Source organism: Fodinibius roseus (genome assembly GCF_900129315.1).
Lineage (GTDB): Bacteria > Bacteroidota > Rhodothermia > Balneolales > Balneolaceae > Fodinibius > Fodinibius roseus.
In genome coordinates this window covers 57,672-148,692 of sequence record NZ_FQUS01000013.1, presented here as the reverse complement: position 1 = coordinate 148,692, position 91,021 = coordinate 57,672, and the positions used below count along the sequence as shown (strand labels likewise).

Here is a 91,021-nt window from a genome sequence, read left to right as displayed (position 1 = left end):
ACCAGCTCTGGAAGAGCCAAACTCAGATGAGATTAACCTGACAACTAAAACCAACTTCTAACGGCTGACTGTCAGATCAAGTCGTGGCTATTACAATTAATCTGGAAATTTTATTGATGCGAATGGGAGTTGTTTTACCAATTCTCTAAAAAAGTCAACGTATCTCCTCCACCATCTCCATGATTTTCTGCACGGTCCGCCAGTTGCGGCCGGTCATGGACACCCCGAGCGCTTTCCCGATTTTGCCGGCCATTTTCGAGCGGCCTATCCCCTCCGGGGCATGCAGATAGAACACCCGGCCTTTCAATTCGAACTGTTCACTTTCTTTTTTGTATTCTTCCAGGGAATTCAGGTCAGGATCCTCCGGCTCGGAAACCAAGAAACTCAGGTGCAGCGACTTGGGCTCGGCTTCTGCTTTGGGAAACGGGTTATCTTCAATGGCCTTTTGCATCTCTTCAAGCTCCAGCACCAGTACCTTCGGTTTAAAATCACGATGCTCTTCAACGGCGGTGCTTATTCTGCCTGACATGTTCTGTTTATCGTTATCTTCGGACTGAAAAACCACATTCCCGGTTTGAATATATGTATCGACGTTATGGTATCCTAAATCACTCATGAGATTCCTGAGGTCTTTCATCAACAACTTATTATGTCCCCCGACATTGATGCCCCGGAAGAGGGCTATATAGGTATTCATCGAATTTTGTTTGAGTTAAGAAAATTACGTTCTACTGCTTGTGGATAAAATATTCTCTCTAATAGATCTAATTAAAAATTATAAGAAATATCAACATCACTTTATTGTAAAAAAGCGACGAGTTGCGAAACCCCTGAAGTCTATCTGAGTGATTTCAAAATCACAGTATATATATAGATTCAGATTATACGTGAGGGTTGTACAATCGTCAAGATATATAGGTTTGGAAATACAACGGTTTTGCAAAGGTCTCAAAGAGCAAGGGTAGTTATCCCTCTCCGGGTTTGTGTATAAGTAAATAAATAAGGGTTTTAACTAAGATCAGAATATAACCATGGTTAAATATTTACTTTCCACCGCGCTTATTATCGGCTTTTTGCTTGCGGGATGCGACTCGCTTGGCACTCAACAGGAAGAGCAGTCTGAATTTGAACGGCGGGAGCTCCCCCGGCAGCTGACCGAACAGGAAACGGAGCTCGTAAACGGTTCGGGACACTTCGGGTTTAATCTGCTGGGACGACTGGTTGAAAAGGTCCCTGGAGAGAGCCATTTCATCTCCCCGCTCAGCATCCAGATGGCCTACGGTATGGTCATGAACGGTGCCGAGAGTGACACCTACAATCAGATGCGGAATACACTCGGCATGGATGGAATGAATAGGGAGCAGATCAACGAGTCGGCCAAAGAGCTCATCGAACTGTTGACCCAGTTTGATGAAAGCGTGCAATTCAATATTGCCAATTCCATCTGGTACCGGGATACCTTCAGCGTGGAGCAGGATTTCCTGAATCCAAATAAAACCTATTACGAAGCAGCAATCGAGGAGGCTGATTTCGCAGATCCGAAAACCGTTGAACGGATCAACGGCTGGGTCAGTGACAAGACCGGCGGATTGATTGAGAAGATTACCGACAACATCGATCCAAATGAAATTATGTACCTGCTCAACGCTATCTATTTCAACGGCGACTGGACAATACCATTTGATCCGGATAATACCGAAACCAAGCCGTTTCACTTGCCCAATGGCAGCACCGCAGACGCAGAGATGATGCAGCTTGATCAACAGGAACAGATGTCATACAGGCGCGGCGAGGATTACCAGGCGGTGAATCTTTACTATGGCGACGCCGGGTTTATGATGACCCTGGTACTGCCTGATGAAGATAAAACACTGGGTAATTGGGTCACCAATATGACTTGGGACGACTGGAGAAAACTTACCGGCAACTTCAGCAAGGTAACATTAACCCTGGAAATGCCCAAGTTTGAGCTGGAGTATGAAGTCGAAGAGTTTGAAAAGGTTCTTATGGCTATGGGTATTGAAGATGCATTCGGCCCCGAAGCCGATTTCAGTCGCATTACCGGCGGCCCGAACGGGCTTTATATCGGTGAATCCCGTCATAAGACGTTTATTTCGGTGGATGAAAAAGGTACCGAAGCGGCTGCCGTTACCTCAGCAGTAGTGGTCGAAAGCGCTCCACAAACGGTCGAAGTAAGTTTCAATCGCCCCTTTTTCTATGTGATCCGGGAGGTGGAGTCGGAAACCATTCTTTTTATGGGCACCATGACTGATCCAACCCAATAGCACTATAAGGCCCAGGTCAACAAAGAGGGCATGTAGTAAACTTTGGGGATTTCCGGAATTGATATCTTTAGGGACAAAGAAACCGGTGAAGAAATCAAAGTAATAAATGATACTTCCGAAACCGATAAGGTAACACAAGAAGGCGAATGTTATTTTAAAGAAATAACCGGCTTTTCTCCCAAATTCTGCCAAAAGCTTGATAAATTCAAACAAGGATTGCGACAATACAAATTACATGGCTATAATTTTAACCACTGGGAGTACGGGTTCACGGATTTCTCACATTTTGCCAAGGTTTCAAAACAGCTTACGACTTGGCCTCCTTCCGATTTGTAAAAAAGTATCGGTACTACTTCCTTTCTACTATATGGGATTTCTTCTCACGTAAACAAATCCAACCCACGCCTGAACAAGCAAAACGCTGGCATACACGGGCTGTGGTTACGTGCGAATAACTGCCATTGATATGCGGACCGTTAAGAAATTTAGCACTTCATTGCTATACAGTTTAATTTAAAATTTAGCACAAATAATCTGTGTTAAATTAGACTTTACAATGATACTAACAAATTTGTAGGCCAGATAGCTAATCAGTGCTTCAACGGGGCGCTGTGCCTCGCCCTTCCCTGCCGGTTTTGAGCTATACAATTTCTGTAGTACATTTGTTTTAAAATCAACATTGCACCGCACGCAGCTTATGCGCGAGGTCGTTATAAAACTTCCATCTACCTGGTCACTTTAAATATAATTTTTCTATTAACGTTAACCCCTTCAACCATGCCAATCGCCAACTGTTTTATCAAAGACAAGCATGTAAGCCAACAAGAACTCCAGGAATTAACTGAAAGATGGGCAGAACAAGTAAATGTAGATATAAAAGATATCTGCCTTACGTTTATTCCGAATTGTATGCAGGGCGGGCAGCAATATGATGTGCTTGTGAACCTTTACCTTCCCTCTCTTTGGGATCAGGATAATATCAAACAGATTCAGAAAAGCCTGCTGAATATTTTGAAGGGATTTTTTGGAACGGAAGCTTCGGAGATTTTTATTATGACTTCTATCATCCGATCCGGCCATGTGGTTGAAGATGGGGAAATAGTGGAATGGTAAAATGATCTATCGAGAATACAAACCAAGTCCTCAATTGGCTGTCTATGTGGAGTGTTATTGGTCTGCAAAGGCCGAGCAACCGCCATTCAATGAGCAGGAATCCCTTATTCCGGATGGTACCATTGAGCTGATGTTTAACTTCGGGGACCATTATTCGCAGGTGATTGATGACCGGGAGAAGCTCATCAAGGGTTCACATGTCATTGGTATTCGCAAGCAATCTCTGTTTATCTCACAGACCAGCAAGCAGAATTTTTTCTCCATCCGGTTCAAACCCGGGGGATTCTTTCCTTTTTTTAAGATACCGGTGTACAAGTTCGCCAATGGATTTTATCAAATCTCCGAACTATTCAACCGGGAACTGAATACCCTGGAATATCAGCTTTATGAAGCAGCCAATAACAGAAAACGTGTGGAGATTATAGAACAGTTTTTGTTGAATAAATTGTCTCAACAGCCTGAGGATTTTGCCTTCGTTCAAACCTGTGCAAAACGATTAGTTACGGATTCCTCCTGCACGGTTGAACATCTGGCCGACCAGTTTAGCTCAAATTATAAAACCATAGAGCGAAAATTTCTCGATGTAATCGGTCTTACCCCATCCAAACTGAGGACGGTCAAGCGGTTTAATCAGGCGGTCCATGCCATGTATTCCGGCAATTATAACAGCCTGGCAGAAATTGCATACGCCAGCGGCTATTACGACCAGTCTCATTTTATCCGGCAATTTAAAAAACTCGCCTCCGCCACGCCCCGGCAATTTCTCGAACAACAACTGACGATCGTTAAAGTCATCCAGCCAGCCCTGGCCAAACGATTGTCGAATTCATACAATTTTTCCTGATCAGCTTCCCTTACAATACCGGTCAGATAACATAATCCCGAACAAATAAATACCTTGTTATGAGTAATAATGATGTAACCCTTACTCCGTATATCCATTTTGCAGGTAATTGTGAAGAAGCCCTGAACACGTATCAGTATATTTTGGGTGGCCGTTTTGAAATTGAAAACCGCTACGACAATCCCAACATGAATGCCCCTGAGGAGTACCAGGATAAAATTTTACACGCCCGGTTTTATAAAGGCAACTGTTTATTTATGGCCTGTGATGTATTTCCCGGGCAAACCGTACAATCCGGCATGAACGTCGCTTTATCCTTGGACTTCAAAGAGCTGCAACAAGCCAAAAACGTATTTTCTGCGTTTGCTGAAGATGGCGAGGCGCATGTGCCATTTGAAAAACAGTTTTGGGGGGACTGGCACGGAAACCTCACCGACCAATATGGAATCCGCTGGATGATCAATCACGTAGAGAATTGATGGTATGAAAAAACTGGGCCCGAAAGGTTCGCGTGTCTTAAAAATCATGCACATCTGCTGCATAGCCATCTGGTTTGGCGGAGTAATGAGCTGGTTTCCGTTGGTATTTCAGTCAGATCTTGCTGATTTTGAGCAAACGAAAACCACTTATTACAACCTCCGGTCTATTGCCTGGAACGTAATCGGATGGGGCGGCATCAGCAGCTTTTTGACCGGACTGTTGTTAGGTACTATCACCAATACATGGAGATTGTTTAAACATCGCTGGGTTACGGTCAAATTTTTTACAGTGGTCGGACTCATCCTCTTCGGGATGTTTTTCCTGGAGGATCTGATGCTCACGAACCTGGACTTACTTATCAATGGACAGGCGGCATTAAGTGATCCTTCTTTTCAAAACAATCATTATCTTATTAAAGTAGGACTACTGTTTGAAGCATTCATTTTTGTGACTATTATTACAATTTCCATTCTTAAACCCAGATTTAAGAGAGGCTGAAAAGAGCCAAAACTTCACTTGTAAGTTTCATCTGTTTAAGGTCTGTTTTTGATTTTTGAATCAATGATAACCTGCCAAGAGAATATCTTCAAAGGTCGTTGCCGCCATATGCGCGTTTATTGCCTACGGTAGATTTGTACTCAAGCCTTTTTAGTCAGAAACCGAACCTCTGACATGTCACGTTTCGGGCTTCAGGATTGTCTTATATATTGAGCTATAGCTGTCAAATAAGCATTATATCCAGCATGGAAAACTATTACGACATACTGTTTCCATACGCCTACAACATCCTGGGATCCCGAAGCTTGGCGCAGGATGCCATCCAGGAGGTGATCGCCAGGTACTTTTCCAGGTCTGCGAAAAAAATTAAAAAAGCCCAAAGCCTACCTGAAAAGGGCGGTGATTAATCAGTCAATCAATATCAAAAAGAAAAAGCAGAAGACCATTTCCACCGAAGAAGTTTGGCTGCCGGAGCCGGTAGCGACCGAAACAACAGATAACAATATGATTCAGAAAGATATTCTCTCCTACTCGCTTCTGTTTCTGCTGGAGCAACTGAATCCGAAAGAAAGAGCCGTCTTTATTCTCAAAGAAGCTTTTGACTATAAGCACGAGGAGATTGCGGATGTGCTTTCATACTCAGTCGCTAATTCACGAAAGTTATTGAGCCGGGCGCGATCAAAAGTGCGGAGCGGCGACCAAAATCCTGATAACATTTTAGCAGCAAGGACAAATTCAAAACTGATTGAAAAATATCTGAAATCAATCCGAAACCGTGATGTGGAGACACTTCAGACGTTACTTGCTGATGATGTAGCACTTTATGCAGATGGCCGCGATACAATCAACGTGGTTCAACAAATGTGCAATGGAAAAACGGATGTTTCGGAATTGCTGATCTTTGCCTATCAGAAGTTTCAGCAATCACAGACAGATAAAACAGCGGTTGTAAATCATCAGACGGCCCTTCTTTTCTATGAAGACCGGCAGCTCAGAGCCTGCCAGGTGTATCATTTTGATGAGAGCAGACAACATATAACCCGTATCTGTAATATCCTGGATCCAGAAAAGCTGAAAAATATGGATTTATCCCTCACATCCCGTCACGTTTTGAATAGGTTGGTTGTCTTAATAACAACACACAATCATTAATCCTAAAGACAAGCATTATGACGGAACGAATTTCTTATCAAAACCTGAGTTCCAAACTCCTGAAAAGCATCAACAGCGTTAAACCGTACCTTGGACAATCAGGCCTCGATCCAAAGTTTCGGGAGCTTCTCAGTTACCGGGTTTCACAAATCAATGGCTGTGCCTATTGTCTCGACATGCATCATAAAGAATTGATCCATTTGGGCGAGGATGAGCTGCGGCTTCATTCCCTGCCCGCATGGCGGGAATGCCCTTTCTACACTGATAAAGAAAAAGCGGCCTTAGCTTTTGCCGAAGCTGTTACAAATGCAAATAAGACCGATATTGACGATCATATTTTCGACAGGCTCAAGGTTTTTTTCTCTGAATCGGAAATCACATATCTGACGTTAACCGTTACCCAAACCAATACCTGGAATCGAATCAACAAAGTTTTCAGGCCCGTGCCCGGGAATTATAAGGTCGGTCAATTTGGGTGATATGGGAACGAGATGCTGACACCGGGCAGAAGGACGACCCCCGTGGCTTGGCTTTGTTTTAACTTCTTTAGTCAGACCGAACGACACGGTGGCATGGGTAGGTAATATAATTTTTGCAATTAGTGCAATTTTGCTGCTGATTGTAACCGGCAAGGCTGTAGAACGCCATATTAATACGGCTGACTCTTGACCGGTTTAAGTTTGAATACACTTTAGTAACAATATCTTAAATAATTCATATAACATTAATCCAGTTCTGCAATCTCCCCCTCCTGTTCACCCAGGTCCCTGCCCCATTTAGCGATTTCATCCAGCATGGGAATCAGGGTCTTCCCGAAATCTGTTAACGAATATTCGACCCTGATTGGCGGCTTCTTTCCATATACATCCCGGTTGATCAGTCCGTCTTCTTCCAGAGCTTTTAATTGAATACTGAGCATTTTTTCGGTGATGTCCGGTATTTTCCGCTTCAGTTCGGAAAAGCGGAGTGTTTCAAATTGCAGGTACCACAAAACTACGGTTTTCCACTTACCGCCGATGTAGTCCATCGTCACATCCATCGCGCAGTGGTACAGCTTTCCATTGAGTTTAAAAGCGACGTTTTCTCCGTCTATGAGCATAGTTTTGAAATTATTTCCACCTGTCAAAATTGACAGTTATTGACAAGGTATGTGGCTGTATATATGTTTGCAACTATATAAATGATAGTTTAAAAACCCAAGAAAATGAAACCAATTATTCACACCTATACCTCCAAAGAACCGATGCTTCGGGTAAACGCCTACATTGTGGAAGCCAAAGACGAGATTGTGATAGTAGACACGACACTTACTATGAGCGACAGCAAAGCCCTCAAACAGAAAGCTGACAGTCTTGAAAAGCCACTTGCCGGTATTCTCTTAACACATGCTCACCCCGATCACATAGCCGGTACAACTAACATTGCGCCCGATGGCGATGTCCCGATTTTTGCTCTTGCATCTGTAAAAAAACTGATGGAAGAGACTGAGCAAGAAAAACACCGGCAGTGGTCTGAAATGTTTGGTGAGGAATGGATTCCGAAGTGGGTTTATCCTAATATTCTTGTTGAAGATGGTGATACTGTGAACATCGCCGGACTAACATTTAGTGTATTGGATATCGGGAGTGGTGGCGATTGTGACACTAATTCTCTATGGCTTCTTGAAGGCAAAAAATCCGCAGCCTTTATCGGCGATTTTATTTACAGTGAAAACCACACCTATATGGCTGATGGAAGTATTTTAAGATGGATCGCCAACCTCGAAAAGTATTCCGGAACTCTGAAGAATTATGATACATATTATGTTGGCCATGGCCCTTCGTGCAGTTACCCGGCTATCGCAAAACAGAAAGCATATCTTATCGATTACTGTTCAGAAATACTTAATGCGACCCACGGAACAGCTGTATTTACAGAAGAATCAAAAAAACAGTTTGAAGAAACCATGCTTTCGAAATACCCGGGGTATGGGTGCCAATTTATGATAGGCCTGGCTGCAGAAAGAGTTGAAAGTGAATTGGTTTCGTTATCAACGGATGAGTAGTCGGTCAAATTTACGATAGAAAAACATAAAAAAGCAGGTATAATTATACTAATAAGCTAATAACATCAACTCATGCACCCAACAATTCCTTCAAAATAGAAGAATATATCTCAAGATCATCCGCAATAGTTCGTGGAAAATTAATGTGCCTCCTTCACGATAGCGGCATGTTCATTCCAATCAGGCTTGGGTTTGAAATCAGAAATAAGTATTTGCCCAGCTATCCTGAAATTTTACATCTGCCGGGTCATTTAAACTCTATCTGTATTATTTTGTATGTGGAAGTATCATTACTACACGTAATAGTTAATTAAAATTCTTGAATTAAGCTGGATGGGCTTGTTACTAAAAAGCAAGTGAAAGAATATGACGAAAAGCAAGAAGAAACACTGCCAAACATTTAAATCAAACGGCGATAGAGCTTTCGATAAAATTTTTGTGCAGAATTAAAACTGTGTTAATACAAAAACCATTAGAATATGAAATACATAGTTCTTTGTATCCTCGTATTGATCACAATCAACGCAAAAAGTCAACCAGATATGTTATCAGATAAAATCCTAGAAAAGGAAAGAGTAATTGATGCAGAAATAACCCAGCTTTGGAATGTTCTAACAAACCCTTCACACATAGGACAGTGGCTGGGGATAAAAACCGAATCTGAATGGAAAAAGGGAAGCCCCATATTGTTTAAATTTTCATGGAATGAAAAAGATTTTATTGACAAAGGAGTAATACTTGCCTTTGAAGAAAACAAAAAATTTTCCTACTCCTATTGGAGTTCTTTGTCCGGGCTGCCCGATGTGGAAGAAAACTACTCAAAAATTACATTTGATTTACAACCTGATGGCAATTCTACAAAACTGCTGCTAACCCATACTCATTTTGCGACCGAAACCATGTATGAACATTCAGATAAAAACTGGGAAGAATCCCTGGATACGATAAAACAACTTGCAGAAAGTGGAAAATAATAGAACGAATCCCATTCGTACCCTATTACCTATTAACTCGATAGATATAACAAGGTGAAAACCTTTTACAGGTTCTTCAAATAGATTAGAATGGCAGATAACCAAATATAAATAACGTCTGTTTCCAAAACCAATTGGAACGACTTTGAAACCCTGTTTCAGTCGAAGGGAATTCTCCGCAACTGCTGGTGTATGGCCTGGCGCATGACCAGCGAGGAACTGAAACAGAATAACCCGGAAAGCAGTTAAGAATTCATCAAAAACCGTATAGAAACGGATAGTCATGTTTTTTTGTCATGTAGATTGTTAAAATTCTTTTAAAAGAAGAAACAAACCTGAAATGGCAAAAGTACTCATCACAGGGGACATCGGTGCGGCCAGTGCCTGTCCTCCGTTACTTTCAATCGTCGAGACAATTTCCCCGGCCCCTTCGTCATTCTGATAATGGGCCATATTTCAGATTGGCAGTTAGATATTAGATACAATACAAAAATACTAAAAAATTTGAACAGCGGAAGAATAAGGAGTCTATTTCATGTTTTATATCAAATCGAAACACCGGGATCAAGGATTGGTGGAAATTTCAAGTTTTAATTACATTATCCGTCCCGTACAGTACAAGCCATTTAAGCCGCAGATCGTTACTGACCAAATATTCAAAAATAGTCTATGATGCTACCAATTCGAGCATACGGTGATCCCATTCTCCACAAACAAGCGAAGCCGGTCTCACAAAACTCTACTCAAATACAGCAGTTAATTGACAGTATGATTCAGACCATGAGACATGCAGATGGTGCGGGTCTTGCCGCCCCGCAGGTTGGAAAACCGCTTCGCATTTTTGTAGCTAATCTAACTGGAGTTTTATCATTGTTACCTGAAGATGAGCAATCTCAAATCCCCCAACACCCCATGGTCTGCATTAATCCAAAAGTTATATTTTCGAGTCAGAAAAAAGAAGAATTTGAAGAAGGTTGCCTTTCCATTCCGAATCTTCCCGTTAAAGTAAAACGCCCAAATAAGGTTAAACTTCATTACTTAGACCGAAATTTTCAGCAGCAGGAAATTGAAGGAATAGGTCCGGTAGCCTCGGTATTACAGCATGAGAATGATCATTTGGATGGAGTACTCCATATTGATTACCTGTCAGCATTTAGAAAAAAATTAATTGAGGGACGGTTAAATCAGATCAAGAAGGGCAATTTTGAAGCAGACTATCCTATGCAAATTGGTAATTGATTTCAGTATGGTTTATAACCAACGCTTCAACGGGACGCTCCTCGCCATTACCTGCCAGTTTCTGGCTTTATAGTTCCTCGTTCGTTATTTAACAACGTAACATTTTTTTCGTGCACCTTATGCGCAATATAGCTGTATCGTTATGAGAAAAATTTCACGATACAATTTTATAACTATGACTAGTGTGGCGTCGGCCACTATGGCCTGTGTCCCGCTGCAGGTTTAATCAAAAATTCAACAAAAACACACAATAAAATGTACGGAATGATAGGAAAAATAAAGGCTAAAACCAGATCTAACCCTTTGCCATCAGTCCGTGATTGGTAAATGAATACGACTGACTGGGCTGTCTGTCAGGTTCATTGGGAGGTCATTAGCGGGTGGAAATCCATTATACACTTTTTGTGGGATAAATCGTAGGAATCAAGAGCTCGTTAGTTTCGTATTGATCGAACCTATGTAAAAATTTGATACCAAAGTGTCGGAAATACCCCTATAGGTTGTCGCATTAACCACTTATAACTGACTATTTTGTTGTATTATTTATTAGACATAACCGGCATCTTTTTTACAACATGAACTGAAAAGAGCACTTTTTAAAAGCAAGAAACAATGGCAAAATCAGTTGGCAAATCGATATGGGCAGTATTTGCGGGATTTGTGGTAATCGTAATTCTGTCTGTGGCAGCCGATACAGTTCTCAAATTGACCGGAGTACTCCCTTATGATCATCTGTACGTTTCAACAGGACTTATTTTGACCGTTATTTTTTATCGGGCGGTTTTCAGCTTTATCGGATGTTACCTTGCCGCCCGGCTGGCGCCTCAAAATCCTATGACTCATGCTCTTGCTCTCGGCGTTGTGGGCATGGCGGTGAGTACAGCCGGTGCTATCCTTGCGGCAGATTTGGGCCCGGCGTGGTATAACTGGTCACTCGTCGTCATCGCGCTGCCGATTGCTTGGTTCGGCGGCAAATGGTATGAGATGCGTATACTTCAAAGTGAACGAAGAAACATACGGGAAACAGTCTCTAATTAATTTAAAAGCAAAAGGTTATGAATAATGAAAATCCCAAGACTGTTTCGCCTCAACCGATATTGAATTGCCAGAAGGCAGGGCTTTTGCAAGAGATGAATTTAAACGAGTACTTAGAAGTGGAGGATGCCTGCTCATCTATACACTGTCAATTGAGGATGAGTTTCATACAAAAAATACTGGAAAAGAATCCTTTCGCTTCTGTTGGGCGGGGGCAAGCCGATGTTTTCATTCGGCGAAAAGAGGAGCCTGCAATTCATAGAAAGTCAAATCTTTCCGGGAGATGTAATGATGTTGAAGTATAAAATAGCAAAATACGATTATGGATAATCCTGAAAATAGCCAAACCCACACCGACTATATATCCCGCATCAATAAGGTTTTCGATTATATTGAAGACAACATCGACAAGGATCTTTCACTGGATGAGTTAGCTGCAGAATCTCACTTTTCGAAATATCATTTCAGCCGGATCTTCGACGCCATGGTTGGTGAAACACCCTTCGAGTTTATCAAACGGGTACGCCTGGAAAAAGCAGCGACGCGGCTGCGGTTGTATCCCGATGAAACGGTCACGAAAATAGCTTTTGAATGCGGTTTTAATGATTTAGCGGTCTTTTCACGCAACTTCAGGGATTTCTTTGGGAAGTCTCCCACCGAATGGCAGGATGGGAATCCGGAAAAGAGCAATCACAGTCAAACTTTTGATTCCTCCGACCTGTACCTTGATACCGAACGAAACAGGAATCATAATATGGAAGCCTTACAGAGTGCACAGGTGCGGGATCTTTCCGATCAAACAGTGGCCTATATCCGACATACCGGCCCCTATAAAGGAGATGAAGCGCTCTTTAACCGGCTCTTTGGCCGGCTGTTCTCCTGGGCGGGCCCGCGGGGCCTTACCGGGCAGCGCAATGCCGATCCGCTGGTGATCTATCACGACGATCCTTGCGTGACTGACCCAGAAAAACTCAGGATGAGCGTCTGCCTGCCGGTACCGCCCGATACCACGGTCGACGGTGAAATCGGAAAGATGGAGCGGTCTGGCGGACGCTTTCTGGTGGCGCGATTTGTGATTGCCCCGCAGGATATGCCCAAAGCCTGGGAGTGGATTTACGGCTCCTGGTTTCCCTCCAGCGGATACCAGCCGGCCGATGTAGTGCCCTTTGAAGTGTATCCCGAGCCGCCGGAAAACGGAAAGCTTACGGTTGAGATTTGCGTGCCCGTAAAACCTCTGTAGCGTTTCCTAACTAAAGGAAAACTTATTATGTCAACTAATACATCTATCAAACCAAAACGGATTGAAGAGCATGTTGAACCGATAACCATAGCCGGTCTGAGTGGGGATTACCTGTTCAGCGAGCCGATGAACCCCTCGGATCAGTGGCAGCAACTTGGCCCGCATCTCGGACGCATCCCCGGCCAGAAAGAGAATGTTGCCTACGGGGTCTGTTTTGATTTGGACGACGGCAAAGGAATCGAATACCTGTGTGGAGTGGAAGTAACCGGAGATACTGTTGCTTCCGATCTTCCCAATAATTTTGAGTTGAGGCAACTTCCCTCTTTTACGTACGTCGTATTCGATCACAAAGGCCACGTTTCCGAGATCCGGCAGACCTGTGATGTCATCTGGAAAGAATGGCTTCCCGGGTCGGACTATGACAAACCGGAAGAAGCCGATTTCTTTTTCGAACGGTACGGAGAAAACTATGATGCTCAGGCCGGAAAAGGAGATATTGAAATCTGGATTCCGGTGGATGCTTAATGTTCAGTCAAAGGCCTGGCAGGTTTCTGAAACCTGCCAGGACTAAAAATCAATACTGATAACTTATTCTGCTTGTCATGCTTATTGCGCAGGTCATCACTGTTAAAAGTAATTTATCACATATCAGATTATATCACCAAGGGGAATAGTTATGTTTTAGTAATACTTTGTAATCTCAAGTAAAAGCTCTAAGAATATAAAGTCGGTATTCGTCTGGCCTAATAACTTTATGATCGAAATTCCAAATTGACATAAATCTAACCCGCTGAATAATGCTGGTTTTTTTACTTGCTTTACTTATTGCTGTTGTTGCATCTGATATTTTTAACCTGATTTCCATCCATTCTATTCGAACTCCAAGCACTATCAAATTAGATAATATAATCGAACATTAAATAAATCGTAAAATTATCATGAAAACCAAAAACCAGGAGCTACTCGAAGAAATCAACAAGGCCTTTGCCCGCAACGATTCGGATTTCATCATTGAGCGTGTTACCAATACAATTCGATGGGAAATAATCGGTGACAGAACAGTAGAAGGCAAAGAAGCATTTGCCCAAGCGCTGAAGGAGATGGAAGCGGATGAACCGATGGAACTGACGATCCACCACATCATCACCCACGGCAAGGAGGCCTCGGTAAACGGGGAGATGAAAACGGCCGGCGGAGAGGTGTACGCTTTTTGTGATGTGTATAAATTCAGTGGATTCAAGAACCCAAAAATTACGGAAATGACTTCTTATGTGATAGAAATGTAAAAGTTTTGAGGGTTCAAATTAATGGGATAACAATTGTCACATTTTATTCCTTATTAAAATATAGAGTCCCAATCAGTGAGACAATTTAAAACAATTAAGAAATGGAGTATAGGCTTTGCAAAAGTTTCATTTTCCTCCTCTTTTTGATTATTGTCGGTTGTTTGGGATCTGATGATCTCCAAACATCAAAATGGCAGCTGGTTTATCAAAACGATTTTAACGGCAACAGGCTAAGCGGCAGTATCAGGGATTTGGTAAATGCCATGAAAAAGGGGAGTCCGGTCAGAGTCTCGTGGGGAGGAACGGAAGAGGACGGGAGCAGCTGGATTGAGTTTGCCGAGCCCGTTTTTACCACCGTCATGAATGATACAGTTGTAGTTGTCCAGTTTCCGCTCAGTTTTATCCAAACTCATTATACCGATCCCGACAAAGCCTTTTTACAAACCGACCCTCCCACGGGTTGGCGGGCCATCATGTCAACTACCGGGAGTTATCATCAGTTTCATTATGACTTCGCAAGCAGAAGAATTAAAAGAGAGATATATTCTCGGACGAATATGAGTTGGTTTGCCTTAACTTCGTCTAAAGACATTCATTCTGTCCCGGATCTGGCTCCCGAGAACGCTTTTAAACTGGACAGCACAGTTACAAAATAGGAATTTGAATAAATATTAAATAGTACTGTCTGTACGTTCTGTAATAACGGTAATTAAATATTTATTTGTTGATAATGAATTTTGCTGAAATCAACCATTTACGACTTCACAATCATCAAGTAGAAAGCTCGGATTATTCCACCCCCAAAGCATTGCTGGAATGGATGGGCGCCATGCAGGCCCAGGATTACGAGATGGCCAAATGGGCCGTGGGTGTACGTCTTCCGGATGCAACCAGAGAAGATATTGAGGATGCTATCGAAAACATCCGCATCATCAGAACACACTTATTGAGACCAACCTGGCATTTTATTTCAGCAGAGCATTTTCCCTGGCTGCTTGAGCTCTCGCGTCCGCGCGTGATGATTGCTATACGATCACGACAAAAACAGCTTGGACTGACGGACAAGGTTGTCTCCGAAAGCAACGAGGTTATAGAAAAAACTCTGGCAGCCAGCCAACCGCTTACCCGGAAAGAACTTCTTGATCAACTCGAAGAAACCGGCTTTGAAAACAAAAATAACCGGATTTCCCATCTTCTGCTCCGTGCCGAGCTGGATGGAATTATCGGCAGCGGGCCGTCCAGGGGTACCCAATACACCTACAAGTTGATGGAAGGCCGCCTTACCGAGGTATCATCATTCGACAAGGAGGAAGCCCAGGCGAGATTAGCCCGGCTCTATTTTCAAAGTCACGGTCCCGCCACACTCAAGGATTTTGTATGGTGGAGCGGTTTGACTAAAACAAGATCGAGGAAAGCGATCGAAATGTTAAAGCCGGAGTTGATGTCGGAAGAAATCCGGGATCACAAATATTGGTTCTTTGATGAATCCGGTCAGACAATACATAATAAGCAATCCGTGTACCTGCTTCCGGCCTATGATGAATATGTAATCAGTTACCGGAACCGCGAAATGATGATCAACGAAGAAGATGAAGCCAAAGCTATTTCGGCGAACGGGATTTTCCGTCCGGTTATCGTGGTAAACGGAGTAGTGAAAGGAATCTGGAAACGAACGGTTCAATCCGACTCGGTAGAGGTAAAACTGGAATTTTTTGTGAATCCCGGACCAGAAGTTGTAAAAAAGGCGGCCGAACAGGCAGAACGATTTGCCGGTTTTCTGGGAAAGAAATTAGATCTGGCAGTGGACTAACAATACCAAGGGAGGGGTATCGGGAAACAGTTACAGGTGTTGACTAAAGAGCAATTAGGTCTAAAATGCAAATTAATTGTACTGGCCGCCCCGGCAGCTAATTCCTATTACGAACATCTTGATTATTCACAAAATGAGAGGTGTTGGGTGCTTGGGGTCGATCAACGTATTGGTTAATACAGGCAAACTATTCTCCGTGGTTTAAAAAACTTAGGGTAATTGAATTACGATCGTCTCAACTCTCAATGAACCAAACAGGACCGTGATCATATCATGAATACCGATTTAATTCTGCAAAATATTGACCGCATCGTTGAATTGGATTCGGAGGAGGCTGCATTCTTTACGTCTCTTCTGAGAGCAAAGTCGGTCAAAAGAAAACAGTTCCTCTTGCGAAAAGGGCAAATAGCAACCGACACCTTTTTTGTAAACAGTGGCTGTCTCCGGGTATTCAAAATGAATGAGTTCAGCCATTTTTTATACTTGTTCTCAACGTCCTCAGCCCCTAATTTTGGTTAACTACGGCCGCGCCCGCAAGGGCTACTGTCCCACCGAGGATGGCCATCATCTCCGGCACTTCGCCGAGCCAAATCCAACCTTGGAGAATAGTAACAACTGGCACAAGATAGAGAAAACTCGTGGCCAGGGAAGCATCCATCATCGACAGTGTATAAGCGGATTGAAGGCGGACAAAGTGATTGAGAAAGCGAAAACAAACAGTACCGGGTATTATGGAATGCCACCGTGCGACGGGCAATGTCTGCATAATCATGAAAGTGCGGGTGGCTTCGGTATGCGGCAGGATGGTCAAATCCCCGGGAGCTGTATCATAGAGCCCGGCATATAGCAAAAGACGTTTCCCAACGAATATCAGTGGGAAGAAATAATATTTGCGTCATATACCTTCACATCCACCCACAATCCATTGTATTCATCAATAAACTCCAGGTGATCGGGATGATCTGCATAGGTTTTATAATCCTCCATGGTTTCGAACCAGGTATAAATGACGTAGGCGTATCCGTGGTCGGTAACATCCCGCTCTTCGGTAGCGGCGGGAACGCCTAATTCCGATTGATGAATGGCCGGTATTTCGAGGAGCTCTTCCAGTCCTTCCTCGAACGCTTCTTTTTCTTCAGAAGTTACGTCGGAATTCAGGTAGAAATAAACAGTATGCTGTAGCATTTCAGTAGTTGGGTCTTCGGTTGGTTGTTCAGTTGTATTCGAGCAAGCCGCAAGTATAAGCAGGAGCGGGATTCCGAACAACAATGAGGAATAACGTTTCATTATAGTCTGTTTCTGATTAATTCAGATTTGGTTTAATATATCCATAAGATACACCTTGTAGGTTATTATGCAACTAAAGCAGCAATCCCCTATTTCTCATCTGAATGCTCAGGATTTCAGCTGCGGAAGGCGGGCCGGCTCTTCCTCTCTAATAAAAGTTATAGGCGACTTTTAAAAATTACTTAATTTATCATTCTCCCTGTCGAGGAACCTTTTGACAATGGCTGTGGCTTTAAGAGGGGATGTTGCAACGACTTTCTAAGACGGGAAGCGTTAAAAACCTGCTCATTACGAGGTTACAGGAAGCCTTTGCAAAACCGCTCTTTTTTCTAATCTCGGCGTTATCGGTCGGTTGAAGTCCTTTCATATAGACGATATGCTGCGAGGGCGATCTCCTGAGGCTTTAACCATGACAAAGTCCTGGTTTTGCTAAGGCTTCTGCAAATATTGTTGAAGAAAAAATTTTGCAAAAAATATCCGCAGTCTTTATTTTACCTATAGGTTAAATAACTAATAGGTTAAATAATATTCAACAATATGTCCCGAGATCAACTAAGCACGACTTTTTCCGCACTTGCTGATCCCACGCGGCGGGCCATTCTGGCCAGGCTTACGACTGGTGAAAAAACCGTTTCTGATCTTGCCGAACCGTTTGATATGACCATGCCGGCCGTCACCAAGCATCTCAAGGTGCTGGAAAAAGCGAACTTGGTTGAGCGCAGCCGGCAGGCGCAGTACCGCCCGTGCAAGCTTCACCCGGAGCCGCTCAAGGATATAGACGAATGGATGGGGCAATACCGGCAGTTTTTCGAGGAGAGTTTTGATCGACTGGACAGTTATCTGAATAAAATCCAAACGAAAAAGGAAAACGACGATGGAAACAAAAAATAAGATGGATGTAACAGAAGATGGTAATAAGCTGATTATAGAAAGAATATTCGATGCTCCCCTCGAACTCATGTTCGAAGTGTGGTCGAGCTGTGAACACCTGAAACACTGGTGGGGACCGAAAGAGTGGCCGATGAAAGAATGTGAAATGGATTTTCGCGAAGGCGGGCAGTGGCATTTTTGCCTGCGCGGACCGAATGAGGGAGATGAGTCATGGGGACTGGCTACTTACAAGGAAATAGAGAAACCCCGAAAAATTGTGTACCAGGATAACTTTTCGGACGCGGAGGGCAACATCAACGAAGAGATGCCCGGGATGCTGGTCACGGTGGAGCTTTTTGAGCATGAAGGCAAAACCCGGTACGTCGGCACAACGCTCTTTGATACTCCGGAAACGCGCGAGAAAGTGGTCGAAATGGGTGTGGTCGAAGGTATGGGTAGCTCTATGGATCGACTGGATGAGTATTTGGATCAAACAACAGCCCAATAGTTGATCTTGTGACAAGCATTGATTCAAGAAGTTATCTTTTCTCAAGCCTTTTAATCTCCCCTTGATAAGGGGAGAAATTTAGGTGATAACTTCTCGTTCCGCTCTCAATGCAAGGATGAGGGAGTAGACAGAGGTTGGGTAATGCTGAGACCTCAGGCTAATATTTTCTAAATCAACAACTGTTTATAACTGTCAACTTATGTCTCAATTAATTCTAAAATAAATCATCATGAAAAAGAAAATTCTATTTGTAGTAAGCCTGCTTTTTGGCTTGGTGTTCATTAATGCAGGCTTAAACAAGTTTTTTAATTATATGCCGGTACCCGAAGATCTCCCAGAAGAGGTGATAAAAATGTCCACAGCCATGATGGAGATTGGCTGGCTGATGCCTCTGATCGCTGTGGCCGAAATTGCCGGAGGTGTACTATTTGTCACAAAAAAATACCGGGCTTTGGGTGCAATCATCATTTTTCCCGTAATGGTGGGCATTCTTTTAACCCATTTCATAGTGGCTCCATCCGGGCTGCCGCTGGCTCTCGTGCTGCTGGCTGTATTGGTTTGGGTTATGATTGAAAACCGGGAGAAATATTTGCCAATGATTAAATAAAACACAATGATTATGAAAAAGCAGAAAATAAAAAAATGCAGAGCCACTTTATTTGCTGTGATAGCTATATTGATCGTATTGTCGTCTCCCCCGGCTCAATACGAAGAACCCGAAACCACTGGTTACATCTCTGTCAACGGCCTTGACTACTATTACGAAATTCACGGAGAGGGCGACCGGTCCGCGGAAGCCTCGGAACATGCAGAACCGTTGTTCCTGCTTCACGGGCACGGCCGCACAGAGCTGGGGGACCGTCCTCCCCTTCCTTAATGGCGAAGATAGCGCACCGAGATGGAGCGAACAGGTTCAGGATTCCGGGGATTAATTTTAAATTCATGGAGTAATGGCAAAAACGGATTTTAAAAATATTGAAGAATATATCGACGCCTTTCCCGAGGATATTCAGGGAAAATTAGAACAAATCAGGCAAACAATTAGGAAAGCCGCACCAGAGGCGAAAGAAGTAATCAGCTATCAAATGCCGACTTTCCGTCTAAACGGCATTTTGGTTCATTTTGCTGCATTTACGAACCATATCAGCTTTTTCCCAACGCCCTCCGCTATTGTGGAATTCCAGGAGGAATTGACTACCTACGAAACATCCAAGGGAACCGTAAAGTTTCCTCATGTAAAATCAATCCCGTATAAACTTATTACTGAAATTGTGGAGTTTAGAGTGAAAGAAAACCAAAACGCGGAGAAAATTAATAATGCAAAAGAAAGCGAACATCATGAACACTAATACCGAAGACAGGAAAATCAGATTAACCAGAGAATTTGATGCGCCGAGAGAGCTCGTATTTGATGCCTTCACCGCTCCGGAAAAGATCGGGCAATGGTGGGGGCCCGAGGGCTTCACGACCACCACCAGGGAGATGAACTTCAAAGTGGGTGGCGACTGGATTTTTACGATGCACGGCCCCGACGGCACTGATTACCCGAACCATATAGTGTATACCGAAATAATAGAACCGGAGCGGATTATATACGATCACTACGGACATGAGGATGAAGAAGGCGACCCTCCACATTTTAAAACAACCATAGTTTTTGAGGATTTGGGCGAACGGACAAAAATTAACATGCGTATGCTCTTCCCCACGGTGGAAAAACGAGAAGAAGCGGCGGAATTCGGCGCGGTTGAGGGCGGAAAACAGACCTTGGGGCGATTAGCTCAATATCTTGAGAAAAAGATACGAAAATCGTAGTGTAATGAAGCGGGTTATATTGGAAGGACAAAATCAAACAATCAGTTCCCCTAAAGCTACCGGCTTAAAACCGGTAGCAGTCTACATATCCTAAAAGCGATATTGGGGGGAACTCTCTCCCGTTGATACAATTCAATCTTGGAATAGCATTTTGTAAAAAGATAAAAAATAGGAGAAATGAGAAGGTCCTGATTATTTTAAAGTCAATAAATCAGGATATGTTTTTGTGCTTTTCCCTGTATTCGGTCGGCGTTATGCCTGTGTACTTTTTGAATGCGGAATAAAAAGCCGATTTTGAGTTAAACCCTGATTCCAATCCTATGGCTGCAATGGTATAGTTGGTAAAATCCGGATGGATCAAACAGCTTTTTGCCTCTTCCACCCGGTAGCGGTTTATAAAGTCGGGGAAACTGCAGCTGCTCAGATTATTGATCAATTGAGAAAGGTAGTTGGTGCTGATGTTTAGCTGTTCAGCAACGGAAGAAAGGCTCAGATTTTCGTCCATATATATCTTTTCCTTTTCGACAAGATAACAAAACTGCTTATAGTAGGCATTGTCATTCGTAAAACTGTCTTTCTTGTTTTGAATGATATGAGCCAGTTTTTTTACGGTAAGCTGAGCGATCAACTCAAGGAGAAACAAATGGTTGAGGGTAAAGAACGCTTTTTTGGAATGCTCGGAGTCGATAACTCCAATGACTTCATTACCAATTAGCAAGGGAACGGTTACTTCCGCTCCTCTTTGCACATCATCTAAAATATAACGGGGATCCTGTGTCACATCGGATATGATTTCCGGCTTGCCCGAGGCAGCCACGTGGCCTACAATCCCTTTACCGAGCGGTATCGTGATGGGATTTAATATTTTTCTTTCCCCTCTGTCTTTATTCCCGTAAGCCGCTTTTTGAATCAGCAGCTTTTTATCCCTGTCCAGTAAATAAATCACACAGTCTTCCAAATTCAGCTGTGAAATGCAGTTTTCTGTTATATCCCACAGGACATCCTCTTTTTTGGTCTTGTCAAATAATGAAGTGGCAAAATAGCTTAATATGGAAATTACATAGACCTGGCTGTCATCAATATTAGCCAGATCCTTTTCAGAAAACACCTTGTTTAAACCGAGTATCCGGTAATCTGTCTTTTCCATTTAGCCTGATTGGGAGTGGGTAGCATGAAAAAATAAAGATATAGATATATGGTTAACTTTTCTATTCGTTCTATAAAAGGATTTAATTGATTAAGAGCCCGGTGCCTTATGGGGCTCAGCACCGGCTAAAGCATCGAAGATATTGTCCCTGACCTATCTTCATAAGATGATCCTTTTATGTTAATTAGCCGGTATCGTCTGTAGGATATAAAACCCAACAAAGGACTAAAGGAGAGGCACAAACACGATGCACTTATTCATAGCATAGTAAACGTTCTAATTCATTTCGTTGTTGAGAATAGGCAGCTCCGGCATATAAAAGTTCTGTGCCCGGAAAACCGGGGCCCTGAATCAACAACCTTCATTTATCTGAACTCATGAACGTAGCTGAATTTTTTGTTGAATGTCTTGAAACAGAAGGGGTTACTCATATCTTTGGAGTCCCCGGCGAAGAAAACGAAGCGTTACTCTTTGCGTTGGATTCTTCTACCATCGAATTTGTACCGTGCCGTCACGAACAGGGGGCCGCTTTTATTGCGAATGTGTGGGGACGGCTTACCGGAGAGCCAGGGGTATGTCTTTCCACTCTGGGACCGGGGGCGACAAACCTGATAACCGGAGTGGCCGATGCCAATCTCGACAAAGCCCCGCTGGTTGCTATTACAGCCCAGGGGGGACTCGATCGCCTGCACAATGAAAGCCACCAGATGGTTGATGTGGTGAATATGTTCCGGCCCATTACCAAGTGGAACGGCAACATCCCTTCTCCCAGGGTGGTAGCCGAAGTGGTACGAAAAGCATTCAAGATTGCCGGGATGGAAAAACCCGGGGCTACTCATATTGAATTGTCGGAGGATGTAGCCGGTCAGGAAATTTCATCGGATTTCCTGCCCATTAAACCGGGAGCATTTCGCAGGCCGGGTTCCGATTATAAAGCCATACGTAACACACTCAACCTGCTACAGGACGCCCGGAAACCCCTGGTACTGGCCGGCAACGGGGCCATCCGAAAACGGGCCAGCAACCATCTCACCGAATTTGTGACCCGTCATAACATCCCGGTCGTTTCCACCTTTATGGGGAAGGGAGCGGTATCCGACCGACTCAGTCAATCCCTGTTTAGTATTGGTTTGGGGTTTAAAGATTATGTGCTTAAAGCCGTAGAGGAGGCTGACCTTGTACTTGCCATAGGCTATGATATTGCCGAATATCCGCCGCAGGAATGGAATCCCGGGGGCGACAAGCCTATTGTCCATATCGATTTCGACCCGGCTGAAGTCTATACGCACTACAACCCAAAGGTTGAAGTAACCGGTGATATCTCCGCTGCCTTGTGGGAGCTTAACGAGCAGTTGAATGACTCAGATCTTGCATTTACCAACTGGTATGCCCCGATTCGGAAACGGATCAGAGAGGATATCCAAAGTTACCGGCTGCAGGAGGATGAGCCGTTCACCGTACCCGGTGTTCTGCTCGAATTGAGAGATACGCTTGATGACGGGGCTCTTCTGATCAGTGATGTTGGGACCCACAAGATGTGGGTTGCCCGGAATTATCCGACGTACTGCCCAAACGGATGTATTATCAGCAATGGCCTTGCCAGCATGGGTATTGCGCTGCCCGGCGGAATCGCCGCCGGCTTGCTCAACAAGGGGCGGCAAATTGTATCGGTTATGGGCGACGGGGGCTTTATGATGAACAGCCAGGAGCTGGAAACAGCCAAACGGCTTGGCGTGGGATATATCAATATCGTGTTTAATGATAACGACTACGGACTGATTAGCTGGAAACAGTTCCAGCACCGGCAGCAATCGGTAAGCACCGGCATACAAAATCCTGATTTTAGGAAATATGCTAAGTCATTTGGTATTCAGGGCTATAAACCCGAAAATTTGAGCGAACTGCGATCAACGCTGAAACAGGCTGTGGAGCATAAGGAGTTGTGTCTGATCGAGGTCCCCATTTCAACACATGTCAATAATGAATTGACTGAAAAACTTAAAAACTGGTGGAATAGCCACTAACGGCCGTTAACCGCAAATGCTACGGTTGTAATTGTTCGAAGGAGCGGTTTGCCGGAGCTTCTACGACATTTTTATACTGCGGGCGTATTCAATGGGCGTTTCTCCCACGACGGATTTAAAGTCCTTGATAAAGTACGATTGGTCGGCATAGCCTAACTTCAGCGCCAGTTCAGTCCAGTCCATACCTTGCTGTTCTTCAGCAATCATGTTCGCCACTTCGTGCAGTCGAGATCGTTTGATGATCCACTCGGGCGGAATTCCGACATACCACTTAAAAAGGCGTCGGAGGGACCGTCTACTCATATCCAACCGTTCAACCAACTGTTCAATTCTAATGAGGCGGCTGTTTTTGATTACCGTATCTATAATGTCATTGATTTTTTTTACCCGCTCGTCTTTTTCCGGCAAATTGTTTTCTAAAAAACGCGCTGCCCGGGCAATTGATTTCTGGTTGCTATCGGGCGTAAGTATCTCCTTTTCCAGCCGTGAAATATCCTCTCCAAACACTTCGTCAAAGGCAAGTATTCCATCCGTAATGGTTGAAACAGAAGACCGAAAAAAAGGATAAAATCCGCCGGGCCGGAACTTAATCCCCACGATTTTCCCCTTCCCTTTCAAGGGCCTTTTGAACATCCCCGTAGCAACTCCCCAAATCCACGTATTGTTTTTCTCGAAGATCAGCTGAACAGAAAGATCAGCCGGTATTTGCTGCTTGTATAATGGGCGTTCAGGATCCCATTCCACAATCCAGAAGTGTTCTATAAAGAATTGTAGTTCATCTGAAGGGGTAATCCTGGATAAATCAAATTTTTTTTCTCTGTCATTCAGATAGCGCCCCCCCTTTTTCTTCCCCGATTCAGCTTTAGACATAGCGATATCCCTTCTTGTGTTTATTGTCGTAATTTAATGGCCTGCAACCTAATAGAATCAATAAAGTATCATAATGTTAAGAAAGCAAGTAGAATCTATGTTAGAGGTAGAAGTTCAGAATACCGGTGAATCAGCTTCCAAATTTTTTGCTTGTATGACCTTCCCTGACCCGCCATGTTTTCTCAGTGCTTCTGGGTTATCCCGGTGGTGATCGACGACAAATCCCCTCTTTTGTTGCGGTGGATAGAAACAAAAGCCATTAATTTTCATTTAAGAGATTGAATTTTAATACATTCCCCGTAAATTAAACCCTCAAGGTTCTTAATTTCGCTGATTGATTGATCGTATAACTATTCCGGCAGAAACTAACTATTATAACTAAAAGATCTTGTATGAACAGTACGTCTTGTCTTTTTCAATTTTTGGTTCTTCTGTTGACACTCATAGTAGCGCCCGGTGCGAACGGGCAGGAGTCCCCGATCCGGGCACTGCTTATTACGGGTGGAGGCTGGCACGATTATGACAGCCAGAAGCAGCTGCTGACGGAAGGGATCAAAGAACGGCTTGGAGACGGGATTGAGTGGACCATCATTCATGAAGATGAGGGAGCACCGGGTCACCAGGTCTCTGTCCTGAAGCAGGAAAACTGGTCGGAAGATTATGACGTGGTGGTCCATAATACGGGCTATGCCCGGGTAAGGGACTCCGATTTTGTAGCCCGGTTTGTCGAACATCACAAAGGCACCCCCGCCGTGCTGATTCACGCCGCTATTCAGAGCTATCGTTTTGCGGAACCGGCGGACCCATGGTTTGCGTTTGTGGGGCTTCAGTCCATGGTATCGGAAGATCCGGGCCAGATTGAAATTGAAAATGTAAATCAGAGTCACCCGGTGATGGAAGACATTCCTGAGATGTTTGTAATGTCTGAGGATGAGGTATATATCACTGAAAAAATATGGGGAGACATCACCCTGCAGGCTCGTACGTATGGAGAGGAAACCCAGGAATACCAGCCGGTGACATGGACACATGAGGCGGACAGTACCCGGGTGTTTGCGACTACGCTGGGCCACAGCAACGAGACGTTTAGGCAAGAGGAGTTTTTAACGATGGTTGCGAACGGTATCCTTTGGGCCGTGGGGAGGCGTTGAACAGAGCAATCGGGTGAGCAGGATTTGCTATGGCTTGCATTATTGGGTAATAGTAAGTGCGTTCAATAATAAGAAGAGAGTCACATGGTGATACCACTTAATACCTGGTTTCTACCTTCGTTGGCTGTGTCTTTTGATAATGATATGGTTACTGGCAGGCTCGTTATGACAGGGGAGGATGTGTAAAACCGGATGACGTTTTGTTTTGGATATTCGCGTTGTTATTTTTTTGGGGATAACCCTCCTAATAAAATAACTCGTTATGCTGTGGAATAACGACCTGGATTCCGACCTTGTACAATATTTTTCCAAGAAGAAAACGCCCCTCGATTCTATTTTAGATACTTTTTCCGATATTATCGTAATAGAGGATCTTAATTTTAACATAGTTGCCGTCAATAATACTGTTGAGCCCTTGTTAGGGTATGAACCGTCGGAAATGATAGGACAACCGGCAGAGCGGTTTTATGAAGATACGGATGATTTTGAGGAGAGGAAGAGAAAGGATTTTTTCGGAGTTTCAGATTCTGATAACGATTCTGTCACCTTTGAGACTCGCTACCAAAAGAAGGGTGGGGGTATCCTTGAAGCGGAGACCGTATTAAAAAAGATTAAGAATGAGAAAGGGGAAGTAGTAAGCTACCTCGGGGTGGTCCGGGATATATCAAAACGCAAGCAGGCCCATCGGAGGATTCAGAGATTTTTCTCGCTTCCCCTTAATCTGATGTGTACGGCCACGCCGGACGGGTATTTTAAAGAGATTAATGATCACTTTGAAGAAGTGTTGGGATTTTCCAAAGAAGAATTATTAGAAATCCCATTTGTGGAACTTATACATCCCGACGATGTGGAGCCGACAATGGAGGAGATAGAGAAATTAGCTGCCGGTGAGCAGGAGGTTACGGTAAGCTTTGAGAACCGTTTACGCCGCAAAGACGGTTCCTATCACTGGCTGGCATGGACCTCCACTTTTGATGAAGAATCTGATCTGCTCTATGCCATTGCCCATGATATCCATGAGCGCAAAAAGATGGAGGAGGAGCTTATTACGGCCAAGGAAAAAGCTGATGAGGCAAACAGGGCCAAGAGCCACTTTGTGGCCAACATGAGTCATGAGATACGGACGCCGATGAATTCTATCCTGGGATTTGCGGAAATGATGGAGGAGCTGGTGGACAGCGACCTGGAGAAAGAATATATCGGAAACATCCGGAAAAGCGGCAAAAACCTGCTGAAACTAATCAATGATATCCTGGATCTCTCAAAAATTGAATCGGGTAAAAAGGGGGTTGATATCCATCCGGTGAGCGTAGAGCGCGTTGTGGATGAAGTGATGAGTATTTTTGCGCTGCAGGCGGGAAATAAGGGGCTGGAACTCCGCACCGATGTGGATGAAGATCTTCCCGAGGCCCTGCTGCTGGATGAAATGAAACTGCGGCAAATCCTGGTCAACCTTATGGGCAATGCCATCAAGTTTACGAAGGAAGGCTTCATCGAAGTCGGGGTGAGGTCAAAGGAAATTCCCCAAACGGAGAGCCGGGTTAATCTGGAAGTGTATGTGAAGGACACGGGTATCGGTATTTCGGAAGAAAAACTGGAGACCATATTCCGGGAGTTTGAGCAGGAGGATTACACCACTTCAGACAAGTATGGGGGAACCGGCCTGGGGCTTTCAATTTCCAATCGCCTTTCCCAGCTTATGAACGGATCGGTTACCGTTCAGAGCAAACAGAAAAAAGGCAGCGTATTTACCCTATTTCTACCGGATATCCCGATCTCCACGATGCTCGAAGAATCCGGGGAAGATGGAGGGGAATCATATAACATCGCCTTTAACACGGGGAAAATTATGGTGGTCGACGACATACAGTTGAACCGTCAGCTGATCGCTGAATTTTTAAAAGATTATCCGATACAGGTGCTGGAAGCAAAAAATGGAATGGACGCTGTGCGTATGGCCGGCGAGGAAGAGCTGGATCTTGTTTTCATGGATATAAAGATGGGGCATATGAATGGAGTCGAAGCCATGAAACAGATTAAAAAGAAAAAAAAGGACCTGCCCATTGTAGCCTTGACGGCTTCTGTATTTGATGTGCATTCAGAGGGAGTACAGGATACCTGGTTTGACGGATACCTGAGAAAACCGGTAAATCGGAAGCAGATTTTAGCAGAATTAGAGCGGTACATCGGATTTCAAAAGGGACAGGAGGGTCGAACATTTATAAAAGAAAGTGAAGGTGCACAATCTGAAAATAATGGCTCTGAAGCGATGTCCGGTAAAGACCAAAAAAAGCTGGCTGGAAAGCTGGATCGGAAGGTGTCGGGTATCATCGCAGCATTGGATACGGAGTCGATCATGATGGGAGAATACCGGGAGCTCCTCAGTGAGTTAAGGGAAATTGAACAAGAAATGCCGGAAGACCGGCTCATTGCCTTTAATGAACAGCTTGCTTCCGCTATTAACCTGTTTGATGTTGATGGTATCCGTAATTTAGTGAATCATGAATACCCGGAATTAATAAGCAGATTGAAAGAATAGGAGTGATCCGTCGCATTCTGTTAAATTAGTCAACACCAACGATCAATTATTGATAATACAACATTATGCAGGATGACATGCAGGAACAAGACTTTGTAATACTCATCGTTGATGATATTGCCAAGAATATTCAGCTGCTTGGAAAAATATTGGACAACCGGGGGTATGAGGTTGTGGCCGCAACCAAGGGAAACCAGGTGTTGAAAGCGGCGAGAAATCACGATCCCGATTTAATTTTACTGGATATTATGATGCCGGAGAAATCGGGATTTGAAGTATGCGAGGAGCTGAAAGCCGATGAAGATCTGGCGGAGATTCCCGTCATATTTTTAACCGCCCGATCCGATGAGGAGGATATTATCAAGGGACTGAACCTCGGCGGGGCCGACTACGTCACCAAGCCGTTTAATTCCGGGGAGCTGTTGGCTCGTATTGATACTCATCTGAGCTTAAAAAATGCGCGAGATCGAATTATACGACAGCGGGAAAAGCTACAGCAACTCTCAAAGACCAGGGAGAAATTGTATTCTATTATTGCCCACGACTTAAAGGGGGCTTTGTTTGGTATCTCCGGTCTGGCTGAGGTGGTCGATCACAAGTTACGGGACCAGCCGGTCGATGAGGAAACCAAAGATAATATAAAACGAGTATCGCATTCCCTTACCGTTGCTAATTCGATTCTCGAAAACCTTTTGGCGTGGGCCCGTCTCCAGACCGATAAGCTGAAGATGAATCCGGAAACGTTCTCCCTTTCGGAGGAGATAGACAAGAATGTTCAATTATTACAAACGCTGGCCCGACAAAAACAGGTGGAAATCCAGCTTGAGCTGGATAACGAGAATATTACCGTGGAGGCCGATAAACAGATGCTGTCTACGATTATTCGAAATCTTCTTGCTAATGCGATTAAATTTTCCAGCGCGGGGGACAAGGTCATATTGGAGGTAACCAGTACCGATTCCCGCATTCGGCTATCCGTACAGGATGAGGGGGTCGGAATGCCTGCAGAGGTCCAGGAACACATTTTTAATCCCGATGATCGTCCCAAAAGGCCCGGCACAGACAAGGAAAGCGGAACCGGACTGGGCCTGCTGCTGTGTAAAGAATTCATAGAAGCCCATAATGGTGAGATCCGGGTTGAAAGTGAAGTCGGGCAAGGGACTGATTTTCAGTTTGTCATTCCCCAGTAATTGTTTGGACGCGACCAAAATTGTATGATGTATCAGAGGACCATTACCATATTAGCTTTCAAACAGATAATGTTTGTGGACCCGCTGTCTTTGCTCGGATTGGATAGGGTAACGCAAGGTTTTGCTTCTTCCGGCTTTATAAAGATAGGACGAGGCCGGGTAACCTTTAGTCACCTCAGAAAATTTGGCTGAATTATGAAGACTCCCCCGCTGTGAGGAATACACTATCCCGTAAACGAGAGATCCCCTGAGTTTACTATGTTGCTGGCTAATTAGGTCACGGATGAATAAAATGAAACAATTCATACTATTTCTTCTTGGATTCCTACTGACCGGGCAGGGTGTGATTTTTGCGCAAAGTCAAGTGGACAGACTTTCGGTTGAGGAACTCTATGAACAGGCCCGAAATGCAGCTTTTGAGGAGGCGGATTACGATAAAGCCCGTACTTATGCCTTTGAAGCTCTGGATCGAAGTCCCGATTATCACGGCATACGGATCTTTGTGGCCCGCCTGTATAGCTGGGAAGGGGCGTACGAGAAGGCCAGAGAAGAGCTGAGGTATGTGTTACAGGAGGATCCCGGCAACCGGAGGGCTCTGCTGGCGTTGATTGATGTGGAAAAGTGGTCGGATAATTTGCAGGTTGCGCTTCAAAACGTCAATGAAGCCCTGGATTATCATCCCGAAGATGAAGAGATATTACTTCAAAAAGCCGCTGTATTGTACGACATGGAAGAATACGGCCGTTCTGAAGATGTCTATAGGGATATCCTGGCACGGAATCCCAGTAAAAAAGCACGGGATGAATTGAAGTCGGTAAAACGTAAGCAGATGAAGTACCGGGTCTCCATATCCTACCGGTACGATTATTTCACGGATACTTTTGATCCCTGGGAATTCGGGGAGTTTGCTCTCAGCCGGCAGACCCCTGTCGGACCGGTTATCGGGCGCGTGCAGTATGCCCGCCGGTTTGGTTCGAATGGCGCACAGTTTAATATTGATGCTTATCCGTCCATCGCCAATGGGCTGTATGCCTATGTGAGCGGAGGTTATTCTGAGTCCTCTATTTATCCCCGGTATCGATTTGGTTTTTCGCTGTATAAGGCACTGCCCGCTTCGTTTGAGCTTTCTGCGGGTATGCGCTACCTGGATTTTAGCACCTCGCAAACCGATATTTATACCGCATCTCTGGCTAAATACGAGGGCAGTTATCTTGTAACCCTGCGCAGTAATTATGTCCCCTCGCAGGGCGGAAACTCCAAGTCGATAAACCTGCTTATGCGGCGTTATTTCGGTTCGGCCACTGCCTATATAAGTGTTACGGGCGGATATGGATCGGCTCCCACGGAAATCCAATTTTCACAGGATATACAGACACTTGATTCCTGGTCGGTGGGAATCGACGGGCAATACCCCCTGTTGGAGCACATTTTGGTGGGCGGCCGTGCTCGATACGACATGTCTGACTTACCAAGCCTTACCACCCGAAAGCGGTTTAGCTTCAAAGGGTCTGTCTCATATCGATTTTAACCCGCACAATAATATACGCTTATGAAAGAAACCATATTACTGATAGAAGATGATGAGAACATCGCCCGGTATGTGAAATTTAAGCTGGAGAAGAAAGGGTATGATGTGCATCATGAGGACAATGGTATAGAAGGGCTGGAAACTGTTGATATACTCGATCCCGATCTCGTTATTATGGACATGATGATGCCCGGACTGGATGGACGCGAAGTGGCTGAGCGTATCAATGAACAGCAATTACTGGATCCGAGGCGTATTATCGTACTTTCCGGAAAAGAAGAAAGCGAGGAGATCAAAGCACTCTTCAAGCTTGGAATTTATGACTATCTGCACAAACCGTTTGACTTCGATAATTTACTCATACGTATAGAACGGGCTCTCACAGTTCTTCGATCCTAAGCATGAGTTTTACTTACGACACATTGGCCATTCAGTTCACCGGAATCGTGCTTATTTTCCTGCTCCTGCAATTTACAGTGTTGATTATCTACACGTACTTCCACAGATGGCTCCTGAACTACCGCAAAGAAAAGAAAGCTGACTCGGAAGAATACATTTTGCCTCTGATATACCGCTACCTTGATGGGGGGATAAGTGAGCTCGATTTCAGTGACGCTCTGCGAAATCATTACGACATCGTGGTTGCCTTTGAGAATATCGACGACATGATTGACAGCCTGAGAGGAAAAGAGCGGGAGAAGCTAAAAAAACTGTTGAATCTCTCCGCTTTTCGGGAGCATTTCCTCAAAAAAATAAAATCAAATGCGGTGATGGATATCGCTGAAGCCTGTATGTATTCTGAGAAAAAAAAAGAAACGGATTCCGAGGTTATTAAGAAACTTTATGATCTTCAAAGTCACAATCGCCCGGTTATCGTGTATGCTGCAACCCTGGCCCTGATTAATAGTTCAAAACAGGAAATACGCGATTACGCGCTAACCTCGTTTCTACACTCTCCCCAAAATGCTTCTATGGCAGTCAATGATATTATCTACAAGTATTGTGAGCTGCATCCGGATAAAGACCAGGCGGCCGAATTTCTTATGGAGCAGGTCTCTTCTTCTGAAATTCCTGTTAAAAACGCTTCGGCCGCTACCCGTATGTTTAACGATCTGAATTTTTATCAGCTTACAGAACCCCTTTTTGAGCTGTTCTGTTCCCCCCTGCCGCATGATGAGCTTGGTCAGCTCCGGGCTACGCTGCTGAGCGTATTAAACCAGTTACCTGCTCCAGAAGTAAAGGAAGAGCTTTTCCGCCAGCGTTTGTGGGAGTCAGACTACCAGATGGTTCGGTTGGAAACAGCCCGATGGATCTATCAGCATCATACACCCGATCTGGACGACATGCTACTGGCACTATGTGGGGATGATGACCTGGAAGTCCGTATTGTGGCACAGAAGGCCTTGTTGCAATACTCCAACCTTCCGCAGCCGGAAACCCACATCCCTGAGAAGTACCAGCAGGAATGGCAGGAAATTAAAAAAATTGGTGATACCCATGTCAACATTATCTAACATACTTTATGGTATTAATGAATTGGTGATCTTATATTTTATCATCGTCAATGGGATCTATTTTATGTTACTGGTCGTATCTTTTTTTCATATCCGCCGGTACAGAAATATTGATCGTATTTTTAAGCTCAAGGGAGTATACAGCACCAATCTCTACAAGCCGATAAGCATCATCGCCCCGGCCTTTAACGAGGAGGAGTCGATTATAAGTTCTATTAATTCCCTGCTCAACCTTAAGTATACCAACTACGAGGTGGTGGTTGTCAATGATGGCAGTACGGATCAAACCTTGCAAAAGCTGATTGATTATTACCAGCTAAAGTCTCAGCAACGTCACTGGCCTAAATTTACAGACCATCAACCCATTAAAGATATTTACACTTCCGATCGATACCCCAAATTAGTCGTGATAGATAAAAAAAACGGGGGCAAGGCCGATGCCCTTAATGCCGGCATTAATATTGCAAAGAAAGAGCTGTTTTGTGCTGTAGATGCTGATTCGATTCTGGAGCCGGATGCTCTTACCAAAATGCTGCGTGTTTTTATGGAAGACGATACCACGATTGCCGTAGGCGGGGTTGTACGCGTGGCTAACGGCTGTACGTTTAAGAATCGATTGGTGGATAAGGCAGGCATCCCCGATTCGTTTTTAGGTAGAATTCAGTCGGTGGAATACCTGCGGGCTTTTCTTTTCGGGCGTATCGGCCTGGACTACCTTGATTCGCTGCTCATTATCTCCGGTGCCTTCGGCCTCTTCGATCGTAAGGCTGTCATTAAAGCGGGCGGCTATCTGCGTGATACCGTCGGTGAAGATATGGAACTGGTGATGCGGCTTCACGAGCATTACCGCCGCCAAAAAATTCCTTACCGGATACGTTTTATTTCGGAGCCGGTATGCTGGACCGAAGTGCCGGAAGACCGGGCTTCTCTTGCACGACAACGCAACCGCTGGCATCGCGGCCTTACCGATTCCTTATACCGTTATAAGCGAATGCTATTAAATCCTCGTTATGGACGTATCGGGCTTTTTGCAATGCCTTTTTTTGTGTTTGTGGAGATGATCTCCCCGGTCATTGAATTCGCGGGATATTTTCTGGTTGGCATTTCCTGGTGGATGGGGGTCATTAACGGTTATTTCGCCCTTCTTTTTTTGGCCGTAGCCCTTGTTTGGGGAATGGTGCTTTCAGTGAGCGCTGTTTTTCTGGAAGAACTTACCTCCCGGCGCTACGAGCGTCCCCGTGACACCCTTATTCTGGCCGGGTATGCACTGCTGGAAAATCTTGGCTATCGTCAGCTTCATGCCTGGTGGCGGCTCCAGGGGATCATTGATTTTTTCAAAGGCAAGAAAGAGTGGGGAACAATGGTCCGAAAAGGGATTGGATCGTCATAAATCCGACTGATAGAGTTACAGCTCTTACAGCCGTGGACTTCAGTTCCGCATTTTTCCACTCCGTAAAAAAACTGATGCCCAGCATTCCGGGCGAGTTAATAAATCCGCTCCTCCTCCATAATTACAAACTAATCATAATTTCAGGTGTTTTTTTCGGAAAAAATGTGTTACTTACTATTACATTGTCATTAGATACCGGAGGATGCCTATGAAGAAGTTCACCTTTTTTCCCGTCCTGCTCATCCTAATAGTAACCGGAACCGTTTTTGCTCAACCCGCTCCGAACGAGTATAAGAAAATGGACTATATCCATGTTGGTCCCGATCAGTTTTTTACATTTACCGACCAGGTTACACATGAACTGAGGGCCGTTTACCAGCAGTTGGTCGAAGACGACGCCCTGAAAAACTGGCAGCTTTATCACGTATCGTATCCCGGCGGTGAGAAGACCGACTATAATTTTGTCAGTATTGTTACCGCTACCGACCTGGCCGCTTTTGAAGAGGTTTTTTCCACGGTTTCCTCATCTCCCTATATTCCTTCTGCATTCGGTTCCGAAATAAGTGCCGTTCACGATTCGATCATAAAAACGGAGCTCTGGAAAGTGGAAAATGCGTTTATCGATTCGACTAAAAACCATCCTGCCAAGTATATGTCGATGGATTATATGGATGTAGCGCCTGATAAAAATCCCGATTACCTGATGCTTGAGGAGGAAGTGGCAAAACCGATCCACGAAGCGCGCATTGAGAAGAATATCATGTCGGGCTGGGAAGTTTATTCTCTTATTATCCCCGGTGGAATAGAATATGGCTACAATTTTGCCACCGGTAATTTTTATGATCGCTTAGAGCATATTGAATACGGCTTTACCAACGAGGTCATCAACCAGGCGATAGGGACCAATGCCAATATCCCTGAGCTTTTTGCTACGATTTATGAAACCCGTGATATGGTTAAGGTAGAACTCTGGGAGCTTATTGCTCATAGCGAATAGTTTGGGCATGGCGACCATAGTGAAAGAAAAGGGGGCAGCGCAATAGAGTCGGTTTAAAAGAAAGACCCTCAGGATGCCATAAACCCTGAGGGTTGTATTATATCTAAGAGGCCTCTGCAAAACCGTTGTTTTATCCAAATGTGACATTTTCGCGATTTCAAAAAGCTTTATACTACAGTATTAAAATCGCCCAGGCTTTGGTATTGAACAAATCCCCCTGGTTTTCAAAACCTTCTCTAAATAATGTTAGACTTGTTACTGTTACCGGCCTTTGTCCATAGCGAATTTGCCGGGTCCCAGCAAGAAGATTACGAAAAATGCCACCAGGTAAAGCACAGCCGTCTCGAAGGCCCCGAAAGCATCACCCGAGGGTATATGGTGGAAAAAGATTGCGACACCCATATTGATGACCAGGATCAGGGAAGCCAGGCGCGTCCAGAATCCTATGAGTATCAGAAAGGCACAGATCCCTTCCGCAAAAGCAGCAAGGATAAGGGAGGCTTCCGGGCCGATACCAATCGGATCTAAAAATTGAAGATTGCCCCCCAATACATTCATGACTTTGCCGAAGCCATGGCCATAGATCATAAAAAAGGCCACCAGGACCCGCAGGATCATAGCGGAGGTTTTGGCATCAACGAACTCACTTAGGGTAGAAGAATTTAATCGTTTTAACATAAGATCAGAGTCATTTGGTTATTACGTTGAGTCTAAAAAAACTTGGGTCCCTTATGTTCCATCCCGATTTAAGGAGTAAGGGACAACATGTGCAACGTATGTGTTGTCAGATGAAATGTAATAAAACAACATTTAGAGGAATAATGCCAATAAAGTGTGCGATTACTTGCGTTTAAACGAAAACAGCCGCCGCTTTGGTTGAGAATAAAAGCTGATATTTTTGGCTCACCGGGGAATCGAACGCCATTAGAAACTACACCGCTTCAAAAAAAACGAAGTGTCATTTCGCTGGCTGCCGTCAGCGTTATGGTTACCGATCTGGTGCGATAGCCGCTGTGATCTCTTCGGTATAGATAAAGTCGCCGAATTCCGACTGATCCCCATTCGCAGCATTGGCTGCAATATGAAAGGTGACCGGACCGGCCAGCGACTGCGGGGCCCGCCAGGTTATGGTCCAGCTTGTTTCGTGTTCCCCGAGCGGTTCACTTCCGCCGGGAGAGTGCTGAATATATTCCACCGATTCGGATGTGGCATTGCTGAACATCGTGCGGTCATTATCCCCGACTTCGAAGCTTCCCGCCTGTTTTCCGTCCGCATATCGCGCCGAAAGCTGAAAGCCGCCGCGTCCCAGCTGTTCCCGTTCCAGTCGGATCAGGATTTCGAGTGTTTCTCCCCCCGTAATACGTTCCGGCATCCCCGAGACAGCAAGCCGGCCTGCATCGGGATTTAGATCGTAATCAAAATGACAGCTCCGGCAGGTTTGTTCACCGAAACCGCCGGTAAAAGTGCCGGTCAGATGCTCGGGATAAGGGGGCACGTCGCCCGGTACCGGCACGTTGGGAATCTCCGGTAACGTAACGGCCATCAGCAGGGTCATGACGGGAAGGATAAACAGTCGTAACATAATAAGTGCAGTATAAACCACTCATCTGACGGCATGAACCGCCGTCAGGAGGGGCTGCAATTCAGCTGGTATATGTGGTTAGAAGGCTTTGCAAAACCGTTTTTTTGCCAATCCCTGTATTTTTGCGCATTCAACATCTTCATACGTGCCTTATATCGGGTGTTTTTGAATACGGTCAGGCTTTGATATTGACTAAAATTCCCGGTTTTTCAAAGCTTCCGTTTATTGAATTTGGGCCCGTCCCAGATAATTGGTATCGGTCCCGAACCAGATAGAACGGGTGGGTTCGTGAAAGACCATGTGCCGCACTGTGCCCCCGCCGCTTTCAATTGGCGTGGAGCTGATAAATGCTTCCTTGTCGGTATCAAAGCCTACAAACATATTGGGACTTACGCCCGTCTCTACCAGCCAGATACGATCCTGGTCGTCTGCGGTCACGGCATATGGACGGGACTGTTCCCCGGAAGGCATCTCCCATTCTTCAAATGAGCCGTCTTCCGGGTTATACCGGCCGATATAGCCGCGGGCATAATCGCCGTACCAGATCACGCCGTCCGAGGTTTGAGCCAGTCGGCGGGGACGTGCATCTTCGCTGGGAAGCTCGATTTCTTTGAGCTCCATCGTACCGGGATCGACGGTTGCCAGCTTATAAGTGCCAAACAGGCAAATCCAGGGACGTTCCATGTTGCGGTCCATAATGATTCCATAGGGACGCGCCCGCGGGGTCGGCACGGCTATGATTTGGGGGTTTCCGGTTTCCACGTCCAGCTTACCGACCGAGTTGGCGCCCTGCGAGGTAAACCAGATATCACCTTCATGGTTAAAGGCCATCGTATGCGGGTCGCGGGCGCTGTTGTCATCCGGCATCATATATTTATTGATTTCTCCGCTTTCAGGATTGACGGTACCGATATGGTTGGCGCGGTTGCCGGCGTACCAGGGCGTTCCATCCTCATCTACAATAACGGTATGGGGACCGGCACCCTCTTGCAGATCAAATTTTTGAAAATCTTCCGTATCGGGATCGAACTCCGCCACATAATGGGAACGTTGTCCGACAAACCAGATATCGCCGTCAGGAGCTACATAAGGATCACGGGGACGGCTGTCTTCCCAGGGCACTTCCCATTCGGTTATGGATACCTCTACCTCTGCATCCGTCTCTACATTCGTTTTGGGCTGTTCGGTTAAGACAAAAGCAGAAACGATGAACAATACAGCAATGAGCGTTGAGATCAATTTTGTCATAACGGTAAGGAGTTAGTTAATCATAACATAAAACGCGTTGTGCAGTTGGTTTTCAATAGGTCTTCAGTGTCCATAAAACCTGTTACTATTGGTTTGGCAAGGACACTAACAGGAGTTAATTTCCCTTGGCACGCTGTCAGGCCAGTTAGCCACACCACGCATTACTTAAAAGTAATAGTTAACAAGATAAAAGCAATCTCCATATATATCATTTTACAATTTTATGCCTAATCCGCCGTACAGGCTCCCCTCAGGACCCCAAAAGATCAGGCCCTTAGCTTCGGACGGATCTGCTTTGCATCTCCAGTTCGCTGTCCGGCTGGTTATCCATTTCGCCTTTCAAATACTTGTTAAACCAGCGCATCATGCGGATATTATAGTCGTATCGGGCGGTGGCATTTACATTGCCATGTCCCTCTCCGGGGTATAGTACCAGGCGCACGGGCGTATCAGTGCGGGTTTTAATATGGCGGTAGAGCTCATACGACTGGCCCGGATCGACGCGGGTGTCCTCCTCGCCATGCATGATGAGCAGCGGCGTTTCCGATTGGCCGGCATAATAGATAGGACTTCGTTCTAAAAACCCCTGGTAATCATGCCAGATCCGCTCGCGGGCGTGCACCAGGTACAGCTCTTCAGGAATATCGCTGGTCCCCCATTTCGAAATATTGTTGCTGATACCCACAAACATCACTCCGGCCGCAAAGCGGTTGGTATAGCGCGTGGCCATCCAGCCTGTGGCGTATCCCCCGTATGAGCCGCCGGTGACGCCTACTTTGGATGAATCCACCAGCCCCCCCTTGATTAATTCGTCGACTCCTGCGACAATATCATCGAACTCTGCGCCGGCCATATCAGCCTGGCTGCTTTTGGCGAACTCCTCGCCCCGCCCTGTACTACCCCGGTAATTGGGATAAAAAACAAAATAGTCCTCTGCCGCCCCCATCTGTCCCGGAGTGGAATAACTTGTGAGCCAGCCATTGTCATAGTGCGCTTCGGGTCCCCCGTGTACCGTCGTTATCAAGGGGTATTTTTTCCCTTTTTGATAGTCAAGTGGGTATATCAGCAGTCCCTGCAAGACCGTACTGTCAGAGGCGGTCCAGCTGACGGCTTCCTGCCTTCCCAGTGCGACATCCGCCAGCCATTTGTTGCTGTTTGTCAGTCGCTGGACCGTATCTTTATCCGCATGATAGTGGTACAACTCCTGTGGATGTGTGGCATGGTCGGCAACGAAAATAACGGTACCGTCAGCAGCCCGATCAAAGCTCTCCAGGTAGGGACCTCCTTCATCAATAACGGGCTCCATAGTGGACCCGTCTGCGGTGATGCTGCCGTAGATGGACCAGACACCTTTGCTGGCCAGGTAGTGAAGTTCATTTTCTCCGGTCCACTGGAATTGCTCAAACGCCCCCTCAAACCGGGGTTGAAGTTGCTGCACGGATCCATCTGCCGCCGAGACGATATGCAGCCGGGCCGGGGCCGGATCGTGGATATCGGCACCACCCAGCATCGCCAGCTTCGTCCCGTCCGGGCTCCATTCCAGAGGACCCAGTTTCCCCTCGTGGTCTACTTCCACCAGTGTCTGCTGTCCCAGGGAATCCAGAATCATTACCTGCTGGTGCATGTAGTAGTCATCTACGAGGGGGGTTGGTGCCGCTGCGATGGCCAGCTTTTTTTGTTCGGGTCCCCATTCTGCCTGGTACACCGAACCCTCCACCTGTATCTGCCGTGGTGGATTATTTTCGGTGGACAGATCCGTTATAAAGCCGCGCTGGTTTGTAAGGTTCTCCTCATAAATTCTCGGTTCGTAGGGGAGGGTTGGTTCCGGTTCAGTAGTGGTATCAGGGGCCAGGAAGGCCAGCAGTTTACCGTCAGACGCCCATGAATAATCGCTTATACCGGTAGGAAAGGATAAGATGCGCCGGGCCTCTCCGCCGGATAATGAAATTTCGAACAGCCCGACCTTTTTGTCCTTTTCACGTTTGCCTAAAAACGTAATACTTCCCTGGTGGGGACGAAAGGCGATATTGCTGACATCCATGGTTGTTACAAACGGAATGGATTCCGGTGATGACAAATTGCGCACATACAGGCTGCTTTCAGCCGGTTTGTTTTTCTTCCGCGGGTCAGCCTGCTTGCTTAGGGTGTAGGCGGCCTTCTCGCCGGAAGGAGACAGGGCAATTTCATCAACCTGCTGCAGGTGAGCTACCTGGAGGGGCGTCAACCCCTGTTCCGGTGATGAATCCTGTCCCGGTGCCATGGCAGGAAGTATGATACAGATCAGAATCGAAAACAGTCGTTTTTGTATTCGTTGAAATTCCATACGCTTACTTTTATGAATTGATAAAAATCGATTGATCAAAACTAATGGCTAAACTTAGCATTTTTGTGTCACTTCCACTAATAAAAGTGTTTTACAGGAGTCCAATGTAAAACCGTAGTTGTACCCAATCATTACATTATCACAATTTCGAAATCCTCATCCATGGTTTGTATAACACGATTTTTAAAATCGCTCTGGGGTTGGTATTGTCCTCCCCCTGGTTTACCAAAGCCTCCTGCAAAATACTTTTTATAAACAGAAAATTTATATACCATAGTTGTTTAGCCCGGTATATTGAACATATCAGAATGCATGCATGTGAATAGCAATAGGTTTTTAAACAAATATCAGTATCAATATGTTCTCTTTCTGGTACAAATGCGAAAAAAGACCCGTAACGACTCCGAACTGCTGCAGGTTTTGTTCGGAGCTTCCTTTGGTCCCTTTACGCTTCGTGAACTTTCCAGCTATGGCTTCTGGCCGATGGCTCACGAAATGCGCGCGGACCTTGCTATGTTTTTGAGCAGTCTCTTTCTGCTGATCAGGGGGGGGCGATGGTCGTTCGATCGACAGTTTACGATCGGGGAAAAGGGGGGGCACCGATGACAAACACGCTCATAACCTGTTCCGATTTGACGGTCCGATTCGGCGATGAAGTGGTGATGGAAGGGTTCAGCTTCCGGATCCCGGGGGGAAAGCATACGATCCTCAAAGGGGAGTCCGGTTCGGGAAAAAGCACTTTGCTGAAACTATTCCTGGGATTTCTGAAGCCTGCCGGAGGATCCATTCAATTTCACAGCGGCAAGGGCCGGCGGGAAATACGAAGGAACACCGCCTGGCTGCCGCAGGATCTGGATCTGGGCAGCGGAACCGTGGATGAGGTTATCCGGAAGCCGTTTCGTTTTGCAATCAACCAGGCAAAGATCCCCGGCCGCGAAACCTGCATCAGTACATTAAATCAATTGGGGTTGTCCGGTGACAACCTTGACAAACCGTTCAGGGATCTCTCGACCGGACAGCGTCAGCGCGTGGGACTGGCGATCTGCCACCTGCTGGACAAACCGATTCTGCTGTTAGACGAACCTACCTCGGCCCTTGACCGGGCCTCTAAACGGCGCGCAGCCGATCTATTGCTTGCACATACAAATAAAACGATCGTCTCCACCTCCCACGATCCTTTCTGGGTTGAACACGCCGATAACATCATAGAGCTAAACTAATGGACATTATAGATCTTTCGTGGATACAACTTGCGATTGCCTTCCTTATTTTGCTGCTGCCGGCCTGGATCTTGTGGAAGTATCGGACCGGGCTCAACAGGAAACTGTTTACCGCTTCGCTGCGGATGGTCTTGCAACTGCTGTTCGTCGGGTACTACCTGGAATACCTTTTTGAGTACGATAATGCGTGGATAAATGCCGGCTGGATCATGATTATGGTGCTGGTGGCCGATTTCGCCACCATCGACCGCAGCGATCTCAAACGCAGGAAATCACTTTTGATCCCTGTGTTCGGTGCGACTTTCCTGGGTATTATTGTCATTGATCTCTTTTTCCTGGAGGCGGTGATTCAGCTTCCGAAATTCCTGGCTGCTCAGTACACCATCCCTATTACCGGCATGGTGCTCGGAAACTGTCTGCGTAGCAACGTCATCGGTATCAATGCGTTTTATTACAGTTTGAGTGAGCACAGGGAGCGCTACCAGTTTTTTCTTGCCTGCGGCGCCACCCGGAACGAGGCATTGCATTCCTTTATCAGCGAAGCCCTGCAGAAATCTGCCAATCCCACGCTGGCTTCTATGGCTACTATCGGATTGGTTTCACTGCCCGGTATGATGACGGGGCAAATCCTCAGCGGCAGCTCTCCCGTTATAGCTATCAAATACCAGATTATGATTATGGTGGCCATCTTCTCCGGTACGATCCTGTCGGTATTTTTAGGGATCTATTTCGCCAATTATTTTGTGTTTGAGGATACGGACATGCTGGATGAATCGATTCTCAAGGAGTGATTGAAATGAGCCATGAGGCTTGACGCAGGGGGAAGGGCTGTAAGCGAAAGGAATTGCATGATGCGTTTCTTGCGCCGGGCAAGTCACTGCACAGTTCCAAATACGGGTGGATAAAAAAAGACCCGGAAGAGTAACTGCCGAAGCACGTTTTCTCCCGGGTCTCTCGATAAAACATAGGAAGTATGTAAACCGTTATTACTGTTTGACGGTCAATACTCCCTTCATACCGGCTGCATAGTGTCCCGGGAAGGAGCAGATATATTCATAATCGCCTTCCTCTTCGGGCACCGTAAAGGTTACCTCAACGGTTTCACCGCCGCCGGCTAAATCCGTGGCTGCAATGATATCATCCTCGTAGTCCGGAGCAAGGTACTGGTTATCGCGGGCACGGGCCGAAGCGTTTGCAAATTCATTAACATCAATATCGTTGTCTACGACCACCACGTTGTGAGCCATCGCCTGCTTGGGGAGGTTACTCTTGGTGGTAAGCCTGATGGTAATCTCCTCGCCGGGGGTGGCTTCAATCGTCGTCACGTCAAACTTCATGTGATCGGTTCCAATGATTTCTATAGTTCTCTGCGCCATCGCCGATGAAACAATGCCGGTGAATAAAACGGCCAGAATTACTGTTATTTTTGTTAGTGATTTCATAATAGGTCCTCGTTGGGATTTATTTGTTTGTGTTGTGTAGTTAAAATGATTCATTTTTATAGGCCTTTGCAAAACCGTTGTTTTGCCCAAATGCTGCATGTTCGCGATTTCAACATTCTCATGTATTGTGTATACACTGCGGTTTTAAAATCGCTCAGGGGATGCTGTTGAACAAAACCCATGGTTAATCAAGGCCCTCTTTTAATTAAATATCTTGAGTACAGCCGGAGGCATGCCTTCTGCAGGGTAGTCCGGTACAGCCTCAACAGCACCCGCAATAATGCGTCCCGCGTGGCCCATTTGTTCGTGCGGGAGGCAGTAATAATCATACACGCCCGCGAGGGAGATCGTCAAAAACCAGACATCACCACTTGCCAGCAATCCGGAGTCAAAAGATTCGGCTGATCCGGGCATTCTAAGAGGGCGCCGGTTGTCAGGATGATAAGCGGTTACGGTATGTCGTCCCTCACGTACTACGAACTGAAGGACATCGCCCGGACTAATGGTTACAACAGCGGGTTCAAATCGCGCCTTTTCACCTGTGCCGTGGACTTCAACGCTAACCGTATCTATATAAAGCGTTTGACTCTTATGGGCAAGCACCTCGTTGCCCATCCATAAACAGCCAAAGAAAAATAATATTGCAGAATACTTCATAGCTTTTCCTCCTTATTCATACTATCAATGACAGCGGCCGCTTCTTCCATTGGCTGGTTTAATCCTTCGACACGCCGGGCGATTTTGCCTTCTTCATCCAATACCGTGACAAGATTGGTATGAGCAAAATGGCCATCGCTCTTTTTTGAGTACTGCACGCCCAGCATCATGGCAAGGCTGCGAACAGTTGCGTCTTCGGAGGTCATGAAATGCCAGCCGGGAATATCCAGCTGTTCATAGTTCGCGTATTCCCGTAATACCTCGGGAGTATCATTTTCGGTATCGAAAGTAATGGCCAGCACCTTCACCGTTTCTCTCCGGGAGGTATCTACCCTGTTGTACAGGCGCCAGGTATCCTGAATTAAAATCGGGCACACTTCCCTGCAGTTTCCATAAAACATTACAACAATAATAGGCGATCCTCTGAAATCGCTGAGCTTGACAGTTTCATCCCGGTGAGTTGTCCACGGGGCATCCAGGTGATACAGCGAGTGCCCGGCATTTATTTTCCCGGCTTCCAGTTCGTTATCCGCTGCGTGGTGATGCTGGGCATACAAATATGTCCCCCCAAAAAGGAAGATCAATATGATGGGAAGTGTTTTCATGTTTTTTTATGGTTCGTTCGATTCGAGTTTCGGGCCAATATCATAGGCGCAGCGAAAGCCCATCGTGCCGATGGAGCTTTTGGGATTATAGCTCATGCGGGTAATATAGCGGATAGAAGCGGCATAGCTGTATGCGTTGCCGAGCTGCTGCATTCTTCCGACCGTACCGCAATCCAGGGAAAGATCGTCGGAAACGGGTGGTTTAAAATCCTGCACCCATTCCATGATTAGCCCGAACTGGTCCTTCACGCCTACTCGGGTTTCTATACCGGTAGATCCTACTTCTCCGAGGTTATTGGTGTCCACACTGGAGTACCAGCTGACTAATTTTGCGGTAAATTCACTTACCGCTTCGGATGAATCGAAATCCATGAGTTGTGCGGAATATTCCCACTCATTCAGTGTGGGAAGGCGTCCCCCGCTCCATTGACAATACGCATTTGCGGCAAACCATGACACATTAGTTACGGGACGTTCACGGCCAATACGCTCATAATCCGGCTTGTGGCCTTCTTCTTGCCAGTGTTTCAAATACCCTTTGTTTGTAAATACAGCCGGTACTTCATCCGGCCGCCAATTTTCATTTTGATCTGTAAACTCTGCAAACTTCTCATTGGTTACAGCTGTAATATCCAGATAGAAAGAATCTACCGGAACGGCTTCTCCCTTCACTTCGGGCATTACGGAATGAAATGATCCCGACGGAACCAGTACCCTGTCCGTCTGGGCCCGGGCGGCCGCTGCCAGACCGAAAACCATCACCACCGCCAGCGAGGGCAGCGGGATGGTAACAGGTACTATGTTCGTCAGGAATTTCATTGCAAGATAGATTAATAGTTATAAGTAATTATAGGTGATGATGGTTAGTTGATACGGGGACCGGCTTTCAGGGTACCCGTGGCGCCCTTCTCGGCATCGGCAAATTCGTGGTCGATCAGGATGTATTTCCCTTCTTCAGGCACGATAAAGTCTATCGTGGCAGAGCTTGAAGCACCTAACAATACGGTCTGCATTCCGCGCATTTCATTAAAAGGATGGCCTTCCAACCAAACACGATCGAATATGGCACCGATTACGTGGAAGCTGGAGGTGCCGCTGGGACCGTTGTTTGAAACATGCAGGCGAACACGGTCGCCGGCACTGGCTTCCAGAGGTCGGTCATGCAGGATGGTCTGGTGCCCGTTGAATACCACATGGGATGGATTTACACTTTGAGCGGCCTCAAAATCGTACTGGTATAAGTCGCCGGCACCTTTCTTCAGGTAATACTCGGATTGAACCACTACGAATTCTTTATCGACTTCGTAATCTGTGCCGTAGCCATCCTTGGGGGATACGACAACCACTCCGTGCTGCCCCATAGCCGTGTGCATAAGTACACTGGGCGTACCGCAGTGATAGATATATGAGCCTGCATAATTGGCAACCCAGTCGAACGTAATGGATTCGCCCGGAGAAATACTTCTCCACTTGTCATCTTTTGCAACGGTTCCCGCATGGAAATCCATGGAGTGCGGCATAGGCATGGTACCCGGCTGCGCGTTCATAAAGTTGTTTTCAGCGACCTGCTGCATAAAGGGAGAACCTTCTTTTGTAGGTTCTGTGATCGTCACTTCTTCGTCTGAACGGTTTTTCATTACGAAAGTAATTCGATCGCCTTCCTTTACATGCAACACCGGACCGGGAACTGTACCACCGAATGTCCATGCTTTATATTTGACCCCGTCGGCCACTTCTATTTCCTGGGCGATAATATCAATTCGGACCTCGTGATGTTTATTACCTTCATAATCCAGCGGTTTGAGGTTGGGTAACATTGTCAAATATTCGCCTACCACGGGAGGCCCGTCATAGTCTTCAGTGAAGACTTCTGCTTCCGGCATGCCGAAGGTCATGCCATCCAGCTCGTATTCATCTGTTTGGGCCTGTGCAAGAGTAAAAAAACCTGCAAGGATTAGTCCGGTTAAAAGGGCTAAGGTACGTTTTGGAAAGTTCATGGTGCTGAGGTTTGGTGGTTTGTATTTAAGACAACTTTGTCTTTTATTGTTTTGCCAATGGTTTATGCAACAAGCGTACCAAAACTGCTAAGCGGATGAAAAATGTCTCCAGCCTAATCTAAACCAAAGATGTTCCTGGACTGTTATAATGGACCGGGAGGGTAACATTGCAGGCATGCAAGAGGGATTTTACGGGTTATTGCATGCATGCAACAGAATGATCAGGGCATCTATCAAGACCTCTAACCCATGTTTCTCACCTTAAATCTTTGTGAAAAATATGGATTTATGGAATATAGCAGTAAATACAAGGCTTTTTAAGACAGCGCCCTACAATAGTCGAATCTATGGATCTACGGCCGGATACAAGCAGTCGTGAGATAGGTGGGAGCTCGCCGCGCGCTTTATCATATTCGGAAATCAGTTCGGGGATATGTGAGATTTGATAGTACAATATATGCCGGCAGGACAACTGCCGGCTATGAAATAGTGCAAGCGCAGGAGCGGAAAATAGTGAGTGCGAGAGCAGGAGAATCCGCCGCGCTCATCTCAGCTGCCTAAATCATGAATGACATCAATGATCTTGTCCTGTTGATCCGTCAGCTGTCTGCGCTGGTAGGCGACCTCCCCCTCTTTGTTAAGCACGGTGATCATGTTGGAATGCGTAAAGTCGGTATCGCTGATCCGCTTGTATTTTACCCCCAGCAGGGCTGCTATTTCCAAAATATCTCCCTCATCGCCATTTAACAGGGTCCACTGGTCGTCCGAGAGATTATTTTCCCGGGCAAAATCCGTAAGGCGTCCCGGCGTATCGCGCTCGGGATCAATAGAAATAATCGTAAAGTTTGTGGCTGATAGAGCTTTCTCCGGCAAGCCATCCCTGATGCGCTGCATGTCAGCGAGAATACGGGGACAGGCATGCTCGCAGTGGGTATAAACCATCGCCACCACCTGTACCTTGCCGCCCAAGCTGTTCAGGGTAACCGATTCCCCGCGGCGGTTTTGCCAGGTGCTGCTTACATTATAGATGGATTCACCGGTCGGTTCCCCGGCATCCATCTGCATATCGGCGTGAGCTGCATGCTCATCATCCGACATAGCCATCCCGTCTGATTGGGCGGCCTGTTGTTTCTCGCCGCTGCTGCAAGCTCCCGCAAGGAATACAGCAGTGACTAAAAAGAGAAAGACCGTGTTTTGATAACTATATATGGTCATGATTTATAATATTTATTTCTTATCCCGGGCGCAGCGAAAGCCCAGGTTGCCAACCGAAAAATCAGCCTCCAGGCTACCGCGAAAAGCATAGCGCAGGAAAGCGGCATAATTTGCCTTATCCGCATCGGCGGCAACGGAGCTCCCGGCGGCACAGTAAAACTGTTTCAGCTCTCCCTGGTCGGCCCGCGATTCTCCACTGATAAACACGGTATTAAAATCCCGTACCCACTCCCAAATCAACCCGTGCATGTCATATACGCCGTGGTAATTGGGACGTCCTTCTCCCACTGCCGGTTTCTGCTCGGGATTCGGCCGGCTGTACCAATCCAGTATTTGTCGCACAAACGCCCTGTCACGACTCGCAAGCGGCTTTGATGCACTGGCAGAAGCTACGTATTCCCACTCGTGGAGGGTCGGCAGCCGCTTGCCCTTCCACTTGGCGAAAGCCCGTGCGGCAAACCAGGACACATTGGTAACAGGGCTCTCCGGGGCAGTGTTGGTCCCGATATCAAGGTCACCCTCCCAGTGGCCGAGATAATTCTCATCCACAAAAACACTCTTGGCCTGCGACCGCCGCCATTGCCTGTTCTCCGTCACAAACTTCAGGAATTCGGCATTGGTTACGGGGTGGGTATCCAGGTAAAAGGATTCCACCCTTATACTGTCGCCGGCAGAGCTGTAGAACGGCATAAAAGTATCCCGTTCTATCGCAACCATGCCGTTTGGCTGTGCTCGCGCTAAAAGGGAACATCCCGCCAGCAGGAAGAGTAAAAGTATGGGTTTTCGGTACAACAAGAGGTTATGTCATCAAGTTATTCAACAGGTCCCTGTTCCCGGATACGTTCCACATCCCCGGGCGTAACGCGCCCGCCTTCATTATCAAAACTATTGAGAATATAGGTGGTCACGTTTGCGACCTCCTCGTTTGTGAGGTTTTGTCGGGGCATTACACCGTCATAGGTTTCCCCGTTGACTGTAATTTCACCCGAAAGTCCGTGCACGACCGCGCTAATCCCGCGGTCCGGATTTTCATTCAGGTAGTCAGAATTTGCTATCGGGGGGAAAGCGCCCTCAATACCCGTACCATCCTGCATGTGACAGGCCTGACAGACAGAAGTATATACCTCTCTGCCGTATTCCATCTGTTCCTCCAGGGTTTCAGCGGCGGGTATCGTCCGCTCTTCCTGGGGTATTTCCTGAACAGCGCCTCCTTCCGGCTGGTAGACCTGCTCCAGCTGCTGACCGGTAAAGACATTTTCATCCTCCTCACCGGAGACAGCAAGGGTCGCCAGTGCTCCTTTGTTAAAGGCCCGGAAGATAGCGTGGTCCACCAAAATATAGTTGCCCGGAACCTCCGTTTCGAACTCGACGATGGCCGAGCCCCCGGCCGGGATGCTGGTCGTCTGAACATTATTCTGTACACGATCGCCGCCCTCATAATGCACCTTGTCAAATATTTCTCCGATAACGTGGAACGAAGAGGTTAAGTTGGGTCCCCCGTTCCCGACAAACAGCCGGACCTGGTCCCCCCGCTCGGAAGTAATGGCATTTTCGCCCTGCATGGATCCTACCGATCCGTTAAAGACCACATATTCCGGATCCTCTTCAATCGCACGATCCATGTCAAACGGCTGCAGGCCCCGCTCCCCGTAGTCGCCTTCGGTATAAAACTCACTTTGCATGACATAGTATTCTTCGTCCACTTCTGAAAGTCCCTCGGCCGGTTCGATCAGGATAAGCCCGTACATGCCGTTGGCAATGTGCATGCCGACCGGCGCAGTGGCGCAGTGATAAACATACAGGCCCGGATTTAACGCGCGAAAGGTAAATACGGTTTCACGTCCCGGCGCCGTAAAGGTGGACTCGGCGCCGCCGCCCGGACCGTTTACAGCGTGCAGGTCAATATTGTGGGGGAGTTTGTTGTCGGGATGATTCTGCAGGTGGAATTCGATCATATCCCCTTCCCGGGCGCGGATAAATTTCCCGGGGACATCCCCGCCAAAGGTCCACATCGTGTACGTAACCCCGTCGGCCAGGCGCATTTCCTTTTCGATGACCTCCATATTTGCTATTAATTTTGTTGCGTGATCCCGTTCAATGGGGGGAGGTACGTCGGGCGGAAGCGTTAACTCTGCCGTTTCTTCCCCGACGATTTCGGCTGTTTCGGGATCGAAATCGTCTTCGGCTGAACAGGCCGACAGTACTCCTGTCACCAATAGTATAGTCCCCAATCGTATTAAATGCTTATGCATAATTGTATTTTTTTCGTGTACATTACGTTTAACAGACGGGTACCTAAAGAATAGGCAGGCCGAACCCTTGTTGTGGTGTACGTTTTATACAACCCATCGTAGTGCATTTGCTGCATCGGCCACAATCCCTGCAAGCGCAATATTGAAAAAAAGAGGAGAATATGAAAAAAATGCTTGCAATTTGTATTCTGTGTAAAGAAGGGTAGAAGTTTTATAGCCACTTTAACCTTATGCCGTTTAGGATCACCGCCCGTACGGACGCTTATGAACGAGAATGCCGCCCGCCAAGTGTACCGAGCCGATCAATAGCTGGTTAAAACTGCCGCGACTGCTACCAGCTGTTTATGACAGATTAATAACTAACCGGTTGAAGGGCCGTACAATGGGTGGAGAGGATGGGGCAACCGGGCTAAATTTCCTGTACATTGTTGCACGGTAACCGTATTTTCTGAACGGATTATATGCAGGTTATTACTATCAATGTTATAGATGCCCCATAAAAGAAAAACTATGTTATGAAGCTCAAAGAATTCGAATCCGATACGATTATAGAACCCTTTCGTATCCGGTCGGTTGAGCCGGTCCGGTTCACTACTATGGAAGAGCGGGCGCAACTCCTTAAAGAGGCCGGGTTCAATCCCTTCCTGCTCAAAGCGGACGATGTTCTTATTGACCTGCTCACGGACAGCGGCACGGGCGCTATGTCCTCCAAACAGTGGTCGGGCATGATTGCCAGCGACGAATCCTATGCGGGATCATCCTCCTTTTACAAACTGGAATCGGCCGTGCGGGATATAACCGGATTCAAGCATCTCATCCCCACGCATCAGGGACGGGCTGCCGAAAACATTTTTTTTACCACTATTGCCCGGGAAGGGGATGTCATTCCCAGCAATACGCACTTCGATACCACCCGCGCTCATATAGAGCACGCCGGCGCCGAAGCGCGGGACCTGGTGATAGCAGAGGGACATCAACCCGAAAGCCGGCATCCGTTCAAGGGGAATATGGACCTGGCCAAGCTGGAGAAGACTATTCATGATACAGGGGTCGATAACATTCCCGTGATTATGATTACGGTAACCAATAATTCGGGAGGCGGTCAGCCGGTAAGCATGGATAACATCCGGTCGGTTTCTGAAATGGCCCGGAAATATGACATTCCTTTTTTCATTGATGCCTGCCGGTTTGCTGAAAATGCCTGGTTTATCAAAACGCGCGAAGAAGGCTTCTCCGGGGAAAAACCTCTCGATATTGCGAGAAAAATGTTCAGTTATGCCGACGGGTGTACCATGAGTGCCAAAAAGGACGGTATGGCCAATATCGGGGGATTCCTGGCACTGAACAGTGATGAACTGGCCTCGGAATGCCGGAACCTGGAGATTCTGACCGAGGGATTCCCCACCTATGGTGGGATGGCGGGATACGACATGGAAGCTGTAGCACAGGGACTTTATGAAGCACTCGACAGCGACTACCTGCGCTATCGAATCCGATCCATTGCGTACCTGGGAGACAAACTTTCCGATGCGGGGATTCCCATTGTACAACCTACCGGGGGACATGCGGTTTATCTGGATGCCAGGAAGATCCTGCCCCATATTCCACCTACGCAATATCCCGCCTGGTCGTTCAACAACGCTCTTTACCTGCTGGGGGGCGTTCGGGGAGTGGAAATCGGAACCGTTATGTTTGGCCGACAGCCTGACGGGAGCGAAAAGCCGGCCGCCATGGAGCTGGTCCGCCTGGCCTTCCCCCGCAGGGTTTACACGCAAAGCCATGTCGATTATCTGGCAGAGGTGATTATATCGGTTTTCAGACAGCGTGAGCAACTCGGAGGGTATAAAATAGTATCCGGTCCCACGGTGTTGCGGCACTTTTCGGCCCGGCTCGAACCTTTGGACCCATAGGATAGACCGTCACGGGCTGTCATCAGATGTCCCCCTCTTTGACAGTAGTTTCGCTATTCCATAGGGTGATTTTCGGGGTCCAGCGTATGCAGTATTCGGGAACCTATGGTCTTAACCCGGCAATAGCATCAGCCCTTTTCCTCATTCGGTATCAGATCATGATAGTACCAGATCCAGAAAAAAAGCACCATCAGCGCCCCGGCCTGGTGGACAACTCCTGTTATGATATCCACATGAGTAATAACGGTTAAAATGCCAAGCACGTACTGTGTCAAAACCATACCGAGCAGCATTCGGGCTTTTTGTTCGATGATTGGACTAAGGCCAGCGTTGCGATGTTTCCACCAAAAGATGAGTGCGGCTACGGCAAGTAGCGTTCCCAAAATACGGTGTACCCACTGAACGGTACCGGGATTTTTGACCAGGTTCAACACCGCAGGTTTCAGAGCCCATGCGCTCCGGGGAAGCCAGTCTCCATTCATGGTTGGAAAGGTATTGTATATATACCCCGCATCAAGTCCCGCCGTAAATGCCCCCCAAACCACCTGCGCAATAAAAAGAACAAGCAGGGCCAGGGACCACCATTTTAGAACAGTCGGCGGGTTACTTTTTTCCGGGGGACCTGAGTCATACAGATCCAGGACATACCAGATACAAAACCCAAACAGGATCATAGCCAGCAACAGGTGAAGGGCCAGGCGGTGATGACTTACATAGGGTGCGTCGACCAGGCCGCTTTTAACCATAATCCAGCCCATCCCTCCCTGCAGCGCCCCTAAAGCGAACAAAATCCAGGCCCGGCGCAGCATGTTCGAATCAAAATAACCGCGCACCCAGAAGAAAATAAACGGAACAAGAAAAACGATCCCGATAATACGTCCCAGTAACCGGTGGAGATACTCCCAGAAAAAAATCCCCTTGAATTCGCTCAGAGACATCCCCCTGTTGAGTTGCTGATACTGCGGGAACTCCTTATACCGCTCAAAGACGGCCATCCATTCGGATTCACTTATCGGAGGCCATGCGCCCATGATCAGACTCCAGTCGGACATGGAGAGACCGGAACCCGTCAATCGCGTGATTCCGCCTACCACTACCATGAGAAAAATCAACCCGGCACCGGTCCATAACCAGCACCGGACGTAACTATCTTTTTTCATGAAGTATAGTTGTTCATCTTAAACCAGTAGTTCACCCGGCCTTTTAAGACAACAATTCTTACAGGTTCTCTATAATAGGTGATTGCCATCATTTGGTGATCAATTGCAGGGTGTAGTTTTTAACGGGTCTCAGAAACTTTTTTACGTATAGAATGGGAATGATTGCATGAATCCAACAGTAGACCAGAATCCGTTTTAAAGGTTTTTTTGAAGCAGCATAGGTATACCTTTTAACAAGCTTGTCGTATTCTTTGGGACTATCGATATCGTCCGTTAAATCGTGTATTGAAGTAAATATTTCATCATCTTTTTTATGTTCATTTAACGGAAAGCCGGCCAGCGATCGATAAAACTCCCACATTTTGCCTCTGCCGCCTGAAAGGGCATGAGAACGGGCAATATTAAGGTGTTTCTTCATCTTATGATGATCGTTTTCCTCGAACGAAATGGCAAACAGCTCCCCATATTGGGTGAAAGTAAAGAGACTCGGTCCGAACCGCCCGTATACTTGTACGCCTTGGCTGGGCGATAGGATTGTAGCCAGTGCCTGCTTAGTGTAAAAAACATCGCCAAGAAGCACCAGGGTTCTTTCTGTCCAAAGAGGGTGTGTTGATAATAATGTTTCAACGGTCCACCGACATTGGGGCGGCTTAAAAAAGTCACACCTATCTAAATTGAGACGATCATCGTGGGATATGATAGCAATGTCATTACAGCCATTGTCGCAAAGCAACCGCACGGTTCGCTTAAGGAGAGGCTCCTCGTTGATGGGTATAAGCTGTTTGGGTACGCCCAGATAATTGTCCCAGCGCGTGCCATCACCGGCACAGAGTATAAGAACTTTTGTATTATTAATTTTTGACTTTGCCACGGTAGATTTTGCTAAGTCCGACAGATTCCTGAGTTAACGTTTAGCAAACTGTAGTTGGTTATTTTTTTTATATATTATTCTTATAATACCTTATTTTTTTGTAGAAATAAAACGTTGTAAACAGATGTGTTCGTTGCGATAAGAATCAATAACATACCCTTCTGGGGCGAAAGAATATAAGCTGCTGAGAATCGGTCTCCATTCAGTAAATTGAATAGTTTAATCTATCAGTTGATTGAGAAATTCATATTATTTACTGAGTTTCATCCTTCAGCTTCATCACCTTCACCTTCCACTCTTTGGGCATCGTTTCCAGGTATTCCCAGTGAAACGGCTCATTGCTTTCGGCCTCCATCTGGTAATAGAGCGGCTTGGGATCGTGGTCATTAATAAAGACAAACGCTTCGCCGGGATTCAGCTCATCGAAAGCATCAAAGACCATCTCGTGACGCTTGGCAGGCAGATGCGCGCGCACGTCAAAGCTGCTGACAATGGATAGATCTTCGAGGGCCGGATCGGTTTCCTCTTTTTTGGTTACGTGAATGACGTATTCTCCCGGTCGGTCTTTCTTATAGACCCATGTGTATTCCTCATTAAATTTTCTCTTAAAAATCCTGCGAATTTCTTCCGGATCCTTCGCGGAGATAATTTCCATCGTATCCTCTTTTAACATCATCCCGTAACGATGAAAAACCGCATATTTCCAGTCTTTGGGATCCGTCTTGCGGAGATCCATCAGGGTAGCAATGTCATCAAATTCACGTCCCTGCGACGCCTCGGTACGCGTTACACGCACCGTCCACTCCCGTCCCCCACGCTGCAGGTACTCCCAGCCGACGACATCACCGTATATCGATCGAAATTCGTAGTAAAGGGGTTTGGGATCGTGATCGTTGATAAATACAAAACTGTCGCCCGGCGGCAGCTCCTTAAATAACTTCAACAGTTTTTCGTGCCGTTTTATGGGGATTAACGAGCGTACATCGAGTTCTTGGGTTGGGCTTGTTGTATTACTCATAGTTCTGTTCTGTTAATGGTTACACTATTAAAGCTTATAATTGAATATTTTTTTGTGCTCATATTCGATAAAGGGTTTTCCACATCAGTATCATACTTTTTTATTCACAGCAGTAATTGTCGGCAGCGGCAATGGTTTGGCAGTGGTCAGCAACAACGTGTGAGCTGGCAATAAGCGCGTCCGGATCTTTGGAGTAGGCATCCCGCAACATAAACAGCACATTCTTGCCGGGCTGCGTAGTGGTTACTCCTTTTCTCCATTTTTATATCAAATTATCCGGGCTTTTCAAGCGGATGTGTCCATAAATTCTTTTAGTACCTTCGCATGGTTATGCTCTTCATTTTTAGCTGCGTAAAGCAGTGTTACCTGCTGCTCTTCTACTATATCGAGCAAGCGATCCACCACTTCTTCTTTCTGGGTTAACTCGACTTTGTAACGATCCGAAAACTCATCAAATTTGTCGGGATCGTGATCAAACCATGTGCGCAATTTGGTGGATGGGGCAATTTCTTTCAGCCACTCATCCAGTTGGGCATCCTCTTTGGAAACGCCGCGTGGCCAGAGTCGATCCACAAGCACGCGATAGCCGTCATCCTGAGAAGGATCTTCGTAAATGCGTTTGATATGTAAATGACTTTTACTCATAAGGTGTTTATTTGTGTTCTCTCCATACGGTTCTGGCAGTCGAACAAACTTTATTATTATCTATATCTTTAATAGTATGAACGAACGTTTTTTCTGAACCCACCGGATCAGCCAGGGATTCTATGGTATGGCCATATTGCGCTTCTCCCACAAAATTTCCGTCTATGGTATGCAAATAACAGTGATCTATTATATCATCGGGTATGGATTCCATGGCCCATTGCAAATATCGCAGATTGTTTACATGCTCGTTTGAGTCCATATCAAAGCGTTGAATAACAAATTCCTTGCGGTAAGCTGCCGAATCAAGAGCTTTTACCTCGGTGCTGTCCACTTCGATACTTTCCTCGGGATTGATATTCCATCCTTCCAAAATCTCATCAAAAATACGGGCGGGTTTTCTTCTTTCAATATCAAAAAACAACCAGAAGCCTTTGGCTCTTCCAATGATGCTGCCTTTTTCTCCGATAATGAGGTTTTCCCGAATACCCCTGAAGGTCCTGAAGCTGGACAGCCAGGTTTTGATAGTGATTTTTTCCTTGTACCCGGGATAGCGTTCCATCACCATACGTCCGGACAGGAGAACCCATCCGATGCCTTTTTCAAGCAGTTCGTACAGGCTACACCCGATAGACAAGCAATGGTCGGCAGCGGTTTCTTCCAGCAGTGTTAAAATAGTAACGGGCGTTGCTTCTCCATGCTGACCCATTTCGAAGTATCGCAGGTCAAACTGTTTTTCAAACATATTTTCTGGTTAAAGGCCTGCCAGATTTTTTAATACTGACAAATTTGAAGTTTTTTAGATTAAATAGATTGTTTGATATTTAATACTCTTAAGTCTGTTTTAAAAACTGTTCGTGTGGATATATTATAAGATATCCTATCTAAAATATTAAACCACTCCCTGGTGTAACATCGCATCCGCAACTTTGATAAAACCGGCGATATTGGCACCCTGGGGATAATTGATATAGCCGTTGCCGGTGTCCCCGTAGGCGACACAGGAGCTGTGGATTTCCTTCATGATATCCTCAAGCTTACTATCTACTTCCTTGCGCAACCACTGGATCCGCATTTCATTCTGGGTCATTTCCAGTCCCGATACCGCAACACCGCCGGCATTGGCAGCTTTGCCGGGACCAAAGAGAACCTCGTTTTCCAGGAATATTCGTATTGCTTCGCGCTGTGCCGGTTTGTTGGCCCCTTCGGCAACACATCCGCATCCATTTTTAACGAGCGCTGCGGCATCATCGGCGTTAATTTCATTTTGAGTAGCACAGGGCAGGGCCACGTCACAGGACAGGTTCCAGGGCGTTCCGTTTTCAATATACCTGACATCATATTTGCGGGCATACTCGCGAATGCGTCCCCGTTCCACATTTTTAAGATGCATCACGTACTTTAACTTCTCTTCGTCAATACCATCCGGGTCGTGAACCGTTCCGTCGGAATCGGAAAGTGAGATCACTTTGGCCCCCAATTGGATAGCCTTTTCGGCCGCGTACTGCGCTACATTCCCGGAGCCGGATATGGTTACGGTTTTTCCCTCCAGCGTTTCGTTACGCAAGGCAAACATTTCCCGGACAAAGTAGACTGTACCATAGCCCGTGGCTTCCGGTCGCAGCTTGCTCCCGCCCCACTCCAGTGCTTTTCCGGTTAAAACACCGGTATACTCATTCTGCAGCCGCTTGTACTGCCCGAAAAGGTAGCCGATCTCCCTTTTCCCAACGCCGATGTCTCCAGCCGGCACGTCGGTATTGTGACCTATATGGCGGTACAGCTCGGTCATAAAGGATTGGCAAAACCGCATGATTTCGCTGTCCGATTTTCCTTTGGGATCAAAATTAGCCCCGCCTTTGGCGCCCCCCATCGGCATGGTTGTCAGGCTGTTCTTGAAAATCTGTTCGAAGGCCAAAAACTTCAGGATATCGAGGTTCACAGACGGGTGAAACCGCAGCCCTCCTTTGTACGGGCCGATGGCCGAATTGAATTCCACCCGGTACCCGCGGTTTACATGCACTTCGCCCTCATCATCGGTCCAGGGCACGCGGAACATAATAATACGTTCGGGTTCGGTTATACGATCCAGAATGTTGGCACGAAAATAGGTCGGATGGTCCTGCAGCATATCCCAAACCGATTCGAGGACTTCATGCACAACCTCATGAAATTCATTTTCGCCCGGATTTTTTGTTTTCAACTTTTTCATGAACGAATCTATGGAGTATGTCCCCGAATGATTCACGCTTTTATTTTTATTATGATTTTTCATTATTCAATAATTAGGTATTCAATAAATCAGCAGTGGAGTATATATTAAATACTATTGTCATTAAAAAATACATATTTCCGGGTCATAAGGGGATATCATAAGTGCAGGAATAATCGCCTTCTGCGATGTAGGTGGTTCGTTCTGCATTTTCATTGAATAATTTCTTATAAAACAGTGCTTCCAGCTTGCAGGGCAGGCGGGTCTCCTTTATAACTTCACTAAAGGGACAATTACACTCTTTGACCGTCAGGGTGTCTGCTTCCTCGTCCATCTGGTATTCCGGCATAAATCCCTCTTTCTCCAGCATTTCCATCAAAATCTGTACCCGCACTCCCGAATTATCTGCCGGTGCATCAGCTATTTTTTTTCTTGCGTTTGTTAACCGATCCTCCCAAAATGTGTCAAAAAAATCTTTAATGGTTTCTTCTTCTCCCCGAGCTTTCAAATAGCTGATCATCTCGCGGATCAGGTCCGACTCGGAAGAGGGAAACAGGCTGTTTCCCTTGGGGGTAAGCTGATAATGCAGGCTGGGGCGACCCGCGCCGGACCGCACATAGTCGCGCTCCACATAGCCGTCCCGCTCGAGCTGCAACAGGTGTTCGCGAAGCGTTGTTTTCGCCAGCTCGATCTGTTCTACGGCTTCGTCCATAGAGAGCGTGCCTGTTCGCTTAATAAGATCGAGGAGTTCTTTTTTTGAGCCGCTGATCATAACCGGATGTTTAAATTAGAATTACGGGCTGAACGTTATATACTACCCAGTTTTTGTTGAATAAGAGGAATAATAATCTTTTTTCCCACATTAAACTGTTTTTTAAGCTGTTCTTCAAGCATCTTGAAATGCTGGTTCAGAATGCGAAACGTGGCGTCTTTCGGGTTTCCAAGCTGGTGGCCTTTCTCGCGGAGTATCTCCATCAATTGCAGCAATCGCTGCTGATCTTTCTCCACAATACGGATGCCCTGTTCCAGCTTACGGATGGTTCCATCCAAAAGCTGTTGTCGCGGGTCGTCAAGCTTCCCCGCAAGGGGAAAGAGCTTTTTGCTTTGGAATTTAAAATAAAGCTCCAGGTCCCCGCTGAACCTTTTGAAATGCCCGCACATATATTTTAGCCGGGGATACTGGTTGCCGTGCACTTTGGCGACCCTGGGGAAAGTGTCGGCAATCTCATTCAGAAGTTCAATATTGAGCGGATGAAATCCTTCGCTTATATATTCACACCATTTCGTCAGGTTGGTACTACGCTCCGGTTCCTCCGGCCGGACCTCCTCCGGGCGGTGAACGTAAGAGGCGAGGGTTTTCTCCCTGATCCAGTGAAGTACTTCCGATTCATTCCATTGGCGCTGCTGGCAAACAGCCCGCAAGGTTTCATCACTGCGGCTGGAGGGGTCCAGGCCGATAGACCTCAAGAGGTCATTGACTCGCCGGTGGGCCGAAGCAATCTGGGAGAGGGTGGCACCGGGCGTCAGGTGGTCCAACGATTGTTTGATCTTCTTCATGTTCTTGTGATAACGGTGTCGGTTTTTCACTGCATAGGTAAAATACCGAGGATTGTCGTATAAATCAATAAAAAAGGTTAAAACCGTTTTTATAGTTGAAATTGATTTCCGGGACTCCTACCTTAAAGGCGAAGCAATTGGAAATCATGATCATTCAGGCTTTATGGCTTACGTAGTAACGGATCCCTGCATACAGTGCAAACATACCAACTGCGCTGCGGTCTGTCCGGTCGATGCTTTTCGCGAGGGACCCAATTTCCTGGTGATCGACCCTTTTGAATGCATTGACTGTGACGCATGTGTGGCTGAATGCCCGGAAGAAGCGATCTTCCCGGATGATGAAGTGCCCCTGGAGTGGGAGGATTATATCGACTTAAACGATCGCCTCTCCGAAGAATGGGACGACCATGTCATCAACGAGGCAAAGGAACCGCTGCCCGAAGTTGACGAGTGGAGCGGCCGTGAGAACAAGCGCGAACATCTGGTCGAAAGCTGGGAAGAAGAAATAAAGCCGGTAGAATGAATAGGAACACTCCCTCCATAAGTCTGCGCAGGATTGTCCGGCAGCTCCGCGATGTTATCGATCCCGAACTGGGCGTCAACATCGTGGATCTCGGTCTGGTCTACAACATTATGTCAGCCGATGGCAAAGTGATTGTGGAATATACGACCACCACGCCGGGCTGTCCCATGCGTCGTTACCTGCAGCAGCAAATTGAGGAAGCCCTCAGCTCCATCGAAGAAATCGAGGAGTATGAGACAACGCTGGTCTGGGAGCCGGACTGGACGGTGGATATGATTGACGGGGAGGTTGAATTCTTTGCGCATCCGCCGCCGCGGGCACAGAAGTCCTGATTTCGGTTTCGCCATGTTTTTCCAAAGACCCTGCAGTAATTAGTCATTGATGACCTCCCGCAAAGCTTCGACATATATATTGGTAAGCCTGCTCGCAGTAGCAGCGATCGGCCTGTTAAGCGGCCTGCATGCCGGACTGGTTCGGCTGGGATTCCTGGCGGGGACTGCTTCCGTTATTTCCCCCATGGCCCACGGCCCGCTCATGATCAACGGATTTCTGGGGGCCCTTATCGGATTGGAGCGGGCGGCCGCGCTGGAGAAAAAGTGGGCGTATATGGCGCCGCTGCTGCTGGGCTTTTCCACCATCCTGGTCCTTTCCGGCTTTACGTTCCCGGCGAAGTTATTGGTTATCGCCGGATCCCTTTCCCTGCTGGCGATCATGCTCTACCTCTATAACATGCAGCCGGTGGCTCATCACCTAATTATGGCCCTGGGAGCAGCCGCTCTGCTGGTCGGCAATATCCTTTTCCTGTTTGATATGCCCATTTTCAACCTTGTGGCCTGGTGGGCCGGATTTCCATTGCTGACCATCTTCGGGGAGCGGCTGGAACTTAATCGCATCATGCGTCCCCCCAAACGCGCTCAACACCTGTTTGTAGCACTTATCGCCGTCTGGATAACCGCAATAGCTTTTACTCATCTCAACCGTCCGATCGGGTGGGCCGCGGCCTCGGTTTCCCTCATCGCACAGGCCGGCTGGCTTTTTAAATATGATGTGGCCCGCCGCACCATCCGGTCGGTGGAGTGGACCCGCTACAGTGCCATCAGCTTGCTGACAGGCTATGGCTGGCTGGTGTTGGCGGGACTCTTTAGCCTCTGGCAGGGCTTTCCCACGGCGGGTCCCCTGTACGACGCCCTGCTGCACATGATATTCGTGGGCTTTGTATTCAGCATGATTTTTGCCCACGCCTCGGTTATCATCCCGTCGCTTTCCGGGAAGCTGGTCCCCTATCACCCCTACTTTTACGGGCCGCTGCTACTTTTGCACGGATTCTTGCTGATACGGGTGGCGGGTGACCTGTTTTGGCTGCCGGCCGTCAGGAAAGCAGGCAGTTACGGGAACGTGGCGGCCATCCTCCTGTTTCTGGGGGGCATCCTTTTCTTTCTGTTGTGGGACGCCCTCCGGAAACGACGCCAACGTTCCATGAACCAGAACAAACATGCGTAATTCTCTAATGATTATAACCGTTTGCAACCATGAATGAACCATCTGCTGTACGTTCCGTTCAACGTCCCCTGACGGTTGAGAAGCCAAAGGGTTTAGCAGAGGTACAGACCGGGGACGTCCACCCCGGATGCGAGTATGGGAGACGTTTTCGCACAAGCTGGAGGAAATGATGCCCCGGTGTCATTCTAAGAAGTAGAAAAAGTACGAAATAAAGGAAATTAAATTCTGTTTAAATACCTTATAACTAACACATAATGACTAACTAAAATATCTTGTATTATGCCTACAAAAAAAGCAAATGCACAATGGAATGGTGATCTGAAGAGTGGAAACGGGACGATGGAGCTGGAAAGCGGTTCCTATAAAGGGAACTATACCTTTGCTTCGCGGTTTGAAAATGGTAAGGGCTCCAATCCCGAAGAGCTGATTGGAGCCGCACACGCCGGTTGTTTTTCGATGGCTCTTTCCAATGAACTTGACGGAGCGGGTTATGAACCGAAATCGGTCAAAACCAAAGCCGAGGTGACCCTTGACAGCAGCAAGGGTGAGATTACCGAGATCAAGCTTATCACCGAAGCCGACGTTCCGGATATTGATGAAGATACCTTCCGGGAAATTGCCGAAGGGGCCAAAGAAGGCTGCCCTGTTTCCAAGGCTCTGGCGGCGACCAATATTACGCTTGAAGCAACATTAAATTAACTACATTTTGTATTGATTAGAACCTTATATTTAGAATTCTAATCGAATTTAAAACTATTAAACTATATATAAACTATTATGCGATACCTAACTTACCTATTGCCTCTCATGTTTTTTATCACCACGGCATGCGGCGGCGGTTCAGGCGACCAGCAACAGCAAGCTGACGAGACTACTACAGAAGCCCAGAGTAGTGCGGCGGATCAGTCCGGAGTTCGTACTATTGAAATAATCGGCATTGACCAAATGAAGTTTGCAGTGGAAAGTGACGAAGACGGTATTTCCACCGGCGGTGAAACAGGCGATTACCTGCTCCTTGAAAGTATATCAGCCGAGCCCGGTGAGGAAATACGTGTTGTCCTCACTACCGAAAGCGATCTTCCGGCCACGGCTATGGCCCATAACTTCGTACTGCTAACATTGTCGGCTGATGTCGATGCCTTTGTCAATGCCGCCTCGCAGGCCAAGGATAACGACTATATCCCTGCTGATATGTCCGACCAAATTATTGCTCACACTGAACTGGCGGGCGGCGGTGAAACCGTGGAAGTTACGTTTACGGCTCCTGAAGAAACCGGAGAATATGAGTATGTCTGCTCGTTCCCCGGACACTATGCAGCCGGCATGCGGGGGACGTTAAACGTTGAATAAGATTTCAACATTTGCATGCAATTAATCTGATTTATAAAGAGGCAGCTGGTAACCAGCTGCCTTTTTTATTGAGGAGAGGCTTTTAAAAACCTGCTCTCCCATGTTGAACTCCGCCGGCCGCAGGAAAGATGCTTTTCTGAACATTAGCAGCAATGGCACGTCAGTGGCTGCCACCTTCATTTCAGTGGCTGTTACCTTCATTATTGTGCAACCGATTCTGTCGCAGGGAAGTGGCCCAGGGAGACACCGGTTGTGAAAATTCTCACAGAAGGGATATGAGTCCCGTAAATAATTTATGATCTGAAATGTATCACTTGTCCGTATTTATCCACTTGCTATCGGCGATTTTCTGGATCGGCGGTATGCTTTTTACAGCCGGCGTACTGGTACCCGCCTCCCGACACGCCTTGCTGAAAAAGAAGAAGGGGGCTTTTTTTGCCCTGATCGGCCGTAAATTCAGCCGTATTTCATGGATTTTGTTTATCATTCTTATAATTACGGGAATCACGAATTTGTTAACGCGCGGATATACCACGGAGCAGCTGCTGACCGCTTCATTTTGGATTGATGTTTTTGGAGGCAAGCTGTTTATCAAGATGCAGCTGTTTGCCGCGGTCCTGATCATAAGCGGGATCCACGACTTCTATGCGGGTCCCAAAGCCGCAGAGCTGATGGACAAACAACCGGATAGTGATCGGGCGAAAAGTATGCGAGTGCTTTCGCGCTGGCTGGGACGATTAAACCTTCTTTTGGGGCTGGCCGTTCTCTATTTTGCCCTGCGGCTGCTGCGTGGCTGAACCCTGACACAGACACAGTCTCGGGTTCCGGCTGCAGGGGAGAGGGATCCCGGTCTCAGGAAAGCCCCGGAAGGTACGATCGATGCGATGGCCTGTCCACTTTTGTATACCCCTGGAATATCAATATTCCCTGACCTGAATTTGATCGATCGTATCTTCGCGGTCCAGATCTCCCCGCTCCATGGCTTCGAGCATTGATTTCTTAACCTGCATGTCAATGCGCTCCGGGAGATTGCCATGGGGACCAAGACGACTGTTCAGCGCAACAGAAAGGAGGATATACTGATCGGAATCGATGGAACGCAGCGTGCGGCCGTAGTCCACGAGCGACTCTTTAAGCCTTGAAACAAAAGCCCGGTAATGCTCCTCCATTTGTTTATGTCGCTGCTCCTGCCGCTTTTTCCATCCTTCCAGCATATCGCTGCTGCCATAGAACCGTTGTTCTCCACTCTTGGTCGTAATCCGCACTCCTCCCTTTTTCTTTCGGGGTTGCACGCTTATGGAATCAATATTCGACAGATTTAAGGAGGATATAGCCGAAGACAGCCCTCCCGCTGAAATAGCGTTACCAAAGAACAGAGCTCCGAAATTATCCAGCATCAGATAATCCAGGGACCCGCTGATCCGGAAAGAACCGGTACCTTCGTCAACTGATTCTTTTAACGTCGTTTCGAGGATATTGGCCATCACCTTCAGGTCCATTTGACTGTCATCATTCACTCCCCCCGTGCTGATCTCCAGCCGTTCCCGGAGTTGTCCCGGAGATGCATCTCCCGACCGATAGGCCTGCAGGTCGCTTTTCGCCGCTGCCACAGAGATGGTCGGAATGTCTTGTCTCCTTTTTTCCTGCTCTTTATCCTCATCCTCCCCGGCAAGCCGAAAGTTATCAAAATCAAACCGATCGCTGGAGGCAGCGGTATTATAGATGACCATCACCTTCTCCTTATCAGAAAGTTGTCCGATGACAGCACCGTAATCCTGCAGAAATTCAATGATCCTCTCGGTGATGGATTCTTCGGTTACTTTTTCTCCCTTTTCGCCATCTCCATACTCAAAATAAAAAGAGAAATCATTGCCGTTGGCACCGCCCAAGGCCATAAAGCCGGGTCGCGCTTCCGGAATCGTGAAGATGACCCCGTAGCCCGGCAAGTAGGTCCCCCGAATATTGTGATTGTTGCCAAAACCAAAGGGTCCCCCGTAACGACCTCGAATGGTCCCGCCGGTTTTAAACAGTTCCTGCAGGACATTCTCCATAATCCTGAGATCGCGATTCATACGGTTTTCATCAATCTCTGACGACTGGCCCCCGGCTGATTGGATACCGGCGATCAGTATGAAGATCGTCATCCACGGGAGCATATTTTTTATGTAGGTCATAGTATTATTTGCTTATTGATTGATCCTGATCCTGTAACCTAACGGTTTGTAACACCTCCCCCAGGTACCGGTTGGTTAGAAGCAGGCGATCGTGAGTAGTTTGTTGAAACGCGTCCAGCGTTTGATCGACAAGCTGCAGGTCGTCGATACGCTGCTGCTGGAAATAACTGATTAGCTGTTGCAGCTGCTGCCGGTGTTGCCGGTTGATGGCTTCGGTGTAATCAGCCATCATTACTGCGTTTTCCCGGCGGATTTCATCTGCCAGCACCTCGGCCTCTACGGCAGTCAGTCCTTCACCTTCCTCGGGAGAGGATCCCCCCATACTGATGGCGACCCCGTCACCGGATGCATCTACCTGAAGTTGAGCCACCGATCCCACTACAAGTAGTAGAATAAGTCCCGCAGCCACTGCAAGAGCCGATTTCCCGAGCAAAGAATGGGGCAGGAGTTGTCTGGCTTCCCTGCACCACTGCAAAAGAGTGCGATTGCGCGGATCCATGACCAGCAGTTGCGGGGGGGTATCGGGGTCCGGCATCTGCTGCAGCAGCGAACGCGTCTCCCGCAGCTCGCTTAACTCCTGCCGGAGCCCGGGATTTTTATCCAGGTAGGATTCCAGTTTCGCTTGGTCCTCGGCTGATATCTCATCATAGAGATACTCCATAAACAGTGTGCGGGCCAGTTGATCATTCATAACGCAAAGCCTCCGATTCGATATTCCATTGGTTAAAAAGTTGACGCAATTTGGTTAATCCGTAATACAGGCGCGATTTCACCGTATTTTCCGGTTCCTCCAGGATTTCGGCAATTTCCCGGAATTTGAGTCCCTCGTATTCTTTCATAATCACCACTATGCGTTGCTCCGGGGGAAGCTGATTCAGGGCCAGCTGAAGGATCGATCCCAGCTCGTTTTTCTCAACCTGCCGGTCGGGATTGGAAGCCAAGCCTTTTGCCACGGGAGGTTTGCCCAGCGCTTCCATGGGAGAAGAGCGGCGTCGTCCCGCCCTTTTGGTTTCATCCAGGCACAGGTTGTTAGCGATCCGGTAGATCCAGGCATTGAACTGTTCGGTATCATCAAGCGTATTCAGTTTATGGTACACCCTGATGAAGGTTTTCTGGGTAATTTCCATCGCTTCATCATGGCTGGCGAAATAACGGTAGGCCAACCGGTGGATCCGCTGTTGCCACCGTTCCACCAGTCGGTTGAACGCTGCTGTATCGCCTTTTCTGAAATTTTCTATCAGCTTCGCATCGGTCATGCTTTGGGGATTGCCTGTGTTGGTGCCGCATGAATGAGCGGCATGCCGGGAACCGTTTGTAGGTAGCCTTTGAAAAACCAGGATTTTTGGTCAGGGTCAAGTCAAGGCCCCAGGAAGGTTGCAGTCGCAGCATATAACTCATATGTGAGGATTACAACCGACCGATAACACCGGCCCTGGCCAAAAGAGCAGTTTCGCAAAGGCTTCTATAGTAATGACGAGTAAGGAAGGTAAAAAGTTTTAACGGATAGCAATTAGTTCCGAATTTGAGAGAACCGCCCTGGCCTTTGCCTTTTGTTCTATACTTTACTACACGACAGCCACCGGCAATACCTATGGATTATTCACGGGGTGCACCATCGCGGGCAGGTTGCTGTGCTGCTGCGAGAACTCGGCTACGCCCCCGGAAGTTTTTGATATCCTGTTTTATTATGCAGAAAAACACGGTGTATCGGCATGGTAAGTATTAAATTTGTCTGCAGGCTTCTCAATATTCCGTTCCACGTTTCTAACGCTATCTATCTTTACGGTAAAATCAACTTCAGGGATGGAATTTTCTTTTTTGCTTCCGATCCTGTCCGGACCGATAATGGAGTCTTATGTCGCTGATTGTTAAAAATTCGGAGAAACAAATCCTTTTTGTAAAAGGGGGTATGCCTGCAGCCATGCCGGCTCCTAAAAACGTAATCCAAGTGAAAACACAAACCCGTGGTTCTGGTAGGAATTGTCGGGCATGTTGGCGTAGGAATAATTCGCAAAATTTGTAAATCCAATAAAGTGCCGGGCATTCAGCACAAAGGCAACATTCTCATCCGGCCGCCAAAAGAAATACTCTAACCCGTATGTACCCGAAAAGTCTGTATTCCTGACATTATTGCTTTCGTAATTGTATGAGCCGCCGTCAATATACTCTTTGGCACTGAGCTTGAAGCCCACTTGTGGGCCGGCATAGATACTCAAATTTGCAGGAGCAATACGATATTTCAGCAGAAGTGGTACCTGCAGATAGCTCATATTTAATTGGGCATCTCTGTAAACAACGTCCCCGATAATAAACTCTTTTACATATTTAGCGCCCTGTTGCTGGAAATTCACTTCAGGTTGGATGTAAAAATTTCCGCCCATACGAAGGGTAGCTGAAACACCCCCTGTAAAACCACTCTTGGCCTCGAAATGATTGCCCGAAATATTGGATACACTCCAGCCGGCATGGGCACCGAAGGTTATCCTGTCCATAGGTCCCTGTGCTGTTGCAGCCAAAGCAGTAACGCTAAAAAGTAACAGAAAGAATATTTTTTTCATGATGAAGTCATTAGGCAAATAAAAGTTATTGGAAGATGCTTCTAAAGAGTGTACACATCACCATGTAGAGGTAACTATTCATGATATAAACCTTAAGGTCTGTTGAGCCCCTTGATCATTTTTATAGGCCATCCTGAATACAACACCTTAAATTAAGTACGCTTATCATCAATTACAGGACTGCAATTATACAAGCCACCTATGTCCGGATGTCTGCGTTTAGACAAAATGTCTCCGGACAGCTCGCAGGTAAAAATGAAGAAGTGCACTGGGACAAAATTTCCGGTAAAGCAGTTGCTTTTGAAGACAAAAGAATAGCAGCCCGGCTGCTGGTCGAAATCGATTACACCAACCGGCGAAAAACCATTGAGCAGGAATAAGCAAGTTTTAAAAAAAGATATTATCGTCATGGAAAAAAGATTAGCTAAAAAAGTTAGGAGAAAAAATTTGGAACCGGATAAAAACCGAACTTAATTAAAAAATTCGGATGAAAAACTTAAATTATAAATAAATAAATCTAATACATCTAATTACTTAATATAAAATACGATTTTTACTTTGTATTATTTGTTAAATTGTTATAGGTTTTTGGCGTTTGTAAAAAAGTCCATTGCTAAAACATCTATCAAACCAACGAACATGCTTAAAAAATACCGGGGTAAATTCCCTTTACTACTACTGACCTTTCTTTTCATTTCAATGCCTCTACTTGCCGCCGACGGCGCCGCTATAGACACGGGTGTTACCGCCTGGATGTTGGTCTCAACGGCACTTGTTCTTTTGATGATACCCGGACTGGCCATGTTTTATGGCGGGCTTGTCCGCACTAAAAATGTTTTGGGAACCATGATGCACACCTTTGCTGCTATGGGAATTATGACTGTTCTCTGGGTGGCCGTCGGGTATGCAATGAGCTTCGGGCCGAATGTTCTCGGCGGATGGTTCGGATGGAACACGGATTACCTGTTTCTGAGCGGAATAGACAACTCAATCTTAGACGCGGGCGTGCCTGAATATGTGTTCAGCATGTTCCAGGGCAAGTTTGCCATAATTACGCCTGCCCTGATCGCCGGGGCCTTTGCCGAGCGCGTGAAATTCAAATCCTATTGCCTGTTTATTGCGCTCTGGGGGATCCTTGTTTACAATCCGCTCTGCCACTGGGTATGGGCTGAAGACGGTTTCCTTTTCAACATGGGCGCGAACGGGGCCATTGACTTTGCAGGGGGAACGGTGGTTCACATCTCTGCTGGTGTAAGCGGTTTGGTAGCAGCGTTATATTTGGGAGCCCGGCGCGGCTTTCCGGTCACCAACATGCCGCCCAGCAACCTGGTAATGACCATGATTGGCGGCGGACTTCTATGGGTTGGGTGGTTTGGATTCAACGCCGGCAGCTCCGTAGCAAGTGGATTGAGCACTGCGCAGGCATTGACAGCCACACAAGTTGCTGCGGCGTCCGGGGCCATTGCATGGATGATTATTGAAGCGTGTCACCAGGGCAAAGCAACAGCACTTGGAATCATGTCGGGTATTTTGGCCGGACTGGTAGCCGTTACACCTGCGGCCGGTGTAGTGCAACCCTTCGGAGCGTTTTGTCTCGGAATATTTGCGTCTATTTTCTGTTACCTTGCGATCATCGCCAAAAACAAACTGGGATACGATGACAGCCTTGATGCTTTTGGCATTCATGGAATGGGGGGTATTGTGGGAGCCATATTGCTCACCTTCTTTATCCGGGACAGCTGGATGAGCGAAGCCGCGGAACTCGCCGGCGGAAGCTGGACAGTATGGGAGCAGCTGGGGGTTCAGGTTGCGGCCGTTCTGATAGCCATTGTGTATGCAGCCGTTCTTACACTGATCCTGCTTTACGTTGTGAACAAACTGACAGGCTTCCGGTCCGACCCAAAAGAGGAGATGCAGGGCTTAGACAGCGCCTACCACAGCGAGCACGGCTACGGAATGCTCAATCCCAACTAATCACTTTAAATCCAACAACCACATGAAACTTGTTATAGCCATTATTCGGGAAACACAACTCGACGAAGTCAGGGAAGCGCTCATTGAAGCGGAAATCAGGCGGATCACGGTCATGCGTGTATCCGGCCACGGAAAAGCAGAAGATGTGGAGATCTACCGGGGCAAAAAGGTGGTCCCGGGACTGATTCCGCGGTTCCGCCTTGAAATTGCTGTAAATGATGAGTTCGTGGACATTACTGTCGATACCATTATCAAAACTGTAAAATCCCGCTACAAAGACAAGAAACCCGGCCAAACCACCGGCGACGGTAAAATCTTCATCCTCCCGCTGGAGGAGTGTATTCGCATTAGTACCGGAGAAAGGGGATCAGCGGCGATTTAGTTAGGCTGTCTCTAAGATTTAATTATCTCCAATCTGCGTATTTTATTTGAAAAAGAAAGTTAAATAATTGTGGTGAAATTTATGGATTTGTCGCATAAGGGAGTTATGTAAAATGAACCGGAAACCGGACCGCCCGAATTATAAATCATCCATCGGGCTTAATGTGCCCCGGCCGCCTTTATTTAATACATGGGTATAGATCATAGTTGTTTTAAGATGCTTATGGCCTAACAGTTCCTGAACCGTTCGAATATCATATCCATTTTCCAATAGATGAGTGGCAAAGCTGTGGCGGAGGGCATGGCATGTTACCTTTTTCTGAATTTTTGCTTTGCGGGCGGCTTCTTTTAGGCTCCTTTGGATATAACTGTTAGAAATATGATACCGGTGGGTAATTCCTGACCGGTAATCCTTACAGTTTTTTTGATTTTATCTGAAGTTTTTATGGCAATGAACGGCCGAATAAGATGGTGAAAAAGTCTTCAGTTGCCTGCAGGACCGAAATATGAGATATTATATGACGTTAGATATGCAAATGGCTGTCTAAATAATAGTATGTTATACTGCCTGAGTTTCAGTTCTATTTATTTACTCGATAGAAAAATCAATCAATTTTAGTTAAGTTTGTCGTAGTCAATAATTAATTAACATGTTATGGCAACAAAAGTAGATCTTAAAACAAAGCAGCTTCAGGAAATTTGCAAAAAGTATAATGTGAAGGAGTTATATCTGTTTGGATCTGCCACAACCGATAATTTTTCTGAAGACAGTGATCTTGACTTTATTGTAAAATTTGATCGTCGAAGCTTTGAAGGAGCGTTTGATCAATTCATTGATTTCAAACAAGAGCTTGAACAAATCTATGGTCGGCCTGTTGACTTATATCATCTCAAAAAGTTCAGAAATTCCATCTTTCAGCAAGAAGTAGAGCGTTCCAAAGAATTACTTTATGCCGCATAAAACAAGAAAGCTACTTCTTGACATCAGCCTTTCCTGTCAAGAAATATTGGATTTTATTGACGGCAAAAGCTTCAAAGACTTTCAAGAAAATCGCGTGCTTCAGCTTGCTATCGAAAGAGAGTTTGAAATTATTGGAGAAGCTCTGCACCGACTCTCTCGAATTGAAGAAGATACGCTTGCTGAAAAAATTCCTGAGTATCGTAAAATCATCGACTTTAGGAATATCATCGCTCATGGTTATGATATTATTGACGAAGCTGCCATGTGGGATTTTGCCGTCAATCGCGTTCCGGAATTGTTGGACAAAGTCGAAGATTTTTAGCTCATCGTTCATTCTTTATCAACTCAACATTCATTCGCGTGCCCTTTATGCGCCGTGTCGTTAGGTTGCGCACTAAAATCATATTTCGGCCGTTGCATAGTACTTATATTGTAATTACATTAAAAGTGCATTTTTATTAATCCATAGTACTATGAAAACAAAGCTTGTTCGTATCGGAAATTCCCAGGGAATTCGTATTCCCAAACCTGTAATTGAAGAAATTGGGCTTTCAGATGAAATTGAAATGATTCTTAAAGATAATCAAATCATTCTGCGTTCCGCCGAGCAGACTCGCAAAGGCTGGGATAGTGCTTTTGAGAGAATGGCAGAAGAACAAGATGATCAGCTGATCGACAAGGAAAAGGTTGAAACCCCGAGCGAGTGGGATGAAACTGAGTGGACATGGTAAAACGAGATTCTGTCCAGCGTTTTGATGTCTATTTAATATCTCTTGACCCTACGAAAGGTTCAGAAATTAAGAAAACCCGCCCATGCTTGGTCATTTCTCCTGATGAAATGAACCGTCATATTCGAACGGTCATTATTGCTCCTATGACTTCAACAATCAAAAACTATCCATCAAGAGTTACTACAACTTTTCAAAAGAAACGTGGTCAGATTGTTTTAGATCAAATTCGAACAGTAGATAAGCAACGACTGATAAAAAAGTTGGGAACGGTTAGTTCATCTGCCCAAGAGAAAACATTAAATACACTACAAGAGATATTTGCCCCATGAGTGCGCAAACCTAACCAGCGCTTCAACGGAACGCGCCTCGCCTATTCTTTGCCACTCTTGGTTTTACGTCTCTTCTTTCGTTAGTTGCTAATTCAACATCAATCCGTGCGCCGGTTATGCGCTATGTCGTTATAGCAACTGTAATAGCCCTTTTATGAATAAAATTTCCTATTTGCCTGATCGTTGATTAATTTGGATTAAACAGTAATAAAATTTCCAAAAAATGAGTTCTTCCAAAGAATTAATTGAACGGCGAAAAGATATCCTTGGCGGCACTCCGGTGTTTAAAGGGACCCGTGTACCTGTCAGGACCTTTTTTGAATACTTGGAAGCCGGTCACTCGCTTAATGAATTCCTGGAAGATTTTCCCACCGTTTCCCGACAGCAGGCCATCGACATCCTTGAATCGTTTAAAGATCAACTGCTTCAGCCTCAATGATGATCAGAATTCTGCTGGATGAATGCCTGCCGAAGAAGCTGAAGTATCGTATCGAAGAATTAGATCCTGACTTTTCTGCCAAGACCGTTCCCGCGGCAGGCTGGGCTATTTTTATATTGGAAGGTTATTGGAGAAAGCAGAGGATGAATTCGATGTTTTTGTCACCAGTGATCGCAATTTAAGTTTTCAGCAATCGATCGAAACATCGTAAATCGTTAGACAAACTGGGTGAATAATGAAAGAGCCTTCCTTTTTAACTACGGAAGACATTTTATTCATCCATGAGCAAGAGATTCAAAAAGCAGGCGGTGATCCAGGTATTCGAGAAGAACAAGACGTCCAAGCTTGCACGGATTCTCCTAAAGCAAGTTTTGATGGAGAGTATCTCAATAACCTATTTGAGATGGCTGCCAGCTACATCATTTGTTTGCGGACACAACTCGCCCTGGCCTAGCTTGCATTACAGATTTAAGCTACGATTGAATTTCATCAGTAGTTCTGGAGAGCGCATTGCGCCGCTTATCCCGAAGGTCTTTATAGGGCTAAGTCCTAAACAAAATAGTTATTCCTACATTTTGGTGTGTATATCCATATAAATTACTTTTCAACCATATTTAATTAATTTCATGCTTATGAAGCTCCTTAAACCAGTAATTTTGCTCGCTTGTGTAATTTCCCTAGTGAGTTGTCTTGGCAATACTGGTTCAGAACCAACAGTCATTACGGAACCCTTAGGAAGGTCATATTACTATATTACCAATCAAAGCGAATCAAACCTCAATGTTACATACAAAATAGCCAATTTCGCTGTTGATAGTACTGTAGCTGTTCCTACCAACTCAACGACTAAAGTTTTTCAGTTGGCGCGAAGCAATTTTCCTGCACCTTCAGAAGCGTTTGATAACCTCCGCTTCTTTATGCAATCCAGTGATATGACATCACCTATATTTGTGGTAGAACCTATTGTAGATGAGAATTGGAATGATATCACAGCCGAAGGTGATACAGTTAAAAAATATGAGCTCAGGTTGACAGAAGAAGACATAGAGTAACTTTTTCAACTTCTCGCATCGCCCTATAACCGGCGCTTCAAGTGGATCGGCCTCGCCATGACCTTGCTCGTTTTCCAGTTTTTGATTACCCTTTCTTTCAGAGATAATTACAAAACTCCGGCGCCGGCCGCTTAACCGCAGTGTCGTTAAGTGTAACCTTTTGCAATGGAATTTCGTCTACTCTTCAAACCAATAATAAAACTCGGTGATACGATGATACATAATGTCCATTTCCTACAAAAAAAAATTTCCGAATCAGTCAAAAAATATTCTTTCAGTGTTAACAGTATTCTCTATTAGTGCTCTTGCTATAGGTGTTGGATTGCTTTTTTTATTATAAGAGCTACTTTTAAATGGCGACCAAAAAGCGGAAATATATTCGTATTGGGTTAGGAATATTCTGGGTAGGAGTTACGGCATGGTTATTTTACAACATGCAGGCTAAAGGCTTAGAATCAATAATACTTGAAAGTAACAATAAGGTACAAGTCCAAAATTTATCGAACGCCTTATTATTTACGCCTGCTATCGATACCATGGGATCAGCTCTAATTTTCTATCCAGGAGCACTGGTCGATCCAAAAGCTTATGCTCCGATGGCAAGAACAATTGCAAAAGCAGGATTCAAAACAATTATTTTAAAATTGCCTTATCGAATGGCATTTTTTGAATCACAGCAAGAAAATGTATTTCAACAGACCCTGGAGTACATAAGAAGTGATTCACTGAACCGAAATTGGATCCTTGGTGGACACTCACGAGGTGGGAAACTTGCGACAATATTTACACAGAATTATAGCAAAGCCCTTAGTGGATTGTTGCTTGTTGGAACCTCACATCCCAGGGAGTTGGACCTTTCTGATTTAACTATCGATGTAACCAAGATTTATGGTTCCAATGATGGATTGGCCAGCGAAGAGGAAGTAAACAAGTTTGCTATGAACCTCCCCCCTAAGATGCACCGCGTAAGAATTGCCGGCGGAAATCATCGCCAATTTGCATATTACGGTTACCAACTTGGTGATGGCTCAGCTGATATCTCCCACAAAAAGCAACAGGAAATCATGATTCACGCTATACTTAAGCAACTTAAAAGAGTTCAAGCCCTAAAATGAATTTAGTTACACCTGACCCGCCTTTAAGCGGACACGCCTCGCCTATTCTTTGCCCTTCTTGGTTTTGAGTCTCGTCTTTCGTTAGTTGCTAACTCAACATTCATTCGCGTGCAGCTTATGCGCAATGTCGTTATGCTTCTAATTTCCTTCCAGATTAAATCGATGAGTTTTAAATACTTAATATTTTCTCTTGTATTAACTACTTCACCTCTGGCTTTATTGGGTCAAGTGCAAACGATAAAATTAGCAGAACCTACTACCCATGACTATGTGAATAAGGGCATCAAATCCTTTACTAAAAAACCAACTACATCAGTTTCAATACCAAAAGAATGGGAAAAGAATGAACTTTTTTATATAGTCGTCTTCTATACCTTCAAAACTTCTGAAGACCCAAAAATTGACATTGTTGTAGATAAGACAGATGAAGGAGAGCTACTATATATAGACCTTGATAACGATGAGATTATTACAAAAGATCAGCAGAGTTACTTTTTTCCGTATTCAAAAAAAAGTTTTGAATTTTGGATTACTGACCCAACTGACCCCAAACAAAAAACGGGGCGACTTCTCTTGAGGCTTCCATCAGGAGTTATAGGCGACTCTATGAAAGAGGAAAAATTTATTAAAAGCTATTTCGACTCGGATGGCAGTTTAAATTCCTACTGGACCAGCTATTGGCAAAGACATAATTCCAGCTTCGATGGATCAAAACATTCATTTTACTTTACAGAGCGATTAAACCTTAGACGAGGTAAATTAACACATCCCCAAGGCACTACTATGATTGGGTTAGTTGATTATAGCGTCAATGGTCTGTATAACGACGATGACGATAGAGTTTTTATAGATTTAAACAACAACGAGAAGTTAAGCCACTATGAAAGAAGTGAAGTATTTGGTTTAAAGGACACCCTTACTGTTAGGAATAATAATTTTATTGTAACTAATGTCCACAAATACGGTGATTACATGCAGGTTAAACAAATAGATAACAATCCAACAGCACATCCTTTTCTGACTTTTTCACACAATGATATTAATAACAGTATCCTAGCCTCTGGGAGCCTAAAACCCCCATTTTTCAAGATGAAATTTAAAAGTATTGAGGGAGAGTTAGTCAAAATCAGTGATTATGATACTGGGTTTCTTTTGATAAATTTTTGGGGTGAGTGGTGTGGTCCCTGTATAGCAGAGATTCCTGAACTTAAAAAGCTGAGAAACGAGAATGGTGAAGAAATAAATATTGTAAGTTTTTTAAAAGCTGCAAATTATCCTAAAGCGAAAGAAGTTATTGAAAGTGAAAATCTAAGTTGGAATCATATCGAAGTTTCTGAAGGTATCGAACATGACTTTAGAATTCTCTACTATCCTACTAACTATCTAATAGATTTTGAAGAAAAGGCTTTTTATCAATTTGGAAAGTTAGATTATGAAGTCATTCTAAAACTTATAAAAGAAAATTAGAAACATAACAACGGCATTAAGTGGACTTGGTACAAAGATTGGCTTTTTATTCTGTCCCCTTACGGTTATGGTTTCGAGTGTTAAATCGATTACATAATCTCCAAGCCGTTTATCCCGTGAGTCGTTAGGCAACCTATTCTCTCTTTGTCAACCAAGCTTTCTTTCAGTATATTTATAGTACATATAAAGACAAAATATATACCATTATGAATACCATTTCAATCTCCAAAGATATAGAACCCCTCTCGGAGTTCCGCAAGAAATCAGCTGATTTTATTAAGCGCCTTAAAAAAGAAAAACAGCCAATCATTCTGACACAACACGGTAAAAGTGCGGCAGTGTTGATGGATGTGACCGAATACGAGCGCTTTTCTAAGAAGTTGGAATTGCTGGAAGACTTACTCGAGGCCAAACAACAGGCAGAAAAGGGAGAAACCTACACGATGGATGAAGCCAGGGAACGTATTGAAAAGCACCTGTCTAAATGGAAATAATTTTAACGGATCGGTTTCTGGGGCGTGCTGAAGAGTTTTCAGATTATATAGCGCTTGATGATATTCCAACGGCTATAAATTGGGCAAATGAGGTCTTTGATCGATGCGAACAACTGCGGTCTCATCCAGAAAGTGGGCGTATTGTTCCAGAATTTGGACGCCCTGAAATCCGGGAGCTGATTCACGGAAATTACCGATTGATTTACGAAGTCAAGACCAAACAAATCGATATGCTTACTATTTGGCATACGAGCCAGAAATTACCAGATAAACCCGAATAGGATTGGCTAACAAGCAGATCAACCTGACGTGGTACGGGCTTTTCAACATCCCCTTCCCTTGCAGTTCCCGTATTATCTTCTAAATTCATTCGTAATCACCACGCAGGTTATCTGCCACGCCGTTATATTGCTTCTAAAATTGAGGATAAAAGTCCAGGGAAGCGTTTTTTAAAATCATCTTTCCTCAAAGTAACAAACCGATTTTTCCCTTCTGCTGACATGTTTATAACTCCAGATTCTCGCAAAATTTTCAAATGGTAAGATTTTGTGGAATCAGCCACATCGACCGGAATATCACCACAAGTTTGATCGGGATGTTCTGCTAACCACTTTGTGATCTCCAACCGAACTGGATCACTTAAGGCATAAAGAACTGTCGATAGCTCAACGGATTCAATGTCTGGATGTATTTGTTTTCGCATACGTATAATATACAGAATTTGATTGTCAATTTCTATACTTTTATATTTCGATATTTATAAAACTATAGATTTAATAAAATATTATGCTGTTATGAATTTATTATCAAATAAAACTGCTATAATTACCGGAGGTAGTCGAGGTATTGGAGCTGCAACGGCTCGTCGATTTGCTGAAAATGGTGCCGATGTTATTATTACCTATCTCAACTCAAAAGAAGCAGCTGAAAAAGTAGTTACGTATTGTCGCAAACAAGATGTGCAAGCTGAAGCTTGGCAAGTGGACGCAGGCAGCCGCGAAGATATGCGTAACTTGGTATCACGGGCTGTGGATGCATTCGGGAAACTGGATATTCTTGTTAATGGAGTTGGAATATTTCTAATGGACGCAATTGAAAAAACAACAGACGAAGATTTCGAAGAAACCGTCAATATTAACATTCGTTCGGTATATCTTACCTCCCGTGAAGCTGCAAAAGTTCTGCCTAAAGGTGGACGAATTATAAATATAGGAAGTCACTTAGGAGAACGTGTAAAAATGGCTGGAATCCCCCTCTATGCGTTGAGCAAGGCTGCTGTGGTTGGATTTACGCGGGCACTAGCACATGATCTTGGACCAAAAGAGATTTCAGTTAACTGTGTGCAACCTGGTCCGACGAATACAGATATGAATCCAGCAGATCCAGATGAAAACCCAACGGCTAATGCACAAAAATCAGGAACCGTTCTTGAGCGTTACGCCAAACCAGAAGAACTTGCTGATAGTATTACATTTTTGGCAAGTTCTCAAAGTTCATATATAAGTGGCGCTATAATTAATGTAGACGGAGGAGCAAACGCATGATTTAATTTTTTCACAACGGCGCAAGCTTAGCCAAAATTCTAATTGGTGTATAGTTTGCGCCGTATACTCCCTTTAAAAAGGGAAATGTCAAGCAGACCCCGTAGGACGGGGCAGGCAGTCCTCACCCAGGTGTTCGTTTTAATCTATTCAATAAATCCTATTTAACCTATTACTGACGACCGATTTCGGTGATCAAGCCCGGACGGATTACGATACCTGCGCTAAAGTCCTACTACGCCAGAGTAGTAAAGCTTACGTAGGCTGTACTTCAGATTGCATACCTTTTCGACCTTATCTTCTGCGGGTGGGTAGAAGCTGTAGCTTTAAATGACGCTACTATCCCAGACCTCCGGCCGGCCCACCAATCGATGTCCCAATCCCGCGTATTAAGCTTACATTGCCTCGCCCATTCTTGCCCATTTAAGGTTTTATAGTTACTCTTTCATTTGTAAAGAGATCAACGTTCATACGCCTGCAGCTTATACGCAATGTCGTTAGAGCCCTTCTGAATAACAATATAGTTGCCCGTTTGTTATAATTGTGTTACATTGTAATGCACTTAAATTATACTACTATGAAGACAACGCTTTCCATTCGCATTGATAAGGATCTTGAAAAACTTCTTGAGCAGGCTGCCAAACGAACCGGACGCCCCAAAAGTGAATTAGTTCGGGAAGCCCTGCGACGTCAGTTATCTATCGAATCATTTCAACAACTGCGTAAAGAACTTTTGCCTTATGGAGAAGCGCAGGGATGGTTAACCGATGAAGATGTTTTTCGTGAAGTTTCGTGAGGATTTTAAATTTTATTTTTATAGTCTCACGGTGCACTCCAATAGCACTACATATCTCATCGCCCAATTTTCAGCCAGGAGTGTATCATGAAGATTTTTGCTGATACCAATGTGTTGGTCAGCACATTTACAGCAAGAGGATTATGTGCGGATCTGCTTGAAGTTATACTTGCCGACCATCAATTAATGACGGGAGAGTTTGTATTACAAGAGTTAAACCGTGTATTAACAAAAAAACTCAAGGTTCCCGAAGAAAAAGTTTCCGAAACTCTTCAATTTCTTCGCAATTATCATGTAGAACCTATGCCTGATAACCCTTCCAAAGTAAAAGTCCGGGATGAAGATGACCGGTGGGTATTGGAATCAGCAATAGAGGCAAAAGCGTATGTCCTGGTTACTGGAGATAAAGACCTTTTGGATATTTCAAAACAAGTACCGCAGCTAAGGATTCTCACACCGCGGAAGTTTTGGGAGCTTGTGCAAAAGTGAGTCCGGATCCCAGATTATTGATGTTTTGGAGACCGTTTGTTTGATCAGGACATGTTGAGTAATAAAATGACATATTATCCGAATTTATTATTCGACTGACAAGCTCAATAATAATAAAAGACTTGAAGAGAAGCATATGAGGCTTATACTAATTCCCACCCCATATCACGCTTCCAACGAATAGTTTTTCAGCACTTCCCGAACCTTGGTCCGGATGCCTTCGGGGTCGAGACCGACCTCCCGGTGGAGTTCTTCCTGCGTGCCGTGCTCTACGATACGGTCGGGGACGCCCATAATCGTAACGGGAATATGGTGGGGCTTGTCGGCCAGGTATTCCGCCACCGCGCTGCCGAATCCGCCCAGCCGGGTGCCATCTTCAATGGTGATAATATGCTCGTAGGTATGACAAACCTTGTCGATCAGCTCCGTATCCAGGGGCTTGGCAAACCGCATGTTGAAATGACCTACTTTGATGCCGATTTCGGCTAGGTCATCGGCGGCCTCCGTCACATAGTTGCCGAAGGGGCCAAAACTCAGGATGGCGATATTGTTGCCTTCGCGCAGGCATTCTCCTTTGCCGATTTCCATGGGTCGGAATTCGCTGCGGTAGTTCATGCCGGTTGCTCTTCCGCGCGGGTACCGGATGGCCCATGCCGCCTCCTCGTATTTGGAGGCCGTGTACATCATGTCGCGCAGCTCCTGTTCGTTAAGCGGCGAGGATACGATCATATTCGGCACATTGCGCAGGTATGAAATATCGTACAGGCCGTGGTGGGTGGGGCCGTCGGCGCCCACGAGTCCGGCGCGGTCGATACAAAAGATCACGGGCAGCTTCTGGATTGCCACGTCGTGGATCACCTGGTCGTAGGCGCGCTGCAGAAATGTCGAATAAATAGCGGCAAACGCTTTTTTCCCCTCGGCCGCGAGGCCCGCCGCAAAGGTGATGGAATGCTGCTCGGCTATGCCGACGTCAAACGCCCGCTCGGGGTACTTGTTCATCAGCGGCCACAGGCTCGACCCGCTCGGCATGGCGGGTGTGATGCCGACGATATCCTCATCTTTATCGGCCAGCTCAACAATCGCTTCCCCGAATACATGCTGATATTTCGGGGGTTTGGGCTTGGTGTCGGGATCCAGCGATTTCCCTGTAATCTTGTCAAAAGGACTGCTTTGGGCGTGCCACTTGGTCTGCTCGCGTTCGGCAGGGGCGAATCCCTTGCCCTTGACCGTTACCGCGTGCAACAATTTCGGACCCGGTATGTCCCTGAGATCCTCGAGGTACCGGCGCATGGTGTCGACATTATGACCGTCAACGGGTCCGTAGTACTTAAAGCCCAGCGCCTGGAAGAGTCCCCCGGGCGTAATCGCGGTCGTAACCGCTTTTTCGAGCCGCGAAGCCACCTTGCGCATCTTTTCACCGGCGGACTTAAAATGGCCGAGCATGTCGTAAATCTCGTCGCGCAGCTTGTTGAACGTCTTGCTGGTGGTGATTTCGGTTAAATATTCTTTCAGCGCTCCCACATTCGGGTCAATGGACATGCAGTTGTCATTGAGGATGATCAGCACATCGGAGTTCATAGCCCCGGCGTTATTCATCGCCTCAAAGGCCAGGCCGGCGGTCATCGCCCCATCACCGATAACGGCTGTCACCTTCTTGTCGCTTTGATCCAGGTCGCGGGCCACGGCCATCCCCAGTGCAGCGGAAATAGAGGTGCTCGAGTGACCTACCCCAAAGGTGTCATACTCACTTTCCGAGCGCTTGGGGAAGCCGGAAAGTCCCCCGTATTTCCGGTTGGTATGAAAAATATCGCGGCGGCCGGTCAGAATTTTATGCCCGTATGCCTGGTGACCGACATCCCAGAGCAGCAGGTCTTTGGGGGTATTGTACACATAATGCAAAGCGACGGTCATCTCCACGACGCCAAGGCTGGCGCCAAAATGTCCCCCGTGAATAGAAACCGTGTCGATAATAAAATCCCGGAGCTCGTCGCAGACCTCCACCAGTTGTTCCGGGTCCAGCTTTTTCAGGTCATCCGGCGAATGTATGTCTGCGAGTAGCGGACCAGGTGTTATTTTTTCAAATTCCATAAAAACCTATTCATTATCGTTATTATCGGACTGCTGCTCCGCTACGTTTTTGATGCGGAGTTCAGCCTCCTCCAGCGTCTCGGTACACAACCGGGACAGTTCAATACCTTCTTCATAGAGTTCAATCGACTGATCGAGCGTAATCGACTCATCTTCCAGTTCATTTACTATAGTCTCTAACCTTGATAAAGCCTCTTCAAAGCTTAAAGGTTCCTTCTCGTTGGCACTGCTCATAAAGTATATTTAAGAATGATCTGTTTCCAAACTACAAGATAAACGTATAAATAAGTTATTTTAAACTTCAGAATCCAACTCTTTTTCCCTTTTGGCGCTGCTTCTTTTTTCTGATTTTGAGATTCGCGATCAAACTGCTGGATGAAGGAGCCCTGTTCGCTTCCGCTTAAAAACGAAATCTTCCGGGTTTTCTTGTACTGCCGGTAAAAAATCGAAATCAGCGCAGCCGGGGGGACCGCTGTATGCAGTTCCAAGATACCAAACATAATGCCAAAAAGCAGAAGTGACAACATAACCGGCCGCCGTCGCACCGCAGGAGCAGTCCTCAGCGCCCGACCCTGATCCGGTGACCGTCGGACGTCAGCCGGATGGCTCCGTCGAGACTGGTGAAATATACGCTTTCGATATGATTTCGCAACCTTCGTACGGCCGCTACATGGGGGTGGCCGAATCGATTGTGCAGGTCCAGTGACAGAATGCCGACAGCGGGACGGGAAGCGCGGAGGAAGCGGTCGGTAGAGCTGCTTCGGCTGCCGTGGTGCGCTACCTTCAGTACGTCGGTCTCCAGGAAGCGGGGATACGATTCCAGCAGCCTTTGCTCCTGCGCTCTTTCAGCATCGCCCATAAAAAGAAACTCGGTCCCCCCGTATACCAGTTCAAGGACCAGCGAACGATTGTTGACATCGGAGGGGGATGAGGCCGTCAGGTGGTTTTGGGGGCCATAAACAAAGAGGCGGGTGGCGGCATCCGGCATAAGCCATTGTCCCGCTTCCAACGGTTTTACAGGGATGTTGTTGTCTGCGGCCGCCGCCCGATAGTTGTTAAACAGGTCGGATTCGTACGGGGAACCCGAATGGTAAATCGTATCAATGGGGATGTTATTTATCAGCTCCGTTACGCCCCCGATGTGATCGGCATGCGGGTGGGAAAGAAAAACACCTTCCAGCCGGCGGATGCCCTCCGCCCTCAAATAGGGAATAAGAATATACCTGGCGCTGTTGTAGCCGGGCTGCCAAAGGCCGGTATCAATAAGATAGTGTTTGCCGCCGGGGGTCCTGATTAACGTGGCGTCGCCCTGTCCCACATCAAAGACCATAAGCTGCAGGTCGGCCGGCTGAAGTTTAGTGCACAGTTTTTGTCCCTGGTTTATACATAGAAGAAACAGTACTATCGAGAGCCATTTCCATCGCAGGCGGGGAATACGGACAGAGGCAATGAAGAACAGGGCGGATGTCCAGCTCACAAAGAGCAAGGCACTTTCGATATGGACCGGCATCCAGCTCCATTCCCAGCCGGCAATGACCGTAACAAACCGGTTGAGATGGGATAAAAAATAATCAGCGGGCGTGTTGAGCGCCCGGGCCACCCCGGCCCAACCCAGGGCCACCGGCAACAACGCCAGGGACAGCGGCACCACAATGCCCAAAAAGGGGACTACAAAGGCGTTGGCAAGGGGACCAATAATAGAAAATTCCCCGAAATAGTACCCCAGCAGGGGGAAGAGTCCGACCTGAACAATCAGGGAGATAACCACGACCATCAGCGGCGTTCCATACCAGCGGAATCGTAGCCGGTCGGGCAGGATCTGGGTAATGACGGGCGCTGCCAGCAGGATGATATATACCGCTCCGAAGGAAAGTTGAAACCCAACGGTAAAGAGATCGCTGGGATTCATCACCAGGATGAGAAGGGCGGCTACCGCCGTCAGGTTTTTGGAGTTGCGTACCTTGTGAAAAAGACGTCCGTACATCAGCAACCCTCCGGTCAGGGAGGCGCGGGTGACAGAAGCCGAAAATCCGGTCAGGCCTGCATAGAAAAACAGGAGTGCCGCTAACATCAGCAGCCCGATCTTTTTACCGTGCCGGAAGGTCCAGAACAGCGGGATGGCGAGCCAGAACGGGGCCAGGATAAATCCCACATGCAGGCCCGAAACGGCCATGATATGGGAGAGACCGGCACGCGAGAAGGCCACCTCTGTCTCCTGCCTGAGTTCGCTTTTATAGCCGATGAGCAGCGCCTTGGCCAGGGAAGCTGAGGGGGGACTAAAATTGTGATCAATGGCATCCAGTACGTCCCGGCGGAAGCTGTTCCAGCTAAAAAAGTGGTTGGGGGTGTGAATAGCATCAATGGACATGATACCCGCTTGCAGGTAGATCTCATTTGACGCCAGGTATCTCTTGTAATCAAACTCATGGGGATTGCCGGGTTCTTCCAGCGGGTAGACCCTGGCCGTAACGTGGAGCCGGTCGCCCAGTCTCAGGTCCGCAGGGAATGGGATCTCGTCGGGATTCAGGGTTGTTCTCAGGTTATACGATTTGACCCACGGCAGCTTCTTCGGAAAAACGGTGGTATCCACGGCCACGTCAATGTGATAGTTGCCCGTGCGGGTGGGCTGTATGCGATAGACTTCGCCTCTGAATGAGAGCTCCTGCCAGGTATAGCTGTACAATATCTCGGCTTCGGGCGGCATATCCTGCACATTAAACGCGGCATGCCAGGCTCCGCCAAAGCATACGACCGCACACAGGTAGAAGCCGACCGTCCCATGGTAGAGCCGGGTTTTCAGGGTCTGCCGGTGCCTCTCCTCGCACAGCGCATAGAACAGGGATGAGAACCCGAACAGGCCGAACCACCAGAAGGGTTCGCCGTCGATATGGAAATCCATTATAATTCCCGCCGCAAAAAGAAGCGCCAGTCTTACGGCGGGATAGGAGGCAAAGGGGAATTGATATGTCTGATGAATAGTCACATAAGTAAGACCGGCCCTGAAGCCAATCCTTACAAAATAATTTGATGCCGCGACGGGGGAACAGCGGCTTTGAAATAACCGCACTGGTACTTATTATAATCAGAACGGTTCAGGTGTTGACATAGTCCCCCCTGTGTTCTTCAACCCCGCTTGTGATCTCCTCCTCACAGGGGTAGGAAAAAAGCATGCAGCTTTTTTTAAAAAGTTTACCAGGAGGAATTTTTATAAAGAGAAAACGGGAATAGTCGGTTAAAGGATTATATTTTTGTTGCTGATCACATAATGTTAAAACCGAAGTGCGTATTACGAATGTTAAGCTAATCATATGATGTTGAATAAAAAATGGATATGGGTGTGGGCGGTTATCCTGCTCGCAGGGTGTGCGGAATCGAAACAGCAGGAGGCGGTCCATTCTCCCGGGGAGCCTTCCCAAAAGGATTGGGCGCTCGTTATTCACGGGGGAGCGGGCGTCATTTCACAGGATATGGCCGATTCGGTCCGGCAGGCGTACCGGGCGGACCTCGGGGAAGCCCTGTCGGTCGGGGAGGAGATTCTCAAGGGAGGCGGCTCCTCGCTTGATGCGGTTGAGCAGGTCATCACCTTCCTGGAAGACAATCCGAGGTTTAATGCGGGCAAGGGAGCGGTTTTTACCCATGATGGCGGACACGAGCTGGACGCGGCGATCATGGCGGGGGACAGCCGGACAGCCGGGGCCGTTACCGGCATCAGAACGGTAAAAAATCCTATTTCACTGGCCCGAATGGTTATGGAGCATTCAGAGCATGTGATGTTTGCCGGAGAGGGAGCCGAACGATATGCCGATGAAAGGGATGTGGAACGGGTAAACCAAGATTATTTTTACACCGAACGGCGCTACAGAGCCTGGAGGCGGGCTATCAAAGAGGACGAGGCCCAGTCGTCGGTCTTGGGGGATAAAGACAGATCTCCCGCCCCGGCGCCCTCCGAAGGCGGCGATCGTAAATTCGGAACCGTGGGATGCGTGGCGCTGGATAAGGAGGGAAAGCTGGCGGCGGGAACTTCCACGGGCGGCATGACGAATAAAAAGTATGGTCGTGTAGGCGATGTGCCGGTCATCGGTGCCGGGACCTATGCCAGTGATGTGGTAGCGGTGTCTATGACGGGCTGGGGCGAGCGTATCATGGAGGCGGTATCGGGACATACGGTCAGCGCCTACATGAAGCACAAGCCCGCCAGTCTTGAGGAAGCCGCGGATTACCTGCTCAGGGAGGTGCTTGAACCCGGTGAGGCCGGGATGATTGCCGTCGATCGATACGGGAATATGCTGATGGATATGAATACCCCGGGCATGTTCCGCGGGATGTCAGATTCAGAAGATCATCGCGAAGTGGCTATTTGGAAGTAAGGTACGTATGTCAGTCATTCCTCTATGAGCCCAGACTTTTGCAAAACCAGGAACCTTGATCAATATCAAAGCCTGAACGCATTGATAACCATAACCGCAGCATTTGATATTATGTGAGGATTTTGAATGCGCTAAAATACAGAGATTGGTCCCAAAGAACGGCTTTTGCAAAAATCTCTTTACTTCTTTCGCTCTACAAGCTCGTATAAAACTGTTCGCGAAGCTCCTGTATGTAGATGCCGATATCATTTCGAAGCGTAAAAAGCCGCTCGTGGAAATGCAGGTATTGCTTCCTGGTGATCAGCGATGTGTCCTTCAGGTCGCGCTGCAGGATAGTGAGCCCGTCATTGGCACAGTAAAGGGCTTTTTTAGTGTATGCAATGTTGCCCCCCAGAAATTCGCGTTCAAATCCGAAGCCGTACCCGCCGGCGATTTTAGCTCCGATCTGCAGTACTTTGCCCACAAAATCAGTGCAATCTTTATTCAGGAACCGGGGATTGCTGTATTCGATCCACTGCAGTATTATGACCGCCAGCTCGCGGGAATGGTTATAGATGTCGAGCATCTCTATAGAACCGTTACCGGATAAGGCAAAGTCATTACTCAGTTCTTTCCATTCTTCCCCGGCATCGAAGTCGTCTTCCTCGTCAATCGGAGGTTCTTCATCTTCCCATTCATCCCAAAGGAAATCATCCAGTTTGCTTTCGTCCGATTCATCGTCCTCGAAATAGGGGTCATCCAGCTGCAGTTCTTCTTCGATAAACGCATCCACCGCTTCCCATTCATCACTGTTTTCCCGGAGCAGGGTTAACCACCGCGGATTGCTGTCTGAAGCGTCCGGGGCAATGAATCTTCGAAGCTGGGTATTCTGCTTGGCAATCTCATTCAGATGGGCTTCCCACTGGTATTCATCCCAAATATCATCATTAAAATTAGCAAACATAGTTATAGCACCCGGTCGATAAGTGTTATATTTCTCAGTGTATGACCCGCATTTCTTAGCTTGCCACCCAAAAGCATCGCCGCGAAAGGCTCAGATTACCGCATTGTGCCTTACCGTTTGTCCGGCAGCCGGGAGTGAGAAATCAAGTCTATCTGTAAGAAACGTAATTTGCTCATAAATTGGTATAAAAATTTTCAGAAAGATGCAGGCGCACGAGAGGGTCATTCCTTCGGAGTAGCGGGGATGGGAAATCCGGTTTAGCTGCGGGCATCCGTATCCACCGGTTTGAATTCAGCTGATTTTTTGAGGGCCGCCTGCAGTCGCTTTTCATACTCGGCGGCCGAAATTTCGATGCAGCCGAACCGGGCGAGATGTTCGGTCCAGAACTGGGTATCCCAAAGTTCAAACCCGCCTTGCTGTAGGACCCGGTGCGTCCAGTAGAGCGCTACTTTGGAAGCTTCCCTGGCCCGCCCGAACATCGATTCGCCGAAAAATGCCGCCCCCAGCGAAACCCCATACTGTCCCCCTACCAGTTTCCGGTCCTGGTTGTAGACGCTCACCGAATGGGCGTGGCCTGCCTCATGGAGAGTGCAATAGGAGTTGATTAGTTTTTCCGAGATCCAGGTAGTGTCCCGATCGGCACAGGCTTCCATCACATCTCTGAACGCTTTGTCAAATTTGATATGGTAATGCTGGTTCCGGATAATCCGCTTTACATTTGACGAAACATGAAAGCTGTCGAGTGGAATAATACCGCGGTGACTGGAGGTGTACCATTTTGTCTCCGGGTCGTGACGCGAGTCAGCCATCGGGAAAATGCCGTTGGCATAGGCGTTAAGTAATTTGTCGGGTGAAATCATGGGAAATGTTGCAGCTGTAACGGTGATGCTCCGGTCCATTTCGGAGTCCGGGTACCAAACCAACTAACACAAATGGTCATAACCGTTCATTATCCGGTTACTACAGATTAATACCTATTTGGTTGAAATTGCACACCGCAATTCAGCAGCGGGCGTTCTCCGCTGCCGATAGGCGAGCCGGGCGGGGGACGCAGGGGTTCGGGGAGGGTGAGTATTTCGCCCTCTTCCGTAAATTGTTGCAGCAGGCGGTACCCGTACAGCAGGGAAGCCGCCCGCTGTTCGTTGGGGGACGGCTGCTCGACCTCTTCCCTGATCCACTCGCGCAGGGCTTCCAGCTTAAGGTTGATAACAGACCGCACCTGCGAGGAAGCATCCTCATCGGATGCTAGCTGCATCATCTGGTACAAGACGACGTGATTCACAGTATTCTGAATAGCATTCCGGTAGCCTTCCCGCGGATCGGCCTGCCAGGTTTCGGTAATAACCTGATCCAGCATGTCACCAAGTCCCAGTCTGCTGCTGTCGCGGGCCTTGAACTCCATGAGCCGCGCTGCCCTGTTTTCATTCATTAACAACTTCGCCGTCATATTGGCAGCCGTCTCGGCGGCCCCCAAAGGATCGAAGGCCGGATCGGTATGGTTGTTGAACAGCTCGCGGGAATCATGATAGCCCGGGGGACGCGGGGGAATGAGGTCTGTTACCGGACCGGGAATCTCCAGCGCTTCGGGTGAGAGCGTGTTCAGCATGGCCTCGAGCGCGGCCCGCTGCAGCGAATCGGCTACCGGCGCGGGACCCGGCTGACCGTCCCCGCGCACGCTGTAGCTGTATTCCAGTCCCCCGATCAGTTTGGCGGTGCCTTCTACCTGGTAGCGATGATAGAGGTAGACAGGCACCAGCGCGTCTTCCAGTGTTGCCATCGGGGTTCCTTGCGGGATGGCGGATTCCGAGAAATTCTCCAGGGCAATAGCCCGCACGTCCATCACATGATTCAGCTGCCGGACCGGATCAGGGCCGTTGTCCCAGAGGTGAGCCATGGGATGGGCCCCGCCCGGGGGACGCGCATCGGCGTCGGAGATAAAGTGGAGTCCCTGGTCGATGGCTGAGGTTATGACCTCATTCAAAGCGGCTTCTTTGTCGGCCGTCGCCGATAGATCTTTATAGCCATAGGTGATTGCCATCTTGTCCCATTCCCCGATGCCGGTATCATAGGCATTCTGCAGATCCAGCGTGCTGTCGGGCGTAATAGTGACTTTCGGGGCGGGGTAATCCATGACGGAAGCGCGGTCGTTGGTACTGGCTGCAAAATTGTGGGTCAGCCCCAGCGTGTGTCCCACTTCGTGGGCCGAGAGCTGGCGGATACGGGCCAGGGCCATTTCCAGCATGGGATTATTATTTTCATCGTAATTCAGCCCCTCTTCATACGGCGAAAGGAGTCCCTCTGCAATCAGGTAATCCTGGCGTACGCGCAGCGAACCCAGCAGTACATGTCCCTTGATGATTTCTCCCGTCCGCGGGTCCACGACCGAGCTGCCGTACGACCAGCCCCGGGTGGACCGGTGCACCCAGTTGATCATATTGTAACGCACATCGAGGGGATGGGCGCTGTCGGGCAGGACTTCGACCCGGAACGCATTTTTGTAGCCGGCCGCTTCGAACGCCTCGTTCCACCAGCGCGCCCCCTCGCGGAGGGCGCCGCGAACAGGTTCGGGTGTGCCGGGATCCAGGTAATAGATGATCGGTTCCACCGGTTCGCTCACGGCGGCACCGGGATTTTTCTTTTTGAGCCGGTGCCTTCTAATAAAACGCTTGGTCAGGGGTTCACCGATCGGGGTGCTGTAGTCCTGGTAGCTGACAGCGGAGTAGCCGGCGCGCGGGTCGAAGGGGCGCGGTTCGAATTGATTGTCCGGCAGTTCCACAAAAGAATGATGCTGGCGGAGCGTGATGGCCCGGGGGGTAGGGGTTACGGATCGGACCTGCTCCCCCGGATAGTCTGCTGTGAATGTCAGGGTAGCCTCAAATTCGCTGTTCTTCGGAAAATTCATCGTCCCCTCCGGGTAGACGGCCGAGCGGGATTCGTCTACGCGGTAGGATCCCTCATTACGGGCACGCAGCCGCCCGGTAACATTATGGGCATCCCGCAATAAAAAGCCGGTCATATCGATCAGCAGACGTCCGTTTTGTTCGGCAACGATTTCAAATCCCCACAAGACCGACTGTGCAAAGGCCTCGCGCACCGATTGTTTTTCCTTTTCATTTTCGGTGATTGCCCGGTAGGCGTAGTTGGGCTGTACCATCAGGACCTTGGGTCCCCGGCGTTCGAAATAGACAATGCGTGTGTCTCCCAGCTGGTTGCGATCCAGGCCGATATCATTGGAACCGAGCCCGGCTGTGAGGGAATTGACATAGAGGAACTGTGTCTTGAGCCGGTCGGGGTCCAGCTCCAGCAACAGTTTCCCCTCCGCCTCATTCCAGTAATAGGCAAAAAAGCCTTCTTTTTGGTCGAGAGCTTGCGTTTTTTCATTTATTGAGGGAAGTTGTTGGGCCAGCAGCTCCGTGCAAGAGAGTATCAGGAAGATCGATGTTAACACAGCCAGGCGTTTCATAGCAGAAAGAATTTGTTCCCATTCAGTCGAAGCGTAACGAATTAACTGCTTTTGCGCAACCAAACAAGTTCCTGGACGATTTTATTCCAACATTCGGCGGAATGGAGCATTTCTGTCTGCTGCTTTGTACATTGAGGCGTTAATTTGAAAACAGGTGACTATGATACAATCGCTGTATATAAAAGATTTTGCCCTGATTGACGAGCTGGAAGTTTCCTTCCGGGAAGGACTCAATATCCTGACGGGACAGACGGGAGCGGGGAAGTCCATCATCATCGGTGCCCTGAATATGATCCTGGGGGAACGCGCGGATACCGAAGTGATACGGCAGGGCGCCGACAAAGCGATTGCCGAAGCTATTCTGAAGGTCGATGATCACGGAGCATTCGAACCCCTGCTCAAAGAGCACGCGGTAGAGCTGCGCCCGGAACTGATATTACGGCGGGAGATACGATCCTCGGGCAGCCGGGCCTTTATCAACGATACGCCGGTGACCATTTCCGTACTGAAGCAGGTCGGCAACTTTTTGGTGGACCTGCATGGGCAGCACGATCATCAGCTCCTGTTGAAAGAGGAGAACCACCGCGCAGTGGTGGATGGGTTTGAGAGCGTGGCGCCGAAACAGAAGGTCTACCGGCGGGAATATGAACAGATGCTGGGGTTGCGGAAGAGATTGCAAAAGCTCAGGAAGCGGGAGCGTGAGCTGCAGGAGAAGGTCGAACTCTACCGCTTTCAGGTACAGGAGCTGGAGGAGGCTGAGCTCGATCCCCGCGAAGAGGAGGAGCTGGAAGCCGAAATGCACCTGCTGGATAATGCGGAGGAGCTGGATCAAAAAGCGGCTTCCATTGTGGAGATCGGCCGTGAGAATGAGCTGAATGTAGTGGATCTGCTGAACCGGGTCAAGCTGCACCTCGAGGATATTGCCCGGATTGAACCCGACTTCGAGAATTACCTCGAAGAGATTACTTCGGCGCGTATTACCATCCAGGAGACGGTCCAGTTTGCCGAGCGATACCGGAGCAGCATTGAATTTAATCCCAATAGATTGGAGAAGCTCCGCAGCCGGCAGCATGAACTGAACAGGCTGCGAAAGAAGTATCACCGCACGATACCCGAAATGATCCAATATCTGCAGGAAATACGAGAAGAGCTGAATCTGGCCGAAAATTTTGACCTTGAAATTGAGAAGATCGAGGCGCAGATCCGTGATCAGGCCGAATCGCTGGCCGAAGCGGCCCGAGACCTGCATGAGGTTCGCCGACAAACAGGTGCGATGATCAGCAAGCAGATCGAAGAGGAGCTGGAAGAGATGGGCATCCCGCACGCTGATTTCGACGTGCGGGTGGACTGGATGATCGCCTCGGAAGAGCGCGGATGGATAACCATTGACGGCCGGCCGGTCGAGTGCACTGAGCACGGCTGTGATGATATCCGGCTTTTTATATCAACCAACAAGGGAGAAGAGCCCAAACCGTTGGCAAAGATTGCCTCTGGCGGTGAGATCAGCCGGGTGATGCTGGCGTTGAAATCAATTATCGCCCGCGA

At 46.9% G+C, this 91,021-nt stretch carries 106 protein-coding genes and 2 pseudogenes (1 of these 108 running past the window's edge); 68 read left to right on the top strand and 40 right to left on the bottom strand.

Translation table 11 applies throughout. From position 1 onward, the window contains the following. Window positions 1–154: 154 nt before the first annotated feature. On the bottom strand, window positions 155–697 hold the full coding sequence (locus BUB16_RS13135; protein WP_073065075.1) for a DUF1697 domain-containing protein: 543 nt from the start codon (window positions 695–697) through the stop codon (window positions 155–157). 334 nt (window positions 698–1,031) lie between these two features. Here BUB16_RS13135 and BUB16_RS13130 point away from each other — a divergent pair, with 334 nt between their 5' ends. The 9 genes from BUB16_RS13130 (at window position 1,032) to BUB16_RS13095 (ending at window position 6,851) form a co-directional block, all read left to right on the top strand. Beyond that, window positions 1,032–2,285, top strand: coding sequence for a serpin family protein (locus tag BUB16_RS13130; RefSeq protein WP_084088269.1), 1,254 nt, complete (start codon window positions 1,032–1,034; stop codon window positions 2,283–2,285). Window positions 2,286–2,327: 42 nt separating this feature from the next. Then, window positions 2,328–2,621 carry a hypothetical protein gene (locus BUB16_RS13125; RefSeq protein WP_073065072.1) on the top strand — a complete coding sequence of 98 codons (294 nt, stop codon included), beginning with the start codon at window positions 2,328–2,330 and terminating at the stop codon, window positions 2,619–2,621. Window positions 2,622–3,062: 441 nt separating this feature from the next. Then, entirely contained in the window at window positions 3,063–3,398 is a 336-nt protein-coding gene (locus BUB16_RS13120) for a hypothetical protein (RefSeq protein ID WP_073065069.1), read from the top strand. Window position 3,399: 1 nt separating this feature from the next. Next, window positions 3,400–4,242 carry a helix-turn-helix domain-containing protein gene (locus BUB16_RS13115; protein WP_084088268.1) on the top strand — a complete coding sequence of 281 codons (843 nt, stop codon included), beginning with the start codon at window positions 3,400–3,402 and terminating at the stop codon, window positions 4,240–4,242. Window positions 4,243–4,301: 59 nt separating this feature from the next. After that, on the top strand, window positions 4,302–4,721 hold the full coding sequence (locus tag BUB16_RS13110; RefSeq protein ID WP_073065061.1) for a VOC family protein: 420 nt from the start codon (window positions 4,302–4,304) through the stop codon (window positions 4,719–4,721). Between the two features lie 4 nt (window positions 4,722–4,725). Continuing rightward, window positions 4,726–5,220: a hypothetical protein gene (locus BUB16_RS13105; RefSeq protein ID WP_073065058.1), complete on the top strand. Its 495-nt coding sequence runs from the start codon at window positions 4,726–4,728 to the stop codon at window positions 5,218–5,220. 245 nt (window positions 5,221–5,465) lie between these two features. After that, window positions 5,466–5,627, top strand: coding sequence for an RNA polymerase sigma factor (locus BUB16_RS21540; protein ID WP_170864386.1), 162 nt, complete (start codon window positions 5,466–5,468; stop codon window positions 5,625–5,627). Then, window positions 5,620–6,372, top strand: a complete 753-nt coding sequence (locus BUB16_RS13100; RefSeq protein ID WP_073065055.1) for a sigma factor-like helix-turn-helix DNA-binding protein — start codon at window positions 5,620–5,622, stop codon at window positions 6,370–6,372. Before BUB16_RS21540 ends, BUB16_RS13100 begins: the two co-directional genes overlap by 8 nt. A 17-nt stretch (window positions 6,373–6,389) precedes the next feature. Continuing rightward, window positions 6,390–6,851 (top strand): carboxymuconolactone decarboxylase family protein, encoded by a 462-nt coding sequence (locus BUB16_RS13095; RefSeq protein ID WP_073065052.1) that lies wholly within the window; start codon window positions 6,390–6,392, stop codon window positions 6,849–6,851. Between the two features lie 245 nt (window positions 6,852–7,096). On the opposite strand, the gene BUB16_RS13090 is transcribed toward BUB16_RS13095, so the two are convergent. Beyond that, entirely contained in the window at window positions 7,097–7,471 is a 375-nt protein-coding gene (locus BUB16_RS13090; RefSeq protein ID WP_073065049.1) for a winged helix-turn-helix transcriptional regulator, read from the bottom strand. 105 nt (window positions 7,472–7,576) lie between these two features. Here BUB16_RS13090 and BUB16_RS13085 point away from each other — a divergent pair, with 105 nt between their 5' ends. After that, complete coding sequence (locus BUB16_RS13085) at window positions 7,577–8,416, top strand: MBL fold metallo-hydrolase (protein ID WP_084088267.1); 840 nt, start codon at window positions 7,577–7,579, stop codon at window positions 8,414–8,416. A 479-nt stretch (window positions 8,417–8,895) separates the two neighbouring features. Then, on the top strand, window positions 8,896–9,390 hold the full coding sequence (locus tag BUB16_RS13080; RefSeq protein WP_084088266.1) for an SRPBCC family protein: 495 nt from the start codon (window positions 8,896–8,898) through the stop codon (window positions 9,388–9,390). A gap of 306 nt (window positions 9,391–9,696) precedes the next feature. Here BUB16_RS13080 and BUB16_RS21535 read toward each other — a convergent pair whose 3' ends face one another. Next, window positions 9,697–9,843, bottom strand: a complete 147-nt coding sequence (locus BUB16_RS21535; protein WP_170864385.1) for a hypothetical protein — start codon at window positions 9,841–9,843, stop codon at window positions 9,697–9,699. Between the two features lie 216 nt (window positions 9,844–10,059). On the opposite strand from BUB16_RS21535, the gene def reads away from it, so the two are divergent. The 9 genes from def (at window position 10,060) to BUB16_RS21800 (ending at window position 16,519) form a co-directional block, all read left to right on the top strand. Continuing rightward, the gene (def, locus tag BUB16_RS13075; protein WP_073065040.1) at window positions 10,060–10,629 is read left to right on the top strand and encodes a peptide deformylase; all 570 of its coding nucleotides are present in this window, start codon (window positions 10,060–10,062) and stop codon (window positions 10,627–10,629) included. 612 nt (window positions 10,630–11,241) lie between these two features. Beyond that, the gene (locus BUB16_RS13070; RefSeq protein ID WP_073065036.1) at window positions 11,242–11,667 is read left to right on the top strand and encodes a hypothetical protein; all 426 of its coding nucleotides are present in this window, start codon (window positions 11,242–11,244) and stop codon (window positions 11,665–11,667) included. A 17-nt stretch (window positions 11,668–11,684) separates the two neighbouring features. Further along, entirely contained in the window at window positions 11,685–11,969 is a 285-nt protein-coding gene (locus BUB16_RS13065; protein WP_073065033.1) for a hypothetical protein, read from the top strand. Window positions 11,970–11,986: 17 nt separating this feature from the next. Continuing rightward, window positions 11,987–12,904, top strand: coding sequence for an AraC family transcriptional regulator (locus tag BUB16_RS13060; RefSeq protein WP_073065029.1), 918 nt, complete (start codon window positions 11,987–11,989; stop codon window positions 12,902–12,904). Window positions 12,905–12,931: 27 nt separating this feature from the next. Next, on the top strand, window positions 12,932–13,429 hold the full coding sequence (locus BUB16_RS13055; RefSeq protein WP_073065024.1) for a GyrI-like domain-containing protein: 498 nt from the start codon (window positions 12,932–12,934) through the stop codon (window positions 13,427–13,429). Between the two features lie 413 nt (window positions 13,430–13,842). Continuing rightward, a complete protein-coding gene (locus BUB16_RS13050) occupies window positions 13,843–14,190 on the top strand; it encodes a nuclear transport factor 2 family protein (RefSeq protein ID WP_073065021.1) in 348 nt (115 codons plus the stop codon). A gap of 101 nt (window positions 14,191–14,291) precedes the next feature. After that, the gene (locus BUB16_RS13045; protein ID WP_073065018.1) at window positions 14,292–14,846 is read left to right on the top strand and encodes a hypothetical protein; all 555 of its coding nucleotides are present in this window, start codon (window positions 14,292–14,294) and stop codon (window positions 14,844–14,846) included. A gap of 74 nt (window positions 14,847–14,920) precedes the next feature. After that, the gene (locus tag BUB16_RS13040) at window positions 14,921–16,000 is read left to right on the top strand and encodes a winged helix DNA-binding domain-containing protein (RefSeq protein WP_073065015.1); all 1,080 of its coding nucleotides are present in this window, start codon (window positions 14,921–14,923) and stop codon (window positions 15,998–16,000) included. A gap of 273 nt (window positions 16,001–16,273) precedes the next feature. Then, complete coding sequence (locus BUB16_RS21800) at window positions 16,274–16,519, top strand: cyclic nucleotide-binding domain-containing protein (protein ID WP_073065012.1); 246 nt, start codon at window positions 16,274–16,276, stop codon at window positions 16,517–16,519. Here the strand turns inward: BUB16_RS21800 and BUB16_RS22225 are convergent. Further along, a complete protein-coding gene (locus BUB16_RS22225) occupies window positions 16,506–16,658 on the bottom strand; it encodes an EamA family transporter (protein WP_350354139.1) in 153 nt (50 codons plus the stop codon). The two genes, BUB16_RS21800 and BUB16_RS22225, sit on opposite strands and share 14 nt — an antisense overlap. Window positions 16,659–16,731: 73 nt before the next feature. Between BUB16_RS22225 and BUB16_RS22220 the strand changes: the two genes are divergently transcribed. After that, on the top strand, window positions 16,732–16,833 hold the full coding sequence (locus tag BUB16_RS22220) for a hypothetical protein (protein ID WP_139240301.1): 102 nt from the start codon (window positions 16,732–16,734) through the stop codon (window positions 16,831–16,833). A gap of 37 nt (window positions 16,834–16,870) precedes the next feature. Here the strand turns inward: BUB16_RS22220 and BUB16_RS13020 are convergent, their stop codons facing one another. Further along, window positions 16,871–17,287, bottom strand: a complete 417-nt coding sequence (locus tag BUB16_RS13020; protein ID WP_084088264.1) for a Dabb family protein — start codon at window positions 17,285–17,287, stop codon at window positions 16,871–16,873. Window positions 17,288–17,824: 537 nt separating this feature from the next. On the opposite strand from BUB16_RS13020, the gene BUB16_RS13015 reads away from it, so the two are divergent. The 6 genes from BUB16_RS13015 to BUB16_RS12990 all read left to right on the top strand — a co-directional run bounded on the left by BUB16_RS13015 (window position 17,825) and on the right by BUB16_RS12990 (window position 20,480). Further along, the gene (locus BUB16_RS13015; protein WP_073065006.1) at window positions 17,825–18,178 is read left to right on the top strand and encodes an ArsR/SmtB family transcription factor; all 354 of its coding nucleotides are present in this window, start codon (window positions 17,825–17,827) and stop codon (window positions 18,176–18,178) included. Then, window positions 18,162–18,665 (top strand): SRPBCC domain-containing protein, encoded by a 504-nt coding sequence (locus tag BUB16_RS13010; RefSeq protein WP_073065003.1) that lies wholly within the window; start codon window positions 18,162–18,164, stop codon window positions 18,663–18,665. Before BUB16_RS13015 ends, BUB16_RS13010 begins: the two co-directional genes overlap by 17 nt. A gap of 229 nt (window positions 18,666–18,894) precedes the next feature. Further along, entirely contained in the window at window positions 18,895–19,272 is a 378-nt protein-coding gene (locus BUB16_RS13005) for a DoxX family protein (protein WP_073065000.1), read from the top strand. Window positions 19,273–19,284: 12 nt separating this feature from the next. Next, on the top strand, window positions 19,285–19,542 hold the full coding sequence (locus BUB16_RS13000; protein ID WP_139240300.1) for a hypothetical protein: 258 nt from the start codon (window positions 19,285–19,287) through the stop codon (window positions 19,540–19,542). A 73-nt stretch (window positions 19,543–19,615) separates the two neighbouring features. Next, window positions 19,616–20,014 (top strand): iron chaperone, encoded by a 399-nt coding sequence (locus BUB16_RS12995; protein WP_073064994.1) that lies wholly within the window; start codon window positions 19,616–19,618, stop codon window positions 20,012–20,014. Then, a complete protein-coding gene (locus BUB16_RS12990) occupies window positions 20,004–20,480 on the top strand; it encodes an SRPBCC family protein (RefSeq protein ID WP_073064991.1) in 477 nt (158 codons plus the stop codon). Before BUB16_RS12995 ends, BUB16_RS12990 begins: the two co-directional genes overlap by 11 nt. Before the next feature lie 211 nt (window positions 20,481–20,691). Here BUB16_RS12990 and BUB16_RS12985 read toward each other — a convergent pair whose 3' ends face one another. Continuing rightward, window positions 20,692–21,627 carry a helix-turn-helix domain-containing protein gene (locus tag BUB16_RS12985; protein ID WP_073064989.1) on the bottom strand — a complete coding sequence of 312 codons (936 nt, stop codon included), beginning with the start codon at window positions 21,625–21,627 and terminating at the stop codon, window positions 20,692–20,694. Window positions 21,628–22,004: 377 nt separating this feature from the next. On the opposite strand from BUB16_RS12985, the gene BUB16_RS12980 reads away from it, so the two are divergent. After that, window positions 22,005–23,651, top strand: a complete 1,647-nt coding sequence (locus tag BUB16_RS12980; protein WP_073064985.1) for an acetolactate synthase large subunit — start codon at window positions 22,005–22,007, stop codon at window positions 23,649–23,651. A 60-nt stretch (window positions 23,652–23,711) separates the two neighbouring features. On the opposite strand, the gene BUB16_RS12975 is transcribed toward BUB16_RS12980, so the two are convergent. Continuing rightward, entirely contained in the window at window positions 23,712–24,521 is an 810-nt protein-coding gene (locus tag BUB16_RS12975) for a helix-turn-helix domain-containing protein (RefSeq protein WP_073064982.1), read from the bottom strand. Between the two features lie 392 nt (window positions 24,522–24,913). Between BUB16_RS12975 and BUB16_RS12970 the strand changes: the two genes are divergently transcribed. The 8 genes from BUB16_RS12970 (at window position 24,914) to BUB16_RS12935 (ending at window position 34,830) form a co-directional block, all read left to right on the top strand. Beyond that, window positions 24,914–25,672, top strand: a complete 759-nt coding sequence (locus tag BUB16_RS12970) for a ThuA domain-containing protein (RefSeq protein WP_073064979.1) — start codon at window positions 24,914–24,916, stop codon at window positions 25,670–25,672. A gap of 262 nt (window positions 25,673–25,934) precedes the next feature. After that, a complete protein-coding gene (locus tag BUB16_RS12965; RefSeq protein WP_073064977.1) occupies window positions 25,935–28,211 on the top strand; it encodes a PAS domain-containing hybrid sensor histidine kinase/response regulator in 2,277 nt (758 codons plus the stop codon). Between the two features lie 65 nt (window positions 28,212–28,276). Further along, a complete protein-coding gene (locus tag BUB16_RS12960; protein WP_073064974.1) occupies window positions 28,277–29,401 on the top strand; it encodes a hybrid sensor histidine kinase/response regulator in 1,125 nt (374 codons plus the stop codon). A 292-nt stretch (window positions 29,402–29,693) separates the two neighbouring features. Beyond that, window positions 29,694–30,929 carry a YaiO family outer membrane beta-barrel protein gene (locus tag BUB16_RS12955; RefSeq protein ID WP_170864383.1) on the top strand — a complete coding sequence of 412 codons (1,236 nt, stop codon included), beginning with the start codon at window positions 29,694–29,696 and terminating at the stop codon, window positions 30,927–30,929. A gap of 21 nt (window positions 30,930–30,950) precedes the next feature. Continuing rightward, the gene (locus BUB16_RS12950) at window positions 30,951–31,328 is read left to right on the top strand and encodes a response regulator (RefSeq protein WP_073064969.1); all 378 of its coding nucleotides are present in this window, start codon (window positions 30,951–30,953) and stop codon (window positions 31,326–31,328) included. A 2-nt stretch (window positions 31,329–31,330) separates the two neighbouring features. Then, window positions 31,331–32,443: a HEAT repeat domain-containing protein gene (locus BUB16_RS12945; RefSeq protein ID WP_073064965.1), complete on the top strand. Its 1,113-nt coding sequence runs from the start codon at window positions 31,331–31,333 to the stop codon at window positions 32,441–32,443. Then, window positions 32,427–33,833, top strand: coding sequence for a glycosyltransferase family 2 protein (locus tag BUB16_RS12940; protein WP_073064961.1), 1,407 nt, complete (start codon window positions 32,427–32,429; stop codon window positions 33,831–33,833). Before BUB16_RS12945 ends, BUB16_RS12940 begins: the two co-directional genes overlap by 17 nt. Window positions 33,834–34,041: 208 nt before the next feature. Continuing rightward, window positions 34,042–34,830 (top strand): hypothetical protein, encoded by a 789-nt coding sequence (locus BUB16_RS12935; protein ID WP_073064958.1) that lies wholly within the window; start codon window positions 34,042–34,044, stop codon window positions 34,828–34,830. A 261-nt stretch (window positions 34,831–35,091) separates the two neighbouring features. On the opposite strand, the gene BUB16_RS12930 is transcribed toward BUB16_RS12935, so the two are convergent. The 4 genes from BUB16_RS12930 to BUB16_RS12915 form a co-directional block, all read right to left on the bottom strand. Then, window positions 35,092–35,508, bottom strand: a complete 417-nt coding sequence (locus BUB16_RS12930; RefSeq protein WP_211483170.1) for a DoxX family protein — start codon at window positions 35,506–35,508, stop codon at window positions 35,092–35,094. Window positions 35,509–35,818: 310 nt separating this feature from the next. Next, window positions 35,819–36,412 carry a choice-of-anchor V domain-containing protein gene (locus tag BUB16_RS12925; RefSeq protein ID WP_073064955.1) on the bottom strand — a complete coding sequence of 198 codons (594 nt, stop codon included), beginning with the start codon at window positions 36,410–36,412 and terminating at the stop codon, window positions 35,819–35,821. 222 nt (window positions 36,413–36,634) lie between these two features. After that, on the bottom strand, window positions 36,635–37,660 hold the full coding sequence (locus BUB16_RS12920; RefSeq protein ID WP_073064953.1) for a Vgb family protein: 1,026 nt from the start codon (window positions 37,658–37,660) through the stop codon (window positions 36,635–36,637). Between the two features lie 274 nt (window positions 37,661–37,934). Further along, window positions 37,935–39,983 carry a S9 family peptidase gene (locus tag BUB16_RS12915; protein WP_073064950.1) on the bottom strand — a complete coding sequence of 683 codons (2,049 nt, stop codon included), beginning with the start codon at window positions 39,981–39,983 and terminating at the stop codon, window positions 37,935–37,937. A 378-nt stretch (window positions 39,984–40,361) separates the two neighbouring features. Between BUB16_RS12915 and BUB16_RS12910 the strand changes: the two genes are divergently transcribed. Genes BUB16_RS12910 through BUB16_RS12900 form a run of 3 tightly spaced genes read left to right on the top strand, consistent with a single transcriptional unit; the run spans window position 40,362 to window position 41,994 of the window. Continuing rightward, window positions 40,362–40,589 (top strand): hypothetical protein, encoded by a 228-nt coding sequence (locus tag BUB16_RS12910; RefSeq protein WP_073064947.1) that lies wholly within the window; start codon window positions 40,362–40,364, stop codon window positions 40,587–40,589. Then, on the top strand, window positions 40,586–41,203 hold the full coding sequence (locus BUB16_RS12905; protein ID WP_073064944.1) for an ABC transporter ATP-binding protein: 618 nt from the start codon (window positions 40,586–40,588) through the stop codon (window positions 41,201–41,203). Before BUB16_RS12910 ends, BUB16_RS12905 begins: the two co-directional genes overlap by 4 nt. Then, window positions 41,203–41,994, top strand: coding sequence for an ABC transporter permease (locus tag BUB16_RS12900; RefSeq protein WP_073064941.1), 792 nt, complete (start codon window positions 41,203–41,205; stop codon window positions 41,992–41,994). Before BUB16_RS12905 ends, BUB16_RS12900 begins: the two co-directional genes overlap by 1 nt. A 195-nt stretch (window positions 41,995–42,189) precedes the next feature. Here the strand turns inward: BUB16_RS12900 and BUB16_RS12895 are convergent, their stop codons facing one another. The 8 genes from BUB16_RS12895 to nirK form a co-directional block, all read right to left on the bottom strand. Continuing rightward, a complete protein-coding gene (locus tag BUB16_RS12895; protein ID WP_073064938.1) occupies window positions 42,190–42,645 on the bottom strand; it encodes a plastocyanin/azurin family copper-binding protein in 456 nt (151 codons plus the stop codon). A gap of 201 nt (window positions 42,646–42,846) precedes the next feature. Then, on the bottom strand, window positions 42,847–43,302 hold the full coding sequence (locus BUB16_RS12890; RefSeq protein ID WP_073064935.1) for a cupredoxin domain-containing protein: 456 nt from the start codon (window positions 43,300–43,302) through the stop codon (window positions 42,847–42,849). Further along, complete coding sequence (locus BUB16_RS12885) at window positions 43,299–43,907, bottom strand: SCO family protein (RefSeq protein WP_073064932.1); 609 nt, start codon at window positions 43,905–43,907, stop codon at window positions 43,299–43,301. The genes BUB16_RS12890 and BUB16_RS12885 overlap by 4 nt, the downstream gene beginning before the upstream one ends. 6 nt (window positions 43,908–43,913) lie before the next feature. Continuing rightward, complete coding sequence (locus BUB16_RS12880) at window positions 43,914–44,726, bottom strand: formylglycine-generating enzyme family protein (RefSeq protein WP_073064929.1); 813 nt, start codon at window positions 44,724–44,726, stop codon at window positions 43,914–43,916. A 44-nt stretch (window positions 44,727–44,770) separates the two neighbouring features. Next, window positions 44,771–45,904: a multicopper oxidase domain-containing protein gene (locus tag BUB16_RS12875; protein ID WP_073064926.1), complete on the bottom strand. Its 1,134-nt coding sequence runs from the start codon at window positions 45,902–45,904 to the stop codon at window positions 44,771–44,773. Between the two features lie 549 nt (window positions 45,905–46,453). Then, window positions 46,454–47,119 carry an SCO family protein gene (locus BUB16_RS12870; protein ID WP_084088260.1) on the bottom strand — a complete coding sequence of 222 codons (666 nt, stop codon included), beginning with the start codon at window positions 47,117–47,119 and terminating at the stop codon, window positions 46,454–46,456. 12 nt (window positions 47,120–47,131) lie between these two features. Beyond that, the gene (locus BUB16_RS12865; protein ID WP_211483169.1) at window positions 47,132–47,914 is read right to left on the bottom strand and encodes a formylglycine-generating enzyme family protein; all 783 of its coding nucleotides are present in this window, start codon (window positions 47,912–47,914) and stop codon (window positions 47,132–47,134) included. A gap of 17 nt (window positions 47,915–47,931) precedes the next feature. Then, a complete protein-coding gene (gene nirK, locus BUB16_RS12860) occupies window positions 47,932–49,371 on the bottom strand; it encodes a copper-containing nitrite reductase (RefSeq protein WP_073064920.1) in 1,440 nt (479 codons plus the stop codon). Between the two features lie 515 nt (window positions 49,372–49,886). On the opposite strand from nirK, the gene BUB16_RS12855 reads away from it, so the two are divergent. Next, window positions 49,887–51,281, top strand: a complete 1,395-nt coding sequence (locus BUB16_RS12855; protein WP_073064917.1) for a tryptophanase — start codon at window positions 49,887–49,889, stop codon at window positions 51,279–51,281. Window positions 51,282–51,409: 128 nt separating this feature from the next. Here BUB16_RS12855 and BUB16_RS12850 read toward each other — a convergent pair whose 3' ends face one another. From BUB16_RS12850 to BUB16_RS12810, 9 genes and pseudogenes are all read right to left on the bottom strand, one after another. Next, entirely contained in the window at window positions 51,410–52,441 is a 1,032-nt protein-coding gene (locus BUB16_RS12850; protein WP_073064914.1) for a COX15/CtaA family protein, read from the bottom strand. Between the two features lie 88 nt (window positions 52,442–52,529). Beyond that, window positions 52,530–53,312 (bottom strand): nucleotidyltransferase family protein, encoded by a 783-nt coding sequence (locus BUB16_RS12845; protein ID WP_073064911.1) that lies wholly within the window; start codon window positions 53,310–53,312, stop codon window positions 52,530–52,532. Window positions 53,313–53,565: 253 nt separating this feature from the next. After that, window positions 53,566–54,330 (bottom strand): DUF2249 domain-containing protein, encoded by a 765-nt coding sequence (locus tag BUB16_RS12840; RefSeq protein ID WP_073064907.1) that lies wholly within the window; start codon window positions 54,328–54,330, stop codon window positions 53,566–53,568. Between the two features lie 100 nt (window positions 54,331–54,430). After that, window positions 54,431–54,574 (bottom strand): annotated as a pseudogene (locus tag BUB16_RS22215) (hexameric tyrosine-coordinated heme protein); the annotation flags it as partial. 41 nt (window positions 54,575–54,615) lie between these two features. Further along, window positions 54,616–54,975, bottom strand: coding sequence for a DUF488 domain-containing protein (locus tag BUB16_RS12830; protein ID WP_073064904.1), 360 nt, complete (start codon window positions 54,973–54,975; stop codon window positions 54,616–54,618). A gap of 7 nt (window positions 54,976–54,982) precedes the next feature. Next, window positions 54,983–55,720 carry an acyl-[acyl-carrier-protein] thioesterase gene (locus tag BUB16_RS12825; RefSeq protein WP_073064901.1) on the bottom strand — a complete coding sequence of 246 codons (738 nt, stop codon included), beginning with the start codon at window positions 55,718–55,720 and terminating at the stop codon, window positions 54,983–54,985. A 147-nt stretch (window positions 55,721–55,867) separates the two neighbouring features. Further along, a complete protein-coding gene (gene gdhA, locus BUB16_RS12820; RefSeq protein ID WP_073064898.1) occupies window positions 55,868–57,247 on the bottom strand; it encodes an NADP-specific glutamate dehydrogenase in 1,380 nt (459 codons plus the stop codon). Between the two features lie 82 nt (window positions 57,248–57,329). Further along, entirely contained in the window at window positions 57,330–57,956 is a 627-nt protein-coding gene (locus BUB16_RS12815) for a helix-turn-helix transcriptional regulator (protein ID WP_073064894.1), read from the bottom strand. Window positions 57,957–57,991: 35 nt separating this feature from the next. Next, window positions 57,992–58,741, bottom strand: coding sequence for a hypothetical protein (locus BUB16_RS12810; protein WP_073064890.1), 750 nt, complete (start codon window positions 58,739–58,741; stop codon window positions 57,992–57,994). 163 nt (window positions 58,742–58,904) lie between these two features. Here BUB16_RS12810 and BUB16_RS12805 point away from each other — a divergent pair, with 163 nt between their 5' ends. From BUB16_RS12805 to BUB16_RS12775, 7 genes are all read left to right on the top strand, one after another. Then, window positions 58,905–59,264 carry a ferredoxin family protein gene (locus BUB16_RS12805; protein WP_073065128.1) on the top strand — a complete coding sequence of 120 codons (360 nt, stop codon included), beginning with the start codon at window positions 58,905–58,907 and terminating at the stop codon, window positions 59,262–59,264. Next, window positions 59,261–59,596, top strand: a complete 336-nt coding sequence (locus BUB16_RS12800; RefSeq protein ID WP_073064888.1) for a metal-sulfur cluster assembly factor — start codon at window positions 59,261–59,263, stop codon at window positions 59,594–59,596. Before BUB16_RS12805 ends, BUB16_RS12800 begins: the two co-directional genes overlap by 4 nt. 49 nt (window positions 59,597–59,645) lie before the next feature. Then, window positions 59,646–60,764: a DUF8744 domain-containing protein gene (locus tag BUB16_RS12795; RefSeq protein ID WP_073064885.1), complete on the top strand. Its 1,119-nt coding sequence runs from the start codon at window positions 59,646–59,648 to the stop codon at window positions 60,762–60,764. Between the two features lie 29 nt (window positions 60,765–60,793). Then, complete coding sequence (locus BUB16_RS21525) at window positions 60,794–60,934, top strand: hypothetical protein (protein ID WP_170864382.1); 141 nt, start codon at window positions 60,794–60,796, stop codon at window positions 60,932–60,934. Window positions 60,935–61,043: 109 nt separating this feature from the next. Beyond that, complete coding sequence (locus BUB16_RS12790) at window positions 61,044–61,463, top strand: OsmC family protein (RefSeq protein ID WP_073064882.1); 420 nt, start codon at window positions 61,044–61,046, stop codon at window positions 61,461–61,463. Window positions 61,464–61,541: 78 nt separating this feature from the next. Continuing rightward, window positions 61,542–62,114 (top strand): plastocyanin/azurin family copper-binding protein, encoded by a 573-nt coding sequence (locus BUB16_RS12785; RefSeq protein ID WP_073064879.1) that lies wholly within the window; start codon window positions 61,542–61,544, stop codon window positions 62,112–62,114. Window positions 62,115–62,419: 305 nt separating this feature from the next. After that, window positions 62,420–62,911, top strand: a complete 492-nt coding sequence (locus BUB16_RS12775; protein WP_073064874.1) for a DUF4149 domain-containing protein — start codon at window positions 62,420–62,422, stop codon at window positions 62,909–62,911. 120 nt (window positions 62,912–63,031) lie between these two features. Here the strand turns inward: BUB16_RS12775 and BUB16_RS12770 are convergent, their stop codons facing one another. From BUB16_RS12770 to BUB16_RS12760, 3 genes are read right to left on the bottom strand one after another with little or no spacing between them, the layout of a single operon-like run. Further along, window positions 63,032–64,288 (bottom strand): hypothetical protein, encoded by a 1,257-nt coding sequence (locus BUB16_RS12770; protein ID WP_073064871.1) that lies wholly within the window; start codon window positions 64,286–64,288, stop codon window positions 63,032–63,034. 4 nt (window positions 64,289–64,292) lie between these two features. Then, window positions 64,293–64,979, bottom strand: a complete 687-nt coding sequence (locus tag BUB16_RS12765) for an anti-sigma factor family protein (RefSeq protein WP_073064867.1) — start codon at window positions 64,977–64,979, stop codon at window positions 64,293–64,295. Beyond that, the gene (locus BUB16_RS12760) at window positions 64,972–65,544 is read right to left on the bottom strand and encodes an RNA polymerase sigma factor (RefSeq protein ID WP_073064864.1); all 573 of its coding nucleotides are present in this window, start codon (window positions 65,542–65,544) and stop codon (window positions 64,972–64,974) included. The genes BUB16_RS12765 and BUB16_RS12760 overlap by 8 nt, the downstream gene beginning before the upstream one ends. Before the next feature lie 294 nt (window positions 65,545–65,838). On the opposite strand from BUB16_RS12760, the gene BUB16_RS22210 reads away from it, so the two are divergent. Continuing rightward, window positions 65,839–65,961 (top strand): DinB family protein, encoded by a 123-nt coding sequence (locus tag BUB16_RS22210; protein ID WP_084088257.1) that lies wholly within the window; start codon window positions 65,839–65,841, stop codon window positions 65,959–65,961. Between the two features lie 258 nt (window positions 65,962–66,219). On the opposite strand, the gene BUB16_RS12750 is transcribed toward BUB16_RS22210, so the two are convergent. Then, window positions 66,220–66,846, bottom strand: coding sequence for a porin family protein (locus BUB16_RS12750; protein ID WP_073064861.1), 627 nt, complete (start codon window positions 66,844–66,846; stop codon window positions 66,220–66,222). 209 nt (window positions 66,847–67,055) lie between these two features. On the opposite strand from BUB16_RS12750, the gene BUB16_RS21520 reads away from it, so the two are divergent. The 3 genes from BUB16_RS21520 (at window position 67,056) to BUB16_RS12740 (ending at window position 69,202) form a co-directional block, all read left to right on the top strand. Further along, a complete protein-coding gene (locus BUB16_RS21520; protein ID WP_170864381.1) occupies window positions 67,056–67,226 on the top strand; it encodes a hypothetical protein in 171 nt (56 codons plus the stop codon). A 319-nt stretch (window positions 67,227–67,545) separates the two neighbouring features. Next, window positions 67,546–68,820 carry an ammonium transporter gene (locus BUB16_RS12745; RefSeq protein ID WP_211483166.1) on the top strand — a complete coding sequence of 425 codons (1,275 nt, stop codon included), beginning with the start codon at window positions 67,546–67,548 and terminating at the stop codon, window positions 68,818–68,820. A gap of 22 nt (window positions 68,821–68,842) precedes the next feature. Further along, window positions 68,843–69,202, top strand: a complete 360-nt coding sequence (locus tag BUB16_RS12740) for a P-II family nitrogen regulator (protein ID WP_073064856.1) — start codon at window positions 68,843–68,845, stop codon at window positions 69,200–69,202. Window positions 69,203–69,340: 138 nt separating this feature from the next. Here the strand turns inward: BUB16_RS12740 and BUB16_RS12735 are convergent. Further along, a pseudogene (locus BUB16_RS12735) lies at window positions 69,341–69,616 on the bottom strand (tyrosine-type recombinase/integrase); the annotation flags it as partial. A gap of 240 nt (window positions 69,617–69,856) precedes the next feature. Here BUB16_RS12735 and BUB16_RS12730 point away from each other — a divergent pair. From BUB16_RS12730 to BUB16_RS12675, 12 genes are all read left to right on the top strand, one after another. Beyond that, entirely contained in the window at window positions 69,857–70,162 is a 306-nt protein-coding gene (locus tag BUB16_RS12730) for a nucleotidyltransferase family protein (protein WP_073064853.1), read from the top strand. Then, a complete protein-coding gene (locus BUB16_RS12725) occupies window positions 70,152–70,484 on the top strand; it encodes a HepT-like ribonuclease domain-containing protein (protein ID WP_073064849.1) in 333 nt (110 codons plus the stop codon). Before BUB16_RS12730 ends, BUB16_RS12725 begins: the two co-directional genes overlap by 11 nt. A gap of 151 nt (window positions 70,485–70,635) precedes the next feature. After that, the gene (locus BUB16_RS12720) at window positions 70,636–70,893 is read left to right on the top strand and encodes an AbrB/MazE/SpoVT family DNA-binding domain-containing protein (RefSeq protein ID WP_073064846.1); all 258 of its coding nucleotides are present in this window, start codon (window positions 70,636–70,638) and stop codon (window positions 70,891–70,893) included. Next, entirely contained in the window at window positions 70,887–71,222 is a 336-nt protein-coding gene (locus BUB16_RS12715; protein ID WP_073064843.1) for a type II toxin-antitoxin system PemK/MazF family toxin, read from the top strand. Before BUB16_RS12720 ends, BUB16_RS12715 begins: the two co-directional genes overlap by 7 nt. A gap of 223 nt (window positions 71,223–71,445) precedes the next feature. Continuing rightward, window positions 71,446–71,661 carry a DUF433 domain-containing protein gene (locus BUB16_RS12710; protein WP_073064840.1) on the top strand — a complete coding sequence of 72 codons (216 nt, stop codon included), beginning with the start codon at window positions 71,446–71,448 and terminating at the stop codon, window positions 71,659–71,661. Then, entirely contained in the window at window positions 71,658–71,843 is a 186-nt protein-coding gene (locus tag BUB16_RS12705) for a hypothetical protein (protein ID WP_073064837.1), read from the top strand. The genes BUB16_RS12710 and BUB16_RS12705 overlap by 4 nt, the downstream gene beginning before the upstream one ends. A 53-nt stretch (window positions 71,844–71,896) precedes the next feature. Beyond that, complete coding sequence (locus BUB16_RS12700) at window positions 71,897–72,115, top strand: hypothetical protein (RefSeq protein ID WP_073064834.1); 219 nt, start codon at window positions 71,897–71,899, stop codon at window positions 72,113–72,115. 178 nt (window positions 72,116–72,293) lie between these two features. Continuing rightward, window positions 72,294–72,713, top strand: coding sequence for a hypothetical protein (locus BUB16_RS12695; protein WP_139240298.1), 420 nt, complete (start codon window positions 72,294–72,296; stop codon window positions 72,711–72,713). Window positions 72,714–73,066: 353 nt separating this feature from the next. After that, the gene (locus tag BUB16_RS12690) at window positions 73,067–73,828 is read left to right on the top strand and encodes an alpha/beta hydrolase (RefSeq protein WP_073064828.1); all 762 of its coding nucleotides are present in this window, start codon (window positions 73,067–73,069) and stop codon (window positions 73,826–73,828) included. 162 nt (window positions 73,829–73,990) lie between these two features. Next, window positions 73,991–75,295 (top strand): TlpA family protein disulfide reductase, encoded by a 1,305-nt coding sequence (locus tag BUB16_RS12685; RefSeq protein ID WP_170864380.1) that lies wholly within the window; start codon window positions 73,991–73,993, stop codon window positions 75,293–75,295. Window positions 75,296–75,501: 206 nt separating this feature from the next. After that, a complete protein-coding gene (locus tag BUB16_RS12680; protein ID WP_073064821.1) occupies window positions 75,502–75,789 on the top strand; it encodes a type II toxin-antitoxin system Phd/YefM family antitoxin in 288 nt (95 codons plus the stop codon). Beyond that, a complete protein-coding gene (locus BUB16_RS12675; RefSeq protein WP_073064818.1) occupies window positions 75,780–76,070 on the top strand; it encodes a type II toxin-antitoxin system RelE/ParE family toxin in 291 nt (96 codons plus the stop codon). Before BUB16_RS12680 ends, BUB16_RS12675 begins: the two co-directional genes overlap by 10 nt. A gap of 122 nt (window positions 76,071–76,192) precedes the next feature. On the opposite strand, the gene BUB16_RS12670 is transcribed toward BUB16_RS12675, so the two are convergent. Next, the gene (locus BUB16_RS12670) at window positions 76,193–76,492 is read right to left on the bottom strand and encodes an ArsR/SmtB family transcription factor (protein WP_073064814.1); all 300 of its coding nucleotides are present in this window, start codon (window positions 76,490–76,492) and stop codon (window positions 76,193–76,195) included. A gap of 22 nt (window positions 76,493–76,514) precedes the next feature. Between BUB16_RS12670 and BUB16_RS12665 the strand changes: the two genes are divergently transcribed. From BUB16_RS12665 to BUB16_RS12655, 3 genes are all read left to right on the top strand, one after another. Continuing rightward, window positions 76,515–77,333: an SDR family NAD(P)-dependent oxidoreductase gene (locus BUB16_RS12665; protein ID WP_139240297.1), complete on the top strand. Its 819-nt coding sequence runs from the start codon at window positions 76,515–76,517 to the stop codon at window positions 77,331–77,333. A 574-nt stretch (window positions 77,334–77,907) separates the two neighbouring features. After that, window positions 77,908–78,126 (top strand): ribbon-helix-helix protein, CopG family, encoded by a 219-nt coding sequence (locus tag BUB16_RS12660; protein ID WP_073064810.1) that lies wholly within the window; start codon window positions 77,908–77,910, stop codon window positions 78,124–78,126. Window positions 78,127–78,213: 87 nt separating this feature from the next. Further along, entirely contained in the window at window positions 78,214–78,615 is a 402-nt protein-coding gene (locus BUB16_RS12655) for a putative toxin-antitoxin system toxin component, PIN family (protein WP_073064807.1), read from the top strand. Window positions 78,616–78,780: 165 nt separating this feature from the next. On the opposite strand, the gene dxs is transcribed toward BUB16_RS12655, so the two are convergent. The 3 genes from dxs to BUB16_RS12635 all read right to left on the bottom strand — a co-directional run bounded on the left by dxs (window position 78,781) and on the right by BUB16_RS12635 (window position 83,686). Further along, window positions 78,781–80,703, bottom strand: a complete 1,923-nt coding sequence (gene dxs, locus BUB16_RS12650; RefSeq protein ID WP_073064804.1) for a 1-deoxy-D-xylulose-5-phosphate synthase — start codon at window positions 80,701–80,703, stop codon at window positions 78,781–78,783. 6 nt (window positions 80,704–80,709) lie between these two features. Continuing rightward, window positions 80,710–80,937, bottom strand: coding sequence for an exodeoxyribonuclease VII small subunit (gene xseB / locus BUB16_RS12645; RefSeq protein ID WP_073064801.1), 228 nt, complete (start codon window positions 80,935–80,937; stop codon window positions 80,710–80,712). A 325-nt stretch (window positions 80,938–81,262) separates the two neighbouring features. Further along, window positions 81,263–83,686 carry a DNA internalization-related competence protein ComEC/Rec2 gene (locus tag BUB16_RS12635; protein WP_073064795.1) on the bottom strand — a complete coding sequence of 808 codons (2,424 nt, stop codon included), beginning with the start codon at window positions 83,684–83,686 and terminating at the stop codon, window positions 81,263–81,265. A gap of 325 nt (window positions 83,687–84,011) precedes the next feature. Here BUB16_RS12635 and BUB16_RS12625 point away from each other — a divergent pair, with 325 nt between their 5' ends. Beyond that, window positions 84,012–85,070 (top strand): isoaspartyl peptidase/L-asparaginase family protein, encoded by a 1,059-nt coding sequence (locus BUB16_RS12625; RefSeq protein WP_073064791.1) that lies wholly within the window; start codon window positions 84,012–84,014, stop codon window positions 85,068–85,070. A gap of 193 nt (window positions 85,071–85,263) precedes the next feature. On the opposite strand, the gene BUB16_RS12620 is transcribed toward BUB16_RS12625, so the two are convergent. The 3 genes from BUB16_RS12620 to BUB16_RS12610 all read right to left on the bottom strand — a co-directional run bounded on the left by BUB16_RS12620 (window position 85,264) and on the right by BUB16_RS12610 (window position 89,476). Then, a complete protein-coding gene (locus tag BUB16_RS12620) occupies window positions 85,264–86,013 on the bottom strand; it encodes a hypothetical protein (RefSeq protein WP_073064789.1) in 750 nt (249 codons plus the stop codon). A 257-nt stretch (window positions 86,014–86,270) separates the two neighbouring features. Then, window positions 86,271–86,912 (bottom strand): leucyl/phenylalanyl-tRNA--protein transferase, encoded by a 642-nt coding sequence (gene aat / locus BUB16_RS12615; RefSeq protein WP_073065118.1) that lies wholly within the window; start codon window positions 86,910–86,912, stop codon window positions 86,271–86,273. 68 nt (window positions 86,913–86,980) lie between these two features. Continuing rightward, window positions 86,981–89,476 carry a zinc-dependent metalloprotease gene (locus BUB16_RS12610; RefSeq protein ID WP_073064787.1) on the bottom strand — a complete coding sequence of 832 codons (2,496 nt, stop codon included), beginning with the start codon at window positions 89,474–89,476 and terminating at the stop codon, window positions 86,981–86,983. Between the two features lie 160 nt (window positions 89,477–89,636). Here BUB16_RS12610 and recN point away from each other — a divergent pair, with 160 nt between their 5' ends. Next, window positions 89,637–91,021 carry the 5' portion of a DNA repair protein RecN gene (gene recN / locus BUB16_RS12605; protein ID WP_073064785.1) on the top strand. 328 nt of this gene lie beyond the right edge of the window, so 1,385 of the gene's 1,713 nt are visible here — the first part of the coding sequence; it begins with the start codon at window positions 89,637–89,639; its stop codon lies beyond the right edge, outside the window.

Bases quoted from the DNA above. Each gene is read 5' to 3' on its own strand.
- BUB16_RS12985 (WP_073064989.1), bottom strand. From the start codon at position 21,627: ATGGAAAAGACAGATTACCGGATACTCGGTTTAAACAAGGTGTTTTCT.
- BUB16_RS12970 (WP_073064979.1), top strand. From the start codon at position 24,914: ATGAACAGTACGTCTTGTCTTTTTCAATTTTTGGTTCTTCTGTTGACA.
- BUB16_RS12745 (WP_211483166.1), top strand. From the start codon at position 67,546: ATGCCTCTACTTGCCGCCGACGGCGCCGCTATAGACACGGGTGTTACC.
- BUB16_RS13085 (WP_084088267.1), top strand. From the start codon at position 7,577: ATGAAACCAATTATTCACACCTATACCTCCAAAGAACCGATGCTTCGG.
- BUB16_RS12900 (WP_073064941.1), top strand. From the start codon at position 41,203: ATGGACATTATAGATCTTTCGTGGATACAACTTGCGATTGCCTTCCTT.
- BUB16_RS12670 (WP_073064814.1), bottom strand. From the start codon at position 76,492: ATGCGAAAACAAATACATCCAGACATTGAATCCGTTGAGCTATCGACA.
- BUB16_RS12800 (WP_073064888.1), top strand. From the start codon at position 59,261: ATGAATAGGAACACTCCCTCCATAAGTCTGCGCAGGATTGTCCGGCAG.
- aat (WP_073065118.1), bottom strand. From the start codon at position 86,912: ATGGACCGGAGCATCACCGTTACAGCTGCAACATTTCCCATGATTTCA.
- BUB16_RS13135 (WP_073065075.1), bottom strand. From the start codon at position 697: ATGAATACCTATATAGCCCTCTTCCGGGGCATCAATGTCGGGGGACAT.
- BUB16_RS13115 (WP_084088268.1), top strand. From the start codon at position 3,400: ATGATCTATCGAGAATACAAACCAAGTCCTCAATTGGCTGTCTATGTG.
- BUB16_RS13045 (WP_073065018.1), top strand. From the start codon at position 14,292: ATGGAGTATAGGCTTTGCAAAAGTTTCATTTTCCTCCTCTTTTTGATT.
- BUB16_RS12955 (WP_170864383.1), top strand. From the start codon at position 29,694: ATGAAACAATTCATACTATTTCTTCTTGGATTCCTACTGACCGGGCAG.
- BUB16_RS12720 (WP_073064846.1), top strand. From the start codon at position 70,636: ATGAAAACAAAGCTTGTTCGTATCGGAAATTCCCAGGGAATTCGTATT.
- BUB16_RS12960 (WP_073064974.1), top strand. From the start codon at position 28,277: ATGCAGGATGACATGCAGGAACAAGACTTTGTAATACTCATCGTTGAT.
- BUB16_RS12695 (WP_139240298.1), top strand. From the start codon at position 72,294: ATGAAGCTCCTTAAACCAGTAATTTTGCTCGCTTGTGTAATTTCCCTA.
- BUB16_RS12855 (WP_073064917.1), top strand. From the start codon at position 49,887: ATGAAGCTCAAAGAATTCGAATCCGATACGATTATAGAACCCTTTCGT.
- BUB16_RS13080 (WP_084088266.1), top strand. From the start codon at position 8,896: ATGAAATACATAGTTCTTTGTATCCTCGTATTGATCACAATCAACGCA.
- BUB16_RS21525 (WP_170864382.1), top strand. From the start codon at position 60,794: ATGAATGAACCATCTGCTGTACGTTCCGTTCAACGTCCCCTGACGGTT.
- BUB16_RS13020 (WP_084088264.1), bottom strand. From the start codon at position 17,287: ATGAAACGTTATTCCTCATTGTTGTTCGGAATCCCGCTCCTGCTTATA.
- BUB16_RS13120 (WP_073065069.1), top strand. From the start codon at position 3,063: ATGCCAATCGCCAACTGTTTTATCAAAGACAAGCATGTAAGCCAACAA.
- BUB16_RS22220 (WP_139240301.1), top strand. From the start codon at position 16,732: ATGGAATGCCACCGTGCGACGGGCAATGTCTGCATAATCATGAAAGTG.
- gdhA (WP_073064898.1), bottom strand. From the start codon at position 57,247: ATGAAAAATCATAATAAAAATAAAAGCGTGAATCATTCGGGGACATAC.
- BUB16_RS21535 (WP_170864385.1), bottom strand. From the start codon at position 9,843: ATGGCCCATTATCAGAATGACGAAGGGGCCGGGGAAATTGTCTCGACG.
- BUB16_RS12675 (WP_073064818.1), top strand. From the start codon at position 75,780: ATGGAAATAATTTTAACGGATCGGTTTCTGGGGCGTGCTGAAGAGTTT.
- BUB16_RS12990 (WP_073064991.1), top strand. From the start codon at position 20,004: ATGAACACTAATACCGAAGACAGGAAAATCAGATTAACCAGAGAATTT.
- BUB16_RS12770 (WP_073064871.1), bottom strand. From the start codon at position 64,288: ATGACCTACATAAAAAATATGCTCCCGTGGATGACGATCTTCATACTG.
- BUB16_RS13095 (WP_073065052.1), top strand. From the start codon at position 6,390: ATGACGGAACGAATTTCTTATCAAAACCTGAGTTCCAAACTCCTGAAA.
- BUB16_RS12715 (WP_073064843.1), top strand. From the start codon at position 70,887: ATGGTAAAACGAGATTCTGTCCAGCGTTTTGATGTCTATTTAATATCT.
- BUB16_RS21800 (WP_073065012.1), top strand. From the start codon at position 16,274: ATGAATACCGATTTAATTCTGCAAAATATTGACCGCATCGTTGAATTG.
- BUB16_RS12655 (WP_073064807.1), top strand. From the start codon at position 78,214: ATGAAGATTTTTGCTGATACCAATGTGTTGGTCAGCACATTTACAGCA.
- BUB16_RS12870 (WP_084088260.1), bottom strand. From the start codon at position 47,119: ATGACCATATATAGTTATCAAAACACGGTCTTTCTCTTTTTAGTCACT.
- BUB16_RS12940 (WP_073064961.1), top strand. From the start codon at position 32,427: ATGTCAACATTATCTAACATACTTTATGGTATTAATGAATTGGTGATC.
- BUB16_RS12925 (WP_073064955.1), bottom strand. From the start codon at position 36,412: ATGTTACGACTGTTTATCCTTCCCGTCATGACCCTGCTGATGGCCGTT.
- BUB16_RS12880 (WP_073064929.1), bottom strand. From the start codon at position 44,726: ATGAAATTCCTGACGAACATAGTACCTGTTACCATCCCGCTGCCCTCG.
- BUB16_RS13130 (WP_084088269.1), top strand. From the start codon at position 1,032: ATGGTTAAATATTTACTTTCCACCGCGCTTATTATCGGCTTTTTGCTT.
- BUB16_RS12765 (WP_073064867.1), bottom strand. From the start codon at position 64,979: ATGAATGATCAACTGGCCCGCACACTGTTTATGGAGTATCTCTATGAT.
- BUB16_RS13060 (WP_073065029.1), top strand. From the start codon at position 11,987: ATGGATAATCCTGAAAATAGCCAAACCCACACCGACTATATATCCCGC.
- BUB16_RS12830 (WP_073064904.1), bottom strand. From the start codon at position 54,975: ATGAGTAAAAGTCATTTACATATCAAACGCATTTACGAAGATCCTTCT.
- BUB16_RS12930 (WP_211483170.1), bottom strand. From the start codon at position 35,508: ATGTTAAAACGATTAAATTCTTCTACCCTAAGTGAGTTCGTTGATGCC.
- BUB16_RS12935 (WP_073064958.1), top strand. From the start codon at position 34,042: ATGAAGAAGTTCACCTTTTTTCCCGTCCTGCTCATCCTAATAGTAACC.
- BUB16_RS13110 (WP_073065061.1), top strand. From the start codon at position 4,302: ATGAGTAATAATGATGTAACCCTTACTCCGTATATCCATTTTGCAGGT.
- BUB16_RS13005 (WP_073065000.1), top strand. From the start codon at position 18,895: ATGAAAAAGAAAATTCTATTTGTAGTAAGCCTGCTTTTTGGCTTGGTG.
- BUB16_RS21520 (WP_170864381.1), top strand. From the start codon at position 67,056: ATGTCTGCGTTTAGACAAAATGTCTCCGGACAGCTCGCAGGTAAAAAT.
- BUB16_RS12975 (WP_073064982.1), bottom strand. From the start codon at position 24,521: ATGTCTAAAGCTGAATCGGGGAAGAAAAAGGGGGGGCGCTATCTGAAT.
- BUB16_RS12805 (WP_073065128.1), top strand. From the start codon at position 58,905: ATGGCTTACGTAGTAACGGATCCCTGCATACAGTGCAAACATACCAAC.
- BUB16_RS12790 (WP_073064882.1), top strand. From the start codon at position 61,044: ATGCCTACAAAAAAAGCAAATGCACAATGGAATGGTGATCTGAAGAGT.
- BUB16_RS12740 (WP_073064856.1), top strand. From the start codon at position 68,843: ATGAAACTTGTTATAGCCATTATTCGGGAAACACAACTCGACGAAGTC.
- BUB16_RS21540 (WP_170864386.1), top strand. From the start codon at position 5,466: ATGGAAAACTATTACGACATACTGTTTCCATACGCCTACAACATCCTG.
- BUB16_RS12705 (WP_073064837.1), top strand. From the start codon at position 71,658: ATGATGATCAGAATTCTGCTGGATGAATGCCTGCCGAAGAAGCTGAAG.
- BUB16_RS12895 (WP_073064938.1), bottom strand. From the start codon at position 42,645: ATGAAATCACTAACAAAAATAACAGTAATTCTGGCCGTTTTATTCACC.
- BUB16_RS12760 (WP_073064864.1), bottom strand. From the start codon at position 65,544: ATGACCGATGCGAAGCTGATAGAAAATTTCAGAAAAGGCGATACAGCA.
- BUB16_RS12810 (WP_073064890.1), bottom strand. From the start codon at position 58,741: ATGAAGAAGATCAAACAATCGTTGGACCACCTGACGCCCGGTGCCACC.
- BUB16_RS13070 (WP_073065036.1), top strand. From the start codon at position 11,242: ATGGCAAAATCAGTTGGCAAATCGATATGGGCAGTATTTGCGGGATTT.
- BUB16_RS12625 (WP_073064791.1), top strand. From the start codon at position 84,012: ATGATGTTGAATAAAAAATGGATATGGGTGTGGGCGGTTATCCTGCTC.
- BUB16_RS12620 (WP_073064789.1), bottom strand. From the start codon at position 86,013: ATGTTTGCTAATTTTAATGATGATATTTGGGATGAATACCAGTGGGAA.
- BUB16_RS12685 (WP_170864380.1), top strand. From the start codon at position 73,991: ATGAGTTTTAAATACTTAATATTTTCTCTTGTATTAACTACTTCACCT.
- BUB16_RS13055 (WP_073065024.1), top strand. From the start codon at position 12,932: ATGTCAACTAATACATCTATCAAACCAAAACGGATTGAAGAGCATGTT.
- BUB16_RS12775 (WP_073064874.1), top strand. From the start codon at position 62,420: ATGTATCACTTGTCCGTATTTATCCACTTGCTATCGGCGATTTTCTGG.
- BUB16_RS12885 (WP_073064932.1), bottom strand. From the start codon at position 43,907: ATGAAAACACTTCCCATCATATTGATCTTCCTTTTTGGGGGGACATAT.
- BUB16_RS12680 (WP_073064821.1), top strand. From the start codon at position 75,502: ATGAATACCATTTCAATCTCCAAAGATATAGAACCCCTCTCGGAGTTC.
- nirK (WP_073064920.1), bottom strand. From the start codon at position 49,371: ATGCATAAGCATTTAATACGATTGGGGACTATACTATTGGTGACAGGA.
- BUB16_RS12785 (WP_073064879.1), top strand. From the start codon at position 61,542: ATGCGATACCTAACTTACCTATTGCCTCTCATGTTTTTTATCACCACG.
- BUB16_RS12815 (WP_073064894.1), bottom strand. From the start codon at position 57,956: ATGATCAGCGGCTCAAAAAAAGAACTCCTCGATCTTATTAAGCGAACA.
- BUB16_RS13015 (WP_073065006.1), top strand. From the start codon at position 17,825: ATGTCCCGAGATCAACTAAGCACGACTTTTTCCGCACTTGCTGATCCC.
- BUB16_RS12690 (WP_073064828.1), top strand. From the start codon at position 73,067: ATGGCGACCAAAAAGCGGAAATATATTCGTATTGGGTTAGGAATATTC.
- BUB16_RS12750 (WP_073064861.1), bottom strand. From the start codon at position 66,846: ATGAAAAAAATATTCTTTCTGTTACTTTTTAGCGTTACTGCTTTGGCT.
- BUB16_RS12905 (WP_073064944.1), top strand. From the start codon at position 40,586: ATGACAAACACGCTCATAACCTGTTCCGATTTGACGGTCCGATTCGGC.
- BUB16_RS12950 (WP_073064969.1), top strand. From the start codon at position 30,951: ATGAAAGAAACCATATTACTGATAGAAGATGATGAGAACATCGCCCGG.
- BUB16_RS12700 (WP_073064834.1), top strand. From the start codon at position 71,897: ATGAAAGAGCCTTCCTTTTTAACTACGGAAGACATTTTATTCATCCAT.
- BUB16_RS12725 (WP_073064849.1), top strand. From the start codon at position 70,152: ATGCCGCATAAAACAAGAAAGCTACTTCTTGACATCAGCCTTTCCTGT.
- BUB16_RS12730 (WP_073064853.1), top strand. From the start codon at position 69,857: ATGGCAACAAAAGTAGATCTTAAAACAAAGCAGCTTCAGGAAATTTGC.
- BUB16_RS13010 (WP_073065003.1), top strand. From the start codon at position 18,162: ATGGAAACAAAAAATAAGATGGATGTAACAGAAGATGGTAATAAGCTG.
- BUB16_RS12920 (WP_073064953.1), bottom strand. From the start codon at position 37,660: ATGACAAAATTGATCTCAACGCTCATTGCTGTATTGTTCATCGTTTCT.
- BUB16_RS13040 (WP_073065015.1), top strand. From the start codon at position 14,921: ATGAATTTTGCTGAAATCAACCATTTACGACTTCACAATCATCAAGTA.
- BUB16_RS12965 (WP_073064977.1), top strand. From the start codon at position 25,935: ATGCTGTGGAATAACGACCTGGATTCCGACCTTGTACAATATTTTTCC.
- xseB (WP_073064801.1), bottom strand. From the start codon at position 80,937: ATGAGCAGTGCCAACGAGAAGGAACCTTTAAGCTTTGAAGAGGCTTTA.
- BUB16_RS13065 (WP_073065033.1), top strand. From the start codon at position 11,685: ATGAATAATGAAAATCCCAAGACTGTTTCGCCTCAACCGATATTGAAT.
- BUB16_RS13000 (WP_139240300.1), top strand. From the start codon at position 19,285: ATGAAAAAGCAGAAAATAAAAAAATGCAGAGCCACTTTATTTGCTGTG.
- BUB16_RS12890 (WP_073064935.1), bottom strand. From the start codon at position 43,302: ATGAAGTATTCTGCAATATTATTTTTCTTTGGCTGTTTATGGATGGGC.
- BUB16_RS12850 (WP_073064914.1), bottom strand. From the start codon at position 52,441: ATGAAAAAAGATAGTTACGTCCGGTGCTGGTTATGGACCGGTGCCGGG.
- BUB16_RS12795 (WP_073064885.1), top strand. From the start codon at position 59,646: ATGACCTCCCGCAAAGCTTCGACATATATATTGGTAAGCCTGCTCGCA.
- BUB16_RS12825 (WP_073064901.1), bottom strand. From the start codon at position 55,720: ATGTTTGAAAAACAGTTTGACCTGCGATACTTCGAAATGGGTCAGCAT.
- BUB16_RS22225 (WP_350354139.1), bottom strand. From the start codon at position 16,658: ATGGATGCTTCCCTGGCCACGAGTTTTCTCTATCTTGTGCCAGTTGTT.
- BUB16_RS12995 (WP_073064994.1), top strand. From the start codon at position 19,616: ATGGCAAAAACGGATTTTAAAAATATTGAAGAATATATCGACGCCTTT.
- BUB16_RS12980 (WP_073064985.1), top strand. From the start codon at position 22,005: ATGAACGTAGCTGAATTTTTTGTTGAATGTCTTGAAACAGAAGGGGTT.
- BUB16_RS12915 (WP_073064950.1), bottom strand. From the start codon at position 39,983: ATGGAATTTCAACGAATACAAAAACGACTGTTTTCGATTCTGATCTGT.
- BUB16_RS12610 (WP_073064787.1), bottom strand. From the start codon at position 89,476: ATGAAACGCCTGGCTGTGTTAACATCGATCTTCCTGATACTCTCTTGC.
- BUB16_RS12840 (WP_073064907.1), bottom strand. From the start codon at position 54,330: ATGAGTAATACAACAAGCCCAACCCAAGAACTCGATGTACGCTCGTTA.
- BUB16_RS12910 (WP_073064947.1), top strand. From the start codon at position 40,362: ATGCGAAAAAAGACCCGTAACGACTCCGAACTGCTGCAGGTTTTGTTC.
- BUB16_RS13050 (WP_073065021.1), top strand. From the start codon at position 13,843: ATGAAAACCAAAAACCAGGAGCTACTCGAAGAAATCAACAAGGCCTTT.
- dxs (WP_073064804.1), bottom strand. From the start codon at position 80,703: ATGGAATTTGAAAAAATAACACCTGGTCCGCTACTCGCAGACATACAT.
- def (WP_073065040.1), top strand. From the start codon at position 10,060: ATGATGCTACCAATTCGAGCATACGGTGATCCCATTCTCCACAAACAA.
- BUB16_RS12660 (WP_073064810.1), top strand. From the start codon at position 77,908: ATGAAGACAACGCTTTCCATTCGCATTGATAAGGATCTTGAAAAACTT.
- BUB16_RS12945 (WP_073064965.1), top strand. From the start codon at position 31,331: ATGAGTTTTACTTACGACACATTGGCCATTCAGTTCACCGGAATCGTG.
- BUB16_RS12875 (WP_073064926.1), bottom strand. From the start codon at position 45,904: ATGAACTTTCCAAAACGTACCTTAGCCCTTTTAACCGGACTAATCCTT.
- BUB16_RS13105 (WP_073065058.1), top strand. From the start codon at position 4,726: ATGAAAAAACTGGGCCCGAAAGGTTCGCGTGTCTTAAAAATCATGCAC.
- BUB16_RS13090 (WP_073065049.1), bottom strand. From the start codon at position 7,471: ATGCTCATAGACGGAGAAAACGTCGCTTTTAAACTCAATGGAAAGCTG.
- BUB16_RS12710 (WP_073064840.1), top strand. From the start codon at position 71,446: ATGAGTTCTTCCAAAGAATTAATTGAACGGCGAAAAGATATCCTTGGC.